The organism is Halomonas hibernica, from assembly GCF_013183775.1.
Lineage (GTDB): Bacteria > Pseudomonadota > Gammaproteobacteria > Pseudomonadales > Halomonadaceae > Vreelandella > Vreelandella citrativorans.
On the sequence record NZ_VIFN01000001.1, the window covers coordinates 111,142 to 226,484 of the forward strand.

Here is a 115,343-nt window from a genome sequence, read left to right on the forward strand (position 1 = left end):
ATGGCTCTGGATCTCCCTGGTAAGTCGTAAAGGGCTGTACGACGGCGATTGGATGTCATACGCTTGTTTGAATAACGCCAAGGAGAACCGTGATGACCCGTGCGCCCGCTTACCCGCATCTTTTCCAGCCAATTACGATTGGCCATTTAACGCTGCCCAACCGCATTTTAATGGGCTCCATGCATACCAACCTGGAAGAGACGCCCAATGGGTTTGCAAGATTAGCGGCTTTTTATGCTGAGCGTGCGCGGGCCGGGGTAAGTTTAATCGTCACCGGGGGGATTGCGCCAAATCCGGAAGGCGCGGTGTTTCAGGGCGCCAACGCGCTAACCGATGAGACCCAATTGGCAGAGCATCGCCAAGTGGTGGAGGCTGTTCACGCGGAAGGCGGGCACCTGTGCATGCAGATTCTCCATGCGGGGCGCTACGCCTACTCGCCTGAATTGGTGGCGCCCTCGGCAATTCAGGCACCCATTAATCCATTTACTCCCCGTGAACTAAGTAGTGACGACGTTGAGCAGCAAATTGCCGACTACGTGCGCTGCGCATGCCTGGCGCAACAGGCAGGTTATGACGGCGTCGAAATAATGGGCTCGGAAGGCTATCTGATTAATCAGTTTATTTGCCAGCGGACCAATCAGCGCAGCGATGCCTGGGGCGGTAGTTTTGAGCATCGCATTCGCTTTCCGCTGGAAATTGTTAAACGCATTCGAGCGGCAGTGGGCCAGCGCTTTGTGGTGATTTTTCGCCTGTCGATGATTGACTTGGTGGAAGACGGCAGCACATGGCAAGAGATCGTCACGCTTGGCCAGGCGGTGGAAGCCGCGGGTGCCGATATCATCAATACCGGGATTGGTTGGCATGAAGCGCGGGTTCCCACCATTGTCACCAGCGTGCCACGTGCGGCCTTTACCGAAGTGACCCGGCGAGTAAAAGCAGCGCTTTCGGTGCCGCTGATCACCACCAACCGGATTAATATGCCAGAGATTGCCGAACAGGTGCTGGCCGAAGGCCACGCCGATATGGTGTCCATGGCGCGGCCGTTTTTGGCAGACCCTGAGTGGGTACGTAAAGCCGAAGCGGGGCAGGCCGATGAAATCAATACCTGTATTGCCTGTAACCAGGCCTGCCTGGATCACACCTTTGCAGGCAAGCTAACCTCTTGCTTGGTTAACCCGCGCGCCTGCCATGAAACCGAACTTGTGATTGAACCCGCTATCACGCCTAAACGCGTGGCCGTGGTGGGCGGTGGGCCAGCGGGGCTTGCCACGGCCGTTACCGCCGCCAGCCGGGGCCATCACGTCGTGCTGTTTGAGCAGCGTGACACGCTGGGCGGGCAGTTTAACTACGCGCGCCGGATTCCTGGTAAAGAGGAGTTTAACGAAACCCTACGCTACTACCGCGTCATGCTGGAAAAGTACGCGGTAGAGGTCCGCTTGAACACCCGTGCCACTCCAGAAGCACTGGCTGAGTTTGACGATATTATCATCGCCAGCGGCGTACGCCCGCGCACGCTGTCGCTGCCCGGCGCTGAACACCCCAGTGTGCTGAGCTATGCCGATGCCATTGAATTCCCCGAGCGGGTAGGTCGCCGGGTTGCCGTTATCGGGGCAGGCGGTATTGGTTTTGACGTTTCCGAGCTTTTGGCCCATGAAGAGCATCCGGCCCTTGATGTTGATACCTGGTGCGACGAGTGGGGCGTTGACTTGGCCGTTAGCGAACGCGGCGGTTTAAAAGCCCCTGTGGCGCCCGCTGTCTCACGTGACATTGTCATGCTACAGCGTAAAACCTCTAAGCCTGGCAAGTACCTGGGTAAAACCACTGGCTGGGTACACCGGGCTTCGCTAAAGGCGCGCGGCGTTTCAACCTTAACGGGCTGCGAGTATCTTAAAATTGATGATGATGGGCTGCATATTCGCCGCGATGGCGAGGACAGCGTGCTGGGTGTGGATACGGTGGTGGTATGCGCGGGGCAGGAGTCAGTGCGTGATTTAGTGGCGCCGCTTGAAGCGCTCGGTAAACCGATTCATATCATTGGCGGTGCCGATGAGGCGGCAGAGCTTGACGCCAAGCGCGCTATTGATCAGGGAATGCGCTTGGCTGCCCAGCTTTAACCGCGTTGATAGTGGCGGGTGACGCTCGTCCATAAATGACGATAGACTGACTGATCCATCACCTTATTAAGCATAACGTGATGTTAAAGGCGCTAGTGGCACCCAGCTGGCGCTGTAACAATATGAGGTATAAGGATAATTGTCATGACGTCGGAGTGTACCCCCCGTTTTTTAGCCAGCGATAACACTTCTGGTATTTGCCCGGAAGCCATGGCGTATCTACTGGACGCTAATCAGGTTGATGACCTGGCGTATGGCAATGACCATTGGACCGAGCGTGCGGCGAACCGCTTTCGTCAAATGTTTGATTATGACTGCGAAGTGTTTTTTGTTTTTAACGGTACTGCGGCTAACTCACTGGCGCTTTCTGCGATGGGGCGCAGTTACCATAGCGTGATTTGTCATGAGCTGGCGCATATTGAAACCGACGAGTGCGGCGGCCCGGAGTTCTTCTCCAATGGCGCCAAGCTGCTGACCTCGCCAGGGGCGAATGGCAAGCTTACCCCTGAGGGGATTGAGGCCCTAGTGACGCGGCGTAGCGATATTCACTACCCGAAACCTAAAGTGGTTTCGCTGACCCAGGCGACCGAAGTAGGAACGGTATATACCCGTGAAGAACTGCTGGCCATTCGCGCGATTGCCGATAAGCATGATTTGCGCCTACACATGGATGGCGCTCGGTTTGCCAATGCCTGTGCCAGCTTGAATGCTACACCTGCCGAGCTGACCTGGCAGGTAGGCGTTGATGCACTGTGTTTTTCTGGGACTAAAAATGGCTTGGCGATGGGCGAGGCGATTTTGTTCTTTAATCGCGAGCTGGCAGAAGATTTTTCGTATCGCTGCAAGCAAGCAGGTCAGTTGGCATCCAAAATGCGCTATATATCAGCGCCGTGGCTGGGCCTTTTGGAGAGCGGGGCGTGGCTCACCAATGCTCAACATGCTAACGCAATGGCACAATATTTAACGCAAGGGCTGCAAGCGCTGCCTGGTGTGTCGTTGATGTTTCCTGCTCAGGCAAACAGCGTCTTTGTTGAGTTGCCAGCCCATGCAATTAGCGCCCTAAAAGCCAAGGGGTGGACCTTCTATACGTTTATTGGCGCCGGAGGGGCACGCTTTGTATGTGCCTGGAATACCACCGTTGAATTACTGGATTTACTGATCGCGGATGTCAACGTCGCGCTTGAACAGCACTCTGGGTAGCAAGACTCAGGAGGTTTCAGGCGTATCGCTTTTTGTACCGCCGCTGCACACGCAGCGGCGGTTTTTTGTAGACACTCAATAAAAAGGCGTGACGCCTGGCCCGCCATGCCAATGTTGATCATTAGTGAATCGTTAAACGTTTCTGATGAAGTGCTTTTTGGTTAAAAGCCTGTTGTATCAACATCCTGCCTTTGAAGTGCGGGACTTTTCTGGCGTATGCCTATGCGTATCACATGTTAGCGTTGAAGTTTTAGTCATCACATTTTGCTAATGCTGGCTACGCTAATAGAGCGACACCTCGTTCGGCTCACCACGATAAAATATTCATCCGGGTGGTGATTGCCTGGGGATGGCCATAGGAGGGTTCCATGAGCATCTTTGACCACGTTCAAGACCGTTTTGCCCGCGTACAGCAAGAAGACATGAGTTTGGAAGAGTATCTGGCGCTTTGTCGTCGTGACCCAACGGTTTATGCCAGCGCCGCAGAGCGCATGCTGGACGCCATTGGCGAGCCTGCTGTGATTGATACGGCAAAAGATCCGCGCTTATCGCGTATTTTTTCCAATAAGGTAATACGCCGCTACCCGGTATTTACTGAATTTCATGGTATGGAGGAGGCCATTGAGCAGATAGTGGCTTACTTCCGTCATGCCGCCCAAGGGCTTGAGGAGCGCAAGCAGATTCTCTATCTGCTGGGGCCGGTGGGGGGTGGTAAATCATCACTTGCGGAGCGCTTAAAACTGCTAATGGAGCGTATTCCGTTTTACGCCATTAAAGGCTCACCCGTTTATGAGTCGCCGCTTGGGTTATTTTCACCGGAAGAGGATGGCGAACTGCTTGAAAAAGAGTATGGGGTTGCGCCGCGCTATCTGAAAAGTGTGATGTCCCCTTGGGCTGCCAAGCGTTTAAAAGAGTACGGCGGCGATATTTCCCAGTTTCGTGTAGTGCGCCTTTATCCTTCGCGGCTGCACCAGGTAGCGATTTCTAAAACGGAACCGGGTGACGAGAATAACCAGGATATCTCCTCGTTAGTGGGTAAAGTCGATATCCGTCAGCTTGAGCTTTACTCCCAGGATGACCCGGATGCTTATAGCTTCTCGGGCGGGCTTTGCCGCGCTAACCAAGGGTTAATGGAATTCGTTGAGATGTTTAAGGCGCCGATCAAGGTGCTCCATCCGCTGTTGACCGCCACCCAGGAGGGGAATTACAACCCAACGGAGGGAATGGGCGCCATTCCGTTTGATGGCATTATCCTGGCGCACTCCAACGAATCCGAGTGGCAGGCATTTCGCAATAACCGCAACAACGAGGCCTTTCTTGACCGCGTATATATCGTCAAAGTGCCTTACTGCTTGCGAGTGTCTGAAGAGATCAAAATCTATCAAAAGCTACTGGAAGACTCTTCCCTCAATGCCGCACCCTGCGCACCCGATACGCTACGCATGCTGGCGCAATTCTCGGTACTGTCTCGGTTAAAAGTGCCTGAGAACTCCAGTATCTACTCCAAAATGCGCGTGTACGATGGTGAAAATCTAAAAGATACCGACCCGCGTGCCAAATCGATACAAGAGTACCGCGATGCCGCAGGTGTGGACGAAGGTATGCAAGGCCTCTCCACCCGTTTTGCGTTCAAAATTCTTTCCAAGGTATTTAACTTTGACAGCACCGAAGTTGCCGCTAACCCGGTGCATCTGCTGTATGTGCTGGAGCAAGCGCTTGAGCGTGAGCAACTACCCTCTGAAGTATTTGAGCGTTACCTGGGCTTTATTAAAGAATTTTTGGCGCCGCGCTATGTGGAGTTTATTGGCAAAGAGATCCAAACGGCTTATCTCGAATCCTACAGTGAGTATGGGCAGAATATTTTTGATCGCTATGTGACCTATGCCGATTTCTGGATTCAGGACCAGGAATACCGCGACCCGGATACTGGCGAGCAGTTAAATCGCCAATCGCTTAATGAAGAGCTTGAAAAAATTGAGAAGCCAGCGGGCATTTCCAATCCCAAGGACTTCCGTCATGAAGTGGTGAACTTTGTGCTGCGAGCGCGCGCCCAGAACAACGGCATGAACCCCAGCTGGCAGTCGTATGAGAAGCTTAAAGGGGTTATTGAGCACAAGATGTTTGCCAATACCGAAGAGCTTTTGCCGGTCATCTCGTTTAATGCCAAGGCCTCAACGTCGGACCAGAAAAAACACGAGGACTTCGTCGCTCGGATGGTGGAGCGCGGCTATACCGAGAAGCAGGTGCGCCTGCTTTCCGAGTGGTACCTGCGCGTGCGTAAGTCGCAGTAAGCGCTGGTACTGCAAAGGCCCTTTGGGTTAAGGAGGTCGTATGACCTACTTTATTGATCGAAGACCTAACGCTAAACATAAGAGCGCGGTTAACCGGCAGCGCTTTTTGGAGCGCTACCGTCAGCATATCAAGCGCTCTGTTGAAGAGGCGGTTAACCGCCGCTCCATTACCGATATGGAGCGTGGTGAAAACATCTCTATCCCCACCAAGGACATTTCCGAGCCGGTGTTTCAGCATGGCCCTGGTGGGGCGCGCAATATCGTTTCGCCGGGTAATAAAGAGTTTTTACAGGGTGACAGGATTCGCCGCCCCGGTGGCCAAGGCGGCGGAGGCGGTGCGGGTGAAGGGAGCGCTTCTGACCAAGGCGAAGGTAACGATGAGTTTGCGTTTACGCTTAGCCGAGAGGAGTTTTTAGAGTTTGTTTTCGATGGTCTGGAGCTTCCGCACCTGCAGCGTAAGCCGCTTAAATCATTGGAAGAAGTGAAAATGGTGCGCGCGGGCCTTTCCCGGGATGGCGTGCCCTCGCGTATCAGTATTACGCGTTCCATGCGGGAGGCTTACGCCCGCCGTATTGCCATGCGAGCACCGATCAAGCGGGCGCTAAAAGAAGCTGAGCAAGCGCTGGAGGCAGAAGAGCGCAAGGACAGCGTGCTACGTAATCCGGCACGGGTAGCTGAACTGAAGGCTGACATCGAGCGTTTAAAGAAACGCATCGAGGCAGTGCCGTTTATTGATACCTACGATTTGCGCTATCACCAGTTGGCCGCGCAACCTCAGCCCTCAAGCCAGGCGGTAATGTTCTGTGTCATGGATGTTTCAGGCTCCATGACCCAGAACCATAAAGACATTGCGAAGCGTTTTTTTCTGCTGCTTTACCTTTTTTTAGAGAAGCACTACGAAAAGGTCGAGCTGGTGTTTGTTCGCCACCATACTGCCGCAAAAGAAGTGAGTGAGGAGGAGTTCTTTTACTCCCGCGAAACGGGCGGCACCATTGTCTCAAGCGCACTCACGCTGGTGGATAACATTATTCAAAAGCGCTATCCCGCCGAGCAGTGGAATTTATACGTGGCCCAGGCATCGGATGGCGACAATTGGGACGATGATTCCAGTACCTGTCGCAATTTGCTGATTAAAAAGTTGATGCCTCAACTTCAGTACTACGCATATGTAGAAATCACCCCTCACGATCATCAGTCGCTTTGGCATGAGTATCAGAGCGTTGCTGAGCACTTTCCTGAACGCTTTACGATGCGCCAAATTGTCGAAGCCAGCGATATTTATCCTGTTTTTCGTGAGCTGTTTAAACGCCGCTTGAACCAAGCGCGCTAAACGCGTGCGTGTTGAGGAGTGCGCTATGAATGCATCCCAAAAGCCCATTGTGACCGGTTCTGACTGGAGCTTTAGCGTCCTGGAGCGCTTTAACGACAAGCTCGCTGTGCTTGCTGATGAGTACCGCCTGGATACGTACCCCAATCAAATGGAAGTCATCACCACCGAGCAGATGATGGATGCCTACGCCAGCGTGGGTATGCCGGTGGGCTACCATCACTGGTCATTTGGTAAGCAGTTTCTGGCCGTTGAGCAAGCTTACAAACGCGGCCAAATGGGCCTGGCGTACGAGTTGGTGATTAATTCCAACCCTTGTATTGCCTATTTGATGGAAGAAAACACCTTGATGATGCAGGTGCTGGTCATGGCGCATGCCTGCTATGGGCATAATTCCTTCTTCAAGGGCAATTATCTGTTTCGGACCTGGACCGATGCTGAATCGATCGTTGATTATCTGGTGTTTGCACGTCACTACATTGCCAAATGTGAAGAGCGCCACGGCGTCCATGCGGTTGAGCAACTGTTGGATGCGTGCCACGCACTGCAAAATTACGGCGTTGACCGCTATAAACGACCTTCGCCGATCTCGGCTGAAGAGGAGGCCAAGCGTCAGGATGAACGGGAAGCCTACCTGCAAACGCAGGTTAATATGCTGTGGCGTACGATTCCTGAGCCGCCTGGCAATGCGTCACCGCTGCCTGGTAGCCTTAACAGCGACAACGACCCGCTAGGCCTGCACAGCGGTGGAATTTATCCGCCAGAGCCTCAGGAAAATCTGCTCTATTTTATTGAAAAAAATGCCCCGTTATTGGCCCCTTGGCAGCGTGAAATAGTGCGTATTGTGCGCAAGCTGGCGCAGTATTTTTACCCCCAGCGCCAAACTCAGGTCATGAATGAGGGGTGGGCATGCTTTTGGCATTACACGTTGATGAACCGCTTGTATGACGAAGGCGATGTTGATGAGGGTCTGATGCTTGAGTTCTTGCAGTCCCACGCCGCCGTTATTAATCAACCTGGCTTTGATAGCCCTTACTTCAACGGCATCAATCCGTATGCGTTGGGGTTTGCCATCTTTATGGACATCAAGCGGATATGCGAAGTACCGACCGAGGAAGATTATCAGTGGTTTGCTGATATTGCGGGCACGCCTTGGCGCAGTACGCTTGAATTTGCTATGCGCAACTTTAAGGATGAGTCGTTTATTCAGCAGTTTCTGTCGCCCAAGGTAATGCGCGACCTTAAGCTGTTTTTAATTGTGGATGATGATCAGGCGGAAACGCTCGAAGTGGCGGCTATTCATAATGAACAGGGCTATCGCCGGGTGCGCGATGCGCTTTCTACTCAGTACGCGCTGTCGGTGAAAGAGCCAAATATTCAAGTGGTTGAGGCTGATATCCGGGGCGATCGCTCATTAACACTGCACCACGTGCAGGACGGTCGCCGCCCCCTTGGGCGTAGTGCCTACCCGGTTATTCGGCACCTGCATGAGCTTTGGGGGTTCCCCGTACGACTGGTTTCCATGGATGAAGGGCGGGTGACGCATCGCTACCGTTGGCCCATAGAGGAGGAAAGTAAAGACAACCCGTAAATGGTCACAGCTTACCGGTGAGTAATGTATAAAGCCCTGCGTTTGGCAGGGATTTTTAGGCTCTGTCTGAAAAGTGTCTGCGCTCGACAATACGGCGTTAAAAATTGGCTCAAAATACTCATTTACACATGTAAACTCCGTTTTTTCGCCAATTTTTGCCTTGTCTTGTCTTCGCTCGTCGACTTTTCAGACAGACCCTAGCAGCCTTACCCCTGAGCCACCCAGGATTGACACCAGCCACCAGGTTCAACGCTGTTTTCAGGAAACAGCTGGCAGCCTTGATTACCAGAGGTATAAAACATGCAGTTGTCGCACCGTTCACCTGATGTATAAGCAGGGTGGTCGCTGGCATCGCTCGCTTTTTCAACATAGCTCAGCGCTTGGGCACTCGGTACGGAAGGGTCAAGGCGAGGTAGCGACTGAGCAAAGGCCGTTTTCGATAAAATACCGATGCCCAAGGGGAGGGTTGCCAGTCCCCATACACTGGTGCGTATAAAATGACGGCGGCTCTGATTAGCCATGGTCTCTCCTTATAGGTCACTCTCATTTGACCCTAAATATCGCGTTGTTATCCGCCCATGCTAACGAATAGATGCGTGGCGCGCGACTTCTTCGTTCAAGGCAAGGATTTAGAGAGATTTCGTGCCCAGGCTGCGGATTTAACCAGGCCTGTTATACTCCACGCTTTGGCGGCTGTTGACGTTTTTCTTGCGTATTACGCCATTAAACAGGTGTAGACGGTGTGAGTAAAATGACGATAGGCCTCGGTATCACTTACATTTTTTTAGTGAGGGCGCTATGCAAAACGCAGTTATTTTAATTAATACCGAAAAAGGCCAGGTTAAAGCAGTAGCAGAGCGTTTAGCGGACGTGGAAGGCATTAGTGAGGTGTACTCCACCTGTGGGCGTTATGACCTGGTAGCCATTGCGCGTACCCCGAATTTTGAAAGCCTGGCTGAGCTGGTGACCGAGCGCCTTAACGAGGTTGAGGGGATCAGCGATACGGAAACGCTTAACGCCATGCAGGTACATTCACGCCACGACCTTGAAACCATGTTTTCACTGGGCTGGTAATGTGGACATAGGCACCGGCCACCGCAATGGCCGCGTGTCATAAGCGGGCGATAAAAATTAGCGTGTGGGGAGTAGGGGAACGTGGGGATATCGTTTTGGCGCTGGCGTCGAGAGGGGCGACGTTTGGGCGTCGCTTTGCTGTTTGTGGTCGCGGGAGCGGGGTTATGGGAGTTTCAGGGGCGTCAGCATCAGGATGCGTATACCTGGATGGGCGTTCCCACGTGGGAGAGTTTTCATCCCACCACGTTTCACCGCGTATTACGCAATGAGGGCTATTTAGTTGGCTGGTCGGATGTGCGTGTTAACCCGCTGTGGGTGAGTTACCAGCTGGAGGCGGTGCCGGAAGGGACCCAGATTGGCTCACGGCCCAGTTTTCAAGCGGATTGGCGGACCCTCTGGCCGGTAAAAACCGACAGCTATGCCCGGAGTGGCTATGACCGGGGGCATATGGCACCTAACTATGCCATTGCCGCAGTGCACGGGCGCGATGCCCAGGTTGATACGTTTTTGATGAGTAACATGACGCCGCAGCGGCCTAATCTAAATCGTCAGCTGTGGCAGCGGTTGGAGGAGTCGGTGATCAATCACTTTGCGCCGCGTTTTGATCGCGTACAGGCGATTACCGGGCCGATATTCCCTGAACATTTTATGGATAATGTGTTTAATCGGGTGGGGTTTGTCGAAGTGCCAGAGGCGTTCTATAAGATTATTGTTGCCCCACACGATGAGGCACCGCTCGCGCTGGCGTTCATCATGCCCCAGGACGTTCGCGGCAACGAACCGTTAGATGATTACCTGGTCACTATTAATGACATAGAAGCGCGTACCGGGCTTAATTTTTTCCCGGACCTGACACCCGAAATGGAAACCGTGCTGGAAGGTGAGTTGCGTACGCAAGGGTGGGCACTGGAGGAGGTCGCACGGCGACCTGGGCGTTTTCAGTAGCGTAACGTTTTTGATTAGCGTAAGTGGACTATTTAATGTGCTTCAGCTGGGGGTGGGAAAGCCCTCAGTAATATCGACGAAATAAGGAGGCTAAATACGACGTAGTAGAACAACGCAAACGTAGGCACAATATTCAAAATATGGGGATTAATAATAGAAAGGATTGTTCAATGATGCGGACGGGACCAACGTAATGGTGCCCAGGAGAGGACTTGAACCTCCACGTCCATACGGACACTAGCACCTGAAGCTAGCGCGTCTACCAATTCCGCCACCTGGGCGCATCATTTGTACTGCGGGTATTTTGCTGATTGTATTCGTATGGTGCCCAGGAGAGGACTTGAACCTCCACGTCCATACGGACACTAGCACCTGAAGCTAGCGCGTCTACCAATTCCGCCACCTGGGCGAATACATATCAAGCATCAACCACATCAACTTGCCACTGCACCTGCTACTCATGAAAAGAGGATAACATGAGAAAGCGTGGTGCCCAGAAGAGGACTTGAACCTCCACGTCCATACGGACACTAGCACCTGAAGCTAGCGCGTCTACCAATTCCGCCATCTGGGCAAGTGGCGCGTATGATACCGGGGTACTGGTTAAATGCAAGACCTGAAAGATAATTTTATGGCGCAAATCGCACAATTGCTGCTTAAGGTGGTTGGGTCATGGAACATGCAGCGCTATACTGGCCCCATGACCAAACAAAATATGACGTTTTTCAGCTTACTGCCTATTAACGCAGTCGCTGACTATCCCTACCTGCAGCGACTATCCGCTGCTGTTTTTGTCCGCCTCCCGCAAATGCAATTAAGGATGTCGATCGCATGAAGTATTGGACGTTGAGTGATGATCCGCACGCCGAGCGCGAGGCGCAAAAATATGATAATCCGGCGCCTAGTCGTGAATATCTGTTAGCGGCGTTGGAAACGTACGGTAAACCGATTACCCATGAAAATATGAGCCGCATGCTGGGCATCGAGGACGAAGATCACCTTGAAGCCGTTCGCCGCCGGATGGCGGCCATGGAGCGTGATGGTCAAGTGTTGCGTGACCGTCGCGGCGCTTATGCATTAATTGATAAGCTTGATTTGATCAAGGGCAGCGTACTGGGGCACCGGGACGGTTTTGGCTTCTTGATTCGTGATGATGGTAAAAAACCGGATCTGTTGTTACCTCCTCGCCAGATGCGTCGGGTGTTCAGTGGTGACCATGTATTGGTCCGTATCAGCGGCACAGACCGCCGTGGCCGCGATGAAGCGACCATTGCCGATGTGATCGCCCGCAATACGCAAACAATGGTGGGGGTATATCGCAGCAATACGCCGGAATTTGGCATACTGATTCCTGAAAATCCGCGTATTACTCAGGAAGTTATTATTCCTCACAGTGCCTGCGCTGGGGCGAAGGATGGCCAGGTGATTTCGGCCAGAATTGTGCAGCAGCCGGCTACCCGCGTGCAGCCTGTGGGTGAAGTGATTGAAGTGTTGGGTGAGCGTATGGACCCTGGCATGGAAATCGATATTGCGATTCGTAGCTACGATATTCCTGCTGAATTTCCGCCTGAGGTGCTGGATCAAACCAGCGGTATTTCAGCGGAAGTGCTGGAGGAAGATAAAAAGCATCGCGTTGACCTGCGAGATACACCGCTGGTTACGATTGATGATGAATCTGCCAAGGACTTTGATGATGCCGTGTGCGCCTGGCAAACCAAGTCAGGCAGTTGGAAGCTACTCGTCGCGATTGCGGATGTCTCTCACTATGTGCGTCCGGGGACGGCGCTGGATAATGAAGCCCGCACGCGGGGCAACTCGGTGTATTTCCCGGGGCAGGTGGTGCCCATGCTGCCGGAGCTTTTATCCAACGGTCTTTGTTCGCTCAATCCGAACGTGGATCGTCTGGTCATGGTCTGCGAGATGAATATCTCCAAGACTGGGGCGATTAGCCGCTACTCCTTCTATGAAGCCGTGATGAACTCTCATGCTCGCCTCACTTATAACAGCGTGGCGGCGATGCTTGATAACGAGAGCGAAGAGGGCAGTGCGCTGCGTGAGGAACACCGCGAGCTGGTGAAGCCGCTGCAAAACCTGCATGAGCTTTATCACTTGCTACGCGGGGCTCGTGAAACGCGTGGCGCGATTGATTTTGATACCACTGAAACGGCGATCATTTTCAACGACGAGCGCAAGATCGAAAAAATTGTGCCGCGTAAGCGTAACGATGCGCACAAGTTAATTGAGGAGTGCATGCTGGCCGCGAACGTTGCGACCGCACGTTTTCTTGATAAGCACGATCTGCCCGCGCTGTACCGTATTCATGAGCGGCCAACGCCTGAGCGATTGGATAAGCTGCGCTTGTTCCTGAACGAGCTGGGCCTTTCCGTGGGTGGCGGCGATATGCCTACCCCGCAGGATTACCAGGCGCTTCGTGAGGCAATTGTTGATCGCCCTGATGCCGATATTATCCAGACGGTCATGCTACGCTCCATGAATCAGGCGGTGTACTCACCGCAGAATGAAGGTCACTTCGGCTTGGCATATCAGGCGTATGCGCACTTTACGTCGCCGATTCGTCGTTATCCTGATCTGCTCGTGCACCGTGCCATTCGTTCGGTCATTCGGGGGCCGCGTCAAACCAATACCGTCGTGCGCGTTGATGGAGCGCCGGTCGATCCGCCGAGCAAATGGTGCCCTTATACATTTGAGCAGATGCTTGAACTTGGCGAACACTGCTCAATGACTGAGCGTCGCGCCGATGAAGCGACCCGTGATGTAGAAAGCTGGCTGAAGTGCGAGTTTATGTCCGACAAGCTGGGCGAAACCTTTGAAGGCACGATTGCGTCGGTTACCCAGTTTGGCTTGTTTGTGCGTCTGGATGCGTTCTATGTCGAAGGCCTGGTGCATGTGACGTCGCTGCCGTCGGATTATTATCACTATGAGGCAGAGAAGCATCGCCTGAAAGGCGAGCGTACCGGAACCACCTATCGCTTGGGTGATGGCTTGACGGTGCAAGTGGCGCGCGTCGATATGGACGACCGGAAAATTGATTTCAGTTTGACCGACGATAAGCCTCGCCCGCGCCGCCAGCCGCGTAAACGCCGCAGTGGTGACACTAATGAAGCGGCCGCTCCCAAGAGCGACGCTGCGCCCAAGAAAGATAAGCCATCTACGCGTCGTGGCCCGCGACGTACGCGTCAGTCAACGCCCAGGAGAAGTTAAGTATGAAATCGGCGTCGTCTCGACGTGGTGCACGTACTACGGTACGTACGCCGGATGGGCTGGACCAGGTCTATGGTACCCACGCCTTGCAAAGTTTGTTGGAGCGCGGTGAAACGCCGCGCGAGCTATGGGTTCAGCAAGGAGCCGGTAGTCGTTTGGCCGAAGTGGTTGCTCAGGCGCAAGCGCGTGGTGCGCGAATTAAAGAGCAGCCGCGTGACCTGCTGGACCAGTTGACTCAAGGGGCTGCGCATCAGGGAGTGGTGGCGTTCTGCCCGCCACTTACGCCTGAAGGCGAAGAGTCCTTGTGGTTAAAGCTGCGTGCCTGGCAGGCGCCAACACCGCCACTTTTGCTAGTGCTGGATGGCGTGACAGACGTGCATAACTTTGGTGCCTGCTTGCGCAGCGCCGATGCCGCTGGGGCACATGGCGTTATTGTGGCAAAAGACAAGGCCGCACCGCTAAATGCAACCGTGCGTAAAGTGGCTTGCGGTGCTGCCGAGGTAGTGCCGGTTTATCAGGTCACCAACATGGCGCGTACGCTTGCCAAGCTTAAAGATGCCGGCGTATGGATTACCGGTACAGCAGGTGAAGCCCAGGCTAGTGTATTTGACATCGATTTGACCGGCCCTACTGCGCTAGTAATGGGAGCAGAAGGGAAGGGCATGCGGCGTTTAACGCGGGAAGCCTGCGATAATCTGGCCAAGCTACCTATGGCAGGGCAGGTTTCAAGCCTTAATGTCTCTGTGGCTACCGGGATTTGTTTGTTTGAGGCAGTACGACAACGCCAGCTTGCAAGTTAACCCTGCGCCCACTAGAATACTCGCGCCCGTTTGTCTACAGGCGGGCGCAGATGTTTACGTTGGTTAAATACCTGTACGTTGGTTAGATACCAATACGTTAGTTGAACACCAGTTCTGCTTAATGCCTTAAATTGCCGTTTGGCGGTAAGTTGGGTGCATTTCAGTAACTCCTTGCTTCCCTGTCGTCGTTCTCGCTTGTGCGGGGCACACACCGGAAGCTGTCAAACCGCAAGGAGATCTCATGCGTCATTATGAAATCGTGTTTATGGTCCATCCGGATCAGAGCGAGCAAGTGCCGGCTATGGTTGAGCGCTACACCAGCATCGTTACCGAAAACGCTGGTACTGTACATCGTCTTGAAGATTGGGGCCGTCGTCACCTGGCTTACCCGATCAACAAGATTCACAAAGCCCACTACGTGCTGATGAACGTTGAATGTACTGGCGAGACGCTCGAAGAAATCGAGAACATCTTCCGCTTCAACGATGCCATCATCCGCAGCCTGGTTGTACGCTGCAAGGAAGCGGTTACTGAAGCTTCTCCGATGATGAAGCCGGCAGAAGAGAAGCGTCCGCGTCGCGAAGACAAGTCGCGCGCTGATGAGTCCGAGTCTGATTCAGACGTCGAAACTGCCTGATTCTATCCACTGCACGTTTTAAGGAGCTAATCCATGGCACGTTTTTTCCGTCGCCGCAAGTTTTGCCGCTTCACTGCTGAAGGCGTCAAGCAGATCGACTATAAAGATCTGGACACTCTGAAAGCTTATATCACCGAAACTGGCAAGATCGTTCCGAGCCGTATCACCGGCACTAAAGCACGCTACCAGCGTCAGCTGGCGACTGCTATCAAGCGTTCGCGCTACCTGGCGCTGCTGCCCTACTCCGATAGCCACCAGTAAGCGTTTAACGTGATGCTGGCACTGGCAAGATGGCTAATGCGAGGGCTGCCTTACGCCGTAGGCGGGGCAGCGCTGGCCACGTTAGTGCCGTGGCTGTTTTGGTTAGGTGCTGCTATTGCTGCTTTGGTAACCCTGCGTAAAGGCTTTGCACCTGCGCTACCGGTTATTATCGCAGCGGCGCTACCCGCCGGTTTTTGGTGGTCGCAAGGCGACGTTATCCCGCTGGCCAGCGTATTGCTGGTAACGCTGATGGCGGTTGTCCTGCGTGAAAGGATGCGTTGGAGTGAAGCGTTGCTGGCGGGCACCTTCGTGGCTGCAGCAATGGTACAGTTCGGCATCTTTAGCCTGCCAGGCGACATGGGGCCAATGCTTGAGCAACTACGACAAGGCTCTCCGGACGTTGATCGTATGCTCACAGAGTTGGCTAATCAGGGGTACGATACCCAAATGCTGGCTGCCATTGTGGTGGGGGGCGTTACGGGGCTTGTGGTTCTGATTGCGTCGATTGCATGTTTAGCCTTGGCGCGAAGCTGGCAAGCGGGGTTATATAACCCGGGCGGGTTTCGTGAAGAGTTTCATGCGTTACGACTCGCACCCAAAGAGCTTGCCGTGTTAGCGGTGCTTTGTGTGGTCGGCATGATGCTTGGGGGACATGCGTTAGCAGTACTCGGCTGGATACCACTACTCGTTGCCGGCATTGCGTTAGTGCATGGTTATATTGGATTAAAGGGGATGAACGGGCTGTGGCTGGTAGCATTTTATGTGCTGCTGATCACGACCTGGCCCACGATTCTCATTGTGCTGCTGTTGGGGCTGATTGATACATTCGCGAACATTCGCGCACGCCTTGCCCGCGGCAACTGACAAGAGGTTTACGAGATGGAAGTCATTCTGCTCGACAACATTGGTAAGCTGGGCGGCCTGGGTGACAAGGTCACTGTTAAGCCTGGTTATGGTCGTAACTACCTGGTGCCTTACGGTTTAGCCGTACCGGCCACCAAAGAGAACGTTGACGCGTTCCAGGCACAGCGTGCTGAGCTTGAAGCTCAAGCGGCTGAGCGTAAAGCAGAAGCCCAAGCCCGCGCTGAGCAGCTGAACGACATCGAGCTTTCGCTTGTGTCTAAAGCTGGCGACGAAGGCAAGCTGTTTGGTTCTATCGGTCCTCGTGATCTGGCCGACGCTATTTCCTCTGCTGGCATCGAGGTTGCCAAGAGCGAAGTGCGTATGCCGCAAGGCCCGATTCGTCAAACTGGCGAATACGACATCGACCTCCACCTGCATGCAGAAGTGGACGCCGTTGTTCGCGTGGTAGTCGTCGCAGAGTAAACTTTGCTGCTGCTATTTACGCCAAAAGGGCGCGGGATTTCCCGCGCCCTTTGTTATTTAAGCTCTGTGTTATTTAAACCCTGTGTTATTTAAGCCCGTTGCTATTTAACGAAGGCTTATTTTCAAGCGGCTAGTGGTTTGTTGAAAGCCCTGAGCGTTTAGAAATAACCCTTTATGCGATGACCTAGCGGTGGTTGCTAACGGTTTGTCCGATTAAGATAGTGGTCTTTGTCGGCTATGCTGCACTATTGAAAGGAGCTCGCTATGGACCAGCCTTCTGCTGATCAGGAAACGGCAGCGCTGAAGCTGCCGCCGCATTCGCTGGAGGCGGAGCAGTCGGTGTTAGGCGGGCTAATGCTGGATAATCAGGCGTGGGATACGGTTTCCGAGCGCCTGGTAGCCGATGACTTTTATCGTTATGAGCACCGTTTGGTGTTTAACGTCATGATTCATCTGGCGGAGTCTGGACAACCCCTTGATGTCATCACCTTGTCTGAAGCGCTTGAAGAGCGAGATCACCTGGATACCGTGGGTGGCTTGGCTTTCCTGGCGGAGCTTGCCCGCAATACGCCTTCGGCGAGCAATATTCGCGCCTATGCGGATATTGTGCGTGAGCGGGCAACGCTTAGAAAGCTGATTCGAGCGGCGAATCAGATTGCAGAAGGCGCCTTTGCCCCCCAAGGGCGGCCAGCCGATGAGCTGCTTAATGAAGCTGAGCGGTTGGTTTTTCAGATTGCCGAAGAGCGCCCTAAAACGGGTGGCCCAATTGGCATGAGCGAGCTTCTCACCAAAGCGGTTGATCGCATTGATGAACTCTTCAACCTGAAGGGCGAAATGACGGGGCTATCAACCGGCTTTCGTGATCTGGATGAGATGACGTCAGGGCTTCAGCCTTCGGACCTGGTCATCATTGCCGGGCGTCCCTCCATGGGTAAAACCACGTTTGCGATGAACCTGGTCGAACACGCGGTTATCTCCAGCGATAAGCCCGTGATGGTGTTCTCCATGGAGATGCCGGCTGAATCGCTAATGCTCAGGGTGCTGTCATCGCTTGGGCGCATCGACCAAACCCGCGTGCGTTCGGGGCAGTTGGAGGATGAGGATTGGCCGCGCCTAACGTCGGCGGTCAATCTGCTTAAAGACAAGCAGCTCTTTATCGATGACACCGCTGCGCTTTCACCTAATGAAATGCGCTCGCGCTTGCGCCGTGTCGTGCGTGAGCACGGCAATATGTCGCTGATCATGATCGACTACCTTCAGCTGATGCAGATCCCCGGTTTTTCTGAAAACCGCACGGGGGAGATATCGGAAATTTCGCGCTCGCTAAAAGGCTTGGCGAAAGAGTTTAAATGTCCGGTAGTGGCGCTTTCTCAGCTTAACCGCTCGCTGGAGCAGCGCCCCAACAAGCGCCCGGTTATGTCTGACTTGCGGGAATCAGGCGCCATCGAACAGGATGCGGACGTTATCGCCTTCGTCTATCGTGATGAGGTGTATAACCAGGATAATCCAGATAATCAGGGCTTGGCTGAACTCATTATCGGTAAGCAGCGTAACGGGCCTATCGGAACGGTGCATATGGCGTTTATCGGCAAATATACCCGTTTTGAAGACCTGGCTCCCGACAGCTATGGCGAAGCTTTTGGTGACTAGAGTGAGGGTGTGACCAGCATCACGCCCTTGATATATTGAGCATACGGAAAAAAGAACGAACGGGAGTAATTCATGGCAGGTGGTTTTCGGCGTGGTAATCGTCAGCGTCTTCCCAAGCTTCAAGGGCGCGGAGAACTTCAGGAATTAGAGCGCGAAGGGCCTTTTAAAGAGTGGCTGGGTATGCCAGACCTTTATCGCTATCAGCTGGTCGTTGATGGTGAGAAGTACAGCTATCAAACAGAAGATGCTGAGCTTCCGGTCGCTATCGGCGATAACGTGGTATTTCGCTACAAAGAGACCAAGGGCGGTAACTGGATTGATCGTAACTCGCTTGGTAAGGCGATTGATCCTTCTGAATATCAGTAGCTTGGCTGTATTAATAGACTGATAGCCTGGAAACCTCCTGAAAAGTTGCCCTCTTGGTCAATAAGTGCCAATGTAAGGTAACAGGAATGTAATAGGACGCAGTCATGCTGGGTCCTATTGTTGTATCCAATAACAGGAGGGAATCATGGAACTGAAAGCACTTAAACAGTTCGTCGATAGCCACGATAATTTCGAAATTCGCGTTATTACGCATTCGGGTAGTCGTTTTTATCAGCTTGAACTTGAAGATGTAGAAGGCGCGCGGCATATGCTCACCCAACGTGGTAAGCCCATGCTGTTTCGCTCGTTAGATGATGTGTATTTGGAACTAAAACGTGCGGGTATTCATCGCGCGTATCTGGTTCAACATGTGCCTCAGGACGAAGTTATTGGTCGTGACGCACATTACAGCGAGCCGCTAGCCTCACGAATGCCGCTGGTTTTTTAAAAAGCGGTTGATGAACCACTCTGTGTATTTACTGAATGCACACACAACAGTTAGCGTAACGTTTTTCCCACCCTCGCCTAAACCCTAATGCGGTGACAGGCAAAGAAACAGCAGCCTGCATTCATCTCTTCTTGCAGGCTCGGTAAGCAACAAAGCCCTACCAGCCGCCGGACGCCCAAATCTTTATATAGTGGCCCGGCTGCATCCTGGTCAGCGCACTGCTTTAACCGCTTAACTTGCCTCTATTCGCCGTGCTTTCCAGGTGCTTTCCAAGTGCTTTGCTTCTGACCACCTTGCGGCTATTTTTTAAGTATCTTCGATCTGCGCTTAAAGCGTATTTGAAGTAAGGCGTGGGGCGGCGGAGTGCCACTTTACCGGTGGTTATACAAATGATGTTGATAGTATAACTTTATGCCGCGCCTTATCGAAAAGTGTTAAGATTTTTGATAATTAGAAGCCGTCTTTGGAGTAAGCGTAATGACCGATAGCGTTGTGGTGGACCAGCCGGGCGAAGGCCGCTTGGCCCATGCATCCAGTGATCATCCGGCCGTGCCGCGGGCAAAAGTAGGTGTAGTTCTGGCTAACCTGGGGACGCCCGATGCCACTGATTATTGGTCGATGCGACGTTATTTAAGTGAGTTTCTCTCCGACAAGCGGGTAGTCGATTATCCCGATTGGAAGTGGCAGCCGCTTCTGCAACTGATTATTTTATCCAAGCGGCCTTTTTCGTCGGGTAAAGCGTATAAAAGCATTTGGAACACCGAACAAAACGAAAGCCCGCTACTCACGATCACGCGGGCGCAAACCGAAAAACTGACGGAGCAGCTTAAGGCCTTATACGGCGACAACGTTGAAGTGGATTTCTGTATGCGCTACGGCAATCCTTCAACGCGCAGTGTGCTCACGCAGATGAAAGAAAAGGGCTGTGAGAAGATTGTTTTCTTTCCGCTCTATCCACAGTACGCCTCGCCGACCACTGCAACCGCCAATGACGAGGCGTTTCGCGCCTTAATGAAGATGAAGTGGCAACCCTCTATTCGTACGGTGCCCGCCTATTTTGATCACCCTGCTTATCTACAGGCACTGGCGAATTCGGTAACAGATGTTTACGCCGAGCTTGAGACGCGGCCCACCAAGTTAGTTGCCAGCTACCACGGCGTGCCTGAGCGCTATTTGATGCAAGGCGACCCCTACTATTGCCAGTGCCAGAAAACCACGCGCCTCCTGGGCGAAACGCTAGGTTTTAGTCAGGAGGAAGTGGATACCACCTTTCAATCGCAGTTTGGTCCTGAAAAGTGGGTGGGGCCTGCAACGGTCGAGCACGTAGCCGCGCTTGCCAAGCAGGGTCATAAACATATTGCGATTCTATCGCCTGCTTTCTCCTCCGACTGTGTGGAAACGCTAGAAGAAATCAAGGAGGAGATCCGCGATAGCTTTATGGAAGCAGGCGGCGAAACGTTTAGTTACATTCCCTGCTTAAATGATCGTAATGATCACATAAAGGCGCTGCTGGACATCGTGAATAACGAGCTTTTGGGTTGGCTCCAACAGTCGTAATGAACCGATAATCAAGACGTTATAAACGGCGATGAAGTAACAATAAGCACGCTATCTATTTGATTTTGAATGATTGCCTGGTAACACGCAGTGGCCTGTTATAGAGTCTACGACTTTATGATCACCTCGCGTGCTTAAAATAAGCGCTGTTACTCTACGGCTTTCGGCGTGCTCGTTAAAATCTGGTCCGAGCGCTTAAGGCAGAGTTATTGAAATAGAGCTCTTAAGACAGGGTGCTTGAGACAGAGCAGTTAAGAGAGAGCAGTGAACAGGGATGATGATCGCTACTCACCGCGAGAGGAATTGATGCTCAACGAACCCGCTTCATCATGGGGCAGATACACAGGAGATATCGCTAGATGCAATTCGCCGTTTTGATGGGGTTTGTATTAGCCGCGTTGGCACCACTTATGCAGCGCTGGTTTGCAGACCGTACGAGTATGGTATTGGCCCTTTTTCCTGCGCTCATCGCTGCGTGGCTGTTTTCTCAAGCACCCACAATCATTAATGACGGCCCGCTGCTAATGGAGTGGCAGTGGGTGCCTTTGTTAGGTATCAGCCTCACCTTTATGCTGGATGGTTTGTCCTTACTGTTCGGCTTGTTAATCAGCGTTATTGGCGCGTGCGTATTGGTGTATGCGGGGAGTTACTTAAAAGGCCACCCGGATATCGCGCGGTTTCATATCGCGCTGATGGCTTTTATGGTGTCCATGCTGGGGCTAGTGTTGGCCGATGGGCTGATTACGCTGTTTATTTTTTGGGAGTTAACCAGCGTTACTTCGTACCTGCTGATCGGGTTTAACCATACCGATATGCAGGCGCGTAAGTCGGCTCGCCAAGGGCTTTTTGTCACTTTTGCGGGTGGACTTGCGTTGATGGCCGGGCTTATCTTGCTGGGCATCGCCAGCGACCAGTGGTCGTTAACCGATATTCGCGCAATGGAAACCGACCTGCGAGAGCATGCCCTTTATACGCCCATGCTTATCTGTTTGCTGTTGGGCGCTTTCACTAAATCAGCTCAGTTTCCCTTTCATTTCTGGCTGCCCAACGCCATGGCAGCACCTACACCTGTCTCGGCTTATTTGCACTCTGCCACCATGGTGAAAGCCGGTATTTACCTCATGGCAAGGCTTCAGCCTGAACTGGGTGGAACGGCACTCTGGATAAGCATCCTCTCTGTGGTGGGCGCTATTACGCTGCTGTTGGGCGCCTTCCTGGCTATCCATCACACGAACATTAAAAAGCTGCTGGCTTACTCAACCATTATGGCGCTCGGCACATTGACGATGCTGCTGGGCATTGGTACCGAGTACGCCATGACAGCGTTTGTAACTTTTTTGCTCGCACACTCCTTGTACAAGGGGGCGCTGTTCATGGTGGCCGGTATTCTCGATCATGAAACGGGCACCAAGGATGTCACCGCAATGGGCGGGTTAAGGTCTTTGATGCCGGTGACGGCCACCATTGCATTGATAGCGGCGCTATCACTTGCTGGGGTGCCGCCGTTGCTTGGCTTTATTGGCAAAGAGCTTAAGTTTGAAGCGGTGCTGGGCGCAGGGGATTTTCAAGGCTTGCTAGTCGTGTTCGCATTTGTCAGCGCGATTATGACTATCGCCGTGGCGGCGATTGTTGCGCTACGGCCTTTTTACGGCAAGCGTCACGAAACCCCAAAAACGCCGCATGAAGCACCTTTCGGCATGTTAATGGGACCCGCACTGCTAAGCGTAGGCTCGCTGGTTTTTGGTCTGGCGCCCGCCATGTTTGGCGTTGACGCTCTTTTAACGTCAGCGGCAAGTGCGGTGGCAGGGCAGCCGAGAGAAGTGGCGCTGTCACTTTGGTACGGCGTTAATGCGGCGCTGATAATGTCCGTTGTTAGCCTGGGGTTGGGCTTTTTGCTGTTCAAGTACTGGGACAATGTACGAGGCAAGCTAACGCTGCTGGCCCCTGTTATGCGCTACGGCCCGGAAGCGGGCTATGAAGGCTTGTTAAATGGCCTGGTTCGGTTTGCGGAATGGCAAACCCGTGTGCTGCAAAATGGCTATATGCGCAACTATATTTTAGTCATGCTGGTCGTGCTGATTACGCTGTTGGGTAACTCCATTCTGGTGCGCCACTCTCCGCTGTTAGCCTTTGAACTTGATGTACGGTTTCATGAGGCTATCGTCGTTGGCACAATGGTGATGGGTGCCCTATATGCAACAATCACCCGCTCCCGGCTGGGTGCTGTCGTGTCAGTGGGTATTATGGGGTTCTCAATCGCGCTGGTCTTTATTCTTTTCAGCGCCCCTGACCTTGGGATCACCCAGCTTCTGGTTGAAACGCTCACGGTTATTTTACTGGTGCTGGTACTGTTCAGGCTGCCTCGCTTCTCGCATCTTTCGACCAGCCTGGAGCGTATTCGCGATGGCTCGGTAGCTGCGATGATGGGGATATTAATTTTCCTTCTGATCATGACGGCCTGGAGTATTAACCAGTTCGAGTCCATTTCTACCTATATGGTTGAAAACAGCGCACCGCTCGCTTTTGGCCGTAACATCGTCAACGTCATTTTGGTGGATTACCGGGCGCTGGATACGTTGGGCGAGATGTTTGTACTGGCGCTAGCCGCCATTGGCGTTATCGCTATGCTGAAGCTGCGCCACGAGCCAGAAAGCGCTAAGCCCACCAATGACAGCGGGAATACTGATAGCAGGGAGCCGTACGATGGTTAAATCGGGAACGATTATTTTAAACACGGCGGCCCGCTTTCTAATGCCGCTACAGCTCATGTTTTCGATATTTTTACTGCTTCGTGGACACGACGAGCCCGGCGGTGGGTTTATTGCAGGGTTAGTAGCGGCGGGGGCGTTTACCTTGTATCTGCTGGCGTTTGGCGTCAGTGCCACAAAAGAGGTTTTACGGATGGTCGACCCTCGCGACTTGATTGGCGTGGGGCTGTTGTTAGGCATGATTTCTGTTGTACCTGCCTGGTTTATGGGTCAGCCGTTTTTAACCGCGCAGTGGTGGACCATTCCGGTTATTGATTTTAAAGCCTCCACCCCGCTGATTTTTGATATTGGCGTTTACTTGGCGGTGTTGGGAGCGGTGATTGGTATGGTGATGGCGTTGATGGAGGTGGATAAGGATGAGCCTTAACATAACAGGAGGATTCGCATGGAACCGGTAATGGCGCTAGCGATTGGGGTTATGTATGCCACCGCTATTTTTATGATGCTGCGACGCTCCATTGTAAAACTGGTTATTGGGCTACTGCTGCTTTCCAACGCTGCTAACTTATTGATCTTTACTACTGCCGGAATGACGCGGGGCGCGCCACCGCTGATTCCAGAAGGTATGGTTCAGCCTATGGGCGATGTCGCTGACCCGTTGCCCCAAGCCGTTGTACTGACGGCTATCGTTATCGCATTTGGTGTGCTGGCCTTTGCTGTTGTATTGATTCGTCGTGCCTATGAAGTGGTGAAGGCTGATGACATGGATAAGATGAAGGATACTGATACGTGAGGCCTGAAGTTGCTCTTCCCGTCCTTTTACCCTTACTTTCAGGGGCTATTTCACTACTGTTTTGGCGTTCAAGGCCAATGCAGCGCTTTATCGCAGTCGCTGGAAATATAGCATTTCTGATCGTTAGCCTTTGGCTGTTTACGACAACCCTTTCCGAAGGCTATGTCACCATGCAAATGGGCAGCTGGCCTGCGCCGTTTGGGATTACGCTCATCGCCGATATGTTAAGTGCGGTGATGGTGCTACTGACCGGTATCATCGGCCTCGCCATGGGGATTTACTCCTTGGCGACGACCGGTCGTGGCCATGAGAAATTTGGTTATTATCCGTTAATGCACTTGCTGTTAGCCGGGGTGGCGGGAGCCTTTTTGACCGGTGATATTTTCAACCTTTATGTATGGTTTGAAGTAATGCTGGTGGCCTCTTTTGCGCTACTGATTTTGGGCGGCGAGCGGGCCCAGATGGAGGGAGCAATAAAGTACGTAACGCTTAACCTGCTGGCGTCGGTGATCTTTCTGACAGCGGTGGGGCTGCTGTACGGCACGGTCGGTACGCTTAACATGGCCGATATCGCACTGCGCATGAATGCCGTTGAGCACAATGGGATGGTCGAGGTGCTCGCGGTGATGTTTATGGTGGCCTTTGGGATCAAGGCGGCGGCCTTTCCGCTCTTTTTCTGGCTGCCTGCGTCTTATCATACGCCGCCGGTTGCCGTTTCAGCGCTTTTTGCAGGCCTTCTCACCAAAGTAGGCGTGTATTCACTGTTCCGCGTGTTTACCTTGATCTTTGACCAGTCGATGGACTATCTACAGGAAATAATGTTGTGGGGGGCGGTGCTTACCATGGTGACCGGGGTGCTGGGTGCGGCTGCTCAATATGAGTTTCGGCGTATTTTGTCGTTTCATATCGTCAGCCAGATCGGTTATATGATTCTGGGCTTGGCGCTGTATACCCCCTTGGCGATTGCTGGCGGCGTGTTTGCCATCATGCACAATATTGTTGTCAAGACGAACCTGTTTTTGATTAGCGGTATCACTCACCGCTTACAGGGCACGTACCAGCTAAAAAAGATGGGTGGGCTTTATAAAGAGCGCCCTTGGCTTGCCGTTGCATTTTTTATCTCAGCATTTTCCCTCGCGGGGGTTCCTCCGTTATCCGGATTCTTCGCCAAGTTTGTCATTGTGCGTGCAGGTATTGAAGCCGAGGCGTATGTGATTACTGCCATTGCCTTGGGTGTGGGGTTATTAACGCTCTACTCCATGGTCAAGATATGGAACGAAGTCTTCTGGAAATCCTTGCCAGACGATAACCAGGTACCTGTATCGAATACCCCCTCTGGGGATGACGGGCGGCTTATTAAACCCAGCCTGTGGATGATGTATTTGCCCGTGGTGGTGCTGGCTCTGTTTTCAGTGCTAATCGGGGTTTTTGCTGAACCCATCATGAGCGTAATGACCACTATTGGTGATCAACTGCTGGCTCCTAGAGGCTATATTGATGCGGTGTTGGGCGTATCCGCGAGTGTTGAGGATGTGCTACTGATACCAAGTGAGTTGCAGGTAGAAATAATAGGCGGGGGGGACGCGCCATGACCGGTGCTATTTGGAACCTGCTGTTAGGATTGGCGTGGGTGCTGCTAAGCGGCGACTTCACTGGCTTAAACCTGCTGGTAGGCATGATTTTCGGCTATATCGCGCTGGTGATGATTGAGCCGCAAGTCAGCGCATTAAAAGGCTACCCGGCCAGGATTCCGCGCATTATTGGCTTTCTGGGCTTTTTTCTAAAGGAGCTTGTTCAAGCCAACCTGCGTGTTGCGTTTGATATTGTGACGCCGCCTTGGCACATGCAGCCAGGCGTGATTGCCATGCCGCTTTCCGCACGCACTGAAATGGAAATTACCCTGGTGGCTAACCTGATCTCTTTAACACCGGGAACGCTGAGCCTGGACGTCTCTGATGACCGAAAGGTGCTTTATATCCACGCCATGTTTCTTGATGATGAAGAAGAGCTAAGACGCAACTTAAAAGAAATGGAACATCGAGCCCTGGAGTTATTTCGCTAATGGATACGGTTCTCTTGATTAGCCAGATCATTATGGGGCTGGCGCTAATTTTGACATTTGTGCGTGTGGTGCGCGGGCCAAGCCTGCCTGACCGAGTAGTGGCGCTTGAGCTTTTTTCTACTACGGTGGTCGGGCTGGTAGGCGTTTACGCCATTCAATCCGGGGTAGCCAGCTTTCTGGATGCCGCTATCGTTATTGCACTAATGGGCTTTCTAGCCGCGATTGGCTTTGCACGCTTTTTGGAACGGGGAGGGCCACGCGATGATTGAAGCGATTAAAGGTGTGCTATTGCTGACAGGCTCTTTATTTATGCTCTTGGCGGCTATTGGCTTGCTACGTTTGCCGGACCTGCTAACGCGTATGCATGCTACTACCAAAGCGGCGGCATTAGGCGTTATTTTGATCATGCTGGCATCGGCGATGCATTTTTCTGAGGTAGGCGTGGTCGCTCGCTCCTTTGCGATTATCGTGTTTATCCTGATGACAGCCCCCGTTGCGGCGCATGTGATAGGACGGGCGGGTTACTTTGTGGGCTCTCGACTTTGGAGTGGTACGGTCAAGGATGAGCTTCGTCCCAACTACGACCCGTTAACCCACGAATTAAAAAGCGGTATGGAAACGAATGAAAATGCTAAACGTCAGCCACGAGCGACGGATCCAGATTGATGTATTTCACTAATTTAGCGGTTAGTAAATAACTAATCGGTAAGAAGCCACCTTCGGGTGGTTTTTTTATAACACAATGTATCAGCAGGAAATGTCAGCGCCGTGACTTTACCTGTGAAAAGTTGGTAGGCATGGTTTACGCCACAACGGCTAAGCACGCGTTGTTTTCGTACAAATTCTGGTATCTGCTTGTTTTCCAGGCCATCATCAGGCATGCCAAGGACAGCCCAGGAATAGACACCATGTTGCTCAAGATTAATTTGCCATTACGTCGCGCTTTTTGTCATACATCACTTGTAGTTACTGCCGGGGTGCTATCGGTAATGTTTAGCGGAAGCCTCTACGCTAACCCGCAGTTGATGACAGAAGTGGATGCCCGCGGTGCCGAAGAGCTACGCTATGCCAACTTTGAACAGTGGCGCAATGAGTTCCGTCGTTATGCAGCTGCTCAGGGGATCAGTGAATCAACGCTAGCCACCGCATTGGATAACGTGCGCTACCGTGAACGGGTGATTGAACTGGACCGTTACCAGCCGGAATTCGTGCGGCCTATTTGGGAATATCTCGACACTGCCGCCTCCGATACGCGCGTCAATGCAGGCCGTGAGAAACTTGACGCCCACCGCCAGACGGCATTAGAAATGCAGCAACGCTACGGCGTGCCCTCAGAAATCATCGTGGCGATTTGGGGCATCGAGAGCAATTACGGAAGCAATTTTGGTGATTTCTCGACCCTTGAGGCGCTCGCCACCTTGGCATACGACGGGCGTCGCCGGGATTTCGCACGCGGTGAACTGCTTGCGGCGTTACGTATTATTGACCAGGGCGATATCGCAGCCGAGCAAATGAAAGGCTCCTGGGCGGGTGCTATGGGGCATACCCAGTTTATCCCCAGTAGCTTTGAAGCTTATGCCGTGGATGGTGATAATAATGGCCGCCGTGATATCTGGGGCAGTATCCCCGATGTGATGGCCTCCACCGCCAACTATCTGGCGCGGGCAGGTTGGCAAGCAGGCGAACCCTGGGGGGTTGAGTTAGCGCTTCCTGCATCGTTTGATTATTCACAGACCGAGCGCCGCAGTAGCGCTGAGTGGGCGAGTCAAGGTGTACGCGCCCTGCAGGGTGAACTGCCCAATTTCGAGAGCGCGGCTATCGTCATTCCGGCCGGGGCGGAAGGGCCCGCCTTTTTGGTAGGCGCTAATTTTCGAGCGATTTTGCGCTATAACAACGCCACCAGCTACGCCCTGGCCGTGGCGACGCTGGCTGATAAAATTGCCGGGCGTGAGGGAATACGCCAGGCATGGCCGCGAGGGCAGACACCTTTAACCCGCGACGATGTCAAAGAACTCCAGAGGCGCTTGAATGAAGCGGGCTATTCGGTAGGCGGGGCTGACGGTGTGATGGGACCCAATACACGCCAAGGCGTGCGTGACTTTCAACGCAGCCAAGGGCTAACGCCGGATGGCTTCGCTACTCAGGCGCTGCTTGAAAGGCTGCGCTAGGTGCGTAGTTAATGATTAATCACTTATTTCACCAAGGATGATGCTATGGGATTTGTGGCAAAAACGCTGTTAAGTAGTGTGCTGGTAAGTGCATTAGCCGCCAGCGCAGTGGCAAGCGATGATGATAAAGTGTTTGGCTGGGTTGAAAATGCCACCATAGAGCCCTGGGGCATCATGGTGAAGGCCAAGCTTGATAGTGGTGCCCTGACGTCATCTCTGGATGCGCGTGATATCGAAGTGTTTGAGAAAGAGGGCGAGGAGTGGGTACGCTTTCGCTTAAAGCTAACAGACCAGCAGAACGACGAAGTGTTTAGCGACCGTCTTGAACGGCCGCTCTATCGTGAGTTGGCAGTGCGCGGCGCGGGCGGTCGTGATGAGCGCCCCGTTGTATTAATGAATGTGTGCATGGGCGATACGGTTTACGAAGAGCAATTTAGCCTACGTGATCGCGAAGAAATGCATTATCCACTGCTGCTTGGCCGGCGTACCATCAGCCATTTAGGCTTGCTGGACGTGCGCGAAACATTCCAGCAAGAGCCATCCTGCAGTGACGATGCTGAGGTGGTGCCTCACGATCCGGAAGACCAGCAAGCCTAGGTATTGAGCTCTAAAACAGCCGTGACAGCAACGCTGTGACGGCTGTTTCAACGCGTAAAATGCGCGGCCCAAGATGCATCCCCTCACAGCCAGCGTCCAGCAGTTTCTCAACTTCCCATGGGATAAACCCACCTTCTGGGCCGACCAACAGCAGCGTATTGTCGCTGATGCCACGTGGGCAGGCCATCGGCATGCCTGGGTGAGCCACAAGGCCACGGCGACCGCGAAGTAAAGCAGGCAGTTGCTCTTCAAGAAAGGGCCGAAAGCCTTTGGTCAGTGTCACGCTCGGTAGCTGGGTATCACGTGTTTGTTCCAGGCCCAGCACCAGGTGCTGATGAATTTTCTCGGGAAGAAGCTCTGGTGATTGCCAATAGCTTTTCTCTACGCGCTTGGTATGCAGTAAAGTAATTTCCTTCACCCCTAGCGCTGTCACATGCTCAAGTGTTCGCGCCAGCATGCGTGGTCGAGGTAGCGCGAGTACCAAATGCACGGGAAGAGCGGGGGGGGGCACGTCAGCTAACGGGTCAAGGGCAAATACGGCAAGCTCAGTGGTTAATTCGACCAGCTGTGCCTTTCCCATTAAGCCACCCTGAACACCCACCGTTAACCGGTCACCGAGGGCGGCGCGATGGATGTCGCGTAAATGCGCTAATCTGCGTGCGTCTGTTATACGCGCATGGCCCTGGTGGTCGAGGTCGCTGGGGTGAAGCAAAATCAAGTTCATAATCGGCATCTATTGGTCGAAGGGTGGGCACACTGTTGCGCAATATTCTACTCACATGGCTTGCATGGGCGCGTGGTGCAGGCACAATAATAGCATTGGGGAACACCCCCTATCGCGTTTAAGGAGATGCGCTGTGCGCGTAATTCGTAAGTATGCCAATCGCCGGTTGTACGACACTCAGCAAAGCCGTTATGTCACGCTTGAAGATCTGCGCCATCTTATTATTGAAGAAGCGCCGTTTCGGGTTGAGGATGCCAAAAGCGGTGAAGACCTGACGCGTACCATTCTGCTCTCCATCATTATTGAGCAGGAGCAGTCGGATAACGAAGCCGAAGTATTCTCTAACGACCTGCTGGCGCAGCTCATCCGGGTTTATGATATGTCGTCGCCTTTACCGCTGGCGCGTTATCTGGAGCAAGGCACGCAGCTTATGCTGGAGCAGCAAAAGCGTTTGCAAAGCCAATGGCAGCAGGCCATGCGCCATACGCCCATGGAGTTTATGCGCGAGCTGGCCGAAGAAAATATGCGCTTTTGGCAAAACACCTTGAACCAGTCGCCCTCCACCAGCGACAAGAATGAGGATAAATCCTCCTAACGCCACGAGTGGCCACCTTGTGGCATAATGCGGCGCATAATCGCTCTCCCGTTCGAGAAGGAAGAACATGAAGGTTTTGATGATAGGTGGCGGCGGCCGCGAACATGCGTTGGCGTGGAAATTAGCGCAATCTGATAATGTTGAGCAGGTATTCGTAGCGCCCGGCAATGCCGGTACGGCGACCGAAGACAAGCTGACCAATATCGATATTGCGGCTACCGACTTGGCCGGGTTGGAAGCATTTGCGCTCCAGGAGCGTATTGGCTTGACCGTCGTCGGTCCGGAAGCGCCTCTGGTCGAAGGCGTCGTTGACCGCTTTCAAGCGGCTGGCCTGACCATCTTTGGCCCTACCCAAGCGGCGGCCCAGTTGGAAGGCTCCAAGTCGTTTACCAAGGACTTCCTGGCACGCCATGCTATTCCAACGGCGGCTTATCAGACGTTTACTGCGGTAACGCCTGCGTTGGCATATTTACACAAGGTCGGTGCGCCTATCGTTATCAAGGCGGATGGCTTGGCGGCAGGTAAGGGCGTGATCGTTGCCATGAGTGAAGTGGAGGCTGAAGCCGCCATTCGCGATATGCTCGAAGCCAATGCCTTTGGCGATGCTGGTGCTCGCGTTGTTATTGAAGAGTTTCTGGAAGGCGAAGAAGCGAGCTTTATCGTCATGGTCGATGGTGAAAACATCGTTCCCATGGCCACAAGCCAAGACCACAAGCGTGCCTACGATGGCGACACAGGCCCTAATACCGGCGGCATGGGCGCTTACTCACCTGCACCGGTCGTTACGCCAGACGTTGATGCCCGCATCATGGAGCAGGTCATCGTGCCCACGGTTAAAGGGATGGCCGCTGAAGGCAATGCCTATACCGGATTTTTGTATGCCGGGTTGATGATCGACCAGACCGGGCAGCCCAAAGTGATTGAATATAACTGCCGCTTTGGTGACCCCGAAACTCAGCCCATCATGATGCGCCTGACGTCGGATCTTGCTGAGCTTTGCCTTGCCGGTGCCCAGGGGCAGTTGGCGGGTAAAACGTGCCATTGGGATTCACGTGCCGCGGTGGGTGTGGTCATGGCGGCGGGCGGTTATCCAGCCAGCTACCGTAAAGGCGATGTCATTGATGGTTTGGCAAAAGCCGAGCAGCACAGCAAAGTGTTCCATGCGGGCACCGCGCTGAACGCGAATAACGAGGTAACGACCTCCGGCGGTCGTGTACTGTGTGTGACGGCACTGGGTGAGAGTGTCTTTAGCGCACAGCAGCAGGCTTACAAAGGCGTCAATGAGATTCGCTGGGAGGGTGCTGAATATCGCCGTGATATCGCTTACCGTGCTATTGCGCGAGAAAAAGCGTAATAAGCGCGTTGATACCGTAGCGCAAGGGGCGGGCCACTTATCACCACCGAAAGGAAACAGGTATGGAACGTGTCACGCTGGATTTTCCCGCTAACGCGGTTATTCATCGTCACCCTTTAACGGTGCGGGTAACCGATATGAATTACGGTCGGCATTTGGGGCATGACACAGTGGTTTCGCTGCTACATGAAGCCCGCGTTCACGCTTTTTCCGCCCTGGCGCTATCGGAATGGGACATGCACGGCTATCCAAGCGTGGTGGCCGACCTGGCCGTGCAGTATCAACGTGAAGCGCGTTGGCCTGATGCGTTGATCATTGAAACGGCGGTGCCTGAGCCGCAGGGCAAGGCATTAACCGTTTACCAGCGTATTTTGCAGCGCGACGGCGAACATATCGTGGCGACCGCCCGCGTTAACCAGTTGCTCATCGACACCAATACTGGGCGGCCGGTTGCGATACCTGAGCCCATCAAGCAGGCCTTGGCCCAAGCGAGGAGCGCTTAATGTCGCGGGAATATCCCATTATCGCCGTGACAGGCTCTTCGGGTGCGGGCACCACGACCGTAAGACGAAGCTTTGAGCGCATGTTTCTACGCGAAGATGTACATGCGGCCATGGTGGACGGTGACGCTTTTCACCGCTATACGCGCGATGATCTTCACCGCATGTTTCGTGAAGAGCCTGAGCGTAAGCATGAGCTCTCGCATTTTGCAGTAGAAGCCAATCTGCTTGACCGCCTTGAAGGGGTGTTTGCCGAGTATGGCGAGCACGGTACGGGCACGTTTCGGCACTATATCCACGCGGAAGACAAGCAGAAAATCGAAGCGGGGTACCGCGTAGGCACCTTTACGGAGTGGCAGTCGCTCCCATGTGGCACCGACCTATTGTTCTATGAGGGTTTACATGGCGGGTTGGTAACCCAGGAGTACGACATTGCTCGCCATGTGGATCTGTTGGTAGGCGTTGCGCCGACCATGAATCTTGAATGGATTCAGAAAATTGACCGTGATACCAAGCTGCGTGGCTACTCCCAGGAAGCGGTGATCGATACGATTCTGGGCCGCATGAACGATTACGTGCGCTATATCCAGCCGCAATTCTCCCGCACCCATATCAACTTTCAACGGGTGCCTACCGTCGATACGTCCAACCCCTTTGAAGTGCAGGATATCCCCACGGACGCTGAGTCGTTTGTGGTGATCCGGTTTCGTGATCCATCAACCGTTGATTTTCCCTGGCTTCTTGCAATGATCAAGGATGCCTTTATGACGCGGCCACATACGCTGGTCGTGCCTGGCGCGCGCATGTCATTAGCCATGGAGCTGATTTTGGCACCCCTGGTGCGCCATTTATTATCCCAGCGCCGCTTTCGCTAACCGCGTTTGCAAATAATGCCGGGCGACAAGCTGCAACGATAACAAGGAGTGGGTATGGAGTGTTTATTCTGCAAAATCATCAATCGTGAGATCCCGGCGGATATCGTTTATGAAGACGAGCACGTTCTCGCCTTTAACGACATTAGCCCTATGGCGCCCACTCACCAGCTAATTATTCCCAAAAAGCACATCGCCACTTTAAATGACATTGAAGAAGGTGATCTTGAGCTGGTCGGCCGTTTGCAGTTCACTGCTGCTAGGCTTGCCAAGCAGCAGGGTTTTGCCGAAGACGGTTATCGTGTTGTGATGAATTGCAACGAAAAGGGCGGTCAGACGGTCTACCACATACACATGCATTTATTAGGTGGCCGTCAGTTTACGTGGCCTGCGGGCTAACATACGGCCTTCAAGCTGTCTTTAAGACAGTCTTTAAGACAAGTTTGCTGTTAAGCGGAGTAAGCCATGAAGCGCCAGCTTAGTCGGTCTGATTGCTTAATTCATCAGTTTGATACAGCGTTACGGTCGCTGATGCCTCGCGCCGCTACATCACAGCGTAACCACCCCGCCAGTCAACTTGCCGATAGGGTGTTTGATGGCCACCAACGACGTCATACCGCAGGTCTGATGCGTGTTAATCATGTAATTGGTGTATCGAATCAGGCGCTGTATCAGGGCCAGAGTATTACCGCAGCGCTTCCCCACGCGCGTACGCAAATGGTGCAATCCGCTGCGGAGGCGTTTGATCACTTGGCGTGGTGTGAAGAGCGGCTGGCGCAACTGAATAGTCGCACCAGCTACTTTACGCCCTTTTTCTATACCGCTGCATTTGGGGTTGGGGCTATCTCTGGGTTAACCAGCGAGCGTCTAAGCCTTGGTATGATTGCCGCTACCTGCGAGCTTTCAGGTAAACACTTTGAAGAGCAGCAGGCCTGGCTACTGGCAGACGATCAGCGCTCGCATGCGCTGCTTCGCCAGATGGCTGCGGATGAAGCGCACCAGGCGCATTTAGCGATAGAGGCGGGGGGCCTGCGTTTTCCTGCGCCGATTAAATGGGGGCTACGATTTATCGCTCAAGGTGCCACTAAAGGCGCCTACTATTTCTGAATACCGGCATCGGGAATGAAAAGCATCAGCAAGGAAAGCAAATTCGCCTTAATTTCTTGACGAATGACGAGTTATCGCCAACGCTTAATCAGGTCAACGCTCATCGTACGTAAGGTAGCGTGCGTTTTCTAAAGCAGAAAAGCGTCACCAGGGAAAAGGAGAAAGACGATGCTAGGCAATGCGATGCTGTTTTTGATTATTGCGATTATCGCCGGTGTGCTCGGGTTTTCGGGGATCGCGGGGGTTGCATCAACCATCGCGCAAATTCTATTCGTTCTGTTTCTCATCCTGTTTGTGGTATCGCTCTTTACAGGGCGACGCCGTTAGCATAAGGGCTACTTATAGAGACCTTTCATAAAGACTTTTCATAAAGATTTTGGATAGAACCAGCTAAACAAAAAGCCCCGTTTGGGGCTTTTTGCATACGGGGCCGCCGTACTGTTACCGGGTATGGAACGCTAAAAATCAGGCATCAATACGCTTGTACTTCATGCGCTTGGGCGTATCGTTACCTACCCGCTTTTTATGATCGTCTTCATAGTCGGTATAGTTACCGTCGAAGAAGACGACTTCAGAATCACCTTCAAACGCCAGAATGTGCGTGGCAATACGGTCCAGGAACCAGCGATCATGAGAAATCACCATGGCGCAGCCTGGGAAGGCAAGAAGGGCTTCTTCAAGCGCACGCAGTGTCTCAATATCAAGGTCGTTAGATGGCTCATCCAGCAGGAGTACGTTGGCGCCCTGTTTGAGCGTTTGAGCAAGCTGCAAGCGTCCTCGCTCACCGCCGGACAGTTCATCCAAGCGCTTCTGCTGGTCATTACCTTTGAAGTTAAAGCGACCAACGTAGGCACGTGAGGACACTTCGTAGCCGTTGATGTTGAGAATGTCCTGCTCGCCAGATACCGCCTGCCAAACCGTCTGCTTGTCATCAAGCGCATCACGTAGCTGCTCAACGTAAGCGATCTCAACCGTGTCTCCGATGACCACTTCACCCGTGTCTGGCTGCTCTTTACCGGTGATGAGTTTAAACAGGGTCGATTTACCCGCACCGTTTCCGCCGACGATGCCAACAATCGCACCTTGGGGAATAGTGAAGGAAAGGTCTTCATACAGCAGCTTGTCTTCAAAGCGCTTGGAGACATTATGAAACTCGATGACCTTATCACCCAGGCGCGGGCCAGGCGGAATATAGATCTCGTTGGTTTCATTGCGTTTCTGGAAGTCGCCGGACTGCATTTCTTCAAAGCGGTTAAGGCGCGCTTTGCTTTTGGCCTGACGACCTTTAGCGTTACTACGCACCCACTCAAGCTCTTGCTTGATGGCTTTTTGCCGCGATGCTTCCTGCTTGGCTTCCTGGGTTAGGCGGTGCTCTTTTTGCTCTAGCCACTGAGAGTAGTTGCCTTCAAACGGGATGCCTTGGCCACGGTCGAGCTCCAGAATCCAGCCCGCTACGTTGTCCAGGAAGTAACGGTCGTGGGTAATCGCCACAACGGTGCCGTTATAGTCATGCAGGAAGCGCTCCAGCCAGGCAACCGATTCGGCGTCCAAGTGGTTGGTTGGCTCATCCAGAAGCAGCATGTCCGGGCTTGAAAGCAGTAGGCGACAAAGCGCGACACGGCGCCGCTCACCACCTGAAAGATTGCCCACTTTGGCATCCCAAGGCGGTAGGCGAAGCGCTTCGGCGGCGACTTCAAGCTTACGCTCAAGGTTGTGGGCATCGGCGGCTTCAATGATGTTTTCAAGGCGTGCTTGCTCGCTTGCCAGTGCATCGAAGTCGGCATCAGGCTCAGCGTAGGCAGCATAAACAGCGTCCAGCTTCTCCTGCGCTTCCTTGATAGCGCCTAGTGCTTCTTCAACGGTGTCGCGGACATTTTTCTCATCATCAAGCTGCGGCTCTTGGGGGAGATAACCGACATTGATACCCGGCATCGGACGAGCTTCACCCTCAAACTCTTTATCGACACCCGCCATAATGCGCAGCAGTGTGGATTTACCGGCACCGTTTAAACCCAAAACGCCGATTTTGGCGCCCGGGAAAAACGATAGCGAAATATCCTTGAGAATTTGTTTTTTGGGTGGCACAACTTTGCCAACCCGGTTCATGGTGAATACGTATTGCGCCATGGAAATCCGTTAGGTTGATGAATGAGACAGCAACGTGCTGAGTAGCCTCAGATGATAGTGCTCTGTGCTTGGAAAGGCCAGAGGAGGCCACCGGGCAACATCCAATGGCTATAAAAAGAAAGCGTGGATTTTGTGATGTGTTGGATGGTGACGAAGAGGGCAACTGGCTCGCTGCCCACTTAAAGGAGCTATTTACGCATCCCAATCATCTTCAATGGCGCGCTGTAAACGACGCTCCTCAAGCCACGCTTCCACCTGTCGGCGGGCGCGTAACGAGTCGGTTTTGCTTGGCTTATGCTTGCCGTATTGATCATCGTTTACGGCATCAAGATTATCGAATTCGTCAGCTTCAAGGTTTTCTGCTGAGTAGTTCTCACGATTTAAGGGGTCACGGCTCATGGTATGCCCTCCAACCCAGGCCGGCAGGCCGGCGTCACGATGGCTTCGTTTGAAAGAAGCGCCTAGCCGCTATATAGCGCTACATGGGCTGAAGGTCAAGTGTTGGCGTTAATTAATGAGTCCTGTGCTTTATGGGCGGTGTTATCACTGCGTTGTCATTCAGCTTCAGCTAAAGTCAGTTGTGCTTCCTCGCGCTCAGGAACATCTTTTTGTACGCCGATGAAATACATCAGCTGGTCTGTTTCATCAAAAACGGGTGTTGTGGAGAGCGTTGCATTGCAATCATGTCTGTTATTCCACCTCGGGCAGTTTCAGCGCGCTAAGCACCGCCCCAGCCGCCGTAAGTGCCAAAAGCAACAGCAACGCCGCACTACCTAGCCATTGGGCCAGCCCGCCAATAACGCCGCCGACGACGAGCATGAGAAGACCGGTTAAGGTATTGGAAAGAGCAACATACAGAGCCCTGTCATCCTGACTCGCCATATCTACAATATAGGTTTTGCGTCCCAGGCGGACACCGTGATGGACGATCACCAGCAACGCATACACCAAGGCATATGGCCAAACACTCTGAGTCCAGGCACCGGGTAGCCAGGCCAAGCCAGCGCCTAGTAAACAGCAAGTAACGGTGCCAATAGCCGCATTACGCATTACACGGCGGCTGGATTGGTCGGCTAATTTACCCCAGATAGGGCTTGCCACCATTGCTGCAAGACCTGATACCACGACAAGCAGACCAAGCCCACCCAAATCAGAGCCGCTTTGCTGCTGGCCGAGTAGCGCAATGTAGGGTAATGCCAGTGCGCTGGAGAGCAGCAATGCTCTGGCAACATTGAAATGTAGAAACGTGCGATCCTTTTTTAAGAGCGATAAGCCAAGCTTGATGCTGTCCCAAGCGCTCTCTCCACCTTCCACTGCACCTGGTACTTCTTTAATACGTGCAACACAGAACGCGTTTAGTAGCCAACTGAAGGCGGCAACGCTTAAGAGTACCGCCAGGGAGAGGTTGCCTGGTTGATTACCCAGCAACATCAGCACGCCACCCGCCGCCAGGGTTGCGCCGCCCGCTAGGCTACCGCTCCACCCCATCAGGGCGCCTCGGCAGTGTTTGGCAATGGTTTTGCCCATGACATCTTTGCTGGCAATTGATGAAAGCCCGCGTGCCAAGGAGAGCAGCACAAGTACAGCTAACACCGCAGCGCCACCCAAGCTTCCGCTCCCCACAAGTGCCAAGACAGCAAGTGCAAATGCGGCAAGTGCCTGGAACAGCGCACCTAAAACCCAAACGCCTTTACGTTTGGGTTTTAGACGAATAAAGCCCGCCACGAATATCTGGGGTAACAGGGCACCAGACTCACGAATAGGCACCAACAGTCCCACCATCCAGATGGGTGCGCCGATAATCCCCATTAGCCAGGGAAGCACCAAGCGTGCGCTGGATAGCTCGTCAGCAAGCTTATTCCCCAGGGAGGCCCATAAGTGCAGAAAAAAATTACGCGGTTGTTCGGCGCAGGCCTGCTCCGGAATATCGGCACAGAGTCGACTGTCCTCATCACCCGTTAGCCACTCAAAAACACGCGTTTGAGAAATATTGGGTCCAGCCATGACAGCTCCTTGGCGGTTATACTCCTGGAATGACAAAATGCAGCAACAGAATGCCACCATTATATGGGTAAGGAGGCCGAAAGTGTCACGGATCCAGATTCGCTATTGCACGCAGTGCCAATGGCTTTTACGCAGTGCCTGGTATGCTCAGGAACTACTCTCCACTTTCGGGGAGGATTTAGATGAGGTAGCCCTTGCACCTGCGCATGGTGGTACCTTTGAAATTTGGTGTGATGACACCTTAATTTGGGAGCGCAAGCGTGATAGCGGCTTCCCGGACAGCAAAGTGCTGAAACAGCGCGTTCGCGACCAGATCGAGCCGCACCGTGACCTGGGGCATATCGACCGATGAACCAGGATCGTCAGGCTATTCTTTATGGGCTAGGTGCTGTGGCACTGTGGTCAACGGTGGCGACTGCTTTTAAAGTCGGCTTGGGCTTGATGGGGCCGGTTGAATTAATGTGGCTTGCGGCGTTGGTTTCCTGGCTTTTGATGGGCGCTCTGGTGCTTAAACAAGGCACGATGGGGGAGGCGTTAACCAGCGGATGGAAAACTGCCTTTTGGGCGGGGATCATAAACCCTGTGGCTTACTACCTTGTGCTGTTTGCCGCCTATGACCGCCTGCCAGGCCAGGAAGCAATGGCGCTTAACTACACGTGGGCGCTGGCGATGGCGTTCCTCGCGGTTCCCATACTGGGGCAGCGTTTGACGCGGATGGACATTTTGGCAGGTGTTGTGGCTTATGCAGGCGTATGGGTAATTGCGACGCGTGGCGCGGTGCTCAATGTGTCGTTTGCTGATCCCGTTGGCGTGCTGTTGGCGCTTTCATCGACCTTACTATGGGCGCTTTACTGGTTGCTTAACGCGCGCGACCCTCGCAAGCCTATTGTTGGTCAGTGGCAGAATTTTACCGTTGGCCTACCGGTATTAACCGTTTTATTACTTGCGGGCCCAGGGCTCCAATGGCACGGATGGAAAGGTGTTGGGGCCGGGGTCTATGTGGGGCTGTTTGAAATGGGAATCGCGTTTGTCCTATGGCAAATGGCCGTTCATAAGATTTCGCGCACGGCGAAAGTATCGACCCTGATTTTTCTCTCGCCTCCTGTTTCATTACTGCTGCTGTATTTAGTGGTTGATGAGCCTCTACTTTTCTCTACGTTTATTGGGTTGGGGTTGATTTTGTTTGGATTGGCGCTTCAGCAGCTTCAGAAAAAGCCAGAGGCTGACGAGCAATAAGCTAATTTTTATTGCCCTCTATGGTAGCGGTGATGGACGCTTGGTGTATGTATTTTTAAAGTAAAAAATATTTAATATCAAGAGATTATTATAAATGTAAGCTTCGCTTTGTATGTATTCTTGTGTCACGAAAAACTATCAATTGCTTATTGGGAACCTAAGAATTAGGCATTACTAATTTACTTTGTTTTATTTCTATTGTTGAAATTACCTTTGAGCTGATATAAAACGCAGCCATTTTGGGTAAGATGAAAGCATGAATATGGAGGTTTGAAAAATAAGGAGATACGCTAGGGCAACCATGCTCAAAGTCCAGTATATAATGAGGCCGCTACAAAAAAATGAGTGAAGAAAATAGTGTAAATGGATTGGACGGAAAAGTTGGAAATTATTTCTCTTATCAGCAGTTCGAGTCAGACAACCATAGCCGCATCGAACATCAGCAACGCTGGAAGTTGCTAGAGAGTATTGCCAATCAAGCCCCTCAGACTCATCAAGCGGCCCGGGAGCCTAAAAAAGTGGCCTCGCCTTTTTCAGCAGTTGCTGAGCCTGTCTATCGTTCTCAGTCAATGCCCCAAGAGAACTCCTTGAGTAGGCCCGTAACGTCAGCAGAGCCTGTGCAACGAGCGAGCAGCGTAAACGAGGCTGATGGTATACATCACAATACCCAACATCGCGTGGCATCCAGGGGTGCTCATTTCGATCACCTTTTTGAAGCTTATAGTGAAAAAAGGGGCGAGCCAGAACAAGCGGATCCCAAGCAGGCCCCTTTAAAATCGTTGTTAAGGCAAATTAATTCATGACGCTTATATGTATTGCTTCTCCTAAAGGTGGCGTTGGCAAAACCACATTAACGGCGAATCTTGCCTATACACTTCAGCGTTTAGGGTTAAACGTAACGGTTATTGACTTTGATAGCCAAGACGCGCTCAAGCTCCATTTCGGTATCCCGGTCAATGATGCGCAAGGCTATGTTGCTCCTGCAGGCGTCACAGACTGGCAGCAGCTGTCGCGTTCAACGCCTAGCGGTATCAATGTGTTGGCATACGGTCATACCACTCATGAAGAGCGATATGCTTTTGAAAGCATGCTCACGAATAACCCCGAAGCGTTAAAAAAAGCGCTACAAGGGTTGTGCAAATCGCCTGGCGACATTGTGTTAGCCGATTTGCCGCCTGGACATTCTGTCGCGCTTCATGCGTTATGCAAGCTAAAACCGCTGTGCGTGACAGCGCTGCTGGCTGATAGCGCGTCGCTTGCGGTGTTACCCTCCGTTGAAAATAAAAGCTTTTATCCTTCAGGTGTTGAAGGTCAAATTTACTATGTTATTAATCAGCTGGATTTACGCAACGAGTTGAGTAATGACGTTTATGGACTACTAAAAAGCCGACTAGGCGCCTCGCTTTTAGGTGCAATCCACCGGGATGCTGCGGTTTCTGAAGCGCATGCCCAGCAAATTTCTATTTTGCAATATGCCTATACGTCAGCAGTCGTTAATGATCTTGAGATCGTCGCACACAATATTATGCGGCTATTACCAGACGCTTTAGCAACTCAAACGCACTCGAGAGCCCAACAATGAAAAGCGTGCTGTATAAAAGCTGGATATTGCTGATTCTATTGGTGTGTTTGCCCATTCTGGCGGTGGTAGTTTCTACGCCAATGACTATACATAATCAGCTGATCTTTGGCTTGATGACCGCGCTTTTGCTTCTTGTAATGGGGCAGGTTACGTCTAAACGAGTACGCTTGGGCATGGCGCTTATCACCATTATAACGGCAACCCGCTATATTTACTGGCGGATGACAGAAACGCTGATTATCGAGCCTGGCTTGGAAGCCTTTTTAAGTTTTGGCTTATTAGCGGCTGAGTGCTATGCATGGCTAGTATTGGTGTTAAGTTTCTTTCAAGCGGCTTGGCCTTTTGAAAGAAAAGTGGTGCCGCTTCCAGAGAATATAAACCAGTGGCCATCGGTTGATGTTTATGTACCTACCTATAATGAAAGCCTGGAAGTTGTTCGTGATACCGTGTTGGCTGCACAAAATTTAGACTACCCAGCAGATAAGCTTAATATTTATTTATTGGATGATGGCAAACGCGCTGAGTTTGGTGCATTTGCTTCGCAAGCGGGTGTTGGTTATATAACGCGGTCAGATAATAAGCATGCAAAAGCCGGTAATTTGAATAATGCCTTAATACGCACAACGGGCGAGTTAATTTGTATCTTTGACTGTGATCATATTACCACGCGTGCTTTTCTGCAGGCGACGACAGGCGCCTTTTTAGTCGATGATAAGCTGGCACTTATTCAGACGCCGCATCATTTTTATTCACCAGACCCGTTTGAGAGAAATCTGGTAAGTGGTCGCGAAGTGCCGCATGAAGGCGAACTTTTTTACGGTCCAATTCAGAAAGGCAATGACTACTGGAATGCCACCTTTTTCTGTGGTTCTTGCGCAGTTATCCGGCGTAGCTCGTTAGAAGAGATCGGCGGCTTTGCTGTCGAAACAGTCACCGAAGATGCGCATACGGCGCTTAAGTTACAGCGTAAAGGTTGGTCGACGGCTTATTTGGGAATACCACTTGCAGCAGGGTTGGCGACTGAACGTTTGGCGCTTCATATTGTACAACGTGCTCGTTGGGCACGGGGTATGACGCAAATATTAAGGCGTGATAATCCTCTGTTAGGCCGTGGGCTAACCCTTCCTCAGCGATTATGTTACTTGAGCGCCATGCTACATTTTCAGTTCCCATTAGCACGGTTTGTTTTTTTAACTGCGCCACTCACCTATTTGCTTTTCGGACTTAATATTATAGAAGCCTCACCTGCGTTGGTTGCAGCGTATGTAGTTCCTCATTTATTTGCGGTTATTTATACCAACGCTAAATTAGTCGGTGAGTATCGGTATACGTTCTGGAATGAGATTTATGAAACGGTGCTAACGTTTCATTTATTGAAGCCCTCTATCGTTACACTTTTTAACCCTAATCGTGGCAAGTTCGATGTAACCGAAAAAGGTGGGTTGCTGGAGCGCAGCTTTTTCGATTTTAATGTGACGCGTCCTCATCTCTTTTTGCTGGGGCTTTTAGCTGCGGGTGTCATTTGGGGGGCTATTCGGGTGGTCTGGTGGGATCCCGTAAATGCCCATTTAAGCGCATTACTTTTTAACGTGGCATGGGCCTCTTTCAGTGCCTTGTTTTTAATGGCGGCGGTCGCGGTTGGTAGCGAACAAAAGCAAGTGCGTGAGTATGTCAGGATTGATTTAAAGCATCCGGCAATACTGCATTTGGAAGGAGGCTATACGCTATCAACCGGCACACAAAATCTCTCAATGGGGGGAATGCAACTGAGCACTGTTAAAGACTTTCCTCAAAGTGCAAATATCGATTTTGTTGAAATGTCTTTTGATGACACGCCTGTGTTGTTTCCAGTAGATTTGGTAAGTCGTGATTCACAGTATATCCGCCTGAAATTCGGCCGCTTAAGTATTGCTCAGCGTCGTCAGTTGGTGAAACTGGTGATGGGGAGGGCGGATGCCTGGATACAAAAACGTAGCCATCCTCGTGATCAGCCTATTCGCTCCATGTGGACCGTTATTCGCGCTGTTTTAGGACTTTTCTTTCAGCGCTGGAAAGAGCAACGGTTATTCGCTGGGGGCGCTGTAGCATCAGAATCCAATCAGAAAACATCAGCTGAAACTCCGGCGAGCGCATCTGCAACCGCCGCTAGAGGGGCATCAGCTGCAACCTGGTTATGGCGAATGGTGCTTGTAAGTTTAATTATCGTAGGTGTGCTTTCGACCCAGCGAGCCTGGAGCCAGACGACCATTAATACGCCGGTAGACGCATCCCCTTCATGGCTTGATGGATTGGATGATAACGCGCGTACATTACCTGACGTTGCGATCGGTACTCAGGGCGAGCTTGCATTTACAGCGCCGGCCCCTACTAAAACGCATCGCTTTCCATTAACGTCTTCCTTTAATGAGATAGTAACTCAACCATTGCGTTTACAGGGTAACGGCGCGCAAGCGGGACTAGACTTCTCACTACGTAGTGATGAAGTGGCGACCAAGGCTACCTTGACACTGAATTTAAAATACTCCGATGCATTGTTGGAGGGACTTAGTCGGTTAAATTTAAGTCTTAACGGCATTGAGCTGCGGGTGATTGAACTTGACCGATTTACCGCCCAGGATCTTACGGTGGATATTGCTATTCCACCTGAGTTATTAGTGACTTATAACACATTATTGCTTAGTGTGACGGGGCAAACGCTTGAGCAGTGCAATACACTGCTCAGCGAAGGTATCTGGTTGGAAGTATTACCCGGTTCTTCGATGGAAATAGAAGTGCAAGCGCTTCCACCTGCTACGGGGCTTGAAGCACTGCCTGCGCCGTTTTTTGATGAGGCGGATTTAGAACGCTTGGTATTGCCGTTGGTATTGCCTGATGCGCCTTCTGAAACTCTATTACGCGCAGGCGCAGCGCTAACCTCGCATTTTGCTGTGCTGGCTGACTATAGAGGCGCTGACTTCCCTGTGCATCATAATTTGATACCGGACCAGCATACACTGGTGATCGGCACGCCAGAGCAAATGCCGTTAGGTATCGACCTGCCACAAATTAACGGACCGACGCTACTGCAACAGGTAAATCCCAACAACTCGATGTACCGTTTACTGGTTGTGACAGGTCAAACAGAGCAAGAAGTAAACGCAGCAGCGCGCTATCTAGCCCTAAAAGGTACCGACTTGACAGGTGGTGTTGAGCGAGTAAACGCACCATCAATAGCACCTCGAAACGCTTACGATGCGCCTAAATGGCAGGCGCTTAACGAGCCCATTTATCTGACCAGCATGACAAGTGAGGCCCCGTTAGCAGGCGAGGGAGTTCGTCCGACTCCGCAAAGCTTCAGCTTTAGTTTGCCTCCCAATATGTATTTATGGCCAGGGGAGGAGGTCACGCTGAAACTAGGTTATGAGTTTCCTCATGGAGAGTGGCTTAATGAGCGAGACTCACGTTTGGAAGTGGGCTTGAATGGCGCATACCTGGGCTCTTTGCCTGTTGAAAAACGCTCGCTTGCTTGGGAGATATGGCATCTATTAGGCAATGATATTCGCTCTAATGAAGCGACCTTGCGCATTCCCCCCGAACAACTTTATGGCAATAACCAGCTTGATTTCTTTTTTAATATGGCCGTCAATCTGCCCGAAGAAGGGTGTGACTTGGGGCTGCCCAATCGCATCGAAACGCGGCTTTATCCTGACTCCTATCTGGATGTACGTGACGCGCAGTATTTTGCGGCTTTGCCGGAACTTTCCTATTGGTGGAATGTTGGTTTTCCCTTTACTCAATGGGCAGATTTATCCCAAACAATCCTGTTACTTCCTGACGAGCCGAACACATCAGAGATGAGCACAGCCTTTGGATTGATTGGCCGCATGAGTGCTGCTACCGGTTATCCTGGAGTGGAACTGGAGATACATAAGGGGTTGGCTTTAAATCAAAACATGGCCAATCACGATATGTTGGTAGTTGCTCAGACGACTCAGTTAGAGCAAAGCGAACTCAATCGCCAGTTGGCTCCTTTCAGTATTCAGCAAGACGCGCTCAAAGTAGCACCGCTGGGACTAAAGAGCCGCTTAAACCTGTTAGCGCAAACACGCTTGGGAAGCGACGTTGAGCGTGCGCGTAATTGGCTGGGAGGCCAGACACCTGAGCAAATCATAATGGGCGTGCGCTCTCCTTTAAATAATGAGCGCAGCATTGTCGTGGCAACGGCATCTGATGCAGGTCAGCTACGTGCATTACCTGATCTTATGGACCAGCCTCAGTTGAGTCGCCAAGTCGTTGGTGATTTGGTTTTGATTGGACCTGACAATGAGATTAATGCGTTTGAGGTAGGGCCCCGTTCAGTGCGTGGTGAAATGCCCTGGTATCGACTAGTGCGCTGGTATGCAGGCCAGTACGTCGCTCCCATGCTGTTTGCCATGGGGCTAATTGTATTTTTGATAGCAGGCCTACTTTATGGCGCCCTCCGAAAACGAGCACAGCGTCGAATGGGCGATGGTAATAACATCGAGAACGGGGAATAACATGCGCCGACCTATTACTATCCCCAGAAGAGTGACAAGACGCTTACTTTTGAGCGCGATGGCGTGCTGCACTCCCTTTACAACAGCTTGGGCACAACAGGACACTTCTCAAGATGATTCTCTTCAAGGCGGCGCTCAACATAATAATGGGGCACAGAATGCCTTGGAAACACTCCTAAATCAGGCTGATTTTTGGCAGCAAAATCAGCGTCCTGACTTGGCAAGACAAACGCTTGAGCGTTACCTGGCAGGGCGGCCAAATGATCCAGAAGTACTCTATCGTCTGGCACGCCTGGACTTGAGTGATAATCAAGGGGCGGACGCCGATCAGTGGATAAGCCGCTTGGAGCAGGCTGCACCGAATAGCCCCTATTTAACTGAGCTTGATCAGCTAAGGCAGGGGCAGACTCTAAATGCCGAGCAACTTAACCGCGCTCGTCAATTGGCAAATGTTAATCGTTATGAAGAATCGGCAGCGGCTTATCGTGAATTATTTGAGGGTTCTACACCGCCACGAAGTCTTGCCATTGAGTATTATCAAACGCTGGCAGGTGGGAGTGATGAGCATTGGCGTCAGGCCCGCGATGGATTGCGGCAACTGGCTGAGAATGCTCCTCAGGATGCAGCGTTAACACGCGCTTTAGGAGAAGTGCTGACCTATCGTGAAGGTACCAGGAGAGAGGGTATCGAGCGCCTGGCGCAGATGAGTCAGCGCGCCGGGCCGCAAGCGGCTAATGCACGAAACTCTTGGCGTCAGGCGCTGCTTTGGCTAGATGCGACGCCCGCTGATGAGACACTTTATCAAGCGTATCTCCGGGCAAATCCTGATGATGGTGATATTCTAGAGCACTTTGAAACGGCGACTGCTCAAACGACACGCGCAACGGGGTTTATCGCGCTGGAGACGGGAGAGCTGAGTAGTGCCGAACAAGCATTTCGTCAGGCGTTGGAAGAAAACCCACAAGATTCCGAGGCCAAGGCCGGGCTTGGCTTGTTACTGTTACGTCGGCAACAGTTTGCCCAGGCCAGAGATCTATTGGCAGAAGCGATGGACCAGGCGCCCGAGCAACGCGAGAAGTGGAGTGCTGCATATCAAAGCGCTTCTTTTTATGCGCGCTTGGCAGAGGCACAACGTCTAGCACAAGCGAATAATTTAGAACAGGCGCTGGCTCGGGTAAGGCCATTAACTCAGCAAAGCGGTGATGCCGGGCGAGCTGCCCGCTTGCTTGAAGCCGATATTCTGCGCCGCCAGCGTAGGCTGGATGCCGCTGAGCGCGCATACCGTGCACTGCTCGAGACACGTCAGAATGATGTGGAAGCGCGTGTAGGGTTGGTGCAGGTACTTTCCGAAAAAGGGGAGTGGTCCGAAGCGCAACAAATTGCCCAAACGTTACCGGATGGCGCTCGCTCCCAAGTCAGTGGTTTGACCAGTACGCAAGTAGAAGCATTGCGTGCGCAGGCACGTCAACAGGATAACTTTGGCGCAGAAGTTAATCTGCGTCAGGCGTTAGCACTTGAACCCGATAATCCCTGGGTGCGCCTGGACCTGGCGCGTCTAATGGTGGAGCAGTCTCGGCCTGATGAAGCACAGGCGTTAATGGCATCATTTTCGGGTGCGAGCGCAACGCCTGAACAGCGCTATGCCGTGGCACTGTTTGCATCAGAACAAGACCGCTGGGGGGATACTCTACAGTTATTATCCAGTATCCCCTCTGCTAACCTGACCACCGAAATGCGCTCGCTGCAGCAGCAGGCACACATCCAGCAGCCCTTAAGCCAAGCGCTTGCGCAGCTAGAGCAAGGCAATCGTACCGCCGCTATTAGTGCTTTGCAGCAACTATACCAGCACGATGGTGGTCGTGATTTAACCCCCAGCCAAGTGGGGCAAATTGCGGATGCTTTATCACAAGCAGGCGCTACCGAAGAAGCGTTGCGATGGGTAGAGCGCGATATCGCTCGTGGTGTTGATGAGCAAGCCCCCAATAGTTATATAACGCATGTGTTGGTTATGGCTCAGGCAGGCAGGCCAGATGCTGCCCGTCAATTGTTGGGACGGTTAAGTGCTTCATCGCAATGGCGGGAAGACCAGGACGCAATGGAGGTAGAACGAGGGCTTGCCATTATAGAGGCAGATCAGCTGCGTCAAAGCGGACGATTGGCCAGTGCCTATGATCGGCTTGCGGAGCCGATTCGGCAAGCACCTGACGATGAGGGTCTGTTGCTTGCCATGGCACGTTTATACGCAGATGGTGATCGACAGGCGCAGGCGGAACAAATTTACACGTATGCCCTGACACGACATCCTGATAGTCAGCAAGCGTTAGAAGGTGCTGTCCAGAGTGCGCTGTCCAACAACCGACCACGTCAGGCGGACCAGTTGCTGAGCCGTTACTCTCCCGAGCAGCCGACAGCCGATATGTGGTTGTTACGTGCTCAGGTCGCGCGTGCTAACGGAAATAGCCGTGAAGCATTGGCGTTATTAAGCCAGGCACGTCAGAAGTTGGGAGCAGAAGACGGCGGTGCCGTCATGCTTGCCCAGGGCAATAATCCGTTTACTGACCGGGCGCCTACTCGTACCGCCGCCACATCCCAGCGCCCCAATTGGTTGCCGGGTGCAGCGCAACGTACAGGAGACGTATTTGCTTTTGAGCAGGTCGATGATGCACCTTTGACTACCGCCCAGCGAATTGATGAGCTGGCCAAAGAGATAAGACGGGAGCGAGCGCCTAAAGTTACCACTGAGTTTGCCTTTAATTTACGCGATGGCGAAAGCGGATTAAGCCGACAGGATAGAATTGAGGCGCCTGTTGGCTTCTCCTTTATACCGTACGGAGAGGGTCGTTTTGAAGTGCAGGTGACGCCCTCGTTGGTGTCATCAGGCACGCCTGAAGGGGAGTCGTTACGTCGCTTTGGTAGCAGCGGCCTTGGGGAAAGTGCCGCTGCACTAAATCAATCATTAGGCGGAGTAAGCGACATACTGGATAATATTCAGTCCAGTGTGGATGGCTATTTTGTAGCCCTGGATCGTTTTCAAGCAGCAACAAATCAGCAAGAAGAAGTACGTTTAGGAGCGGAGCTTGAAGAGGCGCAACGCTTTTATGAAAACGCATTAACACGTAATCCGCTGTATGAGGCTGGTTTAACCATTGCAGATTTAACGCAAGAGCAGCGAGATTTATTCAACCGTATTATATTAGACGACAGCGTTGATTTTGATGCCCTTAGCCTTGACGGAACCTCGCGTGAAGCCTTTATTGAAAGCCGCCAACAGTTTGAGCGAGCTATCGACACGATTAATCAGCGTTTAGAGGTTGTTGCTGCTGGAAGAGGGCGACCGTCAAGTCTGCGTGACAGCGGTGCCGGATTAGCGTTGAGCTATGAAAATGGCAGCGTTTCTATGGATGTAGGAAGTACTCCGTTAGGTTTTGAGGAAACCAACGTAGTAGGCGGTATAAGCTGGCGTCCGCAAATTAGTGAAAATACATCGCTTGCTTTTACGGCAGAACGTCGCGCTGTGAAAGATAGTGTTTTATCTTATGCAGGCGCCCATGATGCCTATAGCGGCGATACATGGGGCGGTGTAGTGCGTACAGGAGGGCGCGCTGGAGTTAATTATGATACCGATGCTGGCGGCCTTTATGCAGACATTGGTGCCTATCGCTATACCGGCCATAACGTTGCAGATAACCAGTCATATGAGCTATCGCTAGGCGGCTACGCCCGCCCGGTTAATAATGAACGCCGACAATTACAAACGGGTGTCCATGTCTCAGCAATGGCATTCGATGATGACTTGAGCCACTTTACCTATGGTCATGGCGGATATTTCAGTCCTCAGGACTACGTTAGTGTCGCCTTTCCTATCAACTATCGTGAAAATGTCAGTGACCAACTGACCCTTGGTGGATACATAGCCCCTGGTTTTCAAAGCTATAGCACGGATGACAGTGATTATTTTCCCACTGATCCCGAGTTTCAGGCGCTAATGGATGTTTTTGCCGACTTGGGAGCAACGCCTGCTTCGCGCTATTCGGGAGAGAGCGAAAGTGGCGTAGGACTTTCTCTCGGTGGGGCGATGGAATATCGCATGACGCCTGACCTGTCTCTTGGAGGACGTGTGGATTTTAATAGTTTCGGTGACTATAACGACACATCCGCTAGCGTATTCATGAACTACATCTTTGGAGAGAGCGGTGAACGAGCCAGATAGCCATACCCAAAGCATGACGTATTACGCAAGTCGACACTGTAGTCGCCAGTGGAACCTTTTTTTAGAGCTGATTTTTGATGAGCTCTTAAATAGCGCTGGTAAAGAAGGCGCTTCCGGGTTTTTACAGCATATTGGGGGCCGCATAGCTACTGAACTGCCTATAGGTGAATGCGATACGTTAGAGTCCCTTGAACAAGTGATGAATGGCATACTTAGCCAGCTAGACTGGGGGCAAGTAACTATCATGGCCGAAAATCAAAAAATACGTATTCGCCATATTGCCTGTCCAGTGCCTGGGTCTTCGCCTGAGCGAATTAGCGCTAGTCTGTTAGCCATGTCTACGGTACTGGAAGGCCTTTATAAAACATGGCTACAGCAGCAGGGCGGCGAAGCGGATGTGCCTATGGCGTGTACAAGTCGCCAAGTAGAGCAACGTGAGTGTACCTTTCTCTATGGTCGCTAGTGGCAGCGCCTTGTTTGGCACTGTTTTGCAAAGGAGTTTGCTGCACATGTTTAGCCGAGCAGTATGGGGGGCTGGATTGGCCCTGTGTATGTTGTTAAGCGCTTGTTCTGCTCAGGCAGACCCGGCCTGGGATGCTTATCGTGAGCGTTTCATCAGTGCTGACGGGCGTGTGATTGATACAGGCAACCGTAGTATCAGCCATTCGGAAGGCCAAGGCTGGGGCATGATGCTTGCTCAGCATTATAATGATCAGGAAACGTTTGACGATCTGTGGCGATGGACTCGTCGCAATCTAAGTCGACGGGATATGTCACTGTTTTCATGGCGGTATGATCCTAACGAAACGCCTCATGTTCAGGACCTGAATAACGCCACTGATGGCGATTTATTTATTGCATGGGCACTGCAATTGGCCGCTGAGCGTTGGAGTGACGCCAATTATGCTAGCGCTTCTCGAAGTATACGACGTGCGATTACCCATAACGTAATCACCGAAGTTGCCGGTTACCAGTTACTGCTGCCAGGGGTAGAGGGATTTCAGCGTAATGGGGAAGCCGATATAAATCTGTCTTACTGGTTTCTACCCGCACTGCGTGACTTCGCCGAGTTAGAACCCGATCAACCGTGGCAGCAACTGATGGATGACGGCGTAGCCTTGCTGGATAAAGCGCGGTTCGGCGCTTATCTTTTGCCCTCTGACTGGATAGAAATTAATCAACAAGGTGAGGTGACTCCCGCAGCCAACTGGGCGCCACGATTCAGCTTTGATGCTGTGCGTATTCCGCTTTATTTTGTCTGGGGCGGGCGAGATGACGCCAGTGGAGTAGGTAGCATTACTGCATTTTGGAACGACCCAGCGCAACAACCGGCACCTGCATGGATTAACGTGGTTAGCGGAGAGCGTGCTGAGTATGCTATTTCACGGGGCGTTAATGCTATCAGAGCATTTTCAAGCGGTGAAACCTTACCTGACGCTGTACCATTGCCCGAAGATGACTATTTTTCGGCAACCTTGTTACTGCTTGCTCATATGGCCAATGACATGCGCCCCTAAACGGGGCGCCGCTCAGTATTGTTGGAATCAGTTAGCCAAAGCCTGATAACCACTGCCCAACAGCGGTTCAAGCTCAGGCCACACGTTATCCAGAATAATCGGCTGTGCCTCGGCCGTAGGGTGAATGCCATCGCTTTGCATGAGCGATTGATTAAGCGCCACGCTCTCTAACAAAAAGGGCAAAAGCGGCACGTCATACTCGTCTGCAAGTGAGTAATAAACGCCGGTAAAAGCATCCCGGTAGGCTTGGCCATAGTTAGGGGGAATATCGATACCCAATAGCAGTACTTGAGCATCAATTTCTTTGCTTTGCTCAATCATGCTGGCCAGGTTAGAACGCATCTGATTGGGCGCAAGGCCACGCAAACCATCGTTGCCACCCAGCTCCAATAGCACGATATCAGGCTGTTGTTTCTCCAAAATGGCGCTAAACCGCTGTAATCCACCTGAGGTGGTTTCGCCGCTAATACTGGCATTGACCACGTCCGCTTGGCCGCCTAGACGCTCTTCCAGCAGCGGAACCCAGCCTTGTTCATGCTCAATACCATAAGCAGCACTCAGGCTATCCCCCATAATGAGTATGGTGGGAGGCTCACTTGCGTTGAGCGCAGGAATGCTTAAGGTGATTATTAGAACCACCAGATAGCTTTTTACCATACCGTTACGTTTTTGCCATGCCACAGGGATGCCTCGCTTCATGCCTTACTCCTCTGATAAAGCTGCCTACTCGTCCAGCGCTGATGCATCGCCACAAGCACACAGTCACTCTACCACTGACGCCACTTCGCAGAACAAGGTTCCCCATGCCGCGTTGGGGCGGCCTGTGCTGAATGCAGAAAAGCTATCGAAGAAAGTGACCAGTGGCGAACGCACGCTAACCATCCTGGATCAACTGTCGTTAAGCGTAGCAGCCGGAGAGAGCGTTGCCATTTTAGGCAAAAGCGGGGCCGGAAAATCAACGCTGCTGGGCCTGTTGGCCGGGTTGGATACGCCTACAGATGGTGAGCTTACGCTGTTTGGTAAACCCCTGAGCCGTTTGGATGAGGATGGCCGTGCGGCGTTAAGAGCTGGGCGCGTGGGCTTTGTGTTCCAGAACTTTCAGCTACTACCCACCTTAAGCGCGCTAGAGAATGTGTTACTGCCTTTGGAGCTTTCACCGCGCGCCGGAGAAGACCATATTGCCCAAACATGGCTTGCTAAAGTGGGATTGGGTGAACGCGTAGACCATCTACCCAAGCAGCTTTCGGGCGGCGAGCAGCAGCGAGTGGCGATTGCCCGGGCGTTTGTCACCGATCCTGAACTGGTGTTTGCGGATGAGCCGACCGGCAACCTCGACCCTGATACCGGCGCTCAGGTGATCGACCTGCTGTTTACCTTGAATCATGAGGTTGGAACAACGCTTATCCTGGTCACCCACGACCACGCTTTGGCACGCCGCTGTGATCGATGCCTGCAATTAACCCAAGGGCAACTAATCCCCTTTGTACCTGCTGATGTACCTGCTGAATCCAGCGTGGCAGGAGAGGGGCAATGAGCGATATGCCATGGCGGCTGGCCGCCAGAAGCTTAAGGCGTGACTTACGCTCGGCGGATGTTCGTGCGCTCTTTGTCGCCCTCGTGCTGGCGGTTGCCGCCTCCACTATGATCGCTTTTTTTCTCGACCGGTTGGAACGCGGCCTTGAGCGTCAGGCTGGGCAAATGCTGGGAGGGGATATCGTATTGGAGCAGCGCACCCCTTTTTCAGAAGAGCTACGCACGACGCTGGAAGAGGCAGGCTTTACTCTAAGCGACCAGGTCGGGCTGGTATCCATGATCAGCTTAGGGGATCGTTTTCAACCAGCTAGCCTTAAAGCCGTGGATGACGTGTACCCGCACTATGGTGTATCGCGTGTCGATTTAGGGGAGGGGACCGAACAGATAGCCTCGGGGCCACCAGCGGGCCAGGCATGGGCAGACCCGCGCTTGGCACAGCTGATTGAGGTAGAGCTTGGCGACCGTGTACAGGTAGGGCGAACCGAGTTAACCATCAGCGGGATTATCGAACGGGAAGCGGATCAATCCGCTGGCTTTAGTAATTTTAACCCCCGCTTGATGCTCAATACGGCGGACCTGGAAGCAACCGGTCTTGTTCAGGAAGGCTCGCGTGTCGAGTTCGAATTATTGGCGGCCGGGCCTCCTCAAGCCATCGACAACGTGCAAGGATTACTCACCGAGTTGCGCCAGCAAGGGGTCGAGGTGCGTGATGTTCGAGTGGACCGGCCGCAATTAGGTAACGCACTGCAACGCGCAGACAGCTACCTGGGGTTGGCAGGGCTTGCCGCTGTACTGCTGGCCGGGGTCGCGGTCGCCATGTCAGCAAAGCGCTATGTTGAGCGCCATCTGGACACGGCAGCATTGCTCCGCTGCTTTGGCGCTAGCCAGCAACAGCTTGTCATGCTGTTTAGCCTACAGCTTATCGGGCTGGCGTTGGCGGCGTCCTTGCTTGGCGCACTGCTCGGCGTAGCGGGACAGGCGCTGTTGCTGCATCTTTTGGCCAGCTTTTTACCTATTACGCTACCGCCGCCGGGCATTATGCCGATATGGCTAGGCGTATTAACGGCGATGGCGGTGCTGGTAGGGTTTGCCGGGCCAACGCTATTACGCATCAAACAGGTAAGTGCGCTGAAAGTGCTGCGTCGAGAGTTGGACCCTTTGCCTCCTGCCGCCTGGTGGGGCGCCGGTGTTGCCGCTGTCGTATTTGGCGGCCTGCTATGGCTCTATTCCGGTAGTGCGCCTTTGGCGGTCGCCCTGCTATTGGGGGGAGGCATCATGCTTAGTGCGCTCTGGGGCATCAGCGCGCTGTTACTCAATAGCATTCTTTACGGCATAAAAAAGCTAACAGGTACAAGCGAGTGGATGCAGGCGCTGCGCCTGGGTGGGCGCCAACTGGCGCGTCGCCGTCAGGCAGGCGTGGGCCAACTGTTGGCATTCTCTGTCACGTTCTTTGCCATGGCGATGATTGTTCTGGTGCGTGGTGACCTGCTTTCAACCTGGCAGGCCCAGTTGCCCGATGACATGCCCAACTACTTCGCCATTAATATCCAGCCTGATGAACGTGACCCCTTTGAGCAAGCCGTAGCGCCCCGTATTGATACCCAAAGCACGCTGTATCCCATGGTGCGTGGGCGTATTACCGCTATTAATCAGCAGCCTCCCATGGAAGCGGTACCTGAGGATGCCAGAGGCGACGGCTCTCTGCGCCGCGAACTGAACCTGACCTGGCAGGCCGAGCTGCCTGAAGATAACCAGATAGTGGCGGGAGAGTGGTTCTCCAACGAAGCACCCGCTGATGAGCTACCTGTTGATAAACCACAAGGCTGGCTAGGCGCGGTTGATGCAGTATCTGCCGATACCGTGCCTGTTTCCATTGAAGAAGGCCTGGCGGACCGGCTGGGACTATCACTCAATGATACGCTCACCTTCTCTGTGGGCGGGGAAGAGTTGAGCACACGTATCACCAGTGTGCGCAGCCTCGATTGGGACACTTTTAAGCCCAACTTCTTTTTGATTTTCCCGCTGGGCGTGTTGGAGTCGTTTGGACATAGCTATATCACTGCGTTTCATCTGCCTGACGAGGAGCAAGGCCTAATTCGTCAGCTAGTGAACGACTTCCCCGGCGTATCGCTGCTAAATGTCGATGCCATTTTAGGCCAAGTGCGCGATGTGCTCACCCAAGTGACGAGGGCCATCGAGCTTGTGTTGATACTAGTGCTGCTGGCGGGTGTCAGCGTGCTCTACGCCGCCTTGACCGCCAGCCAGCCGGTACGAGCCCATGAAAGTGGCCTACTGCGTGTATTTGGAGCAGGCCAGCGAATGATTTCCCGCGTCCAAGGGGCTGAGTATGCCTTGCTTGGTTTTACCAGCGGTTTAATGGGCGCTGTACTGGCCGAAGTCGCGACCGCCGCCCTCTATCTCTACTGGCTAGAGCTACCGCCACGTTTTCACTTAACCCTATGGTTGGTGCTACCTATTGGAGGTGCGCTACTGATCGGTTTTATCGGTCATACGCTATCGCGCGGGCTACGCCGCCAGGCGCCTGCAGCAAGCCTGGGGCTTTTGGGTGAAGCCTGATGTAATCTTGTAGGAAAAGCCAAGGAGGCCGAAGGCCTCCCGGGGTTGAGCCAACCCCATTCGCTGGCTGAAGCCTGGTCCTACAATGTTTATCAGGGCTTCGGGGGTTGGCTCAACCCCATTCGCTGGCTAAAGCCTGCTCCTACAATGTTTATCAGGGCTTCGGGGGCTGGCTCAACCCCATCTAAAGCCTGCTCCTGCAATGTTCATTGGCTCCTGAAATATGTAGCAACTCTCAATGCCTTGTCATCCTTGTGGAAGCCCGTTTATCAAGCCTCAAAATCGGGCAAATATGGTGGGAATCAGTCCATCAAATCCCAGGGCTTGGTTAAACATTGTGGGAGCCCAGTTCCACTGGGCGAAGGAGGTCGGAGGCCTCCTAGGGTTGAACCAACCATCGCTGGCTGAGACCTGAAGCTGAATACTCAGATTTTATTTTAAAGCCTGCATTTACAACTTTCTTCCATGCTCTGCTTTAATTCATAATGCTGGATGCTAATTAAAATGAGTCATGAGGTGTGGTATGCAAAAAAGTCATCGGCTTAGGCAGGGGAGGTATTCGCTAGAAAATGCCTATTATCTAATTACGATTGCCACACAAAATCGCCATCCAGTCTTTACACCGTTTGATGCGGCTTGCTGTGCCTCCAAGTGTTTCTATCATCCTCGTGTCCAGGAGCTGGCATCAACACTTTCATTTGTCGTTATGCCAGACCATATTCACTGGCTTATTCAGCTTAATGGTAGCCTTCCAGAAGCGGTTCGCCGTTACAAGGGATATGTCTCGTTGGGAGTGGGGAGGAGAATCTGGCAACGAGGTTTTCATGATCGAATGATTCGACAAGAAGAATCATTAAAAGAGGTAGCCAGATACATCGTAGGCAATCCGCTAAGGGCAAATTTAGTGCGGGATGTTAATCAATATAGCTACTGGAATGCGGTATGGCTTTGATCAGGTGTCGTAAATTTACCCACCTTGGAAGCCTGGTTTATTGATCGAAGGTTATGGGGATAGCTTCACCCCCATCGCTGGCTAAAGCCTGCTCCCACAAGGTTTATCAGGCCTCCCGGGGTTGACCAACCCTCATCGCTGGCTAAAGCCTGCTCCCACAAGGTTTATCAGGCCTCCCGGGGTTGACCAACCCTCATCGCTGGCTAAAGCCTGCTCCCACAAGGTTTATCAGGCCTCCCGGGGTTAAACCCACCCCATTCGCTAACTGAAGCTGAATACTCAGATTTTATTTTAAGCCTGCATTTACAACTTTATTTCATGCGCTGCTTCAATTCATAATGTTGCGAATAATTAAAATGAGCGATGAGAGATGATATGCAAACAAGTCATCGGCTTAGGCAGGGAAGATATTCGCTAGAGAATGCCTATTATCTAATTACGATTACCACGCAAAATCGCCATCCTCTCTTCACGCAGTTTGAGTCGGCCTGCTGTGCCTCCAGGTGTTTTTATCATCCTCGTGTCCAAGAGCTTGCATCAACACTTTCATTTGTCGTCATGCCAGATCACATTCACTGGCTTATTCAGCTTAATGGCAGCCTTCCAGAAGCCGTTCGACGTTACAAAAGCTATGTCTCGTTGGGGATAGGAAAAAGCATCTGGCAACGAGGTTTTCATGACCGAATGATTCGCCAAGAAGGATCATTAAAAGAGGTAGCCAGATACATTGTAGGCAATCCGCTAAGAGCGAATTTAGTGCAGGATGTGAATCAATACGGCTACTGGAATGCAGTATGGCTTTGATTAAGTGTCGGAAATTTATTCACCTTTGAAGCCTGCTCCCACAAGGTTCATCAAGCCTCGGTGGTGGGTAAACATTGTGGGAGCCCAGTTCCACTGGGCGAAGGAGGCCGAAGGCCTCCCGGGGGTTGTTCCAACCCCTTCGCTGGCTGAAGCCTGCTCCTACAAAGTTATCAGGCCTTTGAAGTTGGGCAACATTGTGGGGATCAGTTCATCAAGCCTCGGTGGTGGGTAAACATTGTGGGAGCCCAGTTCCACTGGGCGAAGGAGGCCGAAGGACTCCCGGGGTTGTTCCAACCCCCATCGCTGGCTAAAGCCTGCTTATATGGACCCGTCCCGTTGTGCAAGTAAGGCACGGATGGACAAGGAGGAGGACTGCACGCTTATATCCGGCCCTTGGTGATAGCATGCAGCTATCTGGCCCTGATGGAATGCGCACTCTCTGCTCTTGATCTCCCACGCGGCCTCATAATGGGCCATCAGGCTTTTCAGAGCGGCAGAGAGTAGGTCTTACCTGTGTGCCATCGGGTATCTTACTCACGCAACCTCGGGAATAATTTCATATCATCATATAACCGCCTGGCCTGGCGTCATCCACCGATACGTCTACTCGGAACCATGCCTGATCGGAACTATGCTTGATAGGCGCGCTGATAAGCGAGTACTGACCAACAGATACGCGCCATTTTGTTTGCCAGGGCAATAATGGCCTTGCGTTGCCCTACTCGCGCCGCCAGGTGGATAATCCATTGCGCCAGGCGGTCGGAATGGTCCTGGCGCTGAAATTGCCTCAAGGCGGCTCGTGCGCCATGTACCAACTGACGACGCACTTCGCTGTTACCTCGTTTGGTAATACTTTTCAGAATGTCTTTACCACCACTGGAATGTTGCCGCGGTACGAGGCCGATAGAGGCGCTAAACTGCCGCCCATTTGGGAAGCGATGGGGGTCGCCCATATGACTCACCAGCAACGTCGCGTTCACAGGACCAATGCCGGGCACACTCATCAACTGTTGCATGCGCGTATCCGCTTTTACACAGGCCTTTAGCCGCTTGTCATGGCCAGCGATGCGGCTATCCAGTGACTGCCACTCGTTCACCAGGTCAGCAAGCACCTCGCTGAAGGCGGCACCCAGCTGCTCTCGATGCTCGTCCAGCAATCGATGTATATCCCCCTGGCGCATCACGCGATGGCCCTGGGGCACAATGATCCCCCTCTCATGGAGCAATCCACGTAGCTCATTGCCGACCGCTGTCCGCGCACGAATGAGACGGCTACGGACACGATGTAGTGCTTGCAATGTCTGCTGCTCCTGCGTCTTCACCGCCACACGGGGGGTAGCGGGCCGTGCGGCCGCTTCTGCAATACCCGCCGCATCCCGTGCATCGTTCTTGTGACCTTGAATAAACGGCTTGACGGCCTGAGGAGGCAACAAGCGGGTGTCGTGGCCCAGTTGTTTGATTTCGCGCGCCCAATAGTGCGCAGAACCACAGGCCTCCATGGCGACGATACACGAAGGCAGTTGAGCCAGCAGGGGGCGAAGCTGATCACGCGTCACCTTTTTGCTGAACACCTTGTGTCCCTTGTCATCAATGGCATGTAGCTGAAAAACATGCTTGGCAAGATCGATACCCACAATGCTAATGTTATTCATGGATGGACCCTCTTTCACGATGCCGTCAGTGTTCTGCGCACATGAGATGAAGTGCTTCTTCATCCTGGCACAGAGGGACGGGTCCATCCCATTTCCCACAGTGATTACCAGGCCTCCCGGGGGTTGTTCCAACCCCATTCGCTGGCTGAAGCCGGTTCATCAAGCCTCGGTGGTGGGCAAACCTTGGGGCGTTCGCCATCATGGAAAATAAAGCATATTTGATACCTTTCTTTACGGTTAAACTTAATTAATATTAAATTAAGATTAACGATGATGTGTAGGTTTCTAGCTGTGCCTTCGGGTGTTCGTCAGGCGTTTGGTGGGAGGATGTGATGCAAATACCAGAAAAAGAAGCACTCATCCGTGAGCTTGTCGATGTGATGGAGCGTTTTCATGCAGAGATCAGTCAGAAGCCTGATCAATATGAAGCCATTGTGAGCTATCCAAACGAGGGGCATTTGCTGATTAGGCTGCAAACCGTAGATCGCAATGCAACGTCTCAAATTCGCTAGCTGATGTGTCTTTTATCAAGCGCGTAATGTCTGTTGGAAGAGGATAGCATTGAGACGCGCTTGGCTTTTAAACAGCTTGCCTTGCCGCCCGCCGAATGATCCATTGAGCCAAGCGGTTCTGATTCTGAAACGCTCTTAAGGAAGCTTTCGCTCTGAAAGCTTAAGAGAAGCGCGGCTTCGTTTTTATCAAGACACTCCTCATGAGTGGCATTCATGCAGTACCTGACGCGGATGCGATGAAAGTCGCGTCAGGCTGCGTTATGATAGCGGCCTGATTTCTTCCTTGAACGACCCTTATCTACGAGGTTTCCCGCCAATGTTCAGCCGTGACATGACAATTGCCGGATTTGATGATGCGCTGTTTGACGCCATGCAAAAAGAAGTGGCCCGTCAAGAAGCTCACATTGAGTTAATTGCTTCCGAAAACTACGCAAGCCCTCGCGTAATGGAAGCGCAAGGCAGCCAGCTGACCAACAAATACGCTGAAGGTTATCCGGGCAAGCGCTACTATGGCGGCTGCGAGTTTGTCGATATCGCTGAAAACCTCGCGATTGACTACGCAAAAGAGCTGTTCGGCGCCACCTACGTTAACGTTCAGCCGCACTCCGGCTCCCAAGCCAACAGCGCCGTATTTTTAGCGCTGGTTAAGCCGGGCGACACCATTTTAGGCATGAGCCTGGACGCAGGTGGTCACCTGACCCACGGCGCCAAGCCTAGCTTCTCCGGCAAGCAGTACAATGCGGTTCAGTACGGCTTAAACGAGCAAGGCCTGATCGATTATGATCAAGTGGCGGAACTTGCCCGCGAGCACAAGCCGAAAATGATCATTGCTGGCTTCTCTGCTTACTCACAAATTGTCGATTGGGCTAAATTCCGCGAAATCGCCGACGAAGTAGGCGCTTACCTGCTGGTCGACATGGCCCACGTAGCGGGTCTGGTGGCCGCGGGCGTTTACCCAAGCCCCTTGCCTCATGCCCACGTTGTTACCTCAACGACACACAAAACGCTGCGCGGTCCGCGTAGTGGCGTGATTCTGTCGGCTGAAAACGATGCTGATATTGAGAAAAAGCTGCAGTCTGCCGTATTCCCTGGCGGCCAAGGCGGCCCGTTGATGCATGCGATTGCGGCGAAAGCGGTCTGCTTCAAAGAAGCCATGGCGCCTGAGTTTAAAGCCTACCAGCAGCAGGTCGTTAAAAATGCCAAGGTAATGGCCGGTGTGTTTATGGAGCGCGGTTTTGATATCGTTTCCGGCGGTACCGAAGACCACCTGTTCCTGCTCTCGTTAATCAAGCAGGGCGTGACCGGTAAAGATGCCGATGCGGCACTAGGTCGTGCCCATATCACCGTCAACAAAAACGCCGTGCCTAACGATCCGCAAAGCCCGTTTGTGACCTCAGGCCTGCGCATTGGTACGCCAGCGGTTACAACGCGTGGTTTCGGTGAAGAAGAGTGTCGTCAGTTGGCAGGTTGGATCTGTGACATTCTGGATGTATTGGCCAAAGGCGAAGACACCGGCGCCATTGAAGCCCAAGTGGCAGAGAAAGTAGCAGAGGTTTGTGGCCGCTTCCCGGTTTATAAGGCCGGTATATAAGCAATAAAGCCAAACAAATAGCGCACGAGCGCGTTAAGGCTAAACAGTTCTCCGGCTAAGGACAGCCAAAAACGGGCACCCGCAAGGGTGCCCGTTTTCTATGGTGACTAACCCGTCAGCATCATCAGCCGCCTTGCAGGTCAGGGCAAAGCGGCAAGGCTCACCACACTTCAATCGCTGCCAAACAGGTCGCGTGTGTAAACTTTCTCAGTAATATCGCTTAACTCGCTTGTCATTCGGTTAGCCAAGACCACATCGCATAAATGCTTAAAGGACGCTAAGTCGTTGATCACGGTAGAGCCAAAAAACTCGCGCTGCTCCAACACCGGTTCATACACCACCACCTTGATACCTTTCGCCTTGATGCGCTTCATTACCCCCTGCATGGCACTGGCACGAAAATTATCCGAACCCGCTTTCATGATTAAGCGATACACGCCCACTACCTGAGGGTTTCGCTTGATAATACAGTCGGCAATAAAATCCTTGCGCGTGCGGTTAGCGTCCACAATGGCCTGAATAATATTGCTGGGCACGTTCTGATAGTTTGCCAATAGCTGCTTGGTGTCTTTGGGTAAACAGTAGCCGCCGTAACCAAAACTTGGATTGTTGTAATGCTGGCCAATACGCGGGTCCAGGCCCACGCCTTCAATAATTTGGCGAGTATCCAGGTGCAGGCTCTCGGCGTAGGTATCCAGCTCGTTAAAGTAGGCCACGCGCATGGCAAGGTAGGTATTAGCAAATAGCTTGATCGCTTCGGCTTCCGTGCTGTTAGTGAACAGTACGGGAATATCCTGCTTAACCGCGCCCGCCAATAACAGTTCGGCAAACTGCTGGGCGCGTTCCGAACGCTCGCCTACTACAATACGCGAAGGGTGCAGGTTGTCGTAAAGCGCCTTGCCCTCGCGGAGAAACTCGGGTGAAAAGAGTAGATTTTGTGTACTAAAACGCTTGCTTGCACGGTGGGTGTAGCCCACCGGTATCGTCGATTTAATCACCATGACCGCTTGGGGATTAACGCGCATCACCTGTTCAATGACCGCCTCTACGCTTGAGGTGTCAAATGTGTTCGTGTCCGGATCGTAATCTGTAGGCGTTGCGATAATGACATAGTCAGCGTTTTCATAAGCGGCCAAGGGGTCAAGCGTGGCATTGAAGCGTAAATCATCACGCTGAAGAAACGCTTCAATATCGGCATCCTCAATGGGAGAAACGCGCCTGTTCAACAGGGCTATCTTTTCAGGCACAAGGTCTATGGCAGTTACGTCGTTTTGCTGCGCGAGCAGCATCGCGTTGGAAAGCCCGACATAACCCGTTCCGGCAACGGCGATTTTCATATCCATCTTCCTACAGCGTGGTCGGTCGTCAGCCTGCCTAAAACATGGCAGAAATGTACACATGGAAACTGAAAGCGGTAAAAGTAATATGACGGTTATCTCATATTATGTTGATGGCTGGTAAGTACGTCTTTTCAAAAAAGGTTCATTATCCCTAAGCTTCCCGACGGACAAGTATCCAGCCTACCGCTGCAAGGCATGTTCTGGTATGCTGCCGCGATTCATTTTTTCCTCACGTGACGCCTCTTCGATTCAACGGTGAACCCTTCATGTCAAAGCAACAGGAAGCAACGGATCTGCAGCGCGCACTAAAAGCCTGCAAAGGTTCGTTTATATCGGTCGGTTTTTTCAGTATGTTCGTCAATCTGCTGATGCTCGTGCCACCGATGTATATGCTCCAGGTTTATGACCGCGTACTGACCACCCAAAGTTTTGATACGTTATTGATGCTAACGGTAGTGGTCGTCTTTTTATTCATGATTATGGGCGGGCTGGAGCTTGTCCGCTCGCGTATATTGGTGCGCGTGGGTAATCGACTAGACACCACCATTAATGAGCGCCTGTATAGCGCCATGTTCCGCCGAAGCCTGGTAGCGCAAGGCACCCAAAGTGCCCAGCCGCTGAACGACCTGACCAATCTACGTCAATTTCTAACCGGTAACGGTTTGTTTGCGTTTTTTGATGCGCCCTGGGTGCCCATTTATCTCGGTATTCTCTTTCTGTTTCATCCTTGGCTAGGCATCTTTGCAACCTGTGCCGGCTTGATTCTGGTCGCGCTGGCAATCGCCAATGAAAAAGCTACCAAGAAGCTTCTGGCAGACGCCAACAGTGAGCACATTCAGGCACAAAACCTGGCCAACTCTAATCTGCGTAATGCCGAAGTGCTGCACGCTATGGGTATGTTGCCAGGCATTATGGGGCGCTGGTCCAAGCGTCATCACGAGTTTCTTTCCAAACAGTCCCAGGCTAGCGACCGTGCAGGGGCGCTAACCAATACATCCAAAATCTTACGCTTGCTCTTTCAGTCATTAATTCTTGGGCTTGGTGCCCTGCTGGTGCTGGAAGGAGAGATGACGGCGGGCATGATGATTGCAGGCTCTATTCTAATGGGTCGTGCGCTGGCACCGATTGATCAAATGATTGGCGGTTGGAAGGGCTTTGTGGCCGCACGCGGCGCGTATGGGCGTTTGAATGAGCTGATGGCACAAATTCCCGCTGAACAGCGCAAAATGTCACTACCGGCGCCCAGGGGCGATATCGCAATGGAAGGGGTCGCCGCTGCACCGCCAGGTTCACGCATGGCGACGATACGAGGCATCAACTTTAGCGTAGCGAAGGGCGAGCATGTCGGTATTATTGGCCCTAGTGCTGCCGGTAAGTCTACGCTGGCTCGCGTGCTGTTAGGCATTTGGCCCTCCCAGGTCGGTGATGTTCGCCTGGATGGTGGGGTGATTACACAGTATAACCGTGACGAAATTGGCCCCTTTATAGGTTACTTGCCCCAGGATATTGAGCTATTTGACGGCACGGTCAGTGAAAACATTGCCCGCTTTGGTGATATTGACCCGCAAAAAGTGGTCGAAGCCTCTAAAAAAGCAGGCGTACATGAAATGATTCTTGAGCTGCCAAGTGGCTATGACACGATCATTTCATCCACCAGCGGTGCACTCTCCGGCGGTCAGCGCCAGCGGGTTGGGTTAGCGCGAGCACTATACGGCAACCCGGTACTGGTTGTGCTGGACGAGCCCAACGCCAACCTGGACGAGGCTGGGGAAAAAGCACTGGCGCATACCATTACTCAGCTTAAAGCTGAAGGCGTCACACTGTTTGTTATTAGCCATCGCACCAATGTTTTAAAGAACATGGATAAACTGCTGGTAATGAAAGAAGGGCAGGTCAGCATGTTTGGGCCTCGTGACCAGGTGCTGGCGCAATTTGCCAAAAAGCCGCGTGCGCAGGTAAGCCAGCAAAGCGCAGCACGACTTTCAGCCGTATCCAACGGGCACGGGGGCGAGGAGAAGTAACATGAGCGATGAGCAACGTAACGTTCAAAACCGCCACGAAATCGATGTCACGCCCAGCGGGCCTGCCACCATTGATGGCGAGGCAACCGAGCGTCTGCCGACCAGTGACAAAGGCTACCGTAAGCTGGGCATGTTTATTCTGCTGTTTGCCTTGGGTGGGTTCATCGTCTGGTCCCTTACGGCCTCGCTGGCCATCGCCGTCGTAGCGCCTGGCAGTGTATCGATTGAATCTTTTAAACGCACCGTGCAACACCTTGAAGGCGGCATTGTGCGTGAGCTGCTGGTAGAAGATGGCGACAAGGTAGAAGCCGGGCAGCCGCTGGTGATCCTTAGCGATACCCAAGCGCGTTCGCAGCTTGAAATCGCCCGCTCCCAATATCTGATTAGCCGCGCGATGGAAGCACGACTGCTGGCCGAGCAAGAAGGCGCAGACACGATGGTTATTCCTGACGATATTCAGGATGTTGATGACCCGCGTGTCCAGCAGGTGGTGGCCGTTCAGCAAAGTCTGTTTACAGCGCGTCGACAGTCGCTCATCAGCACCCTGGAGTCTCTGGACGAACAGATTATCCAGATGCAGGAGCAAATCGAAGGCTTAGAGCAGCGCATCAATGTGAATAATCAGCGCACTGCCTCGCTACGCTCAGAAGCCGATGATTTTCGCTCCCTCTATCGCGAAGGCCTGGGCAACAATCAGCGCCTGCGTGAGCTGGAGCGGCAAATACTTCAGTATCAAGGCGATAACGCTGAGTTCAGAGCCAATATCGCGCAACTGCGCTCGCAAATTAGCGAAAATCGTATGCAGCGTGAAATTCAGCAGCAAGAGTTTCAAAAAGAAGTAGGCGAACAGCTGCGCCAGGCGCAGTCGCAAATCGCCCAGTCTGAAGAGCAGATCGTGTCCTACGCCGACCAGGTCGAGCGCACCGTTATCGCTGCGCCCGTCTCAGGCACCGTGGTAGGACGCCAAGTGAATACGGTGGGTGCAGTTATTCGCCCAGGCGACACCATCATGGATGTAGTACCCTCCAACGACGGCTTTGTAGTGGAAGCGCGAGTGCCTATCCGCGATATCGACAATATCTTTTTGGGCCAGTTTGCGGAAATCCGCTTTAGCGCCTTTAATCAGCGGCTCACTGATATCATTGACGGCGAAGTTATCTACATAAGCGCCGATAGCTTTGAAGACGAAGCGACCAGACAGCAGTATTACAAGGCGCGAGTGCGCGTAACAGATTCAGGGCATGAGCAGATGAATGAGCAGATGCAGCTATTGTCGGGTATGCCCGCTGAGGTAATGATTCGCACCGGCGAGCGCACGTTTGCAAGCTATATTGCCAAGCCGATCAACGATATGCTGGCTCGCGCCCTGCGGGAGGATTAATGTCAAGGATGCTCAGCGCTATCGTTAACAAGGCGATGTGCCTAACAGTGGCCGCTGCGGTGACCGGTATGATATCGCAGCCGCTTTATGCCCAACAGGATGCGCTCGCAGAGCCCGAGGCCATGCAGGCGCTTGCCTCCCTGGAGAAGCCCGCGCCAACGCAAGTAGAACTACCCTCGCTGCCTGAGCTATTTGCTCGTGCGCTTGAACACGACGCTGCCTTATCACGCCAGCGCTATGAGCTAGCCGCCACCCGGGAAGAAATTCCCATGTCGCGCTCACAGCTACTGCCGCAGATAAGCGCTACGGGTGGCTATCTCTGGCAGGACTCCACCAATATCCAAACATCCCCCGATGATTTTGGCCTGGACCAGCCCGCCCAGCGGCCAGGAGAAATTGAAGAAACCTACTGGCAGGTTCAGCTACAGCAGCCACTGTTTAGCCTGGAGCGCTGGCGCGGCGTGGATGTCGCCAACGCACAGGTCGGTGCGGCTGAGTTGCAACTGGCCGTGGTAGAACGCGATCTGGCATTACAGGTGAGCGAAGCCTACATACAAGCATACCTGGCTACCCAGCGCTTGGGCCTGCTGGAATCTCAGCAGGATTCTCTGGAACTGCAAGTACGCCAGGCCCAGCGCGCCTTCGACCTGGGAATAGGCGACCGCATCGACCTGCTTGAAGCGCAGTCTCGCCTGGACCAGGCCATTTCCGAAGCCGTTCTGGCTGAAAATGAGCTGGATAACGCGCGTAGTACGCTGGAGCGACTAACGGGTGTTTTACCCGCATTTCGTGGCTTGGCAGTAGGGGAGCTTTCCGCCGTTATCTTGAAAAGTGAATGGGGCAGTCAGGATGAGTGGTTGGCTCGCACCAATCAAAACCTGGATGTGCTATTGGCGCGACAAGAGCAGCAGATTACCGAGGCGGATGCCAGCACACGCCGAGCGGGTTACTACCCCGAGGTTAATCTGAATTTAAGCTACTCTGACCGCCAAAGTGACGACGTATTACGCGAAAGCAAGGATTACCGTGCTGGCGTTGAAATGAGCGTGCCGATTTATCGCGGTGGCTACACGATGGCGAACGTCAGGCAGGGCGAGCGTCGCATAGATGCAAGCCAGGCCGCCTTTGATAATCAGCTGAATCTGGTATCGCAAGATGTCCGCCAGCGCCTGCGTTCATTAACCGGGCATGTGCGCCGCATAGAAGCGCTCAAGCAAGCCATTGCCTCCAGCCAACTGTTTCTGGACGCCGCCGAACGGGGCGAACAGCTAGGATTAAGAGACCTGGTCGACGTGCTGGATGCTCGGGCAAGCCTGTATGATCAGCGTATCCAATACGTCGATACCATTGGCCAGTACGCCCTGGACAGCCTGGCCCTTCAATCAGCAGTAGGCGACCTTAACAGCGAAGATCTCAGCGACGTGATGCAGTTGCTCATATCGCTCACCGACTTCACCTCAGCAACGTAAAGGATATGTGCATCGCATGGCGGCGTTGAAAGGACTCCAAGGCAACGAATGGCTGCGTCGCATCATGCGCTGTTTTGATGCCGCCATCGCTGTTGGCGTATCCGCTCTGTTGCTCTGGGCCATGCCCCATATCACCCTCAACGGTGAATACTACCTCTTTCTGATGCTTATAGGCAGCCTACTGCTGCCTGCCGTTGGCGAGTTAATGGGGCTTTATCAGCCTTGGCGCGGGCGCAGCCTCTTCAGTATGTTGGGTGCCTATGCGGCGAGTTGGCTCATTACTATTGTACTGCTTAGTTTGCTGCTGGTAGCCACTCAAAATACTCAAAATTTTTCACGACTATGGATGGGTTTTTCGTCAGTCGCCATACTCATCATCGGCAGTTTGATGCGCTCGGCACTCTATCTTTATCTCAGGCACCTGCGCTCCAAAGGCAGAAATCGCAAACAAATAATTATTGTAGGGCGCGAAGAAAACCTTATACGGTTGGAAGACCACCTCAATACCATGCGCTATGCGGGTTACGTGCTACAGAATGCTTATATAGACGACGACTCGGACGCGTTTCATAAGCACTTGGCAACATTAGCAGAAGAGAGCACGTTCGAGCGCAGCTTTGATGAGATATGGCTGAGCTATCCGCTAAGTGATGGTGACAAGGTTCGCCTGGTATCCGCCAGCCTGATCAATATTCCTGTCAACATGCGCTATTTTCCTGACCTTTCTGATATCCGCCTCTTAAATCACCGCATGGCCCAGGTCGTTGGCCTTTACTCGTTAGAGCTTAACTACAGCCCCCTGGATAGCGGCCCTTTACGTTTTATGAAAAACGTGGAAGACAGGCTGCTTGGCGGCATCTTGTTTATGTTGTTTTTCCCGGTAATGTTACTCATTGCCGCTTTAGTGAAATGGAAAATGGGCGGGCCGGTGCTGTTCAAGCAGCATCGTCACGGCATTGACGGCAAATGCTTTAAAATTTATAAATTCAGAAGCATGAGCGTCCATCAATCGGATAAGACGCTTCAAGCTCATCAGGATGACCCGCGTATCACCCCTCTGGGCGCTTTTTTAAGGCGCACAAGCCTTGATGAACTGCCCCAGCTTTACAACGTATTGCAAGGCAGGATGTCGCTCGTTGGTCCCCGCCCGCACGCGCTCGACCACAATCAGTATTACCAGGGTGTGATCCAAAACTACATGCAACGCCACCGCGTAAAACCAGGCATGACCGGCTGGGCGCAGGTCAACGGCTACCGCGGCAACACCGACACCCTCGAACAGATGCAAAAACGCGTAGAGCTTGATCTTTACTACATAGACAACTGGTCACTGGGCTTCGATTTAAAAATCCTCGCCATGACCATCACCCGTGGCTTTATTAACTACCAGCCCTGACATCCCTGGGATTGGCTTAACCCCAAAGGCCTAATAAACATTGTGAGAGCAGGCTTCAGCCAGCGATGGGGTTGGAACAACCCCGGGAGGCCTGATAAACATTGTGGGAGCAGGCTTCAGCCAGCGAATGGGGTTGGCCAATCCCCAAAGGCCTGACAAACATTGTGGGAGCAGGCTTCAGCCAGCGATGGGGTTGGCTTACCCCCGGGAGGCCTGACAAACATTGTGGGAGCAGGCTTCAGCCAGCGATGGGGTTGGTCAACCCCGGGAGTCCTGACAAACATTGTGGGAGCAGGCTTCAGCCAGCGAATGGGGTTGGCTTAACCCCGGGAGGCCTGATAAACATTGTGGGAGCAGGCTTCAGCCAGCGATGGGGTTGGCCAACCCCGGGAGGCCTGACAAACATTGTAGGAGCAGGCTTCAGCCAGCGATGGGGTTAGTTCCAGTAGCGTTTATGCATGGAAAGTGCGCGCTTTAGGCGGATTGGTAGCTTGTGCTCTATCTTGCCTAACCGATAGCCCGCATATTTAAGCACGGTACGTAATGCTGCTTCGGGCAGGCGCCAAAGTGCTTTGCGGAGCAGATAGCGTATTTCAGAAAGCACAAACCGCTTGCCTTCGCCTTCTGCTTTGCCAAGCCACTCCAGTAACCAGCGTTCCTGGTGATGGAAAACGCCAATATCAAAATAGCGCTGAAATTCCTCAACTAATGAGTAGTTATGCGAATGAAAAACGCAAGCGTCAGCACGATAGGCGAGCTTCCAGCCATGCGTTAACAGCCTGGCACCTGCCAGCATATCCTCGCTAAGAATCGTACCTTGTGGGAATCCGCCTACCGCGAGTAGCGCTTCACGGCGGTAGGCTGCGAAGGAGTTAGAAAGAAATGCAGTTTTAATCCCCAAAAAAGGGATATCTGTTTTGTCAACTACCCGTGATGTGGCTGGATAATTAAAATAACGAGCATGAGCGGCAATAGGCGTTGCATCCGAGTGAGGCAATTGTCTGCCAAACGCGGCCCCTACGCACGGATCCTCGAACGCTGCTACTAGCTGCAAAAGTGCCTCTGGGCCTGCTACCAATGCATCCTGAGTAAGAAAAACAACGATATCACAATGGCGCAGGTGCTCTAACGCCCGTTGGCGTGTGCCGCCATGGTCAAAGTCATCTCGCTTAATGATCAGAACGTCACATCCTGCCTCGCGTGCCTTGAGAGCTGTACCATCTTGCGATGATGAGTCAATAACCAATAACTGAAATGATGAAGCGGCGGGAAGCGTAAGTGAGAGCCACTGATGCCAAAGAGAGCCCGCATTAAGCGTTGGCACACACACACCAATAGAAAAATTAGAAGCAATGGCAACGGGCATAAAAAGTATCTGACTCAAAAGACATTGGAAAACGGCTATAAAAAAGCACTTAGCATACGCGTATACTACGCGCTGGTCAGCTGAGTGACATGGAGCAATCAGATCTTGAACCCAAGCATGGATATCAACAAGCAGTCTTCAATGCCCCACGTGGCTATTTTAATGGGCACCTATGAAGGTGAGGCCTACCTTTCAGAACAGTTGGACTCGATTGAGAACCAGCAGTATACCCATTGGACACTGCATGTGTCAGACGATAGCCCAACGCCGGGGACCCAGCGCTTGCTGAAAAGATATCAGCAGCGATGGGGAGATAATAAGCTCGTTATCTACCAAGGGTGCCGGAAAGGGTTTGCTGCCAACTTTATGTCACTGGTACGTAATACCGCTATTCAAAGTGATTACTACGCCTTTGCAGACCAGGACGACCGTTGGCATACAGAAAAACTTTTACGTGCTGTTAAGCGGCTTGCGGAGGAGAAAGCGAGGCGCCCTCTGTTGTACACCGCAAGAACACGGCTGGTAGATGAACACGGCAAGCCTATTGGTTATTCAGCGCTGCAAAAGCGAAGACCATCGTTTCAAAATGCGTTGGTACAAAATATTGCCAGTGGAAATACCATGCTATTTAATCAGGATGCTCGCAATTTACTGATTGCCTCATCGCAGGGTGAAGACATCGGTCTGCACGACTGGTGGTGCTACTTACTGATCAGTGGTTGTGGCGGGCAAGTGGTGTATGACAGCACGCCCAGCCTTGATTATCGCCAGCATCCAAAAAATCTGATTGGCATGAAACGAGGAATAAAAAGCCTGCTTGTTCGCGTTGCCCACCTTTGGCAAGGGAGCCACCGAATGCAAATTGACCGTAATCTGGCAGCATTAAGCACACATCAGGACTGGCTAACACCACAGCATCAAGCCTGCTATCACCACTATTTTGTGTCACGACAAGGCAATTTCTGGGAGCGGTTGCGTGGCTTATGGTTGGCAGGCGTCTATCGGCAAACCTGGCAGGGTAATATGGCCATGCTGGTGGCGGCCCTTCTTAACAAGGGATGACTGAGGTACTATCTGCGCCTTCAAAATTTACCTGGAGAGTAAGCGCAGGGCATTTGTAACGCCTTGTTTCACTCATAAGATCAATTAATGTAAAGAGAGCCAATGAATCCACATGCTTTAAATTCGATAGCGCCGCGCGCCATGATGGTGCACCTGTGGCGTTATCGGGAATTGATCGGGCGTATGATAAAACGCGATGTTATGGGGCGCTATAAAGGCTCTCTGCTGGGGCTTGCCTGGTCGTTTGTCACGCCTATTATCATGCTGATTATCTATACCTTTGTTTTTACAGTGGTGTTTAACGCACGCTGGGGGGTTGATGGTGAAGACAGTAAAAGTGTTTTTGCGCTGCAGCTGTTTGCCGGGCTTATCGTCCACGGCATATTTGCCGAAGTACTAACACGGGCACCAGGGCTTATACTCGCTAATACCAACTATGTAAAAAAGGTGGTGTTCCCGCTGGATGTGCTGCCCTTGATACCGCTTGGCAGCGCCCTGTTTCATGCCGCAATCAGCACGCTGGTGCTGTTGCTTGCCCAGCTTATCGTGCTGGGTAGCCTTCCCTGGACTTTCTTGCTGTTACCGTTCGTGCTTTTTCCGCTTTTGGTGCTGGCGATGGGCGTAAGTTGGCTATTGGCATCATTAGGCGTTTTTCTACGCGACATAGGCCAGACGATGGGACTGTTAGCCACGATGCTGCTATTTCTTTCTCCTATTTTTTATCCAATTTCCGCGTTGCCTGAAAGTTTTCATGGGCTGATTCACGCCAACCCCCTTACGTTTATTATCGAACAGGTGCGCGTGGTGTTGCTTGAGGGAGCGCTTCCCAATACTGCCGGGCTGCTCAAGTATCTAGTCATCTCCTTGGGTGTCGCGTGGGTAGGATTCGCCTGGTTCCAAAAAACACGCAAAGGATTTGCTGATGTCCTCTGAGTCTTCCAATGCGGTCATTACCGTTAGCAATGTGGCCAAGTATTACCATATTTACCAGCAGCCGAGCGACCGCTTAAAACAGTTTATTATGCCGCGCCTTAACCGCTTGGCGGGCAGGCCTCCCAAAGGCTACGGGCGTGAATTTCGTGCACTCGATGGCGTTAGCTTTGATATTCAGGCCGGTGAAACGGTCGGTATTATTGGCCGCAACGGCTCGGGTAAGTCGACCCTGCTGCAAATGATCTGCGGTACGCTCACGCCGACCCACGGTGATATTAATACCCAAGGGCGTATTGCGGCACTGTTGGAGCTAGGAGCCGGATTTGATACCGAGTTTACCGGGCGTGAAAACGTCTATATGAATGCCTCCGTACTTGGTTTAAGTAAGGCGGAGATTGACGCCCGGTTCGACGATATTCTGGAGTTCTCGGAGATCGGCGAGTTTATCGACCAACCCGTTAAAACCTACTCCAGCGGTATGTATGTACGCCTGGCTTTCGCTGTTATTGCCCACGTTGATGCCGATATCCTGGTGATTGATGAAGCTCTGGCCGTAGGTGATGCCTTTTTTGTGCAAAAGTGTATGCGTTTTTTGCGTCGCTTTATGCAGCACGGCACTGTGCTGTTTGTCAGCCATGATACCGCCGCTGTGTTAAGCCTTTGTCAGCGGGCTATCTGGATCGACCACGGGCAAGTGGTAGCACAAGGGCGGCCTAAAGAAGTCGCCGACGCCTACCTGAAAGCCTTTTTTGAATCTAACCAGGGAGCGGGCGCCGAAAATGGCAGTAGTGCTGAGCGCGCCGATGAACAAGCGCGTTTGCGCCCGATACCCCGCGACATGCGCCAGGATATTATCAATGCAACGCCTTACCGCAACGACATCGAAGTGTTTACCTTCGATCCCGAAGCAGAAGGGTTTGGTAAAGGCGGCGCGCTCGTGGAAGAAGTATGGCTACATGACAGTGCAGGCCATCCGCTCACCTGGATGGTAGGGGGTGAAGAAGTCTGCCTCAGCGTTGCGGCCAGGGTGCAGCCCGGGCATCACTTAAATAAGCCCATTATTGGTTTCTACGTTAAAGACCGCTTGGGGCAAACGCTGTTTGGCGACAATACCTTCTTAAGTTATAGCGAAAGCCCGGTAGACGCCGCTAGCCAGAGCTTGCTTTCGGCCAGTTTTACTTTCCGGATGCCGATTCTCCCGCACGGTGACTACAGTGTTAGTGTGGCGGTAGCAGATGGCACCCAGGATGACCATGTGCAGCACCATTGGCTGCATGATGCCCTGTTTTTCAAGTCGCACTCCAGCAGTCAAAGTCATGGGCTGGTAGGACTACCCATGCACGATATTCGTTTACAAGTGGATTCAAGCCAATGAGTGACACACCTGATAGTTCGATGCTACCCGGCACGGGCGAGCGCTTTCTGCCCGAGTTTAAAGGCGACATCGTCGCTGAGCACTACCACCGCTACCTGTTAGCGGCCCGGTTTGTGGAAGGCAAGCGCGTGCTGGATATTGCCAGCGGTGAAGGCTATGGCAGCTACCGGCTGGCTGCCCGCGCAGAACGCGTGACAGGGGTAGACATTGACCGCGACTCGGTGCGACATGCAAGTGAACACTACCAGCGCGATAACCTGGAGTTCCGCCAGGGCGACTGCACGGCGATACCGCTACCCGATGCCAGTGTCGATGTCGTGGTGAGTTTTGAAACCATCGAGCATCACGACAAGCACCAGGAAATGCTCCAGGAAATCAAGCGTGTGCTGCGCCCCGACGGGCTGTTGATTATCTCAAGCCCCGACAAGCGGGAATACAGCGACGTACCCGGTTACGAAAATCCCTACCATGTTAAAGAGCTTTATCAGGATGAATTTGAAAGCCTGCTGACACGTCATTTTCGCCAGCACCACTTGGTAGGGCAGCGCGTGCTGTTTGGCTCCGCTATTGTCGACCCTACCCCCAGCGCCCTGGAAACCTTTCGCGCCCTGGCACCTGGCGCAATAGAAGATACGTCGTCTGACACACCGCTGGAAAAAAGCGAATATCGCCCCATGTACTGGGTGGCACTAGCCAGCGATGCTGAATTGCCAGCCTGCGGGAGCAGTTTTTTTTACCAGGACATCATAAACAGCGATGCCGTGCAGCAGCGTGAACAGCAGCTTAACGAAGCTGCGCAGGAAATTGAAAACCGCGATACCGCCATCGAAGAACGCGACCAGCGGCTGCAGCGTTTCAGTGATGAAAATCAGCGCCTGATGGATGAAGATAAACGGCGCACCGCCGCCCATGAAAAAGAGGGCCAGCAATGGCAAGCTGAACAGCAGCGGCTACACGAGGCGCAGTCAGAAAGCCTGCGTCTTCAAGAGCAGTACCTGCAAAGCCAGCGGCAGCTATTAAAAGAGTACGCCGTTCTGATGAATCGCGTGCACGCCCCCGGCTGGCTGGGCAAACGGTTGATAAAACAAATAGTGCAGTGGCCGGTGCGCTACCGTCAGGAAAAACAGCAGCGCGAACAAATTGCCCAGTCCGGCCTGTTTGACCCTAACTGGTACTTAATGCACAACCCCGATGTACAGAGCAAAGGGCTTGATGCACTTACGCACTACCAGCGTCATGGTGGTTTTGAAGGGCGCGACCCCTCGCCAGAGTTCAGCACGCTTAACTACCTAATGACCCACCCACAGCTAATGTCGGCGCACCAGCATCCGCTGGTTCATTATCTGCAAAACCGTCAGCCCGAAGTTGCCGCCGCACCGGTGCCAAGTAGTGCCGGTGGTGCGCTGTTTAACCAGCTGTTTAGCGAAGCCGCTGGACGAAGCGATGTGTATGTAGAACGTTCAGAGCAGGCACTTGAAGAGCCATCAAGAGTTCGCGCCATTGCCTTCTACCTGCCGCAGTTCCACCCCATCGCCGAAAATAATCGCTGGTGGGGCACGGGCTTTACCGAGTGGACCAACGTTGGCAAGGCCGTTCCTCAGTTTGAAGGACACTACCAGCCACGCCACCCAGGCGAGTTAGGCTATTACGACCTGCGCCTGCCCGAAGTGCAGGAGCGCCAGGTAGAGCTGGCCCAGCAGCACGGTATTGAAGCCTTCTGCTTCCACTACTACTGGTTCAGTGGCCGTAAGCGCCTACTCGAACGCCCTGTTGACCAGTTCGCCAATAACCCCAATATTGATTTTCCCTTCTGCCTCTGCTGGGCCAATGAAAACTGGACCCGCCGCTGGGATGGCCAGGAAAGCGACGTGCTTATGGAACAAAAGCACCAGCCGCAGGACGACCAGGAGTTCATTGAAGATATCTTTCCGCTGCTGCAAAAACCTAACTACCTCAAGGTAGACGGCAAGCCGCTGCTGATTGTGTACCGGGTAGACATTCTGCCCGATGCCGCTAAAACAGCCCAGGCATGGCGCGAGTACTGCCGCGAGCAGGGCGTGGGTGAGATTCACCTGGTCGCCGCGCAGAGTTTCGGTATTACCGACCCCGCCCCTTACGGGTTCGATGCTGCCGTCGAGTTCCCCCCTCATGGTACTCAGGCGCGCCAAATTAACCGCGAACAGGACTTTATCAATCCTGACTTCCAGGGCAACGTCTACGACTACAATGACCTGGTGGCTACCCAGCTTGCCAAGCCCGAGCCTGAGTATCGCCTGTACCGCACCGTATTCCCCGGTTGGGACAATGAAGCGCGCAAGCCAGGCCGGGGGCATATCTTCCATCATGCCAACCCCGAAACCTACCGCCAGTGGTTGGGCGGTGCCTGTGCAGAAACCGACCGCCACCCAGGCGACGACAAGCTCGTGTTTATCAACGCCTGGAACGAGTGGGCCGAAGGCGCCTACCTGGAGCCAGACCGCCACTTTGGCTACGCCTACCTTGAAGCCACCAAACAAACCCTGGCGCAGTTTCCCAGCGGCACGTTAGCCAGCTATCCGCCTGCACTGAATGCCCTGCAGCAAGCGGCCCGCAAGCACGATACCGCCGTGATCCTGCACCTGTACCACACCGAGCTATGGAGCGAAGTCGCCCAGTACCTTGAAAGCCTGCAAGGCAACTACGACCTCTACGTTTCGTTGCCAGAACACGCCGATGCTGACATTGAGCGCACCCTGCAAGATCACGTGCCGGGCGTATGCACTGTGCGCTGGCCGAATCGCGGGCGCGATGTTGCTCCTTTTTTGGCCATCCTCAAGGCAATTGAGCCGCTGGGCTATCAGCAGGTGTGTAAAATTCACGCCAAGCGTTCCCTGCACCGGGCTGATGGTGACCAGTGGCGGCAAATGTTTCTTGGGGAGCTGTTAGGCTCCACCGAGCAGGCAGGCAGAATTATCGATGCCTTTAAACAGCAGCCTGAGCTTGGCATGGTCGGGCCGGCAGGCCACTGGTTGCCTTACACTCGCTACTGGGGCGCGCCGTTAAGCAGCCCAGCACGCTTTAACCAGTTAAAAGAGCAGCTGGGTATTCACGAACCAACGCTTGATGCCTTGCACTTTTTTGCAGGTTCCATGTTCTGGTGCCGCCCGCAGGCGATGGCGCTGCTGCTTGATAATGCGCCTTTAAACGCCTTCGACATGGAGTTGGGCCAAAAGGACGCCACGTTTGCCCACTCACTGGAGCGCTTATTTGCCGCCGCCTGCCAGTCAGCCGGGTTTCGCGTTACCGATACCCAGGCACCTGCCGCCAGCCACCCCCCCGCGCCGGTAAAGCAGTATGCGTTTGCTCAGCCCAGCCCAGCGTTAAGCGGGCAGCAGGCGCCCAACATGGTTATTACCCCGCCAGGCACGGCGCAAATTATAGAACGCCGTGCGAAAACGCTTTACCATGCGCTGAAACGGCGGTTAAATTAACTGAGCAACACGCCAAAATAGCGAAGTAATTCATTAAAAATGATGAGTTATAGAGTGGCAGCCCAGCTAAAGGGCTGCTATGATCGCTTGGCGTGAATTGCGCAATTCACAGCAGGCTACACGGTAGCCTTGATTTTGTAATGGTAGAGGCGCTATTGTCTCCGCCATGGCAAATCACCCACCAGGGTAGCCTGCTTGCTTTGTACCGTGCCTCGGCAAGGGATCCCCCAGGGGTTGAGGTACGGCTAAGCATTACAAATGGGTGCAGCCAGCACCCGAACATATGCATATGTAAGGAGAGTACCTACATGGCACTTCAAGGCTTCGATAAAACGTATTACCTGAACGCTAAATTGGCACAGCTGCAAAGCGACTCTGCAACCGCATCTAGCTGGGCAGGCAAAACTGTTGCTTTCCTGGAAGAGCGCCTGCAGGATGGCTTTGGCTTAACAGCAGAGCAGCACTACGAGCAGTTTGGCTACAATGAAGGCTTGGCGCCTAACGCGTTCTTCAACGCCGCTGAATATATTCGCGCTAAAGCGGTTGACATGTTCAACGACCCGGCGACTACGTACCTGACCGTTGATGCGGCCGCGCAAGATTTCGTTTCTCTCTGGCCTGGCAACGTATACGACCACTACCTGCAGTACGGTAATGCAGAAGGCATCAACCCGTCTAACGCCTTCGATGTTTCCGATTACTACGAAGCCAAACTGGCTGAGCTGCAAGCTGCAGGCAACACCGAGATTACAACCGTTGCAGAAGTAAAAGCAGCGTTTGAAGCGTCTGGCCTGACTGCGCTGGGTCACTTCATTGAGTTCGGACGTGAAGAAGGCCTGACAGCACCTGCCGTACCGGCAGACGAGCAAGTCACGGTAGACAACGCTGTGCCAGGCGAGACCTTTAACCTGACGACCGGTATTGATAACCTGGTAGGCACCAACGGCGACGACACTTTTAACGCCGTTGAAAACGCCACCACCGGCCGTGTGTTGGGCGCGCTGGATGTCATCAATGGCGGCGCCGGTAACGACACCTTGAATGTGTCGGATACAATTTCTGCAACTGGTGATCAGTTTACGTTGCCGACAGGTTTGACCGTAGAAAATGTTGAGAACTTCAACCTCACCACCAATGGCGGTGTAAACGTTGATGTGTCTGGCTTCACCGGTCTTGAATCAGTTGAAACCGTTGCAGCGGGCACGGCTGCTACTGCTGTTACCGCAGCAGGTACGTCTAACGTAACTACTGCTGTTACGGGTGCTGCTACTACGACGATTAATGGCGGTAAAGACGTTTCCGTTACTGCGGGTGCTGGTGCGGTTGCTATCACTGGCGCAGCACTTGAAAACGTAACCGTTAAAGGTGGTAACGTTTCAGCAGCAAATGCTATCGATAACACTGCCACTGGCACGACCCTGAAGTCTGTCACGCTAAACGATGTCAATGGCACTGATGCGAAAATCCGCGGGGAAGCAGTCGACACTCTGACACTGCAAAACCAGGATACTGCACTTGCAGCGACGATCACTAATACCGCTTCTAAAGCGTTGACCGTTAACCTGAATAACGTTGGTTACCAGGCTGATGGCTCTGCTATTGCCGGTAATGTGGTAGTGAATGCAGGCGCTGCTGCTGAAACCATCACGCTTAACGCCACTGGTGCCAAGAGTGCGGTTACAGTAACGGGTGCTGCTGGTAAAGCGGTAAACATTACAGGCGATGCAGCCCTGACCCTGGTTCCGCTTGCCGCTACGTTTACCGCGATCGACGGCTCTGCCGCTACCGGCAACCTGACACTGGGTGCGCTGAATACAGCCACGACCAGCGTTAAAACAGGTGCAGGTAACGATACCTTTACCCTGGGTGCTGCAAAAGTCAACGTTGATGCCGGTGCCGGTAACGACGTAGTAACACTGAATGGTGCTATTGCGGCTGGTTCTACCATCAAGCTGGGCGCAGGTGACGACAAGCTGTTGGTGAGTGCTGCTGGCACTGGCTCTGTCGCTGCGTCTACAAAAGAAGCAGTGACGGTGATCGACGGCGGTGAAGGCTTCAACACCGTTTCTGCGACGCTGATCAATGCGGGTAACGCTGCGCAGTTTGTTAACTTCCAAGCGTTGGATCTGTCTGTTGCCAACGTGGGAGGCGGCACGCTTGATCTTGACTTGGTCTCCGGCATTGAAACACTAGCGCTGTCTGGCGGCACTGGCGGCTCAGCGGTTTCCAACGTCGCAGCAGGCGTTGGCTTGACCGTTGCTGGTAACAACACGGGCACTACCACTATCGGCGTGAAAGGCGCGGCTACCAACACGTCTGACAGCTTCGGTATTACGTTTGCTGGTACGGATGTAGCGGGCGCTGCTGCTACCGCTGCCAATGTAAATGCTGGCACTGTCGTGACCGACGGTGTTGAAACTTTGAATATTGTTTCCGCTGGCGGTAACAATACTTGGAACAGCATCACCGTAGCTGATGACAAGCTGCAAACACTTAATATTACGGGTGACAAAGCCCTAACGCTTGCTTTTGACGCTACTGCCACTACCGGTACTAACGCTGCTGCCGGCGGTGGCGCTGTTAAGTTGATCGACGGTTCTGCGGCAACCGGTAACTTGAGCATCAACACCGAAAACGTGACGGCTGATAACTCTGCTACAGGCCTGACTGTTAAAGGTGGTGCAGGTAACGACTTCATCACGTTGGATCAAAAAGCCACAGTTGAAGGCGGTGCCGGTAACGACACTATCGTTTCTTCTGCTGCAGGCGGTAACTTCACTGGTGGCGCAGGTAACGATACGTTTAACGTGTCTGCTGCAACTGCGACAGGCACTACTGAAGCGACGTCTGTGCTGACGACCATCACCGACTTCTCTGCGGGTGATAAGATCGTGTTTGGTGCTAACGCTTCAGATGACTTCAACGGCCAGCAGGTTGTGCTGGATACTACCGTGCAGAACCTTGACCAGGCATTGGCTCAGGTGGGCGCTGTCAATGATGCGAACGAAACTTCCTGGTTCCAGTATGCAGGCAACACCTACATCGTAGCGGATACTGATGCTGCTGGTTCTGGTACTTTCAATATTGGCGATACCGTGGTTCAGCTGACTGGTCTTGTAGATTTGTCCAGTGGCACTATTACTAACGGTGAGCTGTCACTGGCTTAATCCTTCCTTGAGAAGGCCACCTACCGTTAGTTAGGTGGATCGAAACCCTCGGCTTTGGCCGGGGGTTTTTTTTGGCCGTAAAACGGGTGTTGAGAGGGCGTGTGCGCAGCGGCCTGGCCGTGGCATTGCTATCAACGCGCTGATTTGGCAGCATTAAGCGCGGCCTGCGGCCTGCGGCCTGCGGCCTGCGCCTGGCACCGGCCTCACTTCCTGTACGGCATAAAGAAAGGTGAACTATGAACGACTGGACGGCTGGCTACACGGCCTCGATTGGCTATACCTACGGCTACTACAATGAGCTGAACCCACTGCGTATCAAGCTGGCTTTTTTAAACGCCGGGTTGGCCTTTCCAGAGGTGGGCGCTGCCTGCGAGCTGGGCTTTGGCCAGGGGGTAAGCGTTAACTGCCACGCGGCGGCATCTACGGTGACGTGGCACGGCACCGATTTCAACCCCGCCCAGGCAGGCGTTGCCCAGGCGCTTGCCAGCGCCAGCGGTGCAAAGGCCCACCTGCACGACGATGCTTTTGAAACGTTCTGCCAGCGCAGCGACCTACCGGAATTCGACTATATTGCCCTGCACGGGATCTGGAGCTGGATTTCCGACACCAACCGCGAGGTCATTGTTGACTTTCTACGCCGCAAGCTGAAAGTGGGCGGCGTGCTGTATATCAGCTACAACACCCAGCCGGGCTGGGCCGCGTTTGGCCCCATGCGTCACCTGCTACACGCACATAGCGATATGATGCAAAGCGCCAGCACCGGCGCAGAAGCGCGGGTGGATGCCGCCATCGACTTTGCCGAACAGCTGCTGGCTACCCAGCCAGGCTATGCCAAAGCCAACCCTCACGTGGCCGAGCGGGTAACAGCGCTTAAAACACAGAGCCGCCAGTACCTGGCCCATGAGTATCTAAACCGCGACTGGCTACCCATGCACTTCTCCGAGGTGGCTCAGTGGCTGTCGGCGGCCAAGCTTGATTACGCCTGTTCCGCTCACTATCCCGATGCCATTGCCACGTTGAACCTTAGCCAGGAGCAGCAGGCATTTTTGGCGCAGCTGCCCGACCGTGGGTTTGTGGAGACCGTGCGCGACTTCATGGTGAATCAGCAGTTTCGGCGCGATTACTGGGTAAAGGGCGCACGTACGCTAAACTCGCTGGAGCGCACCGAGCAGCTGCGCGCTCAGCGAATAGTGCTAACCACCTCCTATACAACGGTGCCGTTCAAAGTGCAGGGCGCGCTTGGCCAGGCAGAGCTGAGCGAAGAGATTTATGCGCCGCTACTCAAGGTGCTGGCCGACCATCAGGCACATACGCTGGCTCAGTTGGAGAAGCAGTTGGAAGGCCAGCTTACGCTGGGGCAGATCGTCGAGGCCGTCATTGTGCTGCTGGGCGCAGGCCATGTTGCGCCGGTGCAGGAAAAAAGCATCATCAAACAGGCTCGGCCATTTACGGAACGTCTTAACCGCACGCTGGTCGAAAAAGCCCGAGGCAGTGCCGATATCACGTGGCTTGCAAGCCCGGTAACCAGTGGCGGCGTGCCCGTGCCGCGCTTTCATCAGCTCTTTTTAGGCGCCCTGGCCCAGGGCCATAAGCAGCCTGAACAGTGGGCGCAGGCCGCCTGGCAACTGTTGAATGCCCAGGGTCAGCGGTTGGTGGTAGAAGGCAATACCCTTGAAAGCGAGCAGGAAAACCTGGCGGCGTTAACGCAGCAAGCGGTCACCTTCGCTGAAAACCGCCTTCCGGTACTCAGGGCGCTTCAGGTCCTCTAGCGGCCGGGGGTTAATAGCCCGCCCTGGAGTACGCTATAATGGTGTTTACCGGCAGGCGCTTAAAAGCACGGCGTAGCGGGCGCCTGGCGGGCCAAGTTTTTTAAACCATCAAGGACACCTTATGAGCGATTGGGTCGCGGTATCTCGCAGTCAGCACGCTGATAAACATTTTTTGCCTCGCGATGGTTACACCTTTGCGCTGGACAGGCCCGTTATTGGCATTTTGATCGCTGAACTGGCCAAACTATTGCCTCACTATGCCCTTGGGTTCATTGAGCAAGGCGACGGCTTTCTGCCGGTGGCGCTATGCAGCCTTGATGGCAAGACCAACCTGTATATTGCGGAAAACGGTAAGTGGCTGGGTAACTATGTGCCCGCTGCTATACGTGGCTACCCGTTTACCCTGGCCAATACTGATGACGGACAAATCGCGCTCTGCGTGAACGCCGAACATCTTACCAGCGGCCAGGGCGAGCCGCTCTTCACGGAGGACGGTGAGCTTGGTCAAACGGCGGCACAAACCCTGGACTTTTTAGAACAGTGCGAGAAGAACCGGGAGCTAACGGCAGTGTGTACGGCCAAACTGGCCGAAGCAGGTGTCATAGAGCCATGGCCCTTGACCATACAGCATGAAGAGGGCCAGGAACCGCTTAAGCTTAATGGCCTGTTTCGGGTTAACGAGCAAGCCGTGAATAGCTTGACGGCGGACGCACTGCACGCCCTGCGCGGCGGGCCGCTTTCGCTGGCCTATGCGCAGCTGTTTTCTATGAGTCAGCTGCATCAGCTTTCCGACCGGTTGAAATTCCATGCTGAACAGGGGCATTTGCCGCAGCAGAGCCTGGAAGAACTGTTTGGCAATGACGATGACGATTTAACCTTCGATTTTAATTAACCAGGAGCCGAATCATGGCCGATGATAACGCCACTATTACCATTGACGAAACGCCGTATCGCATGGCGGACCTTTCCGAAGATGCTCGCCAGCAGGTGCTTAATCTTCAGATTACCGATGCAGAGATCGAAAAACTCCAGCAGCAGCTAGCCATTTATCAAACCGCGCGCAAGGCCTATGCGCAGGCGCTAAGCGAAGCGTTGCCCCAGCCAACGCATTAATAGGGCGTGGGCTGTGCTGCTGAAACATCGCCAGCCCAGTGTTGTCTACTGTCGCTCGGTCGGCGTTGCAAGAGCGAATGTTAAGCTTTTTATATGCGTCTTTCAGCGTCGTCTATACTACGTATTTGCCAACGGGTACGTTGAACAGGCAATTGCATCAGGCGCTTCCAGCGGATGGCACAAAAGGGCCATGGCCGGTGGAAGCGTTCTGTTTTAAGGAGCTTGCACGCACGGATGCTAACCTTTTTTTCGCGTTACCTGAGTGTGGGGGTGGTAAACACGTTGCTGCATTGGACAGTGTTTATTGTGCTGCATTCAGGGGTAGGGCTAAGCCAGGCATGGAGCAATATACTGGCTTTCAGCGTAGCGGTGACGTTTTCTTTTTTTGCTAATGCTCTCTATACCTTTAAAGCACGCGCAACGCCAAAACGTTACGTGCTGTTTACGCTGTTTATGGGGGCGTTGAGCTTTGGAGTGGGGGCCGCTGCGGATCACTTGATGTTGCCTGCCTGGGTAACGTTGGTGCTGTTTTCAGGAATAAGCCTTGTGGTGGGTTTTGCTTATTCAAAATGGATCGTGTTTAAGGAGCAAACATGAAACTTTCGTTAGTCGTGCCTGTGTTTAACGAGGAGGCGATGCTGGAGACTTTCTATCGTGCAGTACGCGATAGCAATGAACTTGCCCCTTATGCCGTTGAAATAGTGCTGGTTAATGATGGCAGTACCGATGCTACGGGAACGATAGCTGAGCAGCTTGCCCAGCAGGATAGTTTAGTCGTCGCGGTTCACTTTTCGCGCAACTTCGGCAAGGAGCCTGCGTTATTGGCTGGGCTTGCTTACGCAAGCGGTGAGGCAATAATTCCAATAGATGTCGACCTGCAGGATCCCATCGAAGTTATTCCTCGGCTGGTAGAACGCTGGCAGCAAGGCGCCGAGGTTGTGTTGGCTAAACGGATTGATCGACGCCAGGACAGCGCGTTTAAGCGATTAAGTGCGGAGTGGTTTTACCGTTTTCATAACCGCATCAGCACGCCTGGCATCGAATCCAACGTGGGCGACTTTCGATTGATGTCGCGCCCGGTGGTCGATGCTATTTTGCGCTTACCTGAACGCAACCTGTTTATGAAAGGCGTGCTCTCCTGGGTGGGCTATAGCACCGAGGTCATTACTTATGAACGTGCCGCCCGCGTAGCCGGGAGTACCAAATTTAATGGTTGGAAACTCTGGAACCTTGCTCTTGAAGGCATTACCTCTTTTAGTACCGTACCGTTAAAAATCTGGACGTATATGGGCCTGGGAGTTGCGATGCTCTCTTTCTTATATGCGGCTTGGCTTGTGTTGGGCAAGCTGCTCTGGGGCAATCCGGTTCCTGGCTACCCTTCGTTGATGGCCGCTATTCTGTTTTTAGGGGGTGTTCAGCTTATGGGGATTGGCGTACTGGGCGAGTATGTCGGACGCATTTACATGGAAGTTAAACAGCGTCCACGCTATATCGTTAAGCACGCCAGTAAAGCGCCATTTAATTAAGTGCCGTCAATGATGTGATGCCATCTCGCCTTTCTTCTTTAACTGAGGAGCGTTGTACGGGGAAGTGCGTGCGGTAAAACACCAGTAGGTTAGGGCGCACGCCTCACGCCTGTGGGCTGCTCTGATGGTAGCTGCCAAATAACACAGAATTGGCTATCTCGACTATTTAATGGATAACGATCAATGGATGACTATTCTCGGCCATGGATATGGTTATTGACTTGCCTGGCAGTGTTTACTGTCGCGCTTTACGGTATTAATTTCGCTTTGGCGCCTTTTATGGGAGAAGACTTTGCTTTTATGCAAGGTGACGAGTCCCTGGGAGCTTATGACCAGCTCTTGTGGATAATAGAACGAAGCCATGAGCAGATTAGTGACTGGAATGCACGGTTTGGTGAGCAGCTGGCCATTTTTTGGCTGAATATGCCAACGTGGGGGTTCTGGTGGGCGTCAGTGGCCACTTTTTTATGTTTTTCTGTGCTGTCTGCCGCTGTTTACTCAGGACAGCAGGGGCTAAAAGTTAAAAGTCTCATCGCAGTTGGTTTGATATTTTTACTATGGCCCGGCCTGGAAGTTTTTTTTTGGAAAACGGCGAACGCCGCTTATCTGTATCCGATGCTGCTATATCTTGTATGTATGCTTGCCTATAGTAACGACCAATACATGCATCGCTGGGTGTCGCGCAAATGTATCGTGGGTGGCGTGTCGGTTGCTGGATTTCTGGCTGGATTATCGTTTGAAAATGTGCCGATAGCTGTCGTCATTTATATGCTTATTGCATTGCTAATGACAAAAGGATGGAGGCAGCTATGGCCTGCATTTTTACCCATTATCGCCATGCTGGCAGGCTGGCTAATACTGCTAATAGCACCGTCAACGCAATATCGGCGTGCGTATTATCGTCAGGCATTTGGTATTGAGCACACTGATCTTATGTATTTTGTACAGCGTGGGCTAGATGTTTGCGCGGTATTCTTTCGCACATCAGGTATTTTATTTGCTTGCTCGTTACTTGCCCTTGGCTATTTGATCTATTTGCATCGCGGCAATAAAAGACGCTACAACCTACGAACTTTTTTAACGGTTGTTCCTGCTGTTTTGGTAGTTGGATCGTTAATAATGGCACCTTATACAGAACCTCGGGCTTTTTTGTTGGCGTGGTTGTTAATGTTTGCTGTCGTGGTTGAGGCGGCGTATCAAGCCAGTATGCGTATACCCTTTGGGCGCTGGATACTGCTTGCAGCGTTGCTCGCTTCACTTGGTTTTGGTGTGAACACTTGGCGAATATACCAAGGTGTTTCTCAGGAGTTTTCGTCTCGTGAAAGGTATATTATTGAATATACAGGGGAGCCTGGCTGTGAAGAAGGGCTTCCCATAAAACAGATAAAACTGAACTATTCTTATCGTTACTTTAATAATAGAGACGCATGGTATATACAGAATTTAGCGTTAATGAGTCGTTATTATAACTGTAATTTAACCGTGGCTAATTAAGCAGTGGGGAGGCAAGAATATCGGATAGCGGCAATTGATGCTGTAGAATTCATGGCGCCGCTACGCTTGAGCGTGTTAAGCACGCATAGCTACATACGTTTCATGTTAATTATTGCTTGCCTGTTTTACGCGAAGCGGGTCTCATACAGCTTGAATAGGAGCCGCTTGGCACCATCGGGCTGGAGCATGTCACGGGTATCTCTATAAAATGAAGGCGATATGAAAAGTGCCGAAACAGGCGCATTAGTGTGGAGTGGGATAGCCCGGCACCGTTATAATCGCCTCTACCAAGTGAGCACTGAGTGCCCAATAAACTTATAAGTGATTTTTTGAATATGAATATTTTGGTAACAGGTGGTGCGGGGTTTATCGGTTCGGCGGTAATCCGCTATTTGATAGAGCAGACCGATCACCGCGTGGTTAATGTGGACGCGCTAACGTATGCCGGTAATTTAGAGTCGCTTGCGGGTATTGAAGAAAGCGAGCGCTACGCTTTTGAGCAGGCCGATATTGGTGATGCATCGCGTATGGCGGCTATTTTCGAGCGCTACCAGCCTGATGCAGTGATGCACCTGGCAGCAGAGTCTCACGTAGACCGCTCTATTGATGGCCCGGCGGCGTTTATTCAAACCAACATAGTGGGTACTTACACACTGTTAGAAGCGGCCCGCCACTACTGGAAAGGCTTGCAAGCAAGCGCGCCTGAAAAAGCCTCGGCGTTTCGTTTTCATCATATCTCGACCGATGAGGTGTATGGCGACCTGGAAGGCCCGGAAGACCTCTTCACCGAAGAAACTCCGTATGCGCCCAGCTCGCCCTATTCGGCCAGCAAGGCAAGCTCGGACCACCTGGTGCGTGCCTGGCACCGCACCTATGGCCTGCCGGTACTGGTCACCAACTGCTCCAATAACTACGGGCCGTACCACTTCCCTGAAAAACTGATCCCGCTGATGATTTTGAACGCCCTGGCGGGCAAGCCGCTGCCGGTGTATGGCAATGGTCAGCAGGTGCGCGACTGGCTATACGTTGAAGACCACGCCCGTGCGCTGGTAAAGGTCGTGACCGAGGGCGTAGTGGGCGAGACCTACAATATTGGGGGCCATAACGAGAAGGCGAACCTTGAGGTGGTTGAAACGCTGTGTGATTTATTGCAGGAACTGGTGCCCGCTGAGCGTAGCTACCGCGATTTAATCACCTTCGTACAAGACCGCCCAGGCCACGACCTGCGCTATGCCATTGATGCCGACAAAATCGAGCGCGAGCTGGGCTGGCGCCCAGAAGAAACCTTTGAAACCGGCCTGCGTAAAACCGTTCAGTGGTACCTTGATAACCGCGCATGGTGGCAGCGCGTGCAGGATGGCAGCTACCAGGGCGAGCGGTTGGGTAGTTTGTAAAGGGTGTAAGCGCTTCGCTTGTAAGGTGAGAGGAGAGAGTTCGTGAGAAAACATCAACAGCTTCGTGCATGGCAACAAGCCATGGATCTTGTTGTGTTGATTTACTCAATGACCGCTAACTTTCCTTTGACTGAGCAGTACGGGCTTACTAGTCAAATGCAGCGTGCAGCCGTATCCGTGCCAAGCAATATCGCGGAAGGGGCAGCACGCGGTAGTAAGCGCGATTTCTTAAGGTTTTTACACATAGCGCGAGGATCGCTCAGTGAACTTGAAACGCAGTGCCAAATTGCCCAACGGCTAGGGTATTCGGCTGATATTTCAGCTCTGGAAATGGCGATTAACGCACTATTTTCTCAGCTGGGCGGCCTCATTAAACACTTGAAGGCTTCATTATGATATCTGAACGCTCACTATTACCCCCTCACACTTCACCCCTCACAATTCTTGTGACCGGCGGTAACGGCCAGGTGGGGTTCGAGTTACGCCGTCAACTTGCCACAATGGGTGACGTGTTAGCCCCTGATCGAGCAGCGCTGGACCTTTCTGATGCCGGTGCGGTGGCGGCGTACTTGGCAATCCATCAGCCCGATGTGGTGATTAATGCGGCGGCCTATACGGCGGTGGATAACGCTGAATCCGACCAGGCAATGGCTGAACGCCTGAATGCGGCGCTGCCCGCTCAGCTGGCCGAATACTGCCAGCAGTCATCCAAATGGCTGATTCATTACTCTTCTGATTACGTCTACACCGGCCAAGGCAGTGCACCCTGGCAGGAGAGCGACGCTACCGGGCCGTGCAACGCTTATGGCGCAAGCAAGCTTGCCGGTGACGAAGCGGTGATGAATAGCGGCTGCCAGCACCTGATCTTTCGTACCAGTTGGGTCTATAGTGCCTTTGGCAAAAGCTTTTTGTCGACCATGCTGCGCCTGGGGGCAGAGCGCTCGGCGTTAAGCATTATTAACGACCAGGTGGGCGCGCCAACACCAGCACGCTTGATCGCGCTGGTAACGCAGCAGGCACTCATTCGGTGGTTAAGCGAAGGTGCTGCCTTGGCAAGTGGGGTGTATCATTTGGCACCGCGTGGTGAAACCAGTTGGCACGGTTTTGCCTGTGAAATTTTCAAGGTGGCAAAACAGTGTGGTTTGCCGTTGGCAATTACATCTGACGGTGTTTCGGCCATTCCAACCACGGATTACCCGACGCCCGCTGCACGCCCGCTGAACTCACGGCTGGCCGTTGATAAACTGGAAAAAGCGCTAGCAGTACAGCTGCCGGATTGGCAAAGCCAGCTGGCACTGACCGTGGAAGAAATAGCCCGCTCGCGTTAACCGCGAAGCCATGAGCAAGGAGCAAAAAACGATGCAACGTAAAGGTATTATTTTGGCGGGGGGTAGCGGTACGCGGCTACACCCGATAACACGCGGTGTTTCAAAACAGCTGCTGCCTATTTACGATAAACCGATGATTTATTATCCCGTCTCGGTATTGATGCTGGCCGGGATTCGGGAAATTCTGATTATCTCGACGCCAGAAGACCTGCCCCAGTATGAAAACCTGCTGGGCGATGGCAGTGCGTTTGGGGTGCGTTTTGAGTACGCGGTGCAGCCAAGCCCGGATGGTTTGGCACAAGCGTTTTTGATCGGTGAAGATTTTATTGGCGATGCGCCTGTCTGTTTGGTGCTGGGCGATAATATCTTTCATGGGCAGCACTTCTCGGAGCAGCTGATGCGGGCTTCTGAGCAGCAAAGCGGCGCCACGGTGTTTGGTTATTTAGTGAAAGACCCAGAGCGCTTTGGTGTGGTGGAATTTGATGCTGATGGTAAGGCGGTCTCCATTGAGGAGAAGCCTGTTGAACCCAAATCGCCCTATGCCGTTACCGGCCTTTACTTCTACGACAACGATGTGGTGGAGATTGCCCGCCAGGTGAAACCTTCAGAGCGCGGCGAACTGGAAATTACCAGCATCAATAACGCGTATCTTGAGCGTGGCGACCTGCGTGTTGAGCGCTTGGGGCGCGGCTTTGCATGGCTGGATACCGGCACCCACGACAGCCTGTTGGAAGCCAGCCAGTACGTGCAAACCATTGAGCACCGCCAGGGCTTGAAAGTCGCTTGCCTGGAAGAGATCGCCTGGCAGCACGGTTGGTTAAGCGACGACGCACTGCGTGAAAGTGCGACGGCGCTGGCCAAAACCGGCTATGGCCAATACCTACTGCATCGCCTGGACACTAAAGGAGGCAAGTAATGCAGGTCGAGAAAACATCCCTGCCCGGGGTGGTGATTCTAACCCCCAAGGTATTTGGCGACGAACGCGGCTTCTTTATGGAAAGCTTTAACCAGAAGGCGTTTGAAGAGGCCACGGGCTGCACACGGGAATTTGTGCAGGATAACCACTCGCGTTCCCGCCAGGGGGTACTGCGTGGCATCCATTACCAATTAGAGCAGCCGCAGGGCAAGCTGGTGCGGGTGGTGCAGGGCGCTGTGTGGGATGTAGCGGTTGATTTGCGTAAACACTCGGCCCACTTCGGCCAATGGGTGGGGGTTGAGCTTTCGGCTGACAACAGCCGCCAGCTGTGGGTGCCGGAAGGCTTTGGTCACGCGTTTGTGGTGCTCTCCGAAACGGCTGATTTTTTATACAAGACTACGGATTATTATCATCCGGCGTCTGAGCGCTGTATCCGCTTTGATGACCCGGAACTTGCGATCCAGTGGCCCACTTTGCCGGTAGAGTTTGCATTGTCAGAGAAAGATCAGGCAGGCAGTGCATTCACTGCCGCTGAGGTTTACCCGCAGTAATTGGGTCTTTGTGACGTGTCATTGCCCGCCATAGCGCTTGAGCTATGGCGGGCAATTTTTTGCTTGCCGTTTTTGCTAAGTTTACTTTAACTAATTTTACTTTTGTTTTGTTTCGCTATACGGTGTAGGTCCAATTACATCGGTAGGGCGTTTTATGGCACTTGATACGCTAAGTACACCCCTTTCTACGCTCGTTCATCGCGGTGGGGCAAGCGGTGTTACCGGAAGCTGCCATCAGCTATATGCCGGTGATGGGCGCTCGCTACTGGTGGACTGCGGGCTGTTTCAGGGAGACGACGCCGCCAGTGAGCGCTTTGATCAGCTAACCGTTGATTTCGATGTAGCTTCTGTTCAAGCGCTGGTAATCACGCATGTGCATATAGACCACGTGGGGCGCCTACCGTATCTGTTGGCGGCGGGGTTTACCGGGCCGATTATTTGCTCGGTGCCTTCTGCACAGCTGCTGCCACTGGTGATTGAGGATGCCCTGAAAATTGGCTTTACCCGCGACCAGGCGTTGATCGAGGCGTTTTTAGCCCGCGTTTCTGATCAGCTTGTCCCGCTTGAGTATGGCCAGTGGCATCCGGTGGTTGAGGACGCCGCGCTAACGATGCGCGTAAGGCTGCGCCGTGCCGGGCATATTTTGGGTTCCTGTTATGTGGAGGTGGCACTGGGTGATCCTGCTACCCACCACGAGGAGAGCGTCGTATTTTCGGGTGACCTGGGCGCGGCTAATTCCCCCTTGTTGCCGGTTGCTGAGTCGCCCTCAAAAGCCGATGTATTGGTGTTGGAGGCGACCTACGGCGATAGGCTTCATGAAGGGCGGAGCGAGCGCGCCGACACTTTGAAAAGAGCGATTGAACAGGCACTTGAAAACCAGGGCACGGTGATTATTCCTGCGTTCAGCATTGGCCGCACTCAGGAACTGCTGTACGAGCTTGAGGGCATTATTCACGACGCGGCCGACCAGGCGCTCTGGCAGTCGTTGGAGATTATTGTGGATTCACCCTTGGCGGCTCGGTTCACCCACGTGTATCGGGCGTTAAAACCCTATTGGGATGAGGAAGCTCAAACGCGATTAAGCGCTGGGCGGCATCCGCTTAATTTTGATGCGCTTTATACCGTAGACAGCCACGAAGCGCATGAGCAGACGGTCCGTTATTTGGCCGAAAGTGGTCGGCCAGCCGTGGTGATTGCGGCGAGCGGTATGTGTGCCGGTGGGCGAGTGATGAATTACTTAAAAGCGATGCTGGGTGATGCACGTCACCAGGTGCTGTTTGTGGGGTACCAGGGAGCAGGCACGCCAGGCCGAGATATCCAACGCTATGGTGCTAAAGGCGGCTGGGTCGTGCTGGATGGCGAGCGGATTGATATTCGCGCCGGTGTGACCACCATCAGCGGATACTCTGCCCACGCCGACCAGGCGGACCTGCTGGCATTTATCAGGCAAATGTCCCGTTGGCCTCATGAAGTGCGCCTTGTTCATGGCGACACCCCGGCCAAACAAGCGCTCAAAACCGCGATTGACGCCATGGCGGCTCAGCACGGTAAATCAATCCGCGTTACGTTACCTACCAACCAGCCTCAATAACCTCTTCGCTGGCTAAAGCCTGCTCCCACAATGTTTATCAGGCCTTGGGGAGTAGGTAGATAGTGTGGTAGCCCAATTCATCAAGCCTCAGGGTTGGGCAGATATAGGAAAGCCAATTCATTAAGCCTCCGGGGCTGGATAAACATTGTGGGAGCCCAGTCCCTTGGTGGTCCGACACGTCGGCGAAGGAGGCCGAAGGCCTCCCGGGGTTGGTTCAACCCCATCGCTGGCTAAGGCCTGCTCCTGCAATGTTTATCAGGCCTTGGGGTGTGGGCAGATAGTGTGGGAGCCCAATTCATCAAGCCTCAGGATTGGGCAGATATAGGAAGACCAATTCATTAAGCCTTCGGGGCTAGGTAAATATTGTGAGAGCCCAGTTCCACTGGGCGAAGGAGGCCGGAGGCCTCCCGGGGTTGGTTCAACCCCATCGCTGGCTAAAGCCTGCTCCCACAATGTTTGCCAAGCCTCCCGGGGTTGGCCCCCTCTGCCCCGACACTATTTATCACGGCGCTCCGAGGCAGGCACTGTGCGGCTGTGTGTCGTTAGTGCGGATTATTTGAGCGTTTACGTTGCCCAGGAGACCATTGTTTAGCAGCTAAAAATAGAGCAGGTTCGACCCCAAATCGGGCTGATAGTGCCTCGATATGGCGGCGTGTCAGGTCGCGTTTCCGATTAAGCACTTTTGAAACATAAGATTTGCTGCCGATTTCGGGAAGTTCGGCAGTGCCTAAGCCGTTCTGCTCCATTAGGAATTTCAGCATATCCACGCCATCCAGCGCCGCTATGGACTCGTTGAAGGCTGAGAACTCATGAGCTGTGTCCTCCCACTCCTCGATCACATCGGTAAGCCGCTCGATGAGAAAATCATTATCCTCATTTTCCTCGTCTAGCAGCGTTTCCACCAGGGCCAGCGCTTCTTCGTACTCAGCGCGATTATGGATTCGCACGAGGAAAGGCGCCTCTTTAAATAGTTTGGCAGCGGGTTGGATAATAGCAATTGCATTCATTATCTCTTCTCCTGTGCGTATTTTTTGCACAGCTTGTTGTACTCGGCATGAGTCACCAGGTGCTTGGCAAACAACCGTTGTTTATCAAAGTCTATAAAGGCAATAAGCCTAAGATTGTTGCCCCCTATGTCAACCACCCACCATTTGTCCACGTATTTGAAGTTATCCAAGCTTGGGAACACGACTTTCATTTTTTCTGGGCTACTGAATCGGGATGACCTCAATACTTTGTAGGTTTTGTCTACTGCGGCAGCATCGTTTGGAAACTTGGCCATAGCGTCAGCGAATGGCCCTCTTGATATAACTCTCATTGATCTACCTGGCTGCCAGTTGATGCCATATTGGTCCTCGGTGTCCTATTTGTCAACCAGCATTCTTTATGGGCGAAGGAGGCCGGAGGCCTCCCGGGGTTGGTTCAATCCCATCGCTGGCTGAAGCCTGCTCCCACAATGTTTACCAGGCCTCCCAGGGTTGGTTCAACCCCATCGCTGGCTAAAGCCTGTTCCTACAATGTTTGCCAGGCCTTTTGGGGTTGGTTCAACCCCATCGCTGGCTGAAGCCTGCTCCCACAATGTTTATCAGGCCTTGGGGAGTGGGCAGATAGTGTGGAAGTCTAATTCACCAAGCCTCAGAACTGGGTAAATATAGGGAAAACCAATCCATTAAACCTTCGGGGCTGGGTAAACGTTGTGGGAGCCCAGTTCCACTGGGCGAAGGAGGCCGGAGGCCTCCCGGGGTTGGTTCAACCCCATCGCTGGCTAAAGCCTGCTCCCACAATGTTTATGGTGCCTCCCGAGGTTAAGCTCGCCTAAAGCTTGCTCCCATAATGTTCAACAAGTCTCTAAGGCTTGGCATTGAGGGCTTCATTTCGGTGACGGTGGGGCGGCTATGGTACTATTTGTGGCTTCCTGTACTGGTTAGGTTTTCCCGTTATGCTGAGTTCTCCACTGCCTGGCGCTGAGTCGTTGCGCACGTTTACAAGTGTTGCTGTATTTTTAATGGGTGCGCTGGCGCTTGTGGTACCTACGGGTTACTCGGTCGGGGCGGCGTTGTTGCTGCTGGCGAGTGCGACGCTACTGTTCAAGCGCGCTCCTTATTCGCTTGGCGCCTCGGACCGTTGGGTGATTCTGGCGTTAGCGCTCTATGGCTGTGTGGTGGGTGGCCTTTCAGTGGTTGATTTGGGGAGCAGCGGGTTTGATATACCCATGCGCTTTTTATTAGCGATACCTGTGTTGCTCTTGATAGTACGTTTCCCTCCATGGCAGGCGTGCCTTTGGGCGGGCATGGCGGTAGGTGCTGGGGGCGCGGGTAGCTGGGCGTTATGGCAGAAATCCATGATTGGCGTTGAGCGCGCAGGGGGGTATCTCCACGTTATTCAGTTTGGCAACTTGAGTATGCTAATGGGCGTGTTGTGCCTGGCGGGGCTGGGCTGGGCAATGGTTCAGCGCTATCGTTCGGTGTGGGTGAGCATGCTCTTGGCAGGTGCATTGCTTGGCATGTTGGGATCACTGCTTTCGGGAAGCCGTGGCGGGTGGATTGGCTTGCCGGTGGTGGGCTATGTGCTATATCGCGGCTATGGGCGTCAACTGAGTATAAGTATCAAGCTAGCGGCTGTCGGGGCGTTATTGGCGATTGCCGTCACCATGTACGCGTTGCCTCAAACGGGTGTGCAGCAGCGTGTTCATGCGGGAATAAACGATGTTCACCAGTATGTGTCGGGGGCGGAGCGCGATACATCGCTTGGCCTGCGTTTTGAAATGTGGCGTGGGGCGTCATCACTGATTCATGAGCGCCCGGTGCTTGGGTGGGGGGAGTCCGGTTACCAGGCAGAAATGGTGCGCTTGGGTCAGCAGGGCGATATCACGATGGCCGCCACGCAGTTTGGCCACGCCCACAATGAATTTGTTGATGCTTTTGCCAAGCGCGGCATGGTAGGGCTATTTGTGTTGCTCTTTTTATACCTGGTGCCCATGCGAATGTTTGCATCCGGCTTGCAGCATCCACATCTTGAGGTAAGAGCCTTGGCGCTGGCGGGTACGTTATTGCCGGTCGCGTACATTGACTTCGGGCTGTCTCAGGCGTTTTTATCCCATAACAGCGGGGCCATGTTTTATGCCTTCTGGCTTGCCGTGTTATGGGGGAGCTACCGTGCTTATGCCAAGGCATTTACTGAACAGGCGGGCTCGACGAATGACGCCATCGCTTCAAGAATTTGATCAACGTCAGGGATGCGCCCATCCTGGTTAAATAAACACGTATGCTGTGGCTCGTACCTGGGCCAATAGCGGTAAGGCAGCGTCGAATAAAAAATGCCTAAGGTGGGCGTGTGCGTGGCCAGTGCCAGGTTTCTTACGCCCGTATCGCCACAAACAAGTAAATCTGCTTGGGCCATGGTGTGCGCCAGCTCATCTAGGGAAAGTTTGTGCTGGATCGTAATGTTGGCGTGCTGCGAGGCCTCGGCGAGCAGGAAATCCCCTTTTTCACTCTCGTTGGCCCCTTCCAGCAAAATATGCTGATAATCAGGAAACTGTGAGGCAGCGCGTAACATAAGCGCCTTCCATACGTCCTGTGGAACAGATTTATTGGTTCCAGACGCGAAGGGGAAATAGTAGATAGCGCGAGCGCTCTCGCTTGGGGAGTGAGCGGGCAGCGCAAAATCGAGCGGGTACGAGGGCTGGTTGCCGAATACGCTTAAGAAGTCGAGTAAGACCTCGGCTTCGTAATGGTAGTTTGAGCGGGGCAGAGTAACATCATACAGCCAGCGGTTGTACCAGGGGCGATATGGAAAACCCATTTTTAAATGCGCACTGCTCAATAGTGTGAGTGCCCTTGAGCGAGAAGTATCCGCAAGGTCAAACACAATATCGAACTTACCAAGCGTTGTAAGCGATTTGTACTGTTCTTGAATGCCGGTTGATGTGTCATGGATGAAAATGTCATCGACCAGGTCTTCAGGCACGGCATAGCGGTATTTGCGGGTGGTTGCCAGCGTCACGTGCGCGTTAGGAAAGGCCCTTTTTAATTCAACCAGGAAGGGACGGGCCGCCATATAGTCGCCGAAAGCACATTGGCGTATCACTAAAACACGCTGGATATCCTCATGGCGTGTTTGGTTGGCCCACTGTAGAGATTTTTTCTTGAAATAACCTGACTTATCTTTCCATATCTTCATACTGCAGGGCCTGATAATAACGATTAAAACGACATTGCCGGTGAGACATACAGGGCAGTTGAGTAGGTGGCCCATAGTGAGTGTTCACTATGGGCGCGTTTACCAGCCCCCTTGGCCTTCCAGCAAGCTACGCATGTTATTATCCAGCTTTACTTGAAAATCTGCACTGCCCAATACCATGGCATCGCTTGAACGTACGACACGTGTGCTTACGTAGAGATAATCCTGCCCTTGGGCATAGGTGCCCATCAAAATAGAGCGTGCATTATATTGTGAGCTTAAGCTCTGTACCTCGCGAGAAAGAATCAACTCGCCCACTTTCTCCTCAATAAACATGCTGTGGCGCATTTTGACTTCACGCACTTGCATACCCTGCTGCACAAGGGCCGAGGCCATGATTTCCGAACTGATACGCCCAAACGTGGAGGATTGCGTGAGGTTGTCGATGTTGACAAAGGTCGCGGCAATCATGGGGTTGTAGCGCGTGATATCTGGGTTGCCAGCCACCATCTGTTGAGCAGCTTTATGCGCCAGTTCAGAGAGGTCGGGCTCTGGCGGACGCGTGTTAGCACTGTTCGTGGCACAGCCTGCTATGAAAAGCAGCAAAAGGCCCATCAATAACAGGCGGCTAGCCGCTAGAAACGGGTGAGGATGCGGTGATGTCGACGATATGAAATGCATGGCGTTACCAGGTACCTGTTACCGGGATAGAGGGGACAGCCGGTGCTTGCGGAACGCGATGCGGCGCATATTGGCGGCGGTCGCCTGCATTGATGTAATAGATATTCGATGAGGAGTAAAGAATACGCTCATCGTCGGTTATCTGAATGGTGATAATCACCTCTTCATTGCCTGTAGAGGTCCAGCTACCGCTAACGGCGTCGGCAGCAATCCCGGCGGGTATTAATCCAAGCGCGGGTTCTGCCCAGTGGTTATAGGGGATAGTCGCGACCGCAATGCCTGCTGTCAGGGCTGTAAAGGTACCGACTGGCGGGCGAATAAAGCCCCGGTCTCGGTGTTCAACTACTTCCACGCCGATATGGACATCGGCGGTGTTGGCCGTTGGCAGCGTAGTGAGGTTGGCGCCACGCGAAACGAGCTCGCTGGTCAGTAGCGTGCGAAAACCGCGTTCAAATTCGCCGCCGCTATACGTACTCAGGCTTTGGTGGTCAGGCTCGGTGATATATAAATCCCGAAAACGCACGCGCTCACGCTGTAGAATGCGGTTGGTTTCATAGCGCGCCAGTACTTCCCAGTGGTGAGCGGCCTGCATACGTTGCTGCTCAGTATAAGGATAGGTGGTGGCGATGGGGGCTTGCGAGGTGTTGGCATAGAAGCAGCCGCTTAGCAGTAAGCTTGCAAACCCTGCACAGGCAATGCGGAATAATGGGGGCGTTAGTAAATGGCTTAAGCAGCTCTGCACCAGAGGTTCCTTATCGTGTCATAGGGTCTTTGATAGACTTGTCTAGTTTTACCATGCTTGGTAACCATCGGCCACGGGATTGAAAACTTGAATGAGCGATAACACGCATGCTTGAAGACCATCGCGGCGGCTCGCGCCATGATACGCTAATGTCCGCCTATCCTGCCGATGAAAGTGGTAGCGGATGGATGATTAGCTACATCGATATTATGACGCTGCTGGTGGCGCTGTTTGTCATTATCGTGGCAGCAGCGGGTGCCAAAGCGCCTGAACTGTTTCAAGCATCCTCAGAGGAGGCGGCCCAAACGCCGGACCTTGCACGTGAAATACCGCTTCCAGAGCCCATTGAAAATGCGCTGCAACAGCGCACCATTGAGGCATGGCGGCGAGGGCTGGACCCTCATGCGCTGAGCGCGGCACTGGGCGTTGCCGGGTTGCCTAATCGTAGGGCCAGGCCTGCTGCTACACCCGAAGCGCCGCCGCCACTGCTGGCTCTTGCCCCTGTGGAGGTTTTACCGTCTGAAGAGGTTAATGAACCGTTAGCGTGGATGCCGCCGGTGGTGCTGCCCACATTGTTAATGCGCGTGGATGATGAGGCATTCGCGGCGCCCTTGGCCGATTATATGGTGCTACTGACAGATCGCCCCCCGGTTAATGTTCAGGAAGTTTCAATAGAGGCGGTTAATAGTGCCCAGGCGCTTCAAGCCTCCCTGGCCGAGCGGGTTGATATTTCCCCCTATTTGCCCGACCTGGAAGGTGTTGAGGTTTCCCGGGTAGCGGAAGGGATTAGTTTGCGCGTTCAGGATCAACTGCTGTTCCCTTCCGCTGCGGCGGAGCTCACCAGTGGAGGAAACTCACTGGTCGGCAGCCTGCTGGAAACCATTCAGCGATACGAAGGGGAAGTGTGGGTAGAGGGCCACTCAGACAGCCAGAGTATTAGCACCGAGGCGTTTTCTTCAAACTGGGCACTCTCCAGTGCACGGGCCATTGCCATTGTCGAAGCACTAGAAGCGGAAGGCGTTGCGCCTGAGCGCCTAAGAGCGGTTGGGCTCGCCGCTACTCAGCCGCTTGAAGATAACAGCACGCCAGAAGGGCGGTCACGCAATCGACGCGTCGAAGTCGTCATTCATATTGAGTAAAAAGGCCCGCCGGGGGAGGGCGGGCAAAAGAGCTTGGCTCGAAGTAGCTCGCTAGCCTCAGGGGAGGGGGAATTGCTAGCGAGTACAATTTCAGTATAGTTGTAGTGTAGGTTTTTCCAAGTTTTGCCGAGTGTTTAAAGTTAGCTTAAACGTTTTGACAAGGCTCACATTTTATAATCTTGCATGAATTGGTTTTCTTAATATTTGCCCAGCCCAAAAGGCTTGATAAGCATTGTAGGAGCAGGCTTCAGCCAGCGATGGGGTTGGTTCAACCCCGGGAGGCCTGTGGCCTCCTTCGCCCAGTGGAACTGAGCTCCCACAATGTTTACCTGGCCTCAAGGCTTGGTGAGCTGGGCTCCCATAATGTTTGCCTGGCCTCCAGAATTAATAAATTGGTTTTCTTAATATTTGCCCAGCCCAAAAGGCCTGATAAGCATTGTGGGAGCAGGCTTCAGCCAGCGATGGGGGTGGTTCAACCCCGGGAGGCCTCCGGCCTCCTTCGCCCAGTGGAACTGGGCTCCCACAATATATGCCAAGCTCCGAGGCTTAATGAACTGGCCCCCCGCAATGCTCGCCCATCCCCGGAAGCTTGATAAGCACTTTAGCCAGCAAATGGGGCTTGTGTGCTTGTTAGTGGTATTGCGGGAGGGCTGCTTGCGCTTCTTCGCCGTTTTGATCTACACGGAAGTGAGCAACTTTCTGACGCAGTTGAGTACTAAGCTGCGCTAACCTTTGGGTGGTATGAGTACTCTGTTGCACCAGCCCGGCGTTTTGTTGGGTCATCTGGTCCATCTGGGTCACGGCCAGGTTGACCTGCTCAATACCGCTGCTCTGTTCACTGGTGGCGGCGGATATCTCCTGTACCAGCGTGCTGAGCTGTTGGATATCGGTGACCACGCTATTGATAATGTCACCGGTATTGCGGACTTGCTGGCTGCCTTCGGCGACTTTAGCGCCGGAGTTTTCAATCAGCTTTTTGATTTCCTGAGCGGCCGATGCTGAACGGCTGGCAAGCTGACGTACCTCATTGGCGACCACTGCAAAGCCACGACCCTGTTCACCTGCGCGTGCTGCTTCCACCGAGGCATTCAGTGCCAAAATGTTGGTCTGAAACGCGATGGCATCAATGGTGTTCACGATACTGCTCATTTCCGCCGAGCTTTCATTAATCGTGGCCATGGTACTGACCACCGTGGTCATCGCGTCGCTGCCGCGCTGGGCATTATTCGCCGTGTTCGTGGCCAATTGGCGGGCATGCTCGGCATGGTCAGCATTCTGTTTTACAGTGGCGGTGAGCTCTTCCATGCTGGAGGCTGTTTCGGCAAGGGAGGCAGCCTGCTGTTCGGTGCGGGTTGAAAGCTCTTCGTTAACGCCCACAATTTGCTCAACGCCACTGTTGACCTGGTCGGCACCGTGATGAATATCGCCAATCGTTCCGGCTAACGTCTGCCGCATACGATTAATATCATAAAGCAGGCTTGCTTGGTCACGGCTGGAAAGCTGAGTACTACGGGTAAGGTCGCCATCCGCAATATAACGCACCACCGTTGCCGCATAACGCGGGTCTCCGCCCAGGCGGCGAGAAACATCACGAATGACCCAGCCCATCAGCAGAGTGGCCGGCAAGCCGATGATTAACAGCATGATGATGGAATGCAGCAAGTTGGCAATGAATGCTTCGTTAATATCATCCACATAAACGCCGGTTGCCAGTGACCACTCCCACTCAGGCAGGTAGGCCACATAGCTGATTTTAGGTAGCTGCTCGTCGCCATTGGCACGGCGAGCATGGTAGCCAACGTGGCCGCCTCCCGCTTGCGCTGTGCGAAGCAGTTCGGGATACAGCAGCATGCCGCCGGCATCTTCATAGCGGCTCATATCATCGCCAGGTGTTCGGCTAGGGTGGGAGATGACAATTAAATCGTCATTGAAAGAGAAAATATATTCGCCAGCGCCAAAGCTCACACTGGACATATTATCGATAGCGCGTTGTTGCGCTTCTTCAAGGCTCAGTTCGCCAGCGGCGACCCTTTCTTGTAACACTTCAATCTGGTTATGCACGCTTTCGACGATGTACTGAATGCTGTCGCGGCGTTCGCTTTCGATCGTTTGGCGATTTTCCCAGGCAAGCCAGCCCACCAGCAGCAGCATGGTGATCCAGATGATGCCCAGCGTTCCCCAGAGTTTTTGTGTTGTTGTTATTTGCATTAATATTTTCCTATCACAGCTAAGTAAGTAACGAACACTATACTGTATCGGCCTAACGCTCTATTACTTAAGGCGAGCTAAATAAAATTCGTTAAAAGAGTGTTGAAAATTCGCAATAAGCGCGCTGAAAAGGCGGCGGCATACAATCAAAAACGCCCCCGTGGCCAAAAAGCCAAGGGGGCGTTTTTTCTGCTGCTAGCCTGGTTTAAAAATCGCTATCGTCGTGTGTAACGCGTGACGTTGATGAGCGTGATGGCAGAGGGGTTAAGGTCGACTGGCGATCCACTCGGAAGTGAGACACACGCTCGCGCAGTTGGGTACTAAGCTGCGCAAGCATCTGGGTCGCGTGATTGCTCTCTTGCACCAGCCCGGCGTTTTGTTGGGTCATCTGGTCCATCTGGGTTACGGCCAGGTTGACCTGCTCAATGCCGCTGCTCTGCTCACTGGTGGCGGCGGATATCTCCTGTACCAGCGTACTGAGCTGTTGGATATCGGTGACCGCGCTATTGATAATGTCACCAGTATTGCGGACTTGCTGGCTGCCTTCGGCGACTTTAGCGCCGGAGTTTTCAATCAGCTTTTTGATTTCCTGAGCGGCCGATGCCGAACGGCTGGCAAGCTGACGTACCTCATTGGCGACCACTGCAAAGCCACGGCCCTGTTCACCTGCGCGTGCTGCTTCCACCGAGGCATTCAGTGCCAAGATATTGGTCTGAAACGCGATAGCATCAATGGTGTTCACGATACTGCTCATTTCTGCCGAGCTTTCGTTAATCGTGGCCATGGTACTGACCACCGTGGCCATGGCGTCGCTGCCGCGCTGGGCATTATTCGCCGTGTTCGTGGCCAATTGGCGAGCATGCTCGGCATGGTCAGCATTCTGTTTTACAGTGGCGGTGAGCTCTTCCATGCTGGAGGCTGTTTCGGCAAGGGAGGCCGCCTGCTGTTCGGTGCGGGTTGAAAGCTCTTCGTTAACGCCCACAATTTGCTCAACGCCACTGTTGACCTGGTCGGCACCGTGATGAATATTGCCAATTGTTTCGGCCAATGACTCCCGCATACGATTAATATTATAAAGCAGGCTCGCTTGGTCATGGCTGGAAAGCTGGGTACTACGGGTAAGGTCGCCATCCGCAATATAACGCACCACCGTTGCCGCGTAGCGCGGGTCCCCGCCCAGGCGGCGAGAAACATCACGAATCACCCAGCCCATCAGTACCGTGACAGGAATGCCAATAATTAGCAGCGCAATCAGGGAGCGAATGATACTGCTAACAAAGGCTGCATTAATGTCATCTACATATACACCCGCGCCAAAAGCCCAGTTCCATTCAGGAATATAGGCAAAATAACTGATTTTAGGGAACTGTTCGTCACCCGAAAGCCGGCGCGAAAAGTAATCAACGTGCCCACCCCCTGAGCGTGCGGCTTCAAGAAACGCAGCGTACAAATACATGCCTTGTGTGTCTTGAAAACTGCTCATATCCTCGCCAAGCGGGCGATTTGGATGTGATACGATCTTTAGTTGATCATCAAAGGCAAAGATATACTCGCCTTCAGCGAAGCTAGCGTTTGCCAGGCTGTCAATGCCACGTTGCTGCGCTTCGGCGAGTGTGAGCTCGCCGCTGGCTACCTTGCCTTGAAGGGCATCTAGCTGTGAGTGAAGGCTTTCTACGACGCTTTGAATAGTGTTACGACGTTCCTGCTCAATGGTTTGACGAGTCTCCCAGGTTAGCCAGCCAACCAGCGTTAGCATGGCGAGGCAAATAATTCCCAGGATGCTCCAGAGTTTTTGATTCGTGGTTAATCGTGTCATGGTGTTCTTGTCATAGCCTTTCAAATAATGATTGAAGCTTGTATATCGGCCGAATTGGCGATGTGTTTAAGAGAAAGGCCGTTTAATTTTTCAAGAGGGAGGCAAAAACGAAATGCCTGCGGTGCAGGCATTTTTAAAACAGTACCTTAGCTATTTTTGTTAAGAAAAATTAATGCGTTATTGTGTTTCTGGCGCCGGGCTACCCATCAGCTCGAGCAGCTGTGCTTCCTCCGGCATTCCTTGAATGCGGTCAATGCGCACAACGCCACTGGCTACTTCACGCTGAAAAGCGCTGGTGGGCGTTGCGTAAAGTCCTAATGCGTCAAACAGCTGGTTATTCGTGTACACCTGCTCTTCAATATCACGGGGCTGTGCGCTGGCTGTTATTGCTTCCCCCTCTTCATGACGCTTGAGGGCTGCACTTGGGTCATCAGCCGCCAGCAGCGTGGCGGCTTTGGCAGGGCTATCAGGCGCTAAAATGCCCACCATGATATGGCGTAACTGTACCTCGCCAGCCTCCACCCACGGGCGGGTTTTCTTCCAAAATGCCTGACAGTAGGGGCAGTTGGCATCAGTGAAGGTGTATATCACCCTGGGGGCTTCGGTGCTGCCATCCTGTATCCAGTGGCTATCTTCGAGTAGTTGCCATGTTTCGGCTTCCAACACTGCGCGGACATGCTGGTCCAACTGGGCTTCCGTCAGGTTCTCGCCCTGGTGATCCGTTAGCGTGCCGACAATCGCGTGCTCGCCATCTGGTGTTAAATAAATGGCTATTTCCTGGCCTTGGGCGCTCGCACCAAAACCGCTTAGCCCACCTGGCGCGTCAAACTGGCCGTGAATTTCCCAGCCCTGGTCGGCCAATGCCTGCACCGGTGCAGGCAGCGCGTTAGCGTGGCTGATGTTGAAGCCTGCGAACAGTAGCAAGCCGCTGAGGGCTGTGGAGGTTTTAAAAGCATTGCGTTTTTTAAAAGAGACGTTAAGCGTACGGAGGGTAAGCGGCATCACAACATCCTTGCGTAAGGAGCATAATAAGTGACGCTAACCTATCAGAGCCTGTCACCGAAGCATACACAAACACCTCGGAGGGGTGTTTGTTGGAATTGGGGCATAGCACTTGAAACAGAGACGCCGCGCTACGAAAAAGTGGCCATGTTGATGCCGGTAGCGCATACAATGCATTGTGTTTTCTGGATTCATTAATCCCATGTATTGAACCAATGCAGCGTGTGTGTCAAATCGTTACAATGACGGGCTAGACACTGCTGTTATTGCATCATGGTCCGCGCTTAAACGCTGCAGACATAACGTTTGGGTCGATTGATGGATGAAAACGCGTTTGAGAACAGTCTTGAAAAACAGTGAGTGATAACAGGTTATAACATGCTTACTCGTGCGGCTTACAGCACGGACTGACAACAGGTTGACCGCTATGCATTGCCCTTTTTGTGGTGCTAATGATACTCGAGTGACTGATTCGCGTTTGGTAGCGGAGGGTGATCAGGTGCGTCGGCGCCGACAGTGTGCCAGTTGCCAGGAGCGCTTTACTACCTATGAAACGGCAGAGTTTTTGATGCCAAGAGTTGTAAAGTCGGATGGCTCGCGCGAAAGCTTTAATGAAGTAAAACTACGCGCCGGAATGTTACGCGCCTTAGAGAAGCGCCCGGTCAGCGCTGAAGCTATTGAAGCGGCAGTTGAGCGTATTCGCCAAACTCTGCGCGCCCGAGGCGATCGTGAAATCAATGCGCGTGATATTGGTGAGTCCGTGATGCAGGCATTAAGCAACCTGGATCAAGTGGCGTATATCCGGTTTGCCTCGGTCTATCGTAAGTTCCAGGACATAGACGAGTTTCGCGCTGAAATTGATCGTCTCTCCCAAGAGCCCTCTTTGCCATCGGAGCGTGATAAGGAAGATACGTAATGAGTACCGTTGCCGCGTTTAGCGACGCTGACCACCGCTATATGGCGCGTGCCTTGCAATTAGCCAGGCAAGGGCTTTATACCACTGACCCTAATCCGCGCGTAGGCTGCGTCATTGTACAGCAGCCGCCTGGCCAGCCCGGGCATATTGTGGGGGAGGGGTTTCATGTGCGGGCGGGCGAGCCGCATGCGGAAGTTCATGCGCTCAATGCCGCGGGTGACAAGGCCAAAGGGGCAACGGCTTACGTCACGTTAGAGCCCTGTTTTCATACAGGGCGGACAGGGCCATGTGCGTTGGCGCTTAAAAATGCCCAGGTGGCACGTGTTGTGGTCGCCATGGTCGACCCTAATCCGCAAGTCAGTGGGCAAGGAGTTGAGCTACTAAAGGCGGCCGGTATCGACGTGCAAATCGGCTTGTTAGAGCAAGATGCACGGGCGTTAAATCCTGGTTTTATCGCTCGTATGCAGCATAAGCGGCCCTTTGTGCGTCTAAAAATGGCCATGAGCCTGGATGGGCGTACGGCGATGGGGTCGGGTGAATCGCAGTGGATAACGGGTCCTGAAGCGCGCAGCCATGTTCAGCGCCTACGTGCGCGTTCGAGCGCTATTTTGAGTGGCGTTGACTCGATTATTATGGATGATTCACGGTTGACGTTGCGGGCTGATCAACTGCAAGTAGAGCATGCTGATATCGTGGCGTTACGTCAGCCGCTGCGCGTTATTGTGGATACGCGTTTGCGCCTGCCTTTAGCGGCGGCCTGTTTAAGTGAGCCTGGCCGTACCTTGATAATGACCACGCCCGCACACTCGTCAGAAAAACGCGCCAAGTTAACGGTGGCTGGCGCAGAGGTGCATGTGTTTGAGGCGGGGAGCGATGGGCGTCTTCCGCTGGGCGAATTGCTTGGTTGGCTGGCTGAAAACGAACAGGTCAACGAACTGCTGGTGGAGACTGGCGCCACGTTAGCTGGGGCGCTGCTGGATGCCAGGTTGGTGGATGAGCTGCAGCTTTTTGTGGCGCCTACTTTATTGGGTGGTGAGGCAAAGCCGCTCTTTGCGCTACCTGGGCTCTCACAAATGGCGGATCAGCGGCGTTTAACCATTCATGATATACGAGCGATAGGGCGAGATTGGCGTATTATTGCCTCTCCAGAGCCCGACTAGCGCAGGCGGCGATAGCAAGGTACTCTGTCGCAATTAATCGTCGCAATTAATCGTGTCACAATTCAGTGGGTCGCTATCGGTCATTGATGGTTGCCCGCTTATTTGTCATCAACGTGGTGTCACGATGGTTACGTAGTGCGCAGCCCAAGTGTTGCGCAGCATCGCATACTCTGCGAACTCATATTTAGGAGCTTCCATGGCGCACTCTTCCTCGGGGGGCTTGGCCTCTATTGCTGAACTGATAGACGATATCCGCCAAGGCAAGATGGTGATCCTTATGGATGATGAGGGTCGCGAAAATGAAGGCGATATCATCATGGCGGCCGAAAAAGTTCAGGCCGAGCATATCAACTTTATGGCGCGGTTTGCCCGTGGCCTGATTTGTATGCCGATGACGCGTGACCGGTGCGAGCAGCTTAACCTGCCATTGATGGTACGCGACAATGGCTCAGGGTTTGGTACCAAGTTCACGCTCTCTATTGAAGCAACCCAAGGCGTGACCACGGGTATTTCTGCGGCAGACCGTGCGCGAACGGTTCAAGCGGCCTGTGCGCCTTATGCCAAACCGACCGACCTTGTTCAGCCGGGGCACATTTTTCCGTTAATGGCTGAACCCGGCGGAGTGTTGCGTCGTGCAGGTCATACCGAGGCGGCCTGTGATCTGGCGGCGCTGGCGGGCTGTGATCCCAGCGGCGTGATTTGTGAAGTGATGAACGATGATGGCAGTATGGCGCGCCGCCCGGAGCTTGAGGCGTTTGCCCTGCAGCATGGTATCAAAATCGGTACCATTGCCGACTTGATTCATTACCGTATTATTCATGAGCAAACCGTTGACCATGTTGAAACATCAACGGTAATGACGTCCCAGGGCGAGCTGGCGTTGCATGTTTTTCGTGATCGTATTCAAGGCGCGCATCATTTGGCGCTGGTGAAAGGGCAGCCGACGCCTGAGCAGACCACTACCGTACGCGTTCATTTAGCCGATACGTTGCGTGACGTGCTTGGTTTGGCGAAAGATGATCAGGGGCGCTGGAATGCCCATCGTGCCCTGGAAGAGGTCGCGAGTTCTTCCGCCGGTGTGCTGGTGCTTATTGATGACGGCCGCCCACATCAGGATTTGAAAGACCAGTTGGATGTGTTTTTAGATCGTGTGCGCACCCCGCGCACCAGTGAATCTGATGGCACAGGCAACTATTTAACGATTGGTACTGGCTCGCAAATTCTACGCCATCTAGGGGTAGGTAAGATGCGGCTACTAAGCTCACCGTGGAAATTTTCAGCGCTCTCGGGCTTCGACCTTGAAGTGGTCGAGCTTGTGGGGCCTGATGACATCACGTGTGAGCCAATTTCTCAGCAGGAATAAATTGATGCAATCCCTCTCTCAAGTAGAAGGCACGTTTGTCGACGTCGATGGTCGCTACGTTATTGTGGTTGGCCGGTTCAATCACCATGTGGTTGATAGCCTTGTAGAAGGCGCGATTGATAGTTTGACGCGTCATGGCGTAGACGCCGAAAACATTCACCTTGTTCACGTGCCGGGCGCCTGGGAATTGCCGCTCGCTGTGAAGCGTGTTCTGAAGGTCATGAAACCTGATGCAGTGATTGCGCTGGGCGCGGTTATTCGTGGCGGTACGCCGCACTTTGAGTACGTGGCGGGCGGCTGTAATACGGCTATCAACCATTTGCAGCTGGAGTTTGATACACCGGTTGCCAATGGCGTTTTAACCGTTGAGTCCATCGAGCAGGCAATTGAGCGTGCGGGTACCAAAGCGGGTAATAAAGGAACGGAAGCTGCAATGGCCGCGATGGAGATGGTCTCATTGCTGCGTGCGTTACCGCTAGGAGAGTCACAATGAGCGAGCGCCGTGAGCGTAAGGCCTCTGCTGCCCAGCAGAGCCGCCATGCTGCCCGTGAGCTTACCGTCCAGGGTCTTTACCAGTGGCAGATGACGGGTAAATCAATCACCGCCGTTGAAGCCGAGTTCCGCAGCCAGGTCGCCGATGACGATCTGGAAGATCATGAAAATTGGGTTAAGGTAATGGAGATTGCCGACAAGGCACTCTTTCATGAGCTTTTGCACAATACGGCACGCTATAAGACCGAGCTGGATCGCGAAATATCACCGTTGCTGGATCGCCGTCTGGAAGACCTGGATGCCGTCGAACTGGCTATTCTACGCTTGGGCGCCTATGAGCTTTCTCGCCGTATGGAAGTGCCGTATCGCGTGGTGATTAACGAAGGCGTTGAACTGGCCAAATCCTTTGGCGCAACCGACGGCCATAAATACGTAAATGGTATTCTCGACAAGCTGGCTAACCGCTTGCGAAGTGCCGAGGTCAGCGCCCGCCGCCTGTAACGGCGCGCCGTCTGGTACTGTGGTTAAGGGGCCTTTGTGCTTGCTGAATTTGATTTGATTCGCCGTTATCTGATGCCGTCGCAAGCGCCACTCCCGGCAGATGGTGTCGCACTGGGTGGTGGCGACGACGCCGCACTGTTAGTGCCTAAAGCGGGTCATCAGCTAGCGGTGAGCGTTGATACCTCTGTCGTTGATGTTCACTTCCCGCAGGATGCGCCCGCCTTTGCGGTAGGGCATCGTTCGCTCGCCGTCGCATTAAGCGATTTGGCGGCCATGGGGGCAGACCCTCGCTGGTGTTTTATGGCGCTCACGCTTGATCAGCGTACCTTTGCCAATGATCAAGCGATTCATGCCTGGCTTGAAGCGTTCGCCAAGGGGTTTCATACGCTTTGTCAGCGTCATGCCACCACCTTGGCCGGTGGCGATGTTACCTCAGGTGCGCTTACGATTGGCGTTACCGTGATGGGAGAGGCGCCTACGGGGCATGCCTTGACCCGCTCTGGGGCAACGCCTGGCGATATGATCGCCGTGACCGGCGCCTTGGGCGGCGGGGCGGGTGGGCTAGCCCTTTGGCAACGTGGCGAGCGTGATCTTCAGCATCCCCTGCTACGTCGTTATCTCCTGCCTGAGCCACGTTTGGCCGCAGGCGTTGCGCTTCGAGGGCTAGCCAACGCCGCTATTGATATTTCTGACGGGCTGCTGGCGGACCTTGGTCATCTACGCAAGGCATCAGGCGTTGGGGCGGCGCTTGATATGGCATCGCTGCCGCTGGCTGAGGCGCTGGAAAGTACCCTTGGCCGTGACGCTGCCTGCAACGCTGCGCTCTCGGGGGGGGATGATTATGAACTGTTGGTTACTCTGCCTGCTGAGAACGTTGCCAGCGCGCAGCGTGCGCTTGGCAAGCTGGGGCTACCCTTAACCGTTATTGGCCAATGCAGCGACACGTTGGGTGTAAAAGGGATTGCACCTAACCTGGATACTGGCTGGCAGCATTTTCATGAGGGGGCGCCATGAACCGTGCACCACCAAGTGTGTGGCGTCGCCCAACGCATTTTTTTGCGTTTGGTTTAGGCAGTGGAACGGTGCCCTGGGCGCCAGGCACCTTTGGCACGCTGGCCGCTATTCCTTTCTACTGGATTATGGCGGAACTGCCCTTGGGTTGGTATTTGGGCATCGTGTTCGTGGCCTTTGTGGTTGGCGTTTGGCTCTGTGATAAAACATCGCACGATTTAGGGGTACATGATCATTCCGGCATTGTTTGGGATGAGTTTGTCGGCTACTGGATCACCATGGCTGCCGTTCCCTTCTCCTGGGAGGCGGCGCTGTGGGGCTTTATTGTTTTTCGCATTTTTGATGTGTTTAAGCCTTGGCCTATCCGCTGGGCTGACCGACGAGTGGCTGGTGGCTTTGGTATCATGATTGATGATGTCATGGCCGGGATCTATGCCTGGAGCACCATGCACTTATGGTATTGGTTGCACTAAAACGCAACCGCAGGTGACACTGGGCAGCACTTACTTCCTATTCGTGCGGTTGCTCAAGGAGATGGCATGCGCAAGGAACGCTTAATTGTCCCTATTGTGGCCGCACTAGCCATTGTTTGGATGGCGGGGCAGCTGCTATCCAGCGTGCTATTTGAGCGTAGCCTCCGCCAAGCGCTGGAAGACCTGGAGGCACGGGGCGAGTGGCGAGTGTCTCGTGTTGAGAGCAGTCGGGGATGGTTAAGTTCTCAGGGGCGCCTTCTGCTTTCCCCCCTGCTGGGACGCCCCTGGCAATTGGAGCTTACTTACCGTGCACGTCACGGTATTTTAAGCACGGACGTCGAAGGTACTTTTTTGCCCCGGTTGGATACGGCATTACAGCGTGCGGTAGGGGAGGTAACCGCCGCCTCCGCACCACGTTGGAAAGGCCGTTACCACACGCTTACAGGGCATAGTGAGCTACAGCTGACGCTGGCGCCGTTTATCATTCAGCAAAGCGGGCGGGAGCTTGAGGTCCGTGGGGGGCGACTGCGGTTGGAGGGCGTGTTTGGCGATTGGCGATTACGCGTTCGCCTGGACCAGTTGGCGTTAACCGATGGCGCGGCACAGTTAACCCTGGGGCCGCTGCTGCTTGAAAGCCGTTACACCTATATCGAAGATGCCCACCACTTCGCTCAACGCGACCATCTGCATATTGAGGCCTTGTCACTTCACTACCCAGCGTATGACGTAAAACTGGCACCGCTGGATATACACAGCTACATGGTGCTGGATGAAAGTGAGTTGCGCCTCACCGGAGAACTCATTATGGGCGACGTTATGGTGCCTACGGAGGCACCCGATACGGCGCTGCTTAATGGGCATATTGTCATGGAACTATCACGCCTTAACGCTGATGCGATACGTCAGGCTATTCGTCGGCTGCGCCAGGAAGCGGCTTGGGGAGATGCCAGCTTGCCGATGGCCGAAGGGCTGCTATCCCGGCTTGAACCTGACCTACTGAAAATATTGAGTGACTCTCCGCGATTGGATGTTCTCACTGTGGACGTGGATAGCCCGCTGTTGGGAATTCGTGTTGACGCCGATGGCGCTCTCTTTTTCGATGCTCGAAAGCTGGATCAGCTCAATGTCACCTTGCTTGATAAGCAGGAAGAACGTGCCCGTTGGCTTGAGCGCCTTGATGGCGATTTTATTTGGCATGATGCACCGACGGTGGCCGCCTTATGGCTGGGCTTGCCGTTAGGAACCCGTGAGCTGCAGTTTGACGTTATACGCGGGAATTGGCGTGTGAATGGTCGTCCCATGCCGGACCTCTGGTCGCAATAGGCGGCTCCAGGGGTTGAAGTTTAAGCCGGTTGCCCGCATTCCATGAGCAATGCTAAGCGGTATATCCGCTAGTCACTGTTTACCGGAGGGTATATGAGCGACCAGGATTACGACCGCGATGACGACAATCTCGGCTGGCTGGGAGAAGATGTCCCGTCATCTGCTGAGACTGAACATACAGGTGAAGAGCATCATCGCTCCGATGGCGAGCGGACAAATTCGCTTGTTCCTGCCAGTGATATGCTGCCTGAACGTATTTATTTACTGCCCATTCATAACCGCCCTTTTTTCCCCGCCCAGGTTCAGCCACTGGTCATTAACCGTGAACGCTGGGAAGAGACCATGCGTCGTGTAGGTAATACGCCCCATAAAACATTGGGCGTTGCCTTTGTGGGTGAGGGCGGTGTGGAGTCGTTAGGTCATGACGATTTTCCCGAGATTGGCACCGCCGTTAAAGTGCATAAACTAAAGGGCGAGGACCAGCAGATTCAGTTTATTGCCCAAGGCGTGCAGCGTTTTCAAATCAAACGCTGGTTGTCTAAAGAGCCGCCGTATCTCGTTGAAGTTACCTATCCCAAAGAGCCTGTTGATGCGGAAAACGAGGAGACGCGTGCGTATGCCATGGCGATTATTAACGGCATCAAAGAGTTGCTGCCGATTAATCCGCTGTATGGCGAAGAGTTAAAGCACTATCTGAACCGCTTTAGCCCTCATCAGCCAGGCCCCCTTACCGATTTTGCCGCCGCGATTACGTCAGCCAAAGGCCCTGAGCTTCAGGATGTGCTGAATACGTTGCCGGTAGAAGAGCGGATGCACAAGGTGCTGCCACTGCTGCGTAAGGAAATTGAAGTCGCGCAACTGCAAAGCGAGATCAGTGAGCAGGTTAATGCGCAAATGCAGGATCGGCAGCGTGAATTCTTCCTGCGCGAGCAGTTAAAGGTCATTCAGCGTGAGCTGGGTATTTCCAAGGATGACCGCGAAAACGACGTTGATACCTTTAAAGGCCGTTTGGAGTCGCTGGTCGTTCCCGAGCGTGTCCAGAGCCGTATCGATGATGAGCTGAATAAGCTAAGCGTGCTGGAAACCGGGTCACCCGAGTACGGTACGACCCGCAACTACCTGGATTGGCTAACGTCATTGCCCTGGGGGGTCACCAGCCAGGATAAGCTTGACCTAAGCCATGCGCGTGAAGTGTTAAACCGCGATCACGATGGTTTGCAGGACGTGAAAGAACGTATTGTCGAGTTCCTCGCGGAAGGCACATTTAAAGGCGATGTAGGCGGTTCCATTGTACTGCTGGTAGGCCCGCCAGGGGTCGGTAAGACGTCTATTGGCCGCTCTATTGCAGAGGCGCTGGGCCGCGAGTTTTATCGTTTTTCTGTCGGCGGAATGCGCGATGAGGCCGAGATTAAAGGCCATCGACGTACCTACGTGGGCGCCATGCCCGGTAAGCTAGTGCAGGCATTTAAAGAAGTCGAAGTCGAGAACCCGGTGATTATGCTGGATGAAATCGACAAGCTGGGGCAATCGTTCCAGGGGGACCCTGCCTCAGCGCTGCTTGAGGTATTAGACCCTGAGCAGAATGTCGACTTCCTGGACCACTATCTGGATGTCCGGATGGACCTTTCCAAGGTGCTGTTTATCTGCACGGCCAACACGCTGGACTCAATCCCCGGCCCGCTTTTGGACCGCATGGAGCAAATCCGCCTTTCAGGCTATATCGCGGAAGAGAAGCAGGCGATTGCCAAGCACCACCTGTGGCCGAAGCTTCTTAAGCGCAATAACATGCCTAAAAAGCGCATCAACTTAACCGAGGCGGCGTTAAAGCAGGTTATTGAAGGCTATGCCCGTGAGGCCGGCGTTCGGCAACTCGAAAAGCAGCTTCACCGTATTGTACGTAAAGCGGCGGTTAAGCTCCTGGAAGAGGAGATCGAAACCGTCAAGATTTCGGTCAACAATCTGGAGGAGTTTTTGGGAGCGCCTCTTTTCCGTAAGGAAAAAGCCCTCAAAGGCGAAGGCGTGGTGACAGGGCTTGCCTGGACATCAATGGGCGGGGCAACCTTGCCCATTGAAGCGGGTAAAGTTCATGCGCTGGACCGGGGGTTCAAGCTAACCGGTAAGCTTGGCGATGTCATGAAAGAGTCTGCCAACATTGCCTACAGCTACACCCTGGGCCATCTGCAGGAGTATGGTGCAGATGCTGACTTCTTTGATTCAGCGTTTGTTCACCTGCACGTGCCCGAGGGCGCAACGCCCAAGGATGGCCCTTCGGCGGGTGTCACCATGACCACCGCACTACTCTCGCTTGCCAAGCATCAACCCATTACGCGGCCACTGGCAATGACGGGAGAGCTAACCCTGACCGGTCAAGTGCTTCCTGTTGGCGGCATTCGTGAAAAAGTGATTGCAGCCCGGCGTAGCGACATATTTGAGGTGATACTGCCCGAGGCCAACCGCCGCGATTACGAAGAGCTCCCTGATTATCTTAAGAAAGGTATGACGGTACACTTCGCTAACCGCTATAAAGACGTGGCTAACGTTGTCTTTAAGAATTGAAACATACGCCAGGGAAGGGCTGAGCGAGGGTAGATGATTTAAAACATATTTTCTTATCGAACATCGCGAAAAACCTCGTACTTCTAGTGCGAGGATGGATAGCGAGGGGCGCGAGAGCGTCCCTAGTCCGGCCTCGATTGTTGCTCAATATACTGTTTGACCATGCTCAGGGGGGCGCCTCCGACACTTCCCGCAAAGTAGCTTGGACTCCACAGCGAGTTCTTCCGGTAGGCGGGCTGCACCAGTTCAGGGTGTAGTAACTTCATCCGCCGGCTGGATACCCCCTTCAAACTATTCACCAGCTTGGATACCGCCACTTTGGGTGGAAAGTTGACAAGCAAATGGACGTGATCGGTTTCACCGTTGAACTCCTGTAGCTCCGCCTCGAAGTCCCGACACACTCGGTCGAAAAGCAATTCGAGGGAGTTGAGATGCGCGCCGGTGAACACCTTGCCCCGATACTTGGTGACAAAGACCAAATGGGCATGGAGTTTAAAAACGCAGTTTCTTCCTGTTCTGATAGCTTGTTTGGTTTCCATAGACCAAGTATATTCGAAGCCATGAAGCAGACCAAGACCCTCAAGGTTCGAGTGAAGGACAAACACGCCGCCGAGCTTAACCGCATGGCCCGCAGCGTGAATTTTGTTTGGAACTACCTCAACGAACTGTCTTCTCGAGCCATTCGGGAGAAAGGTCTGTTTCTGTCTGCCTACGACATGCATCCCTATACCAAGGGTGCTGGCAAGGACCTCGGCCTGCACAGCCAAACGCTGCAATGCATTGCTGCTGAATACGTTGCCCGCCGCAAGCAGTTCAAAAAGCCCCGCCTGAATTGGCGCAAGTCCGGCGGTGTACGCCGCTCACTTGGCTGGATTCCGGTCAATACCGGCGCGGCCAAGTGGAAGAACGGGCAGGTATTTCACAACGGCACCTACTTCAAGGTGTGGGATAGCTACGGCCTGTCGACATACAAGTTCCGTGCCGGCAGTTTCAACGAAGATAGCCGGGGCCGGTGGTATTTCAATGTTGCGGTCGAGGTGGACGTGCAGCCAACGCTTGGGCAGGGCGCCGTTGGCATCGACCTTGGGCTCAAGGATGTGGCCACCTGTAGCGATGGAGGAAGGCTGGAAAATAGCCGCTTCTACCGCCGCATGGAAGACCAGTTGGCGACAGCCCAACGTGCGCGTAACAAGCGGCGGGTAAAGGCTATTCACGCCAAGATCAAGAACCGTCGCCAAGACGCGCAGCACAAGTTTTCCCGGAAACTCGTCAACCAGTACGGCGAAATCGTCGTGGGCGATGTTTCCTCAACCAAGCTCGCGAAGACCAAGATGGCCAAAAGCGTCTACGACGCTGGCTGGTCACAACTGAAAACGATGCTGGAATATAAATGCGCTCACGCAGGCATCGTCTTCAAGGTCGTTCGCGAAACCAACACCACCCGCGCCTGTTCGTCGTGCGGCTCGCTTAGCGGGCCGCAGGGCGTCAACGGGTTGCGAGTAAGGGTCTGGGAGTGCGTGGAGTGTGGTGTACTCCACGACCGGGACGTGAATGCGGCCCGGAATATCCTCAGCCTCGGGGCAGGACGTTGCCCTCAAGAAGTTGGAATCCCCGTCCTTTAGGGCGGGGAGGACGTCAATCTACGCAATGTACTCAACGGCTTAGCGGGTGCGCGCCACCTGACCTTTCAGATTGCGGCAGGGAACCTGGCGGCCAGCAACAAGCAAACTAGCCACGATGAGCTCGGGGAGCTGCTCTACTCACTGGATACCATGCGCTTTAGTTTGGCCAGTATCGTCACTGATCTGGATAGCCGAGTGTCGATCGTGACCCCGGCCGTTAGGCAGATTGCTGCTGAAAACGAAGAGCTTTCATCACGTACCGAGCAGCAAGCATCATCGCTTCAGCAAACCGCTGCCAGCATGGAAGAGATGACCTCTACCGTGCAGCAGAATACTGAAAACGCGCGCCAGGCAACCGAGCTTGCCATGCAAAATGCCGACAGTACACGCGATA

101 protein-coding genes and 3 tRNA genes (1 of these 104 running past the window's edge) are annotated in these 115,343 nt (G+C 53.2%); 82 read left to right on the plus strand and 22 right to left on the minus strand.

All coding sequences use genetic code 11. From position 1 onward, the window contains the following. Positions 1–92: 92 nt before the first annotated feature. The 5 genes from FKN99_RS00550 (at position 93) to FKN99_RS00570 (ending at position 8,523) form a co-directional block, all read left to right on the plus strand. The gene (locus FKN99_RS00550) at positions 93–2,114 is read left to right on the plus strand and encodes an NADPH-dependent 2,4-dienoyl-CoA reductase (protein WP_172116080.1); all 2,022 of its coding nucleotides are present in this window, start codon (positions 93–95) and stop codon (positions 2,112–2,114) included. A 144-nt stretch (positions 2,115–2,258) separates the two neighbouring features. Next, positions 2,259–3,314: a threonine aldolase family protein gene (locus FKN99_RS00555; protein WP_172116081.1), complete on the plus strand. Its 1,056-nt coding sequence runs from the start codon at positions 2,259–2,261 to the stop codon at positions 3,312–3,314. A 368-nt stretch (positions 3,315–3,682) separates the two neighbouring features. After that, entirely contained in the window at positions 3,683–5,605 is a 1,923-nt protein-coding gene (locus tag FKN99_RS00560; protein WP_172116082.1) for a PrkA family serine protein kinase, read from the plus strand. Between the two features lie 40 nt (positions 5,606–5,645). Continuing rightward, the gene (locus tag FKN99_RS00565; protein ID WP_172116083.1) at positions 5,646–6,935 is read left to right on the plus strand and encodes a YeaH/YhbH family protein; all 1,290 of its coding nucleotides are present in this window, start codon (positions 5,646–5,648) and stop codon (positions 6,933–6,935) included. Positions 6,936–6,960: 25 nt separating this feature from the next. Beyond that, positions 6,961–8,523, plus strand: a complete 1,563-nt coding sequence (locus FKN99_RS00570; protein WP_172116084.1) for a SpoVR family protein — start codon at positions 6,961–6,963, stop codon at positions 8,521–8,523. 206 nt (positions 8,524–8,729) lie between these two features. On the opposite strand, the gene FKN99_RS00575 is transcribed toward FKN99_RS00570, so the two are convergent. Continuing rightward, entirely contained in the window at positions 8,730–9,044 is a 315-nt protein-coding gene (locus FKN99_RS00575; protein WP_172116085.1) for a high-potential iron-sulfur protein, read from the minus strand. Positions 9,045–9,321: 277 nt separating this feature from the next. Between FKN99_RS00575 and FKN99_RS00580 the strand changes: the two genes are divergently transcribed. Further along, on the plus strand, positions 9,322–9,597 hold the full coding sequence (locus tag FKN99_RS00580; RefSeq protein ID WP_172116086.1) for an Lrp/AsnC family transcriptional regulator: 276 nt from the start codon (positions 9,322–9,324) through the stop codon (positions 9,595–9,597). Between the two features lie 81 nt (positions 9,598–9,678). Further along, entirely contained in the window at positions 9,679–10,542 is an 864-nt protein-coding gene (locus FKN99_RS00585; RefSeq protein WP_172116087.1) for a DNA/RNA non-specific endonuclease, read from the plus strand. 194 nt (positions 10,543–10,736) lie between these two features. Here the strand turns inward: FKN99_RS00585 and FKN99_RS00590 are convergent. From FKN99_RS00590 to FKN99_RS00600, 3 genes are all read right to left on the minus strand, one after another. Beyond that, positions 10,737–10,823 (minus strand) — tRNA-Leu (locus FKN99_RS00590). A 41-nt stretch (positions 10,824–10,864) separates the two neighbouring features. Next, positions 10,865–10,951: transfer RNA gene (locus FKN99_RS00595), tRNA-Leu, on the minus strand. A 78-nt stretch (positions 10,952–11,029) separates the two neighbouring features. Beyond that, positions 11,030–11,116: transfer RNA gene (locus FKN99_RS00600), tRNA-Leu, on the minus strand. A gap of 33 nt (positions 11,117–11,149) precedes the next feature. Between FKN99_RS00600 and FKN99_RS00605 the strand changes: the two genes are divergently transcribed. The 20 genes from FKN99_RS00605 to rloA3 all read left to right on the plus strand — a co-directional run bounded on the left by FKN99_RS00605 (position 11,150) and on the right by rloA3 (position 29,137). Continuing rightward, positions 11,150–11,377: a hypothetical protein gene (locus FKN99_RS00605; protein WP_172116088.1), complete on the plus strand. Its 228-nt coding sequence runs from the start codon at positions 11,150–11,152 to the stop codon at positions 11,375–11,377. Next, positions 11,374–13,764 carry a ribonuclease R gene (gene rnr, locus FKN99_RS00610; protein WP_172116089.1) on the plus strand — a complete coding sequence of 797 codons (2,391 nt, stop codon included), beginning with the start codon at positions 11,374–11,376 and terminating at the stop codon, positions 13,762–13,764. Before FKN99_RS00605 ends, rnr begins: the two co-directional genes overlap by 4 nt. 2 nt (positions 13,765–13,766) lie before the next feature. Continuing rightward, positions 13,767–14,564, plus strand: coding sequence for a 23S rRNA (guanosine(2251)-2'-O)-methyltransferase RlmB (gene rlmB, locus FKN99_RS00615; protein ID WP_172116090.1), 798 nt, complete (start codon positions 13,767–13,769; stop codon positions 14,562–14,564). Between the two features lie 241 nt (positions 14,565–14,805). After that, a complete protein-coding gene (gene rpsF, locus FKN99_RS00620) occupies positions 14,806–15,201 on the plus strand; it encodes a 30S ribosomal protein S6 (protein ID WP_087107800.1) in 396 nt (131 codons plus the stop codon). 33 nt (positions 15,202–15,234) lie between these two features. Further along, positions 15,235–15,462 carry a 30S ribosomal protein S18 gene (gene rpsR, locus FKN99_RS00625; protein ID WP_009097135.1) on the plus strand — a complete coding sequence of 76 codons (228 nt, stop codon included), beginning with the start codon at positions 15,235–15,237 and terminating at the stop codon, positions 15,460–15,462. Between the two features lie 12 nt (positions 15,463–15,474). After that, entirely contained in the window at positions 15,475–16,326 is an 852-nt protein-coding gene (locus tag FKN99_RS00630) for a hypothetical protein (protein WP_087107798.1), read from the plus strand. 15 nt (positions 16,327–16,341) lie between these two features. Then, positions 16,342–16,788, plus strand: a complete 447-nt coding sequence (gene rplI, locus FKN99_RS00635; RefSeq protein WP_172116091.1) for a 50S ribosomal protein L9 — start codon at positions 16,342–16,344, stop codon at positions 16,786–16,788. Positions 16,789–17,052: 264 nt separating this feature from the next. Continuing rightward, positions 17,053–18,438, plus strand: a complete 1,386-nt coding sequence (gene dnaB, locus FKN99_RS00640) for a replicative DNA helicase (protein WP_172116092.1) — start codon at positions 17,053–17,055, stop codon at positions 18,436–18,438. Positions 18,439–18,510: 72 nt separating this feature from the next. Further along, positions 18,511–18,804, plus strand: coding sequence for a hypothetical protein (locus tag FKN99_RS00645; RefSeq protein WP_087107793.1), 294 nt, complete (start codon positions 18,511–18,513; stop codon positions 18,802–18,804). A gap of 145 nt (positions 18,805–18,949) precedes the next feature. Beyond that, the gene (locus tag FKN99_RS00650) at positions 18,950–19,252 is read left to right on the plus strand and encodes a DUF6482 family protein (protein WP_172116093.1); all 303 of its coding nucleotides are present in this window, start codon (positions 18,950–18,952) and stop codon (positions 19,250–19,252) included. 477 nt (positions 19,253–19,729) lie between these two features. Then, positions 19,730–20,809 carry a ferrochelatase gene (gene hemH / locus FKN99_RS00655; RefSeq protein ID WP_172116094.1) on the plus strand — a complete coding sequence of 360 codons (1,080 nt, stop codon included), beginning with the start codon at positions 19,730–19,732 and terminating at the stop codon, positions 20,807–20,809. A gap of 359 nt (positions 20,810–21,168) precedes the next feature. Then, positions 21,169–23,520, plus strand: coding sequence for a putative monovalent cation/H+ antiporter subunit A (locus FKN99_RS00660; protein ID WP_172116095.1), 2,352 nt, complete (start codon positions 21,169–21,171; stop codon positions 23,518–23,520). Continuing rightward, entirely contained in the window at positions 23,513–23,944 is a 432-nt protein-coding gene (locus FKN99_RS00665; protein ID WP_087107785.1) for a Na+/H+ antiporter subunit B, read from the plus strand. Before FKN99_RS00660 ends, FKN99_RS00665 begins: the two co-directional genes overlap by 8 nt. A gap of 18 nt (positions 23,945–23,962) precedes the next feature. Further along, entirely contained in the window at positions 23,963–24,310 is a 348-nt protein-coding gene (locus FKN99_RS00670) for a Na+/H+ antiporter subunit C (RefSeq protein WP_172116096.1), read from the plus strand. After that, positions 24,307–25,902 carry a Na+/H+ antiporter subunit D gene (locus FKN99_RS00675; protein ID WP_172116097.1) on the plus strand — a complete coding sequence of 532 codons (1,596 nt, stop codon included), beginning with the start codon at positions 24,307–24,309 and terminating at the stop codon, positions 25,900–25,902. Before FKN99_RS00670 ends, FKN99_RS00675 begins: the two co-directional genes overlap by 4 nt. Next, entirely contained in the window at positions 25,899–26,372 is a 474-nt protein-coding gene (locus FKN99_RS00680; protein WP_172116098.1) for a Na+/H+ antiporter subunit E, read from the plus strand. The genes FKN99_RS00675 and FKN99_RS00680 overlap by 4 nt, the downstream gene beginning before the upstream one ends. After that, positions 26,372–26,641, plus strand: a complete 270-nt coding sequence (locus tag FKN99_RS00685; protein WP_087107777.1) for a monovalent cation/H+ antiporter complex subunit F — start codon at positions 26,372–26,374, stop codon at positions 26,639–26,641. Before FKN99_RS00680 ends, FKN99_RS00685 begins: the two co-directional genes overlap by 1 nt. After that, entirely contained in the window at positions 26,634–27,038 is a 405-nt protein-coding gene (gene mnhG / locus FKN99_RS00690) for a monovalent cation/H(+) antiporter subunit G (protein WP_172116099.1), read from the plus strand. The genes FKN99_RS00685 and mnhG overlap by 8 nt, the downstream gene beginning before the upstream one ends. Before the next feature lie 242 nt (positions 27,039–27,280). Next, on the plus strand, positions 27,281–28,540 hold the full coding sequence (locus FKN99_RS00695) for a lytic murein transglycosylase (protein WP_172116100.1): 1,260 nt from the start codon (positions 27,281–27,283) through the stop codon (positions 28,538–28,540). Positions 28,541–28,585: 45 nt separating this feature from the next. Further along, on the plus strand, positions 28,586–29,137 hold the full coding sequence (gene rloA3 / locus FKN99_RS00700; RefSeq protein WP_172116101.1) for a retropepsin-like aspartic peptidase RloA3: 552 nt from the start codon (positions 28,586–28,588) through the stop codon (positions 29,135–29,137). A 10-nt stretch (positions 29,138–29,147) separates the two neighbouring features. On the opposite strand, the gene FKN99_RS00705 is transcribed toward rloA3, so the two are convergent. Next, positions 29,148–29,861 (minus strand): 16S rRNA (uracil(1498)-N(3))-methyltransferase, encoded by a 714-nt coding sequence (locus FKN99_RS00705; protein WP_172116102.1) that lies wholly within the window; start codon positions 29,859–29,861, stop codon positions 29,148–29,150. Positions 29,862–29,994: 133 nt separating this feature from the next. Between FKN99_RS00705 and phaR the strand changes: the two genes are divergently transcribed. From phaR to FKN99_RS00740, 7 genes are all read left to right on the plus strand, one after another. After that, positions 29,995–30,456, plus strand: coding sequence for a polyhydroxyalkanoate synthesis repressor PhaR (phaR, locus tag FKN99_RS00710; protein WP_172116103.1), 462 nt, complete (start codon positions 29,995–29,997; stop codon positions 30,454–30,456). Positions 30,457–30,523: 67 nt separating this feature from the next. Further along, the gene (gene purD, locus FKN99_RS00715) at positions 30,524–31,810 is read left to right on the plus strand and encodes a phosphoribosylamine--glycine ligase (RefSeq protein WP_172116104.1); all 1,287 of its coding nucleotides are present in this window, start codon (positions 30,524–30,526) and stop codon (positions 31,808–31,810) included. A gap of 62 nt (positions 31,811–31,872) precedes the next feature. Further along, positions 31,873–32,313: an acyl-CoA thioesterase gene (locus FKN99_RS00720; RefSeq protein ID WP_172116105.1), complete on the plus strand. Its 441-nt coding sequence runs from the start codon at positions 31,873–31,875 to the stop codon at positions 32,311–32,313. After that, positions 32,313–33,185, plus strand: coding sequence for a phosphoribulokinase (locus tag FKN99_RS00725; RefSeq protein WP_172116106.1), 873 nt, complete (start codon positions 32,313–32,315; stop codon positions 33,183–33,185). Before FKN99_RS00720 ends, FKN99_RS00725 begins: the two co-directional genes overlap by 1 nt. A 54-nt stretch (positions 33,186–33,239) precedes the next feature. Continuing rightward, the gene (locus FKN99_RS00730) at positions 33,240–33,581 is read left to right on the plus strand and encodes a histidine triad nucleotide-binding protein (RefSeq protein WP_172116107.1); all 342 of its coding nucleotides are present in this window, start codon (positions 33,240–33,242) and stop codon (positions 33,579–33,581) included. 66 nt (positions 33,582–33,647) lie between these two features. Then, a complete protein-coding gene (gene coq7, locus FKN99_RS00735; RefSeq protein ID WP_172116108.1) occupies positions 33,648–34,289 on the plus strand; it encodes a 2-polyprenyl-3-methyl-6-methoxy-1,4-benzoquinone monooxygenase in 642 nt (213 codons plus the stop codon). 168 nt (positions 34,290–34,457) lie between these two features. Then, the gene (locus FKN99_RS00740; RefSeq protein WP_018918588.1) at positions 34,458–34,616 is read left to right on the plus strand and encodes a DUF1328 domain-containing protein; all 159 of its coding nucleotides are present in this window, start codon (positions 34,458–34,460) and stop codon (positions 34,614–34,616) included. A 138-nt stretch (positions 34,617–34,754) separates the two neighbouring features. On the opposite strand, the gene ettA is transcribed toward FKN99_RS00740, so the two are convergent. From ettA to FKN99_RS00755, 3 genes are all read right to left on the minus strand, one after another. Further along, positions 34,755–36,416 carry an energy-dependent translational throttle protein EttA gene (gene ettA / locus FKN99_RS00745; protein WP_172116109.1) on the minus strand — a complete coding sequence of 554 codons (1,662 nt, stop codon included), beginning with the start codon at positions 36,414–36,416 and terminating at the stop codon, positions 34,755–34,757. Positions 36,417–36,608: 192 nt separating this feature from the next. Continuing rightward, complete coding sequence (locus tag FKN99_RS00750) at positions 36,609–36,815, minus strand: PA3496 family putative envelope integrity protein (protein ID WP_172116110.1); 207 nt, start codon at positions 36,813–36,815, stop codon at positions 36,609–36,611. 291 nt (positions 36,816–37,106) lie between these two features. Next, positions 37,107–38,420, minus strand: a complete 1,314-nt coding sequence (locus FKN99_RS00755) for an MFS transporter (RefSeq protein WP_172116111.1) — start codon at positions 38,418–38,420, stop codon at positions 37,107–37,109. A gap of 82 nt (positions 38,421–38,502) precedes the next feature. Here FKN99_RS00755 and FKN99_RS00760 point away from each other — a divergent pair, with 82 nt between their 5' ends. The 8 genes from FKN99_RS00760 to FKN99_RS00795 all read left to right on the plus strand — a co-directional run bounded on the left by FKN99_RS00760 (position 38,503) and on the right by FKN99_RS00795 (position 51,482). Continuing rightward, complete coding sequence (locus tag FKN99_RS00760) at positions 38,503–38,772, plus strand: SelT/SelW/SelH family protein (RefSeq protein ID WP_287077975.1); 270 nt, start codon at positions 38,503–38,505, stop codon at positions 38,770–38,772. After that, the gene (locus tag FKN99_RS00765; RefSeq protein WP_172116112.1) at positions 38,769–39,656 is read left to right on the plus strand and encodes a DMT family transporter; all 888 of its coding nucleotides are present in this window, start codon (positions 38,769–38,771) and stop codon (positions 39,654–39,656) included. The genes FKN99_RS00760 and FKN99_RS00765 overlap by 4 nt, the downstream gene beginning before the upstream one ends. Positions 39,657–39,997: 341 nt before the next feature. After that, positions 39,998–40,459, plus strand: a complete 462-nt coding sequence (locus FKN99_RS00770; RefSeq protein ID WP_172116113.1) for a hypothetical protein — start codon at positions 39,998–40,000, stop codon at positions 40,457–40,459. Continuing rightward, a complete protein-coding gene (gene bcsQ / locus FKN99_RS00775; RefSeq protein WP_172116114.1) occupies positions 40,456–41,238 on the plus strand; it encodes a cellulose biosynthesis protein BcsQ in 783 nt (260 codons plus the stop codon). The genes FKN99_RS00770 and bcsQ overlap by 4 nt, the downstream gene beginning before the upstream one ends. Then, positions 41,235–45,755, plus strand: a complete 4,521-nt coding sequence (gene bcsA / locus FKN99_RS00780) for a UDP-forming cellulose synthase catalytic subunit (RefSeq protein ID WP_172116115.1) — start codon at positions 41,235–41,237, stop codon at positions 45,753–45,755. Before bcsQ ends, bcsA begins: the two co-directional genes overlap by 4 nt. Before the next feature lie 163 nt (positions 45,756–45,918). Then, positions 45,919–49,965 (plus strand): cellulose biosynthesis protein BcsC, encoded by a 4,047-nt coding sequence (locus FKN99_RS00785; RefSeq protein WP_172116116.1) that lies wholly within the window; start codon positions 45,919–45,921, stop codon positions 49,963–49,965. Continuing rightward, positions 49,949–50,428: a cellulose biosynthesis protein BcsD gene (gene bcsD / locus FKN99_RS00790; protein ID WP_172116117.1), complete on the plus strand. Its 480-nt coding sequence runs from the start codon at positions 49,949–49,951 to the stop codon at positions 50,426–50,428. Before FKN99_RS00785 ends, bcsD begins: the two co-directional genes overlap by 17 nt. 46 nt (positions 50,429–50,474) lie before the next feature. Continuing rightward, positions 50,475–51,482 carry a glycosyl hydrolase family 8 gene (locus FKN99_RS00795; RefSeq protein ID WP_172116118.1) on the plus strand — a complete coding sequence of 336 codons (1,008 nt, stop codon included), beginning with the start codon at positions 50,475–50,477 and terminating at the stop codon, positions 51,480–51,482. A gap of 27 nt (positions 51,483–51,509) precedes the next feature. Here FKN99_RS00795 and FKN99_RS00800 read toward each other — a convergent pair whose 3' ends face one another. Further along, on the minus strand, positions 51,510–52,181 hold the full coding sequence (locus FKN99_RS00800) for an arylesterase (protein WP_172116119.1): 672 nt from the start codon (positions 52,179–52,181) through the stop codon (positions 51,510–51,512). Between FKN99_RS00800 and FKN99_RS00805 the strand changes: the two genes are divergently transcribed. The 4 genes from FKN99_RS00805 (at position 52,180) to FKN99_RS00820 (ending at position 57,348) form a co-directional block, all read left to right on the plus strand. Next, positions 52,180–53,016 carry an ABC transporter ATP-binding protein gene (locus FKN99_RS00805; RefSeq protein ID WP_253926934.1) on the plus strand — a complete coding sequence of 279 codons (837 nt, stop codon included), beginning with the start codon at positions 52,180–52,182 and terminating at the stop codon, positions 53,014–53,016. The two genes, FKN99_RS00800 and FKN99_RS00805, sit on opposite strands and share 2 nt — an antisense overlap. Then, positions 53,013–55,592 (plus strand): ABC transporter permease, encoded by a 2,580-nt coding sequence (locus FKN99_RS00810; RefSeq protein WP_172116120.1) that lies wholly within the window; start codon positions 53,013–53,015, stop codon positions 55,590–55,592. The genes FKN99_RS00805 and FKN99_RS00810 overlap by 4 nt, the downstream gene beginning before the upstream one ends. Positions 55,593–56,115: 523 nt before the next feature. Beyond that, the gene (locus FKN99_RS00815) at positions 56,116–56,544 is read left to right on the plus strand and encodes an REP-associated tyrosine transposase (RefSeq protein ID WP_172116121.1); all 429 of its coding nucleotides are present in this window, start codon (positions 56,116–56,118) and stop codon (positions 56,542–56,544) included. 375 nt (positions 56,545–56,919) lie between these two features. Next, the gene (locus FKN99_RS00820; RefSeq protein WP_172116122.1) at positions 56,920–57,348 is read left to right on the plus strand and encodes an REP-associated tyrosine transposase; all 429 of its coding nucleotides are present in this window, start codon (positions 56,920–56,922) and stop codon (positions 57,346–57,348) included. Positions 57,349–57,977: 629 nt separating this feature from the next. Here the strand turns inward: FKN99_RS00820 and FKN99_RS00825 are convergent. After that, complete coding sequence (locus FKN99_RS00825; RefSeq protein ID WP_172116123.1) at positions 57,978–59,000, minus strand: IS110 family RNA-guided transposase; 1,023 nt, start codon at positions 58,998–59,000, stop codon at positions 57,978–57,980. 332 nt (positions 59,001–59,332) lie between these two features. Here FKN99_RS00825 and FKN99_RS00830 point away from each other — a divergent pair, with 332 nt between their 5' ends. Beyond that, on the plus strand, positions 59,333–59,512 hold the full coding sequence (locus tag FKN99_RS00830) for a hypothetical protein (RefSeq protein WP_172116124.1): 180 nt from the start codon (positions 59,333–59,335) through the stop codon (positions 59,510–59,512). On the opposite strand, the gene FKN99_RS00835 is transcribed toward FKN99_RS00830, so the two are convergent. After that, positions 59,509–59,727, minus strand: coding sequence for a hypothetical protein (locus tag FKN99_RS00835; RefSeq protein ID WP_172116125.1), 219 nt, complete (start codon positions 59,725–59,727; stop codon positions 59,509–59,511). The genes FKN99_RS00830 and FKN99_RS00835 overlap by 4 nt on opposite strands. 101 nt (positions 59,728–59,828) lie before the next feature. On the opposite strand from FKN99_RS00835, the gene glyA reads away from it, so the two are divergent. After that, on the plus strand, positions 59,829–61,103 hold the full coding sequence (gene glyA, locus FKN99_RS00840) for a serine hydroxymethyltransferase (protein WP_172116126.1): 1,275 nt from the start codon (positions 59,829–59,831) through the stop codon (positions 61,101–61,103). A 170-nt stretch (positions 61,104–61,273) separates the two neighbouring features. Here glyA and FKN99_RS00845 read toward each other — a convergent pair whose 3' ends face one another. Next, a complete protein-coding gene (locus tag FKN99_RS00845) occupies positions 61,274–62,440 on the minus strand; it encodes a nucleotide sugar dehydrogenase (RefSeq protein WP_172116127.1) in 1,167 nt (388 codons plus the stop codon). A gap of 269 nt (positions 62,441–62,709) precedes the next feature. On the opposite strand from FKN99_RS00845, the gene FKN99_RS00850 reads away from it, so the two are divergent. From FKN99_RS00850 to FKN99_RS00865, 4 genes are read left to right on the plus strand one after another with little or no spacing between them, the layout of a single operon-like run. Next, positions 62,710–64,464, plus strand: coding sequence for a type I secretion system permease/ATPase (locus FKN99_RS00850; RefSeq protein WP_172116128.1), 1,755 nt, complete (start codon positions 62,710–62,712; stop codon positions 64,462–64,464). A 1-nt stretch (position 64,465) separates the two neighbouring features. After that, positions 64,466–65,845 carry an HlyD family type I secretion periplasmic adaptor subunit gene (locus tag FKN99_RS00855; protein ID WP_172116129.1) on the plus strand — a complete coding sequence of 460 codons (1,380 nt, stop codon included), beginning with the start codon at positions 64,466–64,468 and terminating at the stop codon, positions 65,843–65,845. Further along, the gene (locus tag FKN99_RS00860) at positions 65,845–67,314 is read left to right on the plus strand and encodes a TolC family outer membrane protein (protein ID WP_253926935.1); all 1,470 of its coding nucleotides are present in this window, start codon (positions 65,845–65,847) and stop codon (positions 67,312–67,314) included. Before FKN99_RS00855 ends, FKN99_RS00860 begins: the two co-directional genes overlap by 1 nt. A 16-nt stretch (positions 67,315–67,330) precedes the next feature. Beyond that, complete coding sequence (locus FKN99_RS00865; RefSeq protein WP_253926936.1) at positions 67,331–68,710, plus strand: undecaprenyl-phosphate glucose phosphotransferase; 1,380 nt, start codon at positions 67,331–67,333, stop codon at positions 68,708–68,710. Positions 68,711–69,146: 436 nt separating this feature from the next. Here FKN99_RS00865 and FKN99_RS00870 read toward each other — a convergent pair whose 3' ends face one another. Beyond that, on the minus strand, positions 69,147–70,076 hold the full coding sequence (locus tag FKN99_RS00870; protein ID WP_172116130.1) for a glycosyltransferase: 930 nt from the start codon (positions 70,074–70,076) through the stop codon (positions 69,147–69,149). 105 nt (positions 70,077–70,181) lie between these two features. On the opposite strand from FKN99_RS00870, the gene FKN99_RS00875 reads away from it, so the two are divergent. The 17 genes from FKN99_RS00875 to FKN99_RS00955 all read left to right on the plus strand — a co-directional run bounded on the left by FKN99_RS00875 (position 70,182) and on the right by FKN99_RS00955 (position 91,765). Next, a complete protein-coding gene (locus FKN99_RS00875) occupies positions 70,182–71,138 on the plus strand; it encodes a glycosyltransferase family 2 protein (RefSeq protein ID WP_172116131.1) in 957 nt (318 codons plus the stop codon). Positions 71,139–71,240: 102 nt separating this feature from the next. Beyond that, a complete protein-coding gene (locus FKN99_RS00880; protein WP_172116132.1) occupies positions 71,241–72,071 on the plus strand; it encodes an ABC transporter permease in 831 nt (276 codons plus the stop codon). Beyond that, on the plus strand, positions 72,061–73,446 hold the full coding sequence (locus tag FKN99_RS00885; protein ID WP_172116133.1) for an ABC transporter ATP-binding protein: 1,386 nt from the start codon (positions 72,061–72,063) through the stop codon (positions 73,444–73,446). Before FKN99_RS00880 ends, FKN99_RS00885 begins: the two co-directional genes overlap by 11 nt. Then, positions 73,443–76,916, plus strand: a complete 3,474-nt coding sequence (locus FKN99_RS00890) for a glycoside hydrolase family 99-like domain-containing protein (protein WP_172116134.1) — start codon at positions 73,443–73,445, stop codon at positions 76,914–76,916. Before FKN99_RS00885 ends, FKN99_RS00890 begins: the two co-directional genes overlap by 4 nt. Positions 76,917–77,224: 308 nt before the next feature. Beyond that, positions 77,225–80,083 carry a beta strand repeat-containing protein gene (locus tag FKN99_RS00895; protein ID WP_172116135.1) on the plus strand — a complete coding sequence of 953 codons (2,859 nt, stop codon included), beginning with the start codon at positions 77,225–77,227 and terminating at the stop codon, positions 80,081–80,083. Between the two features lie 236 nt (positions 80,084–80,319). Next, complete coding sequence (locus FKN99_RS00900; RefSeq protein WP_172116136.1) at positions 80,320–81,852, plus strand: class I SAM-dependent methyltransferase; 1,533 nt, start codon at positions 80,320–80,322, stop codon at positions 81,850–81,852. Positions 81,853–81,973: 121 nt separating this feature from the next. After that, positions 81,974–82,744, plus strand: coding sequence for a SapC family protein (locus FKN99_RS00905; protein ID WP_172116137.1), 771 nt, complete (start codon positions 81,974–81,976; stop codon positions 82,742–82,744). A gap of 14 nt (positions 82,745–82,758) precedes the next feature. After that, entirely contained in the window at positions 82,759–82,965 is a 207-nt protein-coding gene (locus FKN99_RS00910) for a DUF6447 family protein (RefSeq protein ID WP_172116138.1), read from the plus strand. Positions 82,966–83,199: 234 nt separating this feature from the next. Beyond that, complete coding sequence (locus tag FKN99_RS00915; RefSeq protein ID WP_172116139.1) at positions 83,200–83,562, plus strand: GtrA family protein; 363 nt, start codon at positions 83,200–83,202, stop codon at positions 83,560–83,562. Then, the gene (locus tag FKN99_RS00920; protein ID WP_172116140.1) at positions 83,559–84,491 is read left to right on the plus strand and encodes a glycosyltransferase family 2 protein; all 933 of its coding nucleotides are present in this window, start codon (positions 83,559–83,561) and stop codon (positions 84,489–84,491) included. The genes FKN99_RS00915 and FKN99_RS00920 overlap by 4 nt, the downstream gene beginning before the upstream one ends. Positions 84,492–84,674: 183 nt before the next feature. Continuing rightward, entirely contained in the window at positions 84,675–85,985 is a 1,311-nt protein-coding gene (locus FKN99_RS00925; protein ID WP_172116141.1) for a DUF6056 family protein, read from the plus strand. A gap of 335 nt (positions 85,986–86,320) precedes the next feature. Then, complete coding sequence (gene rfbB / locus FKN99_RS00930) at positions 86,321–87,379, plus strand: dTDP-glucose 4,6-dehydratase (RefSeq protein ID WP_172116142.1); 1,059 nt, start codon at positions 86,321–86,323, stop codon at positions 87,377–87,379. Positions 87,380–87,421: 42 nt separating this feature from the next. Continuing rightward, positions 87,422–87,775: a four helix bundle protein gene (locus FKN99_RS00935; RefSeq protein ID WP_172116143.1), complete on the plus strand. Its 354-nt coding sequence runs from the start codon at positions 87,422–87,424 to the stop codon at positions 87,773–87,775. Then, positions 87,772–88,707 carry a dTDP-4-dehydrorhamnose reductase gene (gene rfbD / locus FKN99_RS00940; RefSeq protein WP_172116144.1) on the plus strand — a complete coding sequence of 312 codons (936 nt, stop codon included), beginning with the start codon at positions 87,772–87,774 and terminating at the stop codon, positions 88,705–88,707. The genes FKN99_RS00935 and rfbD overlap by 4 nt, the downstream gene beginning before the upstream one ends. Positions 88,708–88,738: 31 nt before the next feature. Next, positions 88,739–89,623 carry a glucose-1-phosphate thymidylyltransferase RfbA gene (rfbA, locus tag FKN99_RS00945; protein WP_172116145.1) on the plus strand — a complete coding sequence of 295 codons (885 nt, stop codon included), beginning with the start codon at positions 88,739–88,741 and terminating at the stop codon, positions 89,621–89,623. Further along, a complete protein-coding gene (gene rfbC / locus FKN99_RS00950; RefSeq protein ID WP_172116146.1) occupies positions 89,623–90,174 on the plus strand; it encodes a dTDP-4-dehydrorhamnose 3,5-epimerase in 552 nt (183 codons plus the stop codon). The genes rfbA and rfbC overlap by 1 nt, the downstream gene beginning before the upstream one ends. A 154-nt stretch (positions 90,175–90,328) precedes the next feature. Then, positions 90,329–91,765 (plus strand): MBL fold metallo-hydrolase RNA specificity domain-containing protein, encoded by a 1,437-nt coding sequence (locus FKN99_RS00955; RefSeq protein WP_172116147.1) that lies wholly within the window; start codon positions 90,329–90,331, stop codon positions 91,763–91,765. A gap of 542 nt (positions 91,766–92,307) precedes the next feature. Here the strand turns inward: FKN99_RS00955 and FKN99_RS00960 are convergent. Together FKN99_RS00960 and FKN99_RS00965 are read right to left on the minus strand one after the other, a co-directional pair. Next, positions 92,308–92,772, minus strand: a complete 465-nt coding sequence (locus FKN99_RS00960) for a helix-turn-helix domain-containing protein (RefSeq protein ID WP_172116148.1) — start codon at positions 92,770–92,772, stop codon at positions 92,308–92,310. Then, entirely contained in the window at positions 92,772–93,083 is a 312-nt protein-coding gene (locus FKN99_RS00965; protein ID WP_172116149.1) for a type II toxin-antitoxin system HigB family toxin, read from the minus strand. The genes FKN99_RS00960 and FKN99_RS00965 overlap by 1 nt, the downstream gene beginning before the upstream one ends. Positions 93,084–93,704: 621 nt before the next feature. On the opposite strand from FKN99_RS00965, the gene FKN99_RS00970 reads away from it, so the two are divergent. Then, entirely contained in the window at positions 93,705–94,988 is a 1,284-nt protein-coding gene (locus FKN99_RS00970; protein ID WP_172116150.1) for an O-antigen ligase family protein, read from the plus strand. On the opposite strand, the gene FKN99_RS00975 is transcribed toward FKN99_RS00970, so the two are convergent. The 3 genes from FKN99_RS00975 to FKN99_RS00985 form a co-directional block, all read right to left on the minus strand. After that, entirely contained in the window at positions 94,925–95,944 is a 1,020-nt protein-coding gene (locus FKN99_RS00975) for a glycosyltransferase family 9 protein (RefSeq protein ID WP_172116151.1), read from the minus strand. The two genes, FKN99_RS00970 and FKN99_RS00975, sit on opposite strands and share 64 nt — an antisense overlap. Positions 95,945–96,043: 99 nt before the next feature. Further along, on the minus strand, positions 96,044–96,625 hold the full coding sequence (locus FKN99_RS00980) for a FlgO family outer membrane protein (RefSeq protein WP_172116152.1): 582 nt from the start codon (positions 96,623–96,625) through the stop codon (positions 96,044–96,046). A gap of 4 nt (positions 96,626–96,629) precedes the next feature. After that, complete coding sequence (locus tag FKN99_RS00985) at positions 96,630–97,367, minus strand: hypothetical protein (RefSeq protein WP_319643864.1); 738 nt, start codon at positions 97,365–97,367, stop codon at positions 96,630–96,632. A gap of 107 nt (positions 97,368–97,474) precedes the next feature. On the opposite strand from FKN99_RS00985, the gene FKN99_RS00990 reads away from it, so the two are divergent. Beyond that, entirely contained in the window at positions 97,475–98,506 is a 1,032-nt protein-coding gene (locus FKN99_RS00990) for an OmpA family protein (RefSeq protein ID WP_172116153.1), read from the plus strand. Positions 98,507–99,136: 630 nt separating this feature from the next. Here the strand turns inward: FKN99_RS00990 and FKN99_RS00995 are convergent. The 3 genes from FKN99_RS00995 to dsbG form a co-directional block, all read right to left on the minus strand. After that, positions 99,137–100,714: a methyl-accepting chemotaxis protein gene (locus FKN99_RS00995; RefSeq protein WP_172116154.1), complete on the minus strand. Its 1,578-nt coding sequence runs from the start codon at positions 100,712–100,714 to the stop codon at positions 99,137–99,139. A gap of 205 nt (positions 100,715–100,919) precedes the next feature. Then, a complete protein-coding gene (locus tag FKN99_RS01000) occupies positions 100,920–102,530 on the minus strand; it encodes a methyl-accepting chemotaxis protein (protein ID WP_172116155.1) in 1,611 nt (536 codons plus the stop codon). A 177-nt stretch (positions 102,531–102,707) separates the two neighbouring features. After that, positions 102,708–103,532, minus strand: a complete 825-nt coding sequence (dsbG, locus tag FKN99_RS01005) for a thiol:disulfide interchange protein DsbG (RefSeq protein WP_172116156.1) — start codon at positions 103,530–103,532, stop codon at positions 102,708–102,710. Between the two features lie 427 nt (positions 103,533–103,959). Here dsbG and nrdR point away from each other — a divergent pair, with 427 nt between their 5' ends. The 9 genes from nrdR (at position 103,960) to lon (ending at position 113,327) form a co-directional block, all read left to right on the plus strand. After that, entirely contained in the window at positions 103,960–104,448 is a 489-nt protein-coding gene (nrdR, locus tag FKN99_RS01010) for a transcriptional regulator NrdR (RefSeq protein ID WP_172116157.1), read from the plus strand. After that, positions 104,448–105,608: a bifunctional diaminohydroxyphosphoribosylaminopyrimidine deaminase/5-amino-6-(5-phosphoribosylamino)uracil reductase RibD gene (gene ribD / locus FKN99_RS01015; RefSeq protein ID WP_172116158.1), complete on the plus strand. Its 1,161-nt coding sequence runs from the start codon at positions 104,448–104,450 to the stop codon at positions 105,606–105,608. Before nrdR ends, ribD begins: the two co-directional genes overlap by 1 nt. Before the next feature lie 196 nt (positions 105,609–105,804). Next, positions 105,805–106,971, plus strand: coding sequence for a bifunctional 3,4-dihydroxy-2-butanone-4-phosphate synthase/GTP cyclohydrolase II (gene ribBA / locus FKN99_RS01020; RefSeq protein ID WP_172116159.1), 1,167 nt, complete (start codon positions 105,805–105,807; stop codon positions 106,969–106,971). Between the two features lie 4 nt (positions 106,972–106,975). Next, a complete protein-coding gene (gene ribH / locus FKN99_RS01025) occupies positions 106,976–107,464 on the plus strand; it encodes a 6,7-dimethyl-8-ribityllumazine synthase (RefSeq protein ID WP_087105680.1) in 489 nt (162 codons plus the stop codon). Continuing rightward, complete coding sequence (nusB, locus tag FKN99_RS01030) at positions 107,461–107,964, plus strand: transcription antitermination factor NusB (RefSeq protein WP_087105682.1); 504 nt, start codon at positions 107,461–107,463, stop codon at positions 107,962–107,964. The genes ribH and nusB overlap by 4 nt, the downstream gene beginning before the upstream one ends. Before the next feature lie 36 nt (positions 107,965–108,000). Then, entirely contained in the window at positions 108,001–108,978 is a 978-nt protein-coding gene (gene thiL, locus FKN99_RS01035; protein WP_172116160.1) for a thiamine-phosphate kinase, read from the plus strand. Beyond that, entirely contained in the window at positions 108,975–109,448 is a 474-nt protein-coding gene (locus FKN99_RS01040) for a phosphatidylglycerophosphatase A family protein (RefSeq protein WP_087105686.1), read from the plus strand. The genes thiL and FKN99_RS01040 overlap by 4 nt, the downstream gene beginning before the upstream one ends. A 66-nt stretch (positions 109,449–109,514) precedes the next feature. After that, a complete protein-coding gene (locus tag FKN99_RS01045) occupies positions 109,515–110,771 on the plus strand; it encodes a DUF945 family protein (RefSeq protein WP_172116161.1) in 1,257 nt (418 codons plus the stop codon). 93 nt (positions 110,772–110,864) lie between these two features. Next, positions 110,865–113,327 carry an endopeptidase La gene (gene lon, locus FKN99_RS01050; RefSeq protein ID WP_172116162.1) on the plus strand — a complete coding sequence of 821 codons (2,463 nt, stop codon included), beginning with the start codon at positions 110,865–110,867 and terminating at the stop codon, positions 113,325–113,327. A gap of 122 nt (positions 113,328–113,449) precedes the next feature. Here lon and tnpA read toward each other — a convergent pair whose 3' ends face one another. Next, entirely contained in the window at positions 113,450–113,866 is a 417-nt protein-coding gene (gene tnpA / locus FKN99_RS01055; RefSeq protein WP_172116163.1) for an IS200/IS605 family transposase, read from the minus strand. Here tnpA and FKN99_RS17830 point away from each other — a divergent pair. Both FKN99_RS17830 and FKN99_RS01065 read left to right on the plus strand, forming a co-directional pair. Further along, entirely contained in the window at positions 113,759–114,949 is a 1,191-nt protein-coding gene (locus FKN99_RS17830; RefSeq protein WP_253926937.1) for an RNA-guided endonuclease InsQ/TnpB family protein, read from the plus strand. The genes tnpA and FKN99_RS17830 overlap by 108 nt on opposite strands. Positions 114,950–115,099: 150 nt before the next feature. Then, positions 115,100–115,343, plus strand: the start of a protein-coding gene (locus FKN99_RS01065) for a methyl-accepting chemotaxis protein (RefSeq protein WP_406565412.1). It continues 692 nt past the right edge of the window; only the first 244 of its 936 coding nucleotides appear in the window; the start codon lies at positions 115,100–115,102; its stop codon lies beyond the right edge, outside the window.

Bases quoted from the DNA above. Each gene is read 5' to 3' on its own strand.
- FKN99_RS00550 (WP_172116080.1), top strand. From the start codon at position 93: ATGACCCGTGCGCCCGCTTACCCGCATCTTTTCCAGCCAATTACGATT.
- rnr (WP_172116089.1), top strand. From the start codon at position 11,374: ATGAAGTATTGGACGTTGAGTGATGATCCGCACGCCGAGCGCGAGGCG.
- FKN99_RS00605 (WP_172116088.1), top strand. From the start codon at position 11,150: ATGCAAGACCTGAAAGATAATTTTATGGCGCAAATCGCACAATTGCTG.
- FKN99_RS00750 (WP_172116110.1), bottom strand. From the start codon at position 36,815: ATGAGCCGTGACCCCTTAAATCGTGAGAACTACTCAGCAGAAAACCTT.
- FKN99_RS00660 (WP_172116095.1), top strand. From the start codon at position 21,169: ATGCAATTCGCCGTTTTGATGGGGTTTGTATTAGCCGCGTTGGCACCA.
- FKN99_RS00910 (WP_172116138.1), top strand. From the start codon at position 82,759: ATGGCCGATGATAACGCCACTATTACCATTGACGAAACGCCGTATCGC.
- FKN99_RS00695 (WP_172116100.1), top strand. From the start codon at position 27,281: ATGTTGCTCAAGATTAATTTGCCATTACGTCGCGCTTTTTGTCATACA.
- FKN99_RS00970 (WP_172116150.1), top strand. From the start codon at position 93,705: ATGCTGAGTTCTCCACTGCCTGGCGCTGAGTCGTTGCGCACGTTTACA.
- FKN99_RS00825 (WP_172116123.1), bottom strand. From the start codon at position 59,000: ATGAATAACATTAGCATTGTGGGTATCGATCTTGCCAAGCATGTTTTT.
- dnaB (WP_172116092.1), top strand. From the start codon at position 17,053: ATGGACCAGCCTTCTGCTGATCAGGAAACGGCAGCGCTGAAGCTGCCG.
- FKN99_RS00765 (WP_172116112.1), top strand. From the start codon at position 38,769: ATGAACCAGGATCGTCAGGCTATTCTTTATGGGCTAGGTGCTGTGGCA.
- rpsF (WP_087107800.1), top strand. From the start codon at position 14,806: ATGCGTCATTATGAAATCGTGTTTATGGTCCATCCGGATCAGAGCGAG.
- FKN99_RS00900 (WP_172116136.1), top strand. From the start codon at position 80,320: ATGAACGACTGGACGGCTGGCTACACGGCCTCGATTGGCTATACCTAC.
- FKN99_RS00920 (WP_172116140.1), top strand. From the start codon at position 83,559: ATGAAACTTTCGTTAGTCGTGCCTGTGTTTAACGAGGAGGCGATGCTG.
- FKN99_RS00885 (WP_172116133.1), top strand. From the start codon at position 72,061: ATGTCCTCTGAGTCTTCCAATGCGGTCATTACCGTTAGCAATGTGGCC.
- rlmB (WP_172116090.1), top strand. From the start codon at position 13,767: ATGAAATCGGCGTCGTCTCGACGTGGTGCACGTACTACGGTACGTACG.
- FKN99_RS00670 (WP_172116096.1), top strand. From the start codon at position 23,963: ATGGAACCGGTAATGGCGCTAGCGATTGGGGTTATGTATGCCACCGCT.
- FKN99_RS00890 (WP_172116134.1), top strand. From the start codon at position 73,443: ATGAGTGACACACCTGATAGTTCGATGCTACCCGGCACGGGCGAGCGC.
- FKN99_RS00755 (WP_172116111.1), bottom strand. From the start codon at position 38,420: ATGGCTGGACCCAATATTTCTCAAACGCGTGTTTTTGAGTGGCTAACG.
- FKN99_RS00805 (WP_253926934.1), top strand. From the start codon at position 52,180: ATGCCTTACTCCTCTGATAAAGCTGCCTACTCGTCCAGCGCTGATGCA.
- FKN99_RS00995 (WP_172116154.1), bottom strand. From the start codon at position 100,714: ATGCAAATAACAACAACACAAAAACTCTGGGGAACGCTGGGCATCATC.
- FKN99_RS00630 (WP_087107798.1), top strand. From the start codon at position 15,475: ATGCTGGCACTGGCAAGATGGCTAATGCGAGGGCTGCCTTACGCCGTA.
- rpsR (WP_009097135.1), top strand. From the start codon at position 15,235: ATGGCACGTTTTTTCCGTCGCCGCAAGTTTTGCCGCTTCACTGCTGAA.
- FKN99_RS00905 (WP_172116137.1), top strand. From the start codon at position 81,974: ATGAGCGATTGGGTCGCGGTATCTCGCAGTCAGCACGCTGATAAACAT.
- FKN99_RS00705 (WP_172116102.1), bottom strand. From the start codon at position 29,861: ATGAACTTGATTTTGCTTCACCCCAGCGACCTCGACCACCAGGGCCAT.
- FKN99_RS01045 (WP_172116161.1), top strand. From the start codon at position 109,515: ATGCGCAAGGAACGCTTAATTGTCCCTATTGTGGCCGCACTAGCCATT.
- FKN99_RS00575 (WP_172116085.1), bottom strand. From the start codon at position 9,044: ATGGCTAATCAGAGCCGCCGTCATTTTATACGCACCAGTGTATGGGGA.
- ribH (WP_087105680.1), top strand. From the start codon at position 106,976: ATGCAATCCCTCTCTCAAGTAGAAGGCACGTTTGTCGACGTCGATGGT.
- rplI (WP_172116091.1), top strand. From the start codon at position 16,342: ATGGAAGTCATTCTGCTCGACAACATTGGTAAGCTGGGCGGCCTGGGT.
- FKN99_RS00960 (WP_172116148.1), bottom strand. From the start codon at position 92,772: ATGAATGCAATTGCTATTATCCAACCCGCTGCCAAACTATTTAAAGAG.
- FKN99_RS00645 (WP_087107793.1), top strand. From the start codon at position 18,511: ATGGCAGGTGGTTTTCGGCGTGGTAATCGTCAGCGTCTTCCCAAGCTT.
- FKN99_RS00895 (WP_172116135.1), top strand. From the start codon at position 77,225: ATGGCACTTCAAGGCTTCGATAAAACGTATTACCTGAACGCTAAATTG.
- FKN99_RS00850 (WP_172116128.1), top strand. From the start codon at position 62,710: ATGTCAAAGCAACAGGAAGCAACGGATCTGCAGCGCGCACTAAAAGCC.
- bcsA (WP_172116115.1), top strand. From the start codon at position 41,235: ATGAAAAGCGTGCTGTATAAAAGCTGGATATTGCTGATTCTATTGGTG.
- FKN99_RS00725 (WP_172116106.1), top strand. From the start codon at position 32,313: ATGTCGCGGGAATATCCCATTATCGCCGTGACAGGCTCTTCGGGTGCG.
- FKN99_RS00925 (WP_172116141.1), top strand. From the start codon at position 84,675: ATGGATGACTATTCTCGGCCATGGATATGGTTATTGACTTGCCTGGCA.
- ribBA (WP_172116159.1), top strand. From the start codon at position 105,805: ATGGCGCACTCTTCCTCGGGGGGCTTGGCCTCTATTGCTGAACTGATA.
- rfbC (WP_172116146.1), top strand. From the start codon at position 89,623: ATGCAGGTCGAGAAAACATCCCTGCCCGGGGTGGTGATTCTAACCCCC.
- FKN99_RS01040 (WP_087105686.1), top strand. From the start codon at position 108,975: ATGAACCGTGCACCACCAAGTGTGTGGCGTCGCCCAACGCATTTTTTT.
- FKN99_RS00990 (WP_172116153.1), top strand. From the start codon at position 97,475: ATGCTTGAAGACCATCGCGGCGGCTCGCGCCATGATACGCTAATGTCC.
- FKN99_RS00555 (WP_172116081.1), top strand. From the start codon at position 2,259: ATGACGTCGGAGTGTACCCCCCGTTTTTTAGCCAGCGATAACACTTCT.
- FKN99_RS00880 (WP_172116132.1), top strand. From the start codon at position 71,241: ATGAATCCACATGCTTTAAATTCGATAGCGCCGCGCGCCATGATGGTG.
- dsbG (WP_172116156.1), bottom strand. From the start codon at position 103,532: ATGCCGCTTACCCTCCGTACGCTTAACGTCTCTTTTAAAAAACGCAAT.
- FKN99_RS00915 (WP_172116139.1), top strand. From the start codon at position 83,200: ATGCTAACCTTTTTTTCGCGTTACCTGAGTGTGGGGGTGGTAAACACG.
- rfbB (WP_172116142.1), top strand. From the start codon at position 86,321: ATGAATATTTTGGTAACAGGTGGTGCGGGGTTTATCGGTTCGGCGGTA.
- FKN99_RS00860 (WP_253926935.1), top strand. From the start codon at position 65,845: ATGTCAAGGATGCTCAGCGCTATCGTTAACAAGGCGATGTGCCTAACA.
- mnhG (WP_172116099.1), top strand. From the start codon at position 26,634: ATGATTGAAGCGATTAAAGGTGTGCTATTGCTGACAGGCTCTTTATTT.
- nusB (WP_087105682.1), top strand. From the start codon at position 107,461: ATGAGCGAGCGCCGTGAGCGTAAGGCCTCTGCTGCCCAGCAGAGCCGC.
- FKN99_RS00835 (WP_172116125.1), bottom strand. From the start codon at position 59,727: ATGAATGCCACTCATGAGGAGTGTCTTGATAAAAACGAAGCCGCGCTT.
- purD (WP_172116104.1), top strand. From the start codon at position 30,524: ATGAAGGTTTTGATGATAGGTGGCGGCGGCCGCGAACATGCGTTGGCG.
- FKN99_RS00845 (WP_172116127.1), bottom strand. From the start codon at position 62,440: ATGAAAATCGCCGTTGCCGGAACGGGTTATGTCGGGCTTTCCAACGCG.
- FKN99_RS00975 (WP_172116151.1), bottom strand. From the start codon at position 95,944: ATGAAGATATGGAAAGATAAGTCAGGTTATTTCAAGAAAAAATCTCTA.
- FKN99_RS00560 (WP_172116082.1), top strand. From the start codon at position 3,683: ATGAGCATCTTTGACCACGTTCAAGACCGTTTTGCCCGCGTACAGCAA.
- FKN99_RS00870 (WP_172116130.1), bottom strand. From the start codon at position 70,076: ATGCCCGTTGCCATTGCTTCTAATTTTTCTATTGGTGTGTGTGTGCCA.
- FKN99_RS00730 (WP_172116107.1), top strand. From the start codon at position 33,240: ATGGAGTGTTTATTCTGCAAAATCATCAATCGTGAGATCCCGGCGGAT.
- hemH (WP_172116094.1), top strand. From the start codon at position 19,730: ATGACCGATAGCGTTGTGGTGGACCAGCCGGGCGAAGGCCGCTTGGCC.
- FKN99_RS00770 (WP_172116113.1), top strand. From the start codon at position 39,998: ATGAGTGAAGAAAATAGTGTAAATGGATTGGACGGAAAAGTTGGAAAT.
- tnpA (WP_172116163.1), bottom strand. From the start codon at position 113,866: ATGGAAACCAAACAAGCTATCAGAACAGGAAGAAACTGCGTTTTTAAA.
- nrdR (WP_172116157.1), top strand. From the start codon at position 103,960: ATGCATTGCCCTTTTTGTGGTGCTAATGATACTCGAGTGACTGATTCG.
- FKN99_RS01000 (WP_172116155.1), bottom strand. From the start codon at position 102,530: ATGACACGATTAACCACGAATCAAAAACTCTGGAGCATCCTGGGAATT.
- FKN99_RS00800 (WP_172116119.1), bottom strand. From the start codon at position 52,181: ATGAAGCGAGGCATCCCTGTGGCATGGCAAAAACGTAACGGTATGGTA.
- FKN99_RS00955 (WP_172116147.1), top strand. From the start codon at position 90,329: ATGGCACTTGATACGCTAAGTACACCCCTTTCTACGCTCGTTCATCGC.
- rfbD (WP_172116144.1), top strand. From the start codon at position 87,772: ATGATATCTGAACGCTCACTATTACCCCCTCACACTTCACCCCTCACA.
- FKN99_RS00680 (WP_172116098.1), top strand. From the start codon at position 25,899: ATGACCGGTGCTATTTGGAACCTGCTGTTAGGATTGGCGTGGGTGCTG.
- ettA (WP_172116109.1), bottom strand. From the start codon at position 36,416: ATGGCGCAATACGTATTCACCATGAACCGGGTTGGCAAAGTTGTGCCA.
- rfbA (WP_172116145.1), top strand. From the start codon at position 88,739: ATGCAACGTAAAGGTATTATTTTGGCGGGGGGTAGCGGTACGCGGCTA.
- FKN99_RS00565 (WP_172116083.1), top strand. From the start codon at position 5,646: ATGACCTACTTTATTGATCGAAGACCTAACGCTAAACATAAGAGCGCG.
- FKN99_RS00685 (WP_087107777.1), top strand. From the start codon at position 26,372: ATGGATACGGTTCTCTTGATTAGCCAGATCATTATGGGGCTGGCGCTA.
- FKN99_RS00720 (WP_172116105.1), top strand. From the start codon at position 31,873: ATGGAACGTGTCACGCTGGATTTTCCCGCTAACGCGGTTATTCATCGT.
- FKN99_RS17830 (WP_253926937.1), top strand. From the start codon at position 113,759: ATGCGCGCCGGTGAACACCTTGCCCCGATACTTGGTGACAAAGACCAA.
- FKN99_RS00580 (WP_172116086.1), top strand. From the start codon at position 9,322: ATGCAAAACGCAGTTATTTTAATTAATACCGAAAAAGGCCAGGTTAAA.
- FKN99_RS00820 (WP_172116122.1), top strand. From the start codon at position 56,920: ATGCAAACAAGTCATCGGCTTAGGCAGGGAAGATATTCGCTAGAGAAT.
- FKN99_RS00980 (WP_172116152.1), bottom strand. From the start codon at position 96,625: ATGCATTTCATATCGTCGACATCACCGCATCCTCACCCGTTTCTAGCG.
- FKN99_RS00665 (WP_087107785.1), top strand. From the start codon at position 23,513: ATGGTTAAATCGGGAACGATTATTTTAAACACGGCGGCCCGCTTTCTA.
- glyA (WP_172116126.1), top strand. From the start codon at position 59,829: ATGTTCAGCCGTGACATGACAATTGCCGGATTTGATGATGCGCTGTTT.
- FKN99_RS00865 (WP_253926936.1), top strand. From the start codon at position 67,331: ATGGCGGCGTTGAAAGGACTCCAAGGCAACGAATGGCTGCGTCGCATC.
- FKN99_RS00830 (WP_172116124.1), top strand. From the start codon at position 59,333: ATGCAAATACCAGAAAAAGAAGCACTCATCCGTGAGCTTGTCGATGTG.
- lon (WP_172116162.1), top strand. From the start codon at position 110,865: ATGAGCGACCAGGATTACGACCGCGATGACGACAATCTCGGCTGGCTG.
- FKN99_RS00795 (WP_172116118.1), top strand. From the start codon at position 50,475: ATGTTTAGCCGAGCAGTATGGGGGGCTGGATTGGCCCTGTGTATGTTG.
- FKN99_RS00815 (WP_172116121.1), top strand. From the start codon at position 56,116: ATGCAAAAAAGTCATCGGCTTAGGCAGGGGAGGTATTCGCTAGAAAAT.
- coq7 (WP_172116108.1), top strand. From the start codon at position 33,648: ATGAAGCGCCAGCTTAGTCGGTCTGATTGCTTAATTCATCAGTTTGAT.
- FKN99_RS00855 (WP_172116129.1), top strand. From the start codon at position 64,466: ATGAGCGATGAGCAACGTAACGTTCAAAACCGCCACGAAATCGATGTC.
- ribD (WP_172116158.1), top strand. From the start codon at position 104,448: ATGAGTACCGTTGCCGCGTTTAGCGACGCTGACCACCGCTATATGGCG.
- FKN99_RS00650 (WP_172116093.1), top strand. From the start codon at position 18,950: ATGGAACTGAAAGCACTTAAACAGTTCGTCGATAGCCACGATAATTTC.
- FKN99_RS00810 (WP_172116120.1), top strand. From the start codon at position 53,013: ATGAGCGATATGCCATGGCGGCTGGCCGCCAGAAGCTTAAGGCGTGAC.
- FKN99_RS00740 (WP_018918588.1), top strand. From the start codon at position 34,458: ATGCTAGGCAATGCGATGCTGTTTTTGATTATTGCGATTATCGCCGGT.
- bcsQ (WP_172116114.1), top strand. From the start codon at position 40,456: ATGACGCTTATATGTATTGCTTCTCCTAAAGGTGGCGTTGGCAAAACC.
- FKN99_RS00570 (WP_172116084.1), top strand. From the start codon at position 6,961: ATGAATGCATCCCAAAAGCCCATTGTGACCGGTTCTGACTGGAGCTTT.
- rloA3 (WP_172116101.1), top strand. From the start codon at position 28,586: ATGGGATTTGTGGCAAAAACGCTGTTAAGTAGTGTGCTGGTAAGTGCA.
- FKN99_RS00965 (WP_172116149.1), bottom strand. From the start codon at position 93,083: ATGAGAGTTATATCAAGAGGGCCATTCGCTGACGCTATGGCCAAGTTT.